The sequence below is a fragment of the Rufibacter sp. DG15C genome, from assembly GCF_001577755.1.
Classification (GTDB): domain Bacteria; phylum Bacteroidota; class Bacteroidia; order Cytophagales; family Hymenobacteraceae; genus Nibribacter.
In genome coordinates this window covers 692,057-807,399 of sequence record NZ_CP010776.1, presented here as the reverse complement: position 1 = coordinate 807,399, position 115,343 = coordinate 692,057, and the positions used below count along the sequence as shown (strand labels likewise).

Genomic DNA, 115,343 nt, shown 5'->3' with positions numbered 1-115,343 from the left:
GCGTGTATCTGCAGCTTGGCCGTGGAGTCCAGCCCCATCAAGTCCATGACACTGCCTTGGTACACCAACTCTGCAATACTGTTGCGCACAATGCGCTCGTCTGGCGAGTTCAACACCACAAACTGGTCTGGGTGCATGGAGATGCGCATGCCGTGCTTCTTGATAAAGTCGCCCAGCCGCTTGAACGTCATCTGGAAGTGCTGCTGCCAGTTGTAGGTGCACACGGCATGGCTGGCAAAAGGCACTAACCCAGAACTCATCCTAAAGAACAGAAACCCATGCTCCAGGTTGTATTCCAGAATGCGGCGCAGGCAGGCCAGGTTCTTCTCCACGTTCTGCACCAACCGCTCCTCACTATAAGACGCCAGCCTGAAGGTGGTAGAGGTACTGCAGTCCAGAGACTCATTCACGCACGGGTATCCTATTTTCATGTTACGGTGGGTTTTGGGCCTAATAACCGCTACCAAGGGCAGATGTTTAGAATTCTTGTAAACGGATGGCGGGAGGGAGTGTTTTGCTTGTGCCTGCTAGCAAAACCAGTAAGCGGATGGGGTGATTTTCCGTTTTTGACGTGTTTCCTGGAAAGCAGCCCGAAAACGACAGGTGCGGAGGTAAGCGGTTTAATGCGGAGTCTTAGTTTGGATGCGCGCCAAAAAAGCCTATTTTTGCGTACAGTTTGAAAACAGAGCGTACATCTATCACATAATCCACTACACATGAGTGTTTTAGTAAATAAAGATTCCAAGGTGATTGTGCAGGGCTTCACCGGCTCAGAAGGTTCTTTCCACGCACAGCAGATGATTGAGTATGGTACCAACGTGGTTGGTGGCGTAACCCCGGGTAAAGGTGGTTCTGTTCACTTGGACCGTCCGGTATTCAACACTGTGGCTGAGGCCGTGCAGAAAGCGCAAGCCAACGTGTCTATCATCTTCGTGCCACCGGCCTTTGCTGCTGACGCCATCATGGAAGCCGCCGATGCCGGCATTGAAGTGATTGTTTGTATCACCGAGGGTATTCCGGTGAAGGACATGGTAGCCGCTAAAAACTACATCAAGAACAAAGCAGTTACTCTAATTGGACCAAACTGCCCAGGTGTGATCACGCCAGGCGAAGCCAAAGTTGGTATCATGCCAGGTTTCGTGTTCAAGCCAGGTAGAATTGGCATTGTGTCTAAGTCTGGTACGTTGACCTATGAGGCCGCCGACCAGATTGTGAAAGCTGGTTTGGGTATCTCTACCGCCATCGGGATTGGTGGTGACCCTATCATTGGAACACCTACTAAAAACGCAGTGGAGTTGTTGATGGAAGATCCAGAGACCGACGCTATTGTGATGATTGGTGAGATTGGTGGTAACTATGAGGCAATGGCCGCTGAGTACATCCGTTCTACCGGTAATAAGAAGCCAGTAGTTGGTTTTATTGCAGGCCAGACGGCTCCTGCTGGTCGTAGAATGGGCCACGCCGGTGCTATCATTGGTGGTGCTGATGATACCGCCGCCGCTAAAATGCGCATCATGCGTGAGAACGGCATCTTTGTGGTGGATTCTCCGGCAGAGATTGGCGACACTATGTTGAAAGCCTTGAAAGGCGAGCTTGCCAACGCGTAAGCTTTTCTTTTACCTATAAAAAAGGCCGCTCTGCAAAGAGCGGCCTTTTTGTTTGCCTTCGTTTTCAGCTTATTTTCTGGAAATCAAGCTAAAAACGAAAATAGGTAATTGTAGGAGTTTCGTCTACTCAAAGGCGTTTTGTTAAGGCTCTATTTACTACTTTAGATGTGTCACTCTTATCCTTCCTCTCTTTGTCATCCTGAAAGGATCTTGTGGGCGAACTAGAGAGGCCCATCCATGAAAAGACTTCCAGTAAATTCTTTCTCTGTCTCTGACTTCTTTAAAGTTTCTGCCGTAGTTATTGTTATCACCAACAAACAAGACTGATTCTCCTCCAGTATTTGTTTGTGCACGCATTTGGCTATCCCTGCGTAAGACCGCCCTTACCGGTGCGCACCCACTGCCTTGTTCCATAGCCTCCGGTTAGCGCTCACGGCCGCGAGGCCTCGTCTTGGCCCTTCGCACTGCTGTTGTACTCTGGGCTTTTGGCCCCGCCTTTCAGGCGACGAAACAACAGAGGTGCTCAGGACCAAGACTGGTTCTGGTTCCAATTCTGTATAAGCTGGATGGTTGATTGGCTGATGGAAGATAATGGCAGTCTCTGTCGCTGCAGAGGCATGCGTGCTGCGCACGGTTTTCTTTATCTACTAGCACGGGACTGTCCCAAGCAGCAGGCTTGGGACACTTTTAGGGATGAAGAATGATTGTGGATGACTACAAAATATACTGGCTTGCCAATTGCGTGAACTGATGAATTTGATTTTCTTCCCAAGCCGCATCTTTATGTAAGGCAACCGCCATTAATTGAGCCACCTTTGGAGCCATCTCCAGTGCCGCTCGGGCATCCAGAAACAGCACCCGAAGCCTTCTAGCCAAGACATCCTCCACGGTTCTCGCCATTTCATATTGCGCGGCCCAAACTACTTCAGCGGCGATGTGAGAAAAGTTTGGATGAAGTGGAATGCCCAAGTCTGGGAATTGCTGAACCAAGGCTAAGATTCCTACTTTGTCTGTGCCATAGATGGCCAGTGGGTCTGCTGGGTTTTCCTCTACTGTATAGCCATGAATTTTCAACTGGGCTGTTTGACAATCAAGAGGAAGTAAAAAACCTTTGGTAATGGCCAAATCAATCGCATCCTCGGCCATTTGGCGGTAGGTGGTCCACTTGCCGCCTGTGACCGTGATGAGGCCAGACGGCGCTACCAACAGGCTGTGGCTGCGTGAAATCTCTTTGGTCTTATGGGTGTGGATGGTGGGGGCCGCCAAAGGACGCTGTCCGGCAAAGACGCTCAGCACGTCTGCCCGGGTGGGTTTGCGCGCCAGGTAGTGGCTGGCCGTCTCCAGGATAAAATCAATCTCCTGTTCCTGCGGCTTCGGCTCCAGGCTGGTTTCATTGACCAGCGTATCCGTGGTGCCTACCAGCAGATACCCATGCCACGGCACCATAAAGAGCACGCGTCCGTCAGAGGTCTTCGGAATCATTAGGGCATTCTCGCCTTTCAGGAAGGACTGGTCCAGCACCACATGCACGCCCTGACTGGGCCGTACCAAGGGCTGCTGCGCGGGCGCGTCCATGTGTAGGATGCTGTTGACAAAAACGCCCGTGGCATTAATTACTGTCTTGGCTTGGATGACATACTCCTGACCAAACTCAATATCTTGGGCGGTTACACCAATAACTTTTCCCCTAGCGTCTTTCAACAGATTGACCACCGGCATGTAATTCAGCAAGAGGCCGCCTTGCTCGGCGCAGGTCTGGGCCAGATTGATGGCCAGTCGGGTATCATCAAACTGTCCATCAAAATACTGCACGCCGCCGGTTAGGCCTTTGGTTTTAATGTTGGGGAGCTGTTGAGCGGTTTCCTGGGCAGAGAGAAAGGCGGTGCGGCGAAGGCGAAGTCTGCCGGCCATCAGATCATAGAGCGTCAAGCCTAGGCCGTAGACTAGCTTGTCCCACCAAGAGAAGGTAGGGATGATGAAGGATTGGATGGTGACCAGGTGCGGGGCGTTTTGGAGCAAACGTCCCCGTTCCCGCAAGGCCTCCAGGACCAGTTTTATATGGCCCAGGGCCAGGTAGCGTACGCCGCCGTGGACCAGTTTGGTACTCCTGCTGGAAGTGCCCTTGGCAAAGTCCGCCTGCTCCAGCAACAACGTTTTGTACCCGCGGGAGGCTGCGTCCACGGCAATGCCCAAGCCGGTGGCCCCGCCGCCAATCACCACCACGTCCCAAACAGTCTCTTCCTGCACCTTCCGCAGAAAATGCTCTCGGTTAAAGACGAATGGCTGGCTTTCTTCCATGAATGCTTAATAAAGGGGAAGCTGTAAAGAAGGATCCGTTTTTGGCTCATTTTCTGGAAATCGGGCCGAAAACGGTTTATTTTATTTTAACTACGCGCACCGGGTTTCTGGTCTTGAGGTCTGCGGGGATGTGAGCTAAAATGGTTTCCCGCAGGGCTTCAATCATGCGTTTTTTCAGGAAGCTTTTGTGCACTACCAGGCTTACCTCGCGTAAGGGGGCGGGGTCTGTGAACGGACGGACCATCGCCTTTTTGTCTTCGGGCAGGTCCATCACGGATAGCTCTGGCAAGAGGGTCATGCCGCTCTGGGTCTCCACAATGCGCTTGAGGGTTTCCAGAGAGCCGCTCTCATAGTCCAAATGCACGTTGCGGGGTGCTTTGGTCCGGTTGCAAATCTGCAGCACCTGACTTCTAAAGCAGTGGCCCTCGTTCATGAGCCATAGGTCCTCGTTGTCAATGGCGCCGGGCGTGATTTCCTTTTCAGCAAAGAGCGGGTGTTTGGGGTGCAGGTAGCCCACAAAGGCCTCATAGAACAGCGGAATCTCCACAATGGTCTTCTCCTGTAGAGGCGTCACCAACAGACCCACGTCCAGCATCTCCAGCCGTAGCTTCTCAATAATGGTATCCGTGACCATCTCATGGACTATCACGTGCACCTTGGGGTATTTCTGAATGAAGTCGGTGATGAACAGTGGGATAAGGTAGGGGGCCAGCGTGGGGATGACGCCAATGCGCAGCTCGCCGGTGATGCCGGTGCGCTGGGCCTGCACAATCTCCTGTATTTTCTTGAACTCAGACACCGTGACGCGGGCCTGCTCAATGACATCCTTGCCCAGCTCGGTGGGCCGAACGGGCACGCGACTGCGGTCAAACAATTGTACGCCCAGCTCGTCTTCTAGCTTCTGCAACTGCATGCTCAGGGTGGGCTGGGTCACAAAACATTTCTCGGCGGCGGTGGCAAAGTGACGGTAGGTGTCCACGGCCAGCAGGTACTCCAATTGGGTAAGGGTCATGCAATAAGGGGATGGGCTAGCGGTTACAAAGGCAAGGCGGCGTCAGGGATTGACAAGAGAAAGCGGGCGCAGTAATCACTGTGAGCGCAGTCCCCTGTAGCGGGCGCCCGTGGCATAAGTACCAGGGCACGACGGTCCAAAGCATTTCCCGTTTTTGGGCTGATTTCCAGAAAAGAAGCCAAAAACGATTTCCTCTGCTAATATAATAGTTTTTCTCTATAATGAAAGTGGCATAATCAATTTATGCGATGACATCATAAGTCGGCGTTTTCCCGTATGCACCAACACAAACCTAATTAGAACATACTTGACTATGGAATCACATAATGAACTAGGCTTAGCACGCAGAGACACCAAGGACCTAGCCGTAAAATTGAATGAGCTGCTGGCCAACTACCACGTGTACTACCAAAACCTGCGCGCCTTCCACTGGAACATACGGGGCGGAAACTTCTTTTCCCTTCACGCCAAATTTGAAGAACTGTACACCGCCGCCTTTGAGACCATTGACGAGATTGCCGAGCGCATCCTAACCCTCCGCCACACGCCCATGCACAGCTTCTCAGATTACCTGGCAACGTCCAGAGTACAGGAACGCAAAGGCCTCACCACCGATGTAGACACCGTGGAAGCCACCGTAGAGAATATCGGGCAGATCATCCACTTAGAGCGCGAAGTCCTGGCTATGGCCTCTGAATTGGAGGACGAGGGCACGCAAGGCTTAATCAGTGATGACTTGAACGCCCTGGAGAAAACCCTCTGGATGCTGAACGCCTTCCAAGCACGATAATCCCTTATGGGTAAAGGCCTAGCTTTAATTTTCACCTTCGCCTTAGGGCAAAACAAAAACGCCCGTTGCTAAAGTAGCAACGGGCGTTTTTCGCTTATTTCCCAGAAACCAGCCCCAAAACGAAATGTCTAAGGTCTAGCGCCTAGTATCTAAAATCTTACTTAGCGTAGGATACAGAGCGCATTTCCCGGATGACCGTGATTTTAATCTGGCCTGGGTACTGCATCTCTTTCTCAATTTTCTGCGAGATGTCAAAGGAAAGCTCCTGGGCACGCTCATCGGTTACGTTCTCAGCGTCTACCATCACGCGCAGTTCACGGCCGGCCTGGATGGCGTAGCACTGGTTCACGCCTTCAAAGGAGTGAGCGGTTTCTTCCAGTTCTTTCAGACGCTTGATATAGGACTCCATGATCTCGCGGCGAGCACCTGGGCGGGATCCAGATATGGCATCACAAGCCTGGATGATAGGCGAAATCATAGCGGTCATCTCAATCTCGTCGTGGTGAGCACCAATGGCGTTGCACACATCTGGATGCTCCTTGTACTTCTGGGCCAACTGCATACCAATGATAGCGTGCGGCAATTCTGGCTCCTCTGGTGTTACTTTTCCAATGTCATGCAACAGACCGGCGCGTTTGGCTAGCTTCACGTTCAAGCCTAGTTCGGCAGCCATGGTGGCACACAGGTTGGCTACTTCTCTGGAGTGCTGTAACAGGTTCTGACCGTAAGAAGAACGGAAGCGCATGCGGCCCACCATTCTAATCAACTCTGGATGCAGACCGTGGATGCCTAGGTCAATGGCGGTACGCTCGCCAATCTCCACAATCTCCTCTTCAATGCCTTTCTTGGTCTTGGCCACCACCTCCTCAATACGGGCTGGGTGAATACGTCCGTCGGCTACCAGGCGGTGTAGGGCCAGGCGGGCGATCTCACGTCTTACCGGGTCAAAACCAGAGATGATGATGGCCTCTGGCGTGTCGTCAACGATGATTTCTACGCCCGTGGCAGCTTCTAAGGCTCTAATGTTACGTCCTTCACGCCCGATGATTTTACCTTTGATGTCATCTGACTCAATGTTGAAGATAGAGACGCAGTTCTCAATGGCGTGCTCGGCGGCGGTGCGCTGGATAGTCTCAATCACCACCTTCTTGGCTTCTTTGGTAGCGGTGAGCTTGGCCTCGGCTACAATGTCTTTGATGTAAGAAGAGGCGCGGGTAGAGGCTTCTGATTTCAGGCTTTCTACTAGTTGCTCGCGGGCTTCCTCGGCAGACAGGTTGGCGATGCGCTCCAGTTTGCTCAGAATCTCGTGGTGGTCTTTGTCTACCTTGTTTTGCTTCTCGCGGTACTGGGCCTCCAGTTCCTCTTTGCGCTGGTCAATGCCCTCTAGTTGCTTGTTCAGCTTTTCACGGACGGCATCAGTTTCCTGCTCTTTTTTCTTGAGGTCTTCCAGTTGCTTGGTCACCAGCACTTCGCGCTGCTTTACCTTGGCCTCGTTCTGGATGATGATGTTTTTCTTGTGGTTGGCCTGCTCTTCGTGCTCGGCTTTCAGCTTTAAGAAGTGCTCCTTGGCTTCCAGCATCTTCTCCTTCTTCTGGCTTTCGGCGCGGGCCTCTGCGTCCCGGATGATTTGCTGGGCGCGTTGCTTGGCCTGGGTTTCCTGGTCCTGGAACAGCTTGACCAGCAACACGCGGCCAATGTAGAAACCGATGCCCAGACAGACAACGGCCGTGATTAGAATATAAACGATGGTAGACATGTGGCTATAGCTTTTATGGTTAAAAGTATAGCATTAGACATTGGCCCTAGGCCTCACAGAGAAAGCGCTCTACCCGAGCTTGAGGGAGGAAAGCAAATCATTCAAAGACGACAGCTGTTGCTCCAGACCCATCTGGTCTTGCTGTGCGGCGTCTTCGGTTTTAATCTTATCTGCGGCGGTCTCCAAGGCTATCATGGCCAGCAAATCTTGCTTGTCATGGATGCCAAACTGGTCCCTGAACATCTTAATGCGCTCATTCAGGTATTTGCCCGCCAAACGCAGTCGTTCTTCTTCTTCCTCGCTTACCCGCATCGGATACTCGCGGTCTGCTATCTTTATCTTTATAGATAACTCACTCATCTCCTGATGCTTTCTAAAGTGCCTGCGCGTTTTGTTATGTCTAAAAGAGAAATCATGTGCTGTAAAAGGTCCTAATCTCTCTGGTACTCTATAATCTAAAGGGAACGTGCACGGGGCACGAAGTCTAAAATGGACATCAACAAACCGCGTCCAGACACTTGGGTTATTCTCTTAGATACGCGATGCACTTGTCAATCTCTCGCAGGTACTCGTTTATCTTCAGCTTCAGCTCTGTGGAACTGGCAGTGTCTACTGCTATGGTTTGTACAATTTTACTAATATTATCTTGATTCTGAAAATTTTTTATCTCAGTCTCTTTTTCCTGTATCACTTGCTGCAGACGCGCAATTTCCTGGTGGGCGGCCTGTAATCTGTCCTGCCCGGCCTGGTATTGCTCCACCAACGCATGGACTTTGGCCTCAATGTTCTGGATTTGATGAAGATAGCTGCTCGCTTTCATATTACTTCCGGATGACGGCGCCCAATTGGTGTTCAAACTGCTGCATTAAACGGCTCATGGTAGAGTCAATGACTTTGTCAGTCAAGGTCTGCTGCTTGTCCTGCAGGGTAAAGCTCACCGCAATGGCCTTCTTGCCGCTCTCAATCTTTTCGCCCTCATAGACGTCAAAGGCGTTCACGTCCTGCAACAGCTTGCGCTCCACGCGCTGGGCCACTTGCTTAATCTGCTCAAAGGTAACGGCTTTATCCACAACCAGAGATAAATCTCGGCGCACCTCCGGGAACTTGGACAGCTCCTCAAATACCAATTTGTCTTTGTAGTTGCGCAACAGGTAATCCCAGTTGAGTTCGGCGTACCACACTTGCTCTTTTACGTCTGCCTGTTTGCACACTCTGTCCTTTATCAGACCCACGTGCGCCAGGGTGATGTCGCCTTTGTGGTAGGTCACACCGCCGGCCAGATACGGGTGCTCGGTGGGCTTGGTGGTGAAATTGGTCTGTCGGCAAAGGGTGAGCGTCTGCTGTACCTGCGTGGCCAAGTCATGGAAAGAGGCTTTGGCGCTGGCCTGTTGCCAGCTTTCTGCGGCCTTGTTGCCCGTCATGAAAAGCACCAGGTAGTTGTTTTCTTTGTACTTCTCGCCGTCTTTGCGGTACACCTTGCCCAGCTCAAATACTTTGAGGTCGCGCTGGCGGCGGTTGATGTTATGTCTTAGTACTTCCAGACCAGAATACACCAGGGTCAGGCGCATAGCGTCCAGGTCCTCTGAGTTGTAGTTGAGGATGGGCACCAGTTCGGCTGGCACGTTGCCTTCTGCGTCTTTGTAGTAGTTGGAGTTGGTGAGTGAGTTGGTGAACATCTCCAGGTAGCCATTGGCGGCCAACGCATCGGCCACGCGGCTGGTGATAATCTCCGGGTCCGGGTTCGGGAACTTGGCTAGGAAGTCGGCGGCCAGGTTCTCACTCAGGATGATGTTGTTGTAGCCATAGATTCTGAGGATTTCCTCTACCACATCGGCCTCGCGGGTCACGTCTACTTTATACGCCGGAATGTACAAGGCCAACTGCTCCTCGTTCTCGCTGGTGATTTCAATGCCCAGGTTGGTCAAGATGGCTTTGATGTGCGCGGGCTCAATGTACTGGCCAATGAGCTGTTGGACACGGCTGTAGCGCAAGGTGATTTGCTGAGGTTGGATAGGCTGCGGATATACGTCCACAATTTCTGAGGAAATCACGCCACCGGCGATTTCTTGAATCAACAGGGCCGCGCGTTTCAAGGCCAGGATGACCATGTCAGGGTCGGTGCCGCGCTCGAAACGGAACGAGGAGTCGGTTTTGATGCCGTGCACCTGCGAAGTTTTCCGGATGCCTGCTGGTGAGAAGTAAGCGCTCTCCAGGAAGATGTTCTGCGTCTCTGTGGTCACACCCGCTTGCAATCCTCCGAACACGCCCGCCAGCACCATCGGCTCTTCGGCGTTGCTGATGGTCAAATCTTCAGCGCGCAAAGTACGTTCTATGCTGTCCAGCGTGGTGAATTTGGCGCCTTCAGAAGCGTTCTTCACGACGATTTTACCTCCTTTGATTTTAGCGGCGTCAAAGGCATGTAGAGGTTGACCCAACTCATGCAATACATAGTTGGTGGCGTCCACCACGTTGTTGATAGGCGACAGGCCGATGGCGCGCAGTCTGCGTTGCAACCACGCCGGAGAGTCCTGCACGGTCACGCCTGAGATAGTGACGCCTGCATAGCGTGGACAGGCTTCTGTATTTTGTACTTCTACCGAGATAGGCAGAGACGTATTGGACACAGCAAAACCGCTTACATCTGGCAATTGGTACGGTGCGTTTAGTAATGCTTGTAGGTCGCGGGCCACACCTAGGTGAGAGGCGGCATCGGCGCGGTTAGGCGTCAGGCCAATCTCAAACACGTCATCCGACGCTAAGCCAAAGTACTGAGCGGCGGGTGTGCCGTTCGGTAAATCTGTGTCCAGTACCATGATGCCGGCGTGTGAAGAACCCAGGCCAATCTCATCCTCGGCGCAAATCATGCCTTCTGACACGGCTCCGCGAATCTTTGATTTCTTGATTTGGAATGGCTCGCCTCCGGCTGGGTATAAGGTGGCACCCACGGTGGCAATGACTACTTTCTGACCGGCCGCCACGTTGGGCGCACCGCAGACAATGTGCTTGGGCTCGCCGTCGCCTACGTCTACCGTGGTTACGCTCAGCTTGTCGGCGTCTGGGTGCTTGGCGCAGGTGAGCACTTCTCCAATCACGATTCCCTGCAAACCGCCGGGCACTACCTCAAAGGTCTCAATGCCTTCTACTTCCAGACCAGCGTCTGTCAGGAATTGGCCAATCTCTTGGGCGGGTTTGTCAGTGGGGAAAAGTTGCTTCAGCCAGTCAAATGATATGCGCATGGTGTTGTTTGTGTCTCAGGGTATTATAGGTGCGGTGCTCTGCACGAATTGCCGTTTGCCGGCTACAATTTTCAAAATTACCAAAAACTGGGGAAGATGGGATGGATTTTTTATTGGTTGCTAGTTTAGAGGCGAGAGTCTTGAGTCAAAGAGAGATTTTCATCCGTCATTGTTGGTTTTATCACCAACAACCCAGACTGCAGTTCAATCTGCTTAGTCCTCCTTTAAAGGGGGTAGGGAACGAGGGCTATATTTGAATAGTGTTGATTCATCCCTTAACTCCCTATGCCAAGCGCAGATTCTCCCCTTGAGGGGAGTGAAGAGAGGTGTTTACTTAAGCTGATAAAATTCATACTGCCTCTGCCTCCCAACACCGTCTTCCCAACTAGTTCTATTCTTACTTCCTGCCTGGGTTTGTCACTTTTCTCCTTGATGAGAAAAGTAACCAAAAGAATCAAGAAGAAAAGAAACTCGCTGAACGCTCGGACAGTCTTTTCTTCACAGAGGTGCACCTGGCTAACGCTGTCTGTTTCATGGCAGACTTACGCCACTGCCAAGTGACAGGCCGCTACTTTCTCCCTCAGGGAAAGAGACTTAAATTGACCAGTCTCTTTTCCCTCGGTCAAGGGCCGGCGGGTTGCTGGTTGAGAAGTTGCAATGCCTTCATCGCCCTACGGGCGGGGAAAATAAAAATGTGTTTTTGACTCGCGACTCAAGACTCAGAACTCGCGACTCTATTTAAAGTTTTTCTCGCCGGCGGGGATTTTGACTTTTAGGCGGTTTTCTGCGGGGGGCATGGGGCAGACGAACTCGGGGTTGTAGGCGCAGAAGGGGTTGTAGGCGCGGTTGAAGTCCAGGACGATATTGCTGCCGTTGGGAATAGCGTCCAAATAGCGGCCACCGCCGTAGGTGTCAAAGCCGTTGGTCTGGTCGGTGAAGGGGATGAAGAGGGAGTCTGAGGTGGCGCCGGCTTTCTGGTACAGCGTGAGGGTGTGCTCTTTGCCGTCCAGCTCAAAGGTGGCCTTGCCTTTCACATGGTAAGGCTCTTTGGTGCCGCCAGTCATGGCCATGGCGATGGGCTCTGCGCGCTCTTCGGGGGTAAAGTCAGCGGTGATCTCATAGTCGCGGTTGGGGGCAAAGTAGTCCAGCTTGTTGAACTTGCGGCGCAACGAATCTGAGAGGGGAGAGGCGCTCAGGCTTCTAAACGTGAGGTCCTTGTTCTCCCTGAACTTGGCCACGGCCTGGTTGTAGCTTTCGTCGTTGAAAAACAAGTCGCTCATCAAATAGCCCACAATGGCTATAACGCCCACTAGGATAATGTATTTAAAACCTTTCATATACAGTCAAATAGAATATAGTCGCAAAGGTAGAACCAGACGCACGTATCACGGCAACCAATGCCAGACTTTTTGCAAAAGCATCGTTTTTGGCCTGTTTTCAAAGAAACAGGCTAAAAACGAAAAGCGGCGACCTTGTGCAAAGGCCGCCGCTTTCAATATCCAGCAATCAACAATTAACAAACAACAAGTAATTTAAAGCATGTCCTCGTCCGCGAAGCTGTAGTAGCTGCTATCCGTGAAGATGAGGTGGTCTAGGATGGGCAGGTCCAAAACCTTTCCGGCCTCCTGTAGTTTTTTGGTGAGGGAGATGTCGGCGGCGCTGGGTTTGAGTTGGCCCGAGGGGTGGTTGTGCACCAGAATCATGGCGCTGGCCAGGTTCTCCAGGGCATGCTTGAAGATGATTTTTGGGTCGGCCACGGTGCCAGCCACGCCGCCGCTGCTAATCTGTACCTTTTTCATAATGGCGTTGGCGCGGTTGAGCAGGATGATCCAGAATTCCTCATGGGGCAGGTCCAGCAGATGCGGGCGCATGTAGTTGTAGATGTCGGTGGAGCAGGTGATTTTGGTGAGCTGAACGGCGGCAGCTTCCTTGCGTCTTCGGCCCAGTTCTAAGGCGCTCACAATGGTGATGGCCTTGGCTTCGCCGATGCCTTTGTGTTTTTTAAGCTCGTTGACGGTGAGTTTAGCCAGGGCGTTTAAGTCATGGTCAACGGCCTTCAAGATTAACTTGGCCACGTCTACGGCACTTAGGCTTGGCGTGCCCGACCCGATTAAGATGCCAATCAGTTCTGTGTCTGAAAGCGCGGCTCGGCCTTTTAAAAGGAGTTTTTCGCGTGGGCGGTCTTCTTCGGCCCAAGATTTAATGGTGAGCGGGGCAGGCGCGTAGGCGGTAGACATAAGGTTTCTGGTTATTTTTGCAGAAAAATCAGGCTAAAATTGTCCTATCAAGCGTTGAGCCTTAGAAATAGTTCACCGTCAGTATTCTTTTCGCGTACCAGAACGCGGGTGGCCGTTTAAAGAGGCTATCTTGTTCATTTAAAACTCTCTATGACCCGATTAATTATAACCCTCATCCTAATCCTCTTGATTGACGTGTATGTCTTTCAGGCGGTGAGAACGGTGATGATGGGTTCAACTCCTCTGCTCAAGAAAAGCGCCTACTTCATATACTGGGCCTTGAGCCTTTTCACGCTAGGAACGGTTTTGCTGGCCATGTTCACCCGGGGTACGGCGCCCAATCCCATGCGCATGCAGGTGGCCAACATCCTGTTCATCTTCTTCATCTCCAAGGCGGTCATTGTGCTGTTTTTATTAGTGGATGATTTGGTGCGGCTCACGCAGCTTATCTCTAACACCGTGAGAGGCCCAGAAAGCCCTAAGTTTAACCTAGGAAGACATAAGTTTCTGAGCCAGATGGCCTTGATGATGGGCGCTATTCCGCTGGGCACCTTGGTGTGGGGCATGGTGAAGGGAGCCTATGATTACCAGATCAAGAAGGTGACGCTCAAGTTTCCTAACCTTCCGCCGGCCTTTGAAGGATTTAGGCTATTGCAGATCACGGATTTGCACACGGGCAGTTTTCATTCTGGGGAGCCGCTGCAAAAAGCCGTGCAACTCATCAACCAGCAAGAATGTGACGTGGTGGTGTTTACCGGTGACCTAGTGAACAACGTAGCCACTGAGGTAGAGCCGCACGTAGACACCCTCGGCCAAATCAAAGCCAAATCTGGGGTCTTCTCCATTCTGGGCAACCATGACTACGGCGATTACATGCAATGGGAAACCGCCGCGCAGAAGGTACAGAACCTAGCCGACCTCAAGAACGCTCACAAGCGCATGGGCTGGGATCTGTTGTTGAATGAGCACCGCGTCCTGGAGCGCGACGGTCAGAAAATAGCCTTGCTGGGCGTAGAGAACTGGGGGCACCGCATGAATTTTCCTAAGTACGGTATTATGTCCAAGGCCTATGAAGGCACGCAGGAATATCCGGTGAAGATTTTGCTTTCGCATGATCCCTCTCACTGGGACGGCGAGGTGAACCAAAAATACCAGGACATTGATTTGATGCTTTCGGGCCATACCCACGGCATGCAATTTGGGGTGAACATACCTGGTTTTAAATGGAGCCCGGTGCAATACGTCTACAAGCAGTGGTCAGGCCTGTACCAGAAAGGAAAGCAGTACCTGTACGTGAACGTGGGCCTGGGCTTCTTGGGCTACCATGGGCGCGTGGGTTTCTTGCCAGAGATTACCGTCTTTGAATTTAAGCGAGGTTAATATATGGACAAAGTTCAATAATCTGTTTTTAGCCTGTTTCTGAGAAATAAGGCCAAAAACGGATTGTTGTCTTTATTGTTTTGACGGTTAGAGTGTTTTAAGTGATGCTTATTTTGGTGGGCACGCCTTAGGAGAGTGCAATTGTGATTTAACCTATGGGCTGGGCGTTTCGTATGGAGGGTGTGGGGGTTGCTGTAGGCAAGTCTCTCATCATCAACTTAATGCTACTACCATGAAAAAACTGATGTTACTATGCCTGGCAGCGGGGGCACTGACCTTTACTGCCTGCCGTGAGGATTCTGGTACGTCTACTGAGACCAACACCAACGATAGCGATACCCCAGACGCCGCCTCTGGCTCCACCAGAGAGGATTCTACCAGCACCACTGCCGCCAACTACAACTATGACGCCGAGTACCGCGAGCGCGCCACCCGCCTGGCCCGTCAAGTCACTGAAGATTTACACTTAGATCCTGCCACCCAGGAACGGGTCAAAACCGTGTACTACAACCGAGCCCGCCAAGTAGATGAGCTGGAGCGTACCTATTCCAGCAGAAACGTAAGCGCCGGTCTGGCCTATGACACTACCATTGGGGATGACTCCATGATGAGTAGTGAGGAGGACGTAGAAGGCTACCCAGCGGATCATCCCAAAGCATATTATACAGAACTGGAGACCATTAACAGCAACGTGGACTTGGAGCTGAAAGGCTTTCTGACGCCAGAGCAGTTCAAGGCTTACCAAACCAACCGCCAGAAATACTACAAAGAGGACATCAAGTATGAGACCTCTGACGGTGACAAGATGAAGATTGACGGCGACGAGGCCAAATTAAAAGTAGGTGATACCAAAGCCAAACGCGAAGGTGATGAAGCCAAAATCAAAGCCGGTGACACCAAAATCAAGAAAGAGGGCAATGAAACCAAAGTCAAGACAGATGACAGTAAAATAAAGATAGAGGAGTAACCGTTCTGTTACTATCTTTGAAAGGCTTGCCCGTAAAAGGCAGGCCTTTTTCTATGTAGGGTGCCGCCTTTGTACCTTTTCCACCGCATGAACCAGTATTTACGTCTTCTCTTTTTCTTCTGCTTTTCTCTGTGGGCGGTTAGCCCCCTGTCTGCGCAAACCCAGGACCATTACGTGTGGGTAAGCGGCCAGGTATTAAAGCAAGTGGACAAGACGCCCATTGCCGGCGTTTCTGTCTTCACGAAAAGGAGCGGGCTGGGCACTTCTTCTGATGGGGCCGGCAGGTTTAGGGTGCAAATTGCCTCTACAGACACCTTGGTATTCAGGGCGCTGGGCTATCGGGAGAAACTGTACGTGCCGGCCTTGCGCAGCGTAACTGAACTGCGCGTGAACATCCTTTTGCAGGAAGAAAGCGTGCAGCTCAAAGAGGTGCAGGTAGGCCCCGTGGCCACGCCAGAGAAAGTAGACCGTGTGCTAAGAAACATGAAGCCCCGCGCCGCCGCGCCCAAACCCCGCATGAACCCCATGGTGCCGCGCGTCATCATTCCGCCCAAGCCGTTGAGCTCTGCGCCTCCGTCCCCACTCATGCTCTTGACTAGTCCGCTCAGTTATTTCTATGAGCAGTTTTCCAAAGACGGCAAGCAGCGCCGCCGCGTGGCCTTGCTATTAGAGGAACAAGAACTGCAGAAAGCCATTGAGCGCGACAACCTCAGGAAAGACTCCATTAGACAGGCGCGCCTGCGTTACAACCGTTTCTTTAGGGACACCGTGAGTTTCTACCCGCGCTGGTAAGCGCTCCTTTCTGACCCTTCTGGATTTTTTGGTTATCTTTGTGTCAGGTTCTAAGAATCTGCACAAAACGCAATTGTATGTATTTAAACAACATTATAGAGGCCATTGGCAACACGCCGCTGGTAAAGCTGAACAGCGTAACAGACGGTATCAAAGGCACCATTCTGGCCAAAGTAGAATATTTTAACCCGGGCAACTCTGTAAAGGACCGCATGGCCCTGCGCATGGTAGAGGACGCCGAGAAGGCGGGCATCTTGAAGCCGGGCGGCACCATCATTGAAGGCACGTCGGGCAACACCGGCATGGGCTTGGCCTTGGCCGCCATCGCCAAAGGCTACAAGTGCATCTTCACTATGTCTGACAAGCAGAGCAAGGAGAAAATGGACATCTTACGTGCCGTGGGCGCCGAAGTATTGGTCTGCCCTACCAACGTGTCCCCAGACCATCCAGACTCTTATTACTCTGTGGCCAAGCGCCTGAACCAGGAGATTCCCAACTCGTTCTACCCTAACCAGTACGACAACCTGTCCAACACCGCGGCGCACTATGAGACCAGCGGTCCAGAGATCTGGAAACAGACCGAAGGCAAGATCACGCACTTCGCGGCGGGCGTGGGCACGGGCGGTACCATCTGCGGTATTTCTAAGTACCTAAAAGAGCAGAACGCAGCCATCCAGGCCATCGGCTTAGATACTTATGGTTCTGTGTTCAAGAAATACAAAGAGACCGGCATCTTTGACGAGAACGAAATCTACGCCTATGCCACCGAGGGTATTGGCGAGGACATCCTGCCTAAGAACGTGGACTTCTCTCTCATTGACACCTTCATCAAGGTAACCGATAAGGATGCTGCCCTCATGACCAGGAGACTGGCCAAGGAGGAAGGTCTGTTTGTGGGTTGGTCTTGCGGTTCTGCCGTGTTTGGCGCCTTGGAGTACGCCAAGGAGCATTTAACGGAGAATGACACCATGGTGATTGTGTTGCCAGACCACGGCACGCGCTACCTGGCCAAAATCTACAATGACGACTGGATGAAGGAGCAAGGCTACCTTGACTAAGAATTCATAAAGGCCGTTTTTGGCCTAATTTCTTGAAAATACCTCAAAAACAGGCTGATGCGGTTTACACGTGTCAGCCTGTTTTTTTATGTTAGCGGTCAAATGTCTGTTTCTAAGAAGGGAGCATAACTTTCTTTTGACGCTAGCCGTTCTTATCCTACATTGTAAACCAGATGGATTCACTGCTCTTTCTGCCGTTGCCCACATTGGCGCAGGTTCGGCCCGCTGTCCCACCCCAATATGAGTGGCTTTTCCTTATTGGCGAAATCCTGTCTGGTACCGCTTACCTGGTGGTGGCCGGCATCCTTTTTTACCTGGCCATAAAACGAGACGACCAACAGCGCAAGATGGTGCTCATGCTCTTCGGGGTGCTGGGTGCACTGGGTGCCGGGGTGCATTTCCTCAATTTGTGGGGAAGCGGCGACTGGTTCCTGACGGTGCAGATCATCCGGTTTGTGATTGGCGTGTTCTCCATCCTGACGGCGGTGGCCCTGTATAAGGCTATTCCCAACCTGCTGGCCATTCCCAGTCCAGAGCGTCTAGAGAAATCTAACCAAGAACTTCGTGATCAGATACAGGAAAGGGAGCGTGCCGAGGTTGCCTTGCGCGAGACTCAGCAGGAGCTGGAGCAACGCGTACAGCAGCGCACGGCCCAGCTCATCACCGCCAACCGCGACATGGAACGCGAGATGGAGAGCCGCAAAAGCGCCGAGAAACAACTCATCGCCAAAAACTATGAGCTGGTGCGCACCAATGCAGACTTAGATGATTTTGTCTATTACGCCTCCAGAGACATAAAGGGACCGGTGCTCAACGTAGCGGGTCTGGTGGCCGCCATCAAGGAAGAACTACCCCCCAACAATGAGGTGCTGGCCAATCTTTTCTCCCGGCTGGATAACTCAGTGGAGCAGATTAACCGCAAGCTTAACAACCTCTCTGAGGTAAGCAGAATCCAACGCCCCGCAGAGCAGGCCCAGCAAAGCAAAGTGTCATTTCAGGAGGTTTTTGACGAGGTGCGGCAAACCCTGGACGAGCGCTTAAAAGAAGTGCAGCATACCATTGAGACAGACTTTTCCTCAGCCCCAGAAGTATACATTTCCAGGGAGAACCTGCACAGCCTGCTCTTTCACTTGCTCACCAATTCCATCAAGTACCGGGATCCGTCCAGGCCTTTGCATATTCTAGTGTCCTCAGACCAACAAGACAGGTTTATACGGCTCATGGTCAAAGACAACGGGCTTGGCATGGAGACCACGCAGTATGAGGGCAAGATCTTCTCCTTGTTCAGGCGGTTCCATGACCACGTGGAGGGCAGCGGCATTGGCCTCTACATCATCAAGCGCATCATGGACAATCACCGAGGCAAGGTAGAAGTGAAAAGCACCGTGGGCGAAGGCACCACCTTCTATCTTTCCTTTATCAATACAGCACCAACATCATCACCATCAGAAACCACCGCAGCACGCGTATGAAAAAGTTACAGGGCATTCTGCTAATAGACGACGACGACACCAACAATTTCCTGAACAACCGTTTACTCTCGCGAATGGACGTTACAGACCAGATACGGGAGTTCAGAAACGGCAAGCAAGCCTTTGATTATTTGTACGCCATCAGTCAGGGCATTGTGGACGCCAACTCTCCTGAGTACGTAAAGCCGTCCCTCATCCTGCTGGACATCAACATGCCCGTGATGGACGGGTTTGAGTTTTTGCAGATGTTTCAGAAGCTGGACCCCGAGTTCACCAAAGATATTGTGCTGGCCATCCTGACCACCTCAGAGCATAAGCAGGACACGGAGCGCGCCGCCGCCAGCAACATTGCCTACCTCACCAAGCCCTTGACCACAGAGAAAATGGAAGAAGTGCTGCAGGCGTACTTTCCGGCAGAGCAACAGCAGTAGAGATTAGAAAAGCCGTTTTTGGCCTGTTTTGACAGAATCAGCCCAAAAACGGCTTTTTAGGGTTACCAGTTGAATTCGTACTTGAGGAAGATGTGGGCAATGACGCTGGCGCCCGCCAGCAATAAGCCTATCCCAATCATGCGTTCTGGGTGGTGCAAGCGGTTCTGCTTTTTGAGGATGCGGCCCAGCACCGCTCCTACAGCAAAGGCCAGCATCAAGGGCGCGCTTTTGACCCAGTCCACGTTCCCCAGCCAGTAATGCGACGAGATACCCGTGAGGCTGGTGATGACCAACAGAAACAGCGACGTGGAGATGGCAATCTGGGGAGGAATCTTGAAGACCTTGATCATGATGGGCGTCTGCAGAAATCCGCCGCCAATCCCAAACAGACCTGCCATGGTGCCGGTGCACAACCCAAAAAAGGACACCAGGCTTCCGTTGAGGCGGTAGGCAATGTGCTTTTGGTGGTTCTTCCGGATGAAAGAGGTGGGCATGCGGTTGATGCGGTACAGTACGCCCTGTTTTCTAGCCTTGGCCTGCACATGCGACACCAGCATGTAGACACCCGTCACTGAGACGAAGAGGGCAAACAAGGCCTGCATGTGGAGCACTGGAATGTAGGCTACCAGAAAAGCCCCTAATACCGTGCCCAGCATGGCAAATGGTTGAATGAGCGAGGCCACCACGTAGTCAATGTTCTTTTCTCTGTAACTAAAAAAGGAGGTGATGAGCGCCGCCGGGAGCAAAGAGCACATGGCACTGCCAATGGCCACCTCAATGGGAAACTGGAAGAAGATGATGAGGATGGGTACCAGAAACACGCCGCCGCCAAACCCAATGAGGGTGCCGAACGCGCTGACCAAAACGCCCACTATGAAAAGGAGAATCTCTGTGACCAATTCTGTACCGTTTATCCACTAAAAAAGAGCTGATGTCTTACCAGCTCTCCTTTAGCTTACTGCCTATCAAAAGAATAGTTGTTGAATTGGCTAGCTCTGCTCCAGAACGTCTACAAAGGCAAACTTCTGCCCGTCAAACAGGCCCTTGTCGCTCAGTTTCAACGCCGGAATCACCAGCAGGGCCATAAAGCTAAGGGTCATGTACGGCGAGTTCAAGGTGCTGCCCATCTCCTTGGCGATGCGGTCCAGCTTGGCATACTGTTCAGCTACCCAATAGCCGTCCTCCGCAGACATGATGCCGGCCACCGGCAAGGGCAGGATTTCCTCTGATTCCCCAGAAACAGCCGATATTCCGCCTTTGGCCTCAATGACCAGGTTCACCGCGCGGCACAGACTCTCATCATCACAACCCACGGCAATGATGTTGTGTGAGTCATGCCCCACGCTAGACGCAATGGCCCCGCGTTTCAGCCCGAAATTCTTGATGAAGGCAATGGCCGGCTCGGCGTTCTCATAGCGGTTCACCACGGTCATCTTGAGCACGTCATTGGCCACGTCAGAGACAATATTGCCGTTCTCAATCTTGGCCTGAGCAGTGAGCAAGCCTGTTATTAGCTGCCCGTCATACGGCTCAATGACTTTCACTCTGGTTGCTTGCTGCGCAGGTAGTTTGAACTGCTCAACCATCTTGGCCTGAGCGTGGAAGTTATTAATGATGTCGCTGGGCGTGAAGTCAATCTTGGTCTTGCCGTTTTCGGCTACCAGCTGTCCGTTGATGTAGGTCTGTTGAATGGTGAAGTCCTCTAGGTTGTTGACGATGATAAAGTCGGCGGGTTCTTTCTTTTGGAGCAGGCCTACTTCCAATTTGTAATGCTGTACGGGATTCACGCAGGCGGCCTGCAGTACGTGGAATAAGTCATGGCCTTGCGCCAAGGCGCGTTTGACCAGCTCGTTGATATGGCCTTCCACCAGGTTGTCTGGGTGTTTGTCATCTGAGCAGAACATGATGCTGGCTGCGTGGTCTTTGAGCAAGGGAATAAGGGCGTCAAAGTTCTTGGCGGCGCTTCCTTCACGTATCAAAATTTTCATCCCCACGGCCAGTTTGTCCAGGGCCTCCTCGGCGGTAAAGCACTCATGGTCGGTGGTCATGCCGGCGGCGGCGTAGGCGGCGGCCTGTTCTCCGCGCAGGCCGGGCGCGTGGCCGTCTACCTGCTTGTCGAACTTCTGGGCCAGGGTTATTTTCTGCATCACCAGGTCATCGCCGTTCAGGACGCCCGGCCAGTTCATCATCTCGGCTAAGTACTTCACCTCGGGGCGCAGGAACAATTCCTCAATGTCTTCGGGCGTTATCTCTGCGCCGGCGGTCTCAAACGGAGTGGCCGGCACGCAGGACGGCGCCCCGAAGAAAAACTTGAAGGGTACTTTCTTTCCGTTGTCCAACATGTACTCCACGCCTTTGAGGCCCAGTACGTTGCCAATCTCATGCGGGTCAGAGACGGTGGCCACGGTGCCGTGCGGCACGGCCAGGCGCGCAAACTCTGAGGGCACCAGCATGGAGCTCTCCACGTGTACGTGGGCGTCTATGAACCCGGGCAAGATGTAGTGCGTTTCAGAGACGGATTCGCGGGTGATGGCTGTGATGGTGCCGTCCATGATTTCCAGGGTGCCTTGGTAGATTTCCTGGCGCAGCACATCTACAATGTGCCCGCTTACCTTGAAAAAACGACGTGTGCTCATAGCCTTCAGTTTAGAGGAGTTTTAGGAAAAACAAGCCAGAATCGGACCCACATAAAAAATGTAAGGTTCGTGGTTCTGGCTTTAACGTGTATCTTTGCAGTCAAAGTTAATGGTTTTGAAAAAGATATTTTCGCTTGGTTTAATCTGGTGCCTGCTGTTGGGAGCGGTAAGCCCCGCCTGCACGCGCAAGACGTCCCTAAGCAAGAAAACGAAAAGCTACCAGCGCCATCAACGCTCGGGCAAGGCCATTCCCTGCCCCACAAAAGATTGTTAATTTCCTTTTTTTAGTAGACAAGGCACTGGTATGAAGAAGATTGTAGTAGCCCTGGACGGGCACTCTTCCTGCGGTAAAAGTACCACCGCTAAGCAGGTGGCGAAAGAACTGGGCTATGCCTACATTGACACCGGGGCCATGTACCGGGCGGTAACGCTTTATTTTCTGGAGCATTACATTGACCTCACCAACCCCAAAAAAGTACAGGATGCCTTGGCCCACATAGAGGTCACCTTCCATAGAAACCCCAAAACCCACCGCAACGAGGTCTTCTTGAATGGCCTCAACGTGGAGGATGAGATTAGGACCATGTACGTATCTAACATGGTGAGCGAGGTGAGCGTGATACCGGCCGTGCGCCGCGCCATGGTAGCCGAGCAGCAGAAGATGGGCAAGCGCCGCGGCGTGGTGATGGACGGCCGTGACATTGGCACCGTAGTCTTTCCAGACGCCGAGGTGAAAGTATTTATGACCGCCGATGTGGAGACCCGCGCCAAGCGCCGGCAGGAGGAGCTCTTTGAGAAAGACCAGTTGGTGCCCTTTGACGAGATTGTGGAGAACCTGAAGAAGCGCGACCACATAGACTCTACCCGTGAGGACAGCCCGTTGCGCCAAGCCGAGGACGCGCATCTACTGGACACCTCGCACATCACCATTGATGAGCAGGTGGAGTTTGTCATGCGCCTGGTAGACTCTAAACTGGCACACTTATCAGTGACTAATGAATGATAGTAAATAAGACAATTATTCATCATTGGTCATTACTCACTAATCATTAGTCCAGCCGGAATTTAATAGAGGCAAATTAGGTTAGTTAACTGAAAGAAAGGTACAGCGTAAGTAGCGTATCTTCCGTTCCAATAAGTCAATTGTTTCTGGTTTTTAATCATGAATCATTGTCCATTAATCATTGTAAGGATGAACGTAACCATAGATCAGAATTCGGGCTATTGCTTTGGGGTGGAGTTTGCCATACAGATGGCAGAGGACGAACTAGAGGAAGTAACCGAGCTCTATTGTTTAGGCGACATTGTGCACAACAGCATGGAGGTGCAGCGTTTGTACAACAAGGGCCTGCGCATCATTGACCGCGACCAGCTCAAGGAACTGCGGGACTGCAAAGTCTTGATTAGAGCGCACGGCGAGCCGCCAGAAACGTATCAAACGGCCTTGCAGAATAACCTGGAGCTAATTGACGCCTCTTGTCCGGTGGTGCTCAAGTTGCAGAACCGCGTCAAGCATGCCTATGACTCCAACAAGGCCATGAACGGTCAGATTGTGCTCTACGGGCAGCAAGGCCACGCCGAGGTGATTGGTTTGGCCGGTCAGACCGGCAACGAGGCCATTGTCATTACTACTGAGGAGGATTTGGACCAGTTGGATTACAGCCGCCCCATCACCTTGTTCAGCCAGACTACCAAAAGTACCAAGGGCTTTTACCACATGAAGGAGCTGATTGAGCAACGGGTAGCCGCCGCTCAAGCCTCTGGTGTTCAAGTAGAAGCATTGGATGCCAATGACAGCATCTGCCGCCAGGTGTCTAACCGCGAACCGCAGCTAGAGAAGTTCGCCGCTTTGCATGACGTGGTCATCTTTGTGAGCGGTAAGAAAAGCTCCAACGGCAAGGCGCTCTACGCCGTTTGCCAGCGCGTAAATCCGCAGAGTTATTTTGTGGAGAACGCCCAGGAACTGGACATGGACTGGTTCAAGGAGGCCGCCTCGGTGGGTATCTGCGGGGCCACGTCTACGCCCATGTGGCTGATGCAGGAAGTAAAAGACGCTATTCAGGCACAGGAGGCCGTAGCCGTATAAGAACGAAACAATATAATAGATTATCCCTATTTTTAAGCCCCGCTCGTCGGGGCTTTTTCTTTACCTTTCCTGTAGCATGAAAAAATTACTCAAATACTTTCTCAACGGTTTCCTGATTGTAGCGCCCATTAGCCTCACCATCTACATCATTGTAGCCATTGTGAACTGGCTGGACAACCTCTTCCTGCTGTATTACCCGGGACTGGGACTGTTCATCATGATTTTCCTCATCACCTTGGTGGGCTTCATCGGCTCGTCTTTCTTGGTCAAACCGTTCTTTGTGCTCACCGAGCGCATCATGAACCGCCTGCCGCTGGTGAGCATGATTTACTCCTCACTCAAAGACTTGTTTGACGCCTTTGTAGGCGAGAACCAGAAGTTCAACCAGCCGGTCCTGGTGAAGATGACGCAGTTCCAGGATGTCTTGAAACTGGGCTTTATCACCCAGACTTCCATGGACGCCCTGCATTTACCAGACAAGGTGGCCGTCTACTTTCCGCACTCTTACAACTTCTCGGGTGAGTTGTTCCTGGTGCCGCGTGAAAGCGTGACGTTTCTGGAAATACCAAGCAGCGAGGTGATGAAATTTGTAGTCTCTGGCGGCGTTTCTAAACTATAGAAGTAGCAGCAAGATTTTTGTAATGGTCCGTTTTTGGCTTGATTTCTGAGAAACAGGCCAAAAACGGACTGCTAGTTTTACCTATTCTTCCCCCTAAAAGATAGACGGCATGGCAAAGTATTGGATTGGTTTTCTGGGTTGTTTCTTTTCTGTGTGGACGGTGAGTTGCGGACAGCCCAGTCCCCAAAAACAGGAGAAGGTGGAGACTGCCTCTGCTTCACTCAATGCCAAAGCCAACCTTCAGCTTACCTTTCAGGTCTTGGAAGAAAAGTACCTGGGCAAAACGCAGTCGCTCTCCTCGCTGACCTTCAAAAACACCGGCAACGCTCCTTTGCCCGCCACTGGCTGGACCATCTACTTCAATGGTTCGCCGTCTTTCAAAGCCAAGGACAATAACGGGCTGGTAAAAGTGGAGGCCATCAACGGAGATTTGTTGCGTCTGGTGCCAACGGAGAATTTTAAAGCCGTGGCCGCTGGTGACTCCATCAGCATTGAACTGGTCTCAGCCGGGCAAATCATCAACGACTCACGGGCGCCTTATGGCTTTTACCTGGTTTGGGATCAGGAGCCAGCCAAAGGCTACTCGCTCAGCACGCACTACGTGAAGCCCACCAAAAACGCAGTGGGCTGGATAGAGGCGCAGGACATCTACCGCCAGAACCAAGTCATTCAAGACATCCCGGAAGACAAGCTGACTAAGGTATTTCCTACGCCTGCGCAATACACTAAAACTGGCAGTTCTTTGACCTTAACACCCGCCACTAAAATTACTTCTGAAAAAGAATTTGCCAATGAACAGCAGCACTTGGAAGCGTATCTGCAAATGGTCTTCGGGAAGCCGAACACAACGCAGACACGTGAAGCAAGTGCTCCTTCCATTCAACTGAAAAAGAAAGCGGGCTTGGGTGCCGAAGGCTATGAGTTGCAGGTTGCCTCATCGGGAATTGTCATTTCAGCCACTTCACCGGCTGGTATGTTCTATGGCATTCAGTCTTTGAAAACTTTGATGCCGCCCCTGCTGCTGGCTAAAAAGCAGACCTCAGTCACCATTGACGGTGTGCAGGTAAAAGATGCTCCTAGGTTTCCGCACCGTGCTTTTATGATGGACGTGGCCAGAAACTTCCAGCAGAAGGAGCAGGTGCTCAAGGTGCTGGATTTGATGGCGCTGTATAAACTCAACGTCCTGCACTTCCATTTGAACGACGACGAAGGCTGGCGCCTGGAGATTGCCGGTTTGCCAGAACTTACGCAAGTAGGAGGAAGACGCGGACACACGCTGGATAACCTGGAGTTCTTGCAAGCTGCCTACGCCTCTGGCCCAGACGTGAACAATACCACCGGTAGCGGTCATTACACTAAGGCAGACTTCATTGAGATTCTTAAATACGCCAAGGCGCGCCACATCAAAGTCATTCCTGAGATTGAGACGCCCGGCCACGCGCGCGCGGCCATCAAGGCCATGGACGCCCGCTACTACCGTCTGCTCAAAGAAGGCAAGAAAACCGAGGCTGAGCAGTACTTGCTTCGGGACCTGAACGACAAATCCGTTTACCGCTCGGTGCAGTACTGGAACGACAACGTGATGGACGTGTCTATGCCGTCTACCTATCGGTTTTTGGAGAAGGTGACGGATGAAGTGCTGGCCATGTACAAAGAAGCCGGCGCACCCATTCAAACCATCCATTTCGGGGGCGACGAGGTGCCCAAAGGCGTCTGGGAGAAATCCCCGTCGGTGCAGGCCTTGATGAAGAAAGATGCGTCCATCAAAGAGATTGATGACCTGTGGTACTACTTCTTCAATAAGCTCAACGCTATGGTAAAGGCCCGCAAGCTGTACCTATCGGGTTGGGAGGAAGTGGGTCTGCGCAAGGTTCGCGAGAACGGCAAACTGAGCTATGTGGCCAATCCGGTACTGGCCAAGGAGAACGTGCATGTAGACGTCTGGAACAACATTGGCGCCAACAGCGACCTGGCCTACCGCATGGCCAACGCCGGCTACAAAGTGGTGCTCACCAACGTGACCAACCTGTACTTAGACCTAGCCTACCAGAAAGCTTACGAGGAGCCCGGTCTCTACTGGGGTGGCTTCGTGGACTTGGACAAGCCCTTCTATTTCATTCCGCTCAACTACATGAAGAACATGAAAGTGGACGAGAGCAATAACCCCATCAAACCAGGTGCCTTCGCCGGAAAAGAGCAACTCACCGCCAAAGGCAAAGCCAACATCGTGGGTTTGCAGGCCCCGCTCTGGAGCGAAAGAATCCTCAGCCCCGAGCGCCAGGAATATATGCTCTTGCCTAAACTATTAGGCTTAGCCGAACGCGCCTGGGCGCCAGACCCTACCTGGGCCACTGAATCCAACTCCGCCAAAAGCGAAGCCCTCTACACCACGGCCTGGTCCCAGTTTGTAAACACCCTTGGCAAGCGTGAACTGCCCCGTCTCAACTACTTCCATAACGGCTTCCAATACCGCATACCTACCGCCGGCGCCGTGGTAGAAAACGGTAAAGTGGTGGCTAATGTGCAGTTGCCGGGTATGGTGATTAGATACACCGTAGATGGTTCAGAACCTACCGCTCAAAGCAAGGTATATTTAGGACCAATCACAGAGAAGGGAACAGTTAAGCTAAGAGTATTTGATGTGACTGGCAGAGGAAGCAGGGTGATAGCAGTGGATAATAGATAATTCGGTTAAAAGAAATTAGAATCTTTATTACAATTGGAATGACTTTTAAGCCGAACCTTCTATCTCTAATAATCTTGTTAATAATTTGTGCCTCATGCCGGAAAAATGAGAATCACGAATTTCAAACTGTAGATTTTGAAGCATTTCAAGTTGACTTATCCAAAACTTGGAGAGTGGTAGATTTGAAAGGGATTGATTCTCATATTAAAGCGATAGTTACTGAGGATGGAGATACTTTGCAATTTGATTATGGCTTTTACTCAGGTGCTTTGGAAGAAGAAAGCCTAAAAGTTTATCCCGCTAACTTGAGGAAGATTTTCATAGAAAGAGGTAGAGATACTACGGGCTTTATTTTTTTAGATAAAGAAATTGTATCAAGTTCTGATTTAGAGCCTTATAGAAAACAAAGGTTGGAGAATAAAATAATTGATGGATTTAGGGCTAGTATAATGACTCCTAAAAAGCCTGGCACAGGAATAACCGGCGTTTACTTTGATAGCTTAGGAAATGGCCCAATTGGGAATATTCAATTGAGATTTTCAGGTAATAATCTAAAGCCAAAAAATAGTGTCCTTTTCTTGAAGTCTATTAATACAATTAGAATTAGTCGTGATACTACAACTTCTAAATGAATTAATTCTAAGAGATTGATTAACTCCCATTTTTTGCCTCATTTCACCAAAATAAGCTAAAAACGCCTAGGTTCACTTAGTAGTTAAATACCTGTCTGGAATTGAATTGTAAAAAATGAGAGATATATCTCTGGTTTTCTTACTCGCCTTGATATTTCAATTTTGCACTCTGAAGGAGACTCAAATAGTTAAGAGTTCTTATTCAGATGGAAGTGCTGTGCCCCAAGTCGATACCGCTAAAATTACTAGCATCAGACTATTTGATTTGAAGCCATTTGAAGCTGTTTTCACTAAAGCTGAAAAGATGCACATGGTGGACAAAGCGGTCAAAAGCGCAATGCAAGAAAATGCTTTTGTGTTTCTTGAGAATGACTGCTACAGATGGGACAGTAAAACCAGTAGTCCTGCATCTATTGGGAATGGATTAGCGTGCAGGCTGAGTGATTTCTATTTGATTGATTTGGATAATGATGAAGATTTAGATATTATCTATTCATCAGCGATAGACCAATATGTCAATTGGGATATAAACGCAGTATATATCTTCCAAAACAAGAATGGTGTTTATCAACTCCATCGCTTTCCTGGATATCTAATCAATGCAGAATTTTTAGAGAAGAAGAACAGTAAAATCCACTTTAAAACTGTTGTAAGACCTTGTTGTGACAACAATGACTTTAGGTTCTACGATTCAGAACTTGATACGCATAGTTGGGCAATTACTACATTGAAAGGAGCAACGGTGCACAAATCGAAAGTGAAAGAAGATTTTGAGTAAATCTCATTTTCCGCCTCTTTTCACCAAAACAAGCTAAAAACGCCAGCACCTCTCGTATAGAGAAAATCACCAAAATTGCTTCCAGTGTCCATCATCAGACTGCAAACCTCTAAGCTCCACTACCGAAAGTTAGGCCACGGCCCCAAGGCGCTCTTGGCGTTTCATGGGTATGGGCAGGAGGGACATTACTTTGACGTGATGGCGCGCACCTTGCACCCAGACTACACCGTGTACGCCGTGGATTTATTCTTCCATGGGGGCAGTACCTTGAGTAAGACTGATCAACCGCTCACCAAAGCCCGACTGCAGGAGTTTGTGCAGGCTTTGCTGGAAAAGGAAAAAGTGGAACGGTTCTCTGTAATGGCGTTCAGTATGGGAGGGAAGTTCGCGCTGGCTACGCTGGAGAAGTTCCATGGGCAGATGGACGAGCTCTACCTCATTGCGCCCGACGGCATCAAGACGCATCTGCTCTACAACATTGCCACCTACCCGGGGTGGTTGCAGGGCTTGTTCAAACGCATCGTGCTACGGCCCACGCGGTTCTTCCAGACATTGGGTTGGCTGGAGCGCAAGCGGGTGGTGGACTCGGGACTGGTGAAGTTTGCCAACTGGCAGATGAACTCCCAGGAAAAGCGCCTGCGCGTGTACCGCAGTTGGACCGCCTTTAGAAACCTCACCTTTGACATCAGGAACGTGGTAAAACTACTGAACCAAAGTGACATGGAAGTGACCGTTTTTCTGGGCAAGTATGACCAGATTATTTCGCCTAAACGGCTGGAGGTGTTCCTGAAAGCCCTGCGCAAACACAACTTGGTGATTTTGAACGCTGGGCATACGCACCTGCTCTATGATGTGGCCTCCTGGCTGAAGAACCACCGCCGCTCGGCCAAGAATCTGTAGGGCGCGTACACCCAAACTAATTCCTATTTACCTTGTTGCGTTTTTGGCCTGTTTTCCAGAAAATAGCCTGAAAACGGAAATGGGTAATACTTCATTTTACCTTCGATTAACGAACAACGAATAACCACTCACGAATCTATGAAAAGACTTTCTACCGTTAAATGGAGCGTGTTGGGCCTGGCCCTGGCGTTCCAGATGAGCTGTTCCTCAGACAGCAACAAACCCAACGCCAACGCCGAAGGGGAGAAGCCTTCCACTGAAGCCCAGGACACCCTCTCTGAGAACGTCACCGAAGAACCCGCCACCGAAGGCAACCTGGCCAAGATTGTGATGCCAGACGGCTTTAAAATCAGCTACTACGCCCAGAAAGTGGTGAATGCCCGCTCTATGACGCTCACGCCCAACGGCACCCTGTTTGTGGGTACCCGCGACAAAGGCAGTGTGTACGCCATTGTGGACCGCAACAAAGACAACAAAGCTGATGAGGTCATTACCATTGCCACCGGCCTGAGAATGCCCAACGGCGTGGCTTTTAGAAACGGCTCTCTGTACGTAGCCGAGATTCACCGCATCCTGCGCTATGACAACATTGAAGCCAACCTCAAGAACCCGCCTAAGCCGGTGGTGGTCTATGACAAATTCCCCACAGAGGAGCACCACGGCTGGAAGTACATCGCCTTCGGGCCAGATGATAAACTGTACGTGCCGGTGGGTGCGCCGTGTAACATCTGCCTTTCTGAGAAGCCCGTGTACGCCGCCATTAACCGCATGAACCCAGACGGCTCTGGCCTGGAAGTCTTTGCCAACGGCGTGCGCAACACCGTGGGTTTTGACTGGCACCCAGACACCAAAGAACTCTGGTTCACTGACAATGGCCGTGATCTGATGGGCGACAACACGCCCGCAGATGAACTGAACAAAGCGCCTAAAAAGGGCATGCACTTCGGGTACCCGTTCTGCCACGCCGGCGATGTGCTGGACCCTGAGTTTGGCAAAGGCAAGAACTGCGCTGACTACACTGCTCCTGTGCAGAAACTAAACCCGCACGGCGGAACGCTGGGCATGGAGTTCTACACCGGCACCATGTTCCCAGAAAACTACCGCAAGCAAATCTTCATAGCCGAGCACGGCTCTTGGAACCGAACCGAGAAAATTGGTTACCGGGTGAGCTTGGTACGAACAGATGCGCAAGGCAAAACCACGTTCTCACCCTTCGCGGCTGGTTGGTTGCAGGAAGGCAAAGAATGGGGACGCCCCGTAGATGTAGAAGTAATGCCAGACGGCTCTCTATTGGTTTCTGATGATATGAACGACGCCATCTACCGCATCACCTACAGCGGAAAGTAAGCTGTAAGAAAATTGATTTATGAAAAGGAGCCGTGCTTGAACGTACGGCTCCTTTTCTTTTTATATTGGTCTCGGGTTTAATTAATATCAGATGGGACCGATTATAATTGGTGTGATTCTATTTATTGTGTTTAGTATAGGATTTGGTCTTGTAGGCGGACTTCTATACGTTGGGTACTTACCTCTCAAGAAATGGTTGTTTAAGAGTGGGAAGCTAACCCGAAAAGCTAGTGGACAAATAAACAGGGCTTACATTAGCCTAATTTTATTAACAGCTCTAATTACCACATGGATTGCAATTTTCCCTCTTGACAGTTTTTACAAAGATGAGTTCAGTCACAATACTGGAATAGAATTCCCTATATCTGGAACCATCACAGCTAAAGCTTCTGAATACCCTGACTTACATGGTGACTATTGGGCATCTGCTGTCATTAAGTTAGAAGAGGGCGATTTCAATTCTATTAAGAGACTAATATCTATGCAGAGTGATTTCAAGGTTGATACCACCAGCCAGAAAATTGGAGTCACTAGAGAGTACAGAAATTTAACTAAGCATATAAATGAAGCGGATATAGAAATCGTTTATTCCAATATTAAAAAGCAATGGTTTAAAGTCGCTTTCCTAAAGGATAAAGCAACTATCATTTTTGAGAGAAGTAGTTCATGAGTAAGTCCTAACACTTCCAACTCAAATTCTTTCCCCCTGAACCTCTCCATGTTACCAGCAACACGTAAAAGAGACAACCGTTTTTGGCCTGTTTTTCAGAAATTAGCCGAGAAACGACACGCACAGACCCTTAGCTTTTAGCAGTATGACAGAGAGTCTTGAGAAAAAAATCATTGGCAGACGGGAGATGGTGGACTTTCCCGGGCTGGAGTTGTTTGAGGTAGAAGCCAAGATTGACACTGGGGCGTTTACCTCGTCCATCCATTGCAACAACATTAGAGAAGTGACGCAGGCAGACGGACGCAAGGCCATTCACTTTGAGTTGCTGGACCCTTCGCACCCGGCCTACAACCACAAAGCCTTTGAGTTCAATGACTTCACGCTGCGCAATGTAAAAAGTTCGTTTGGCGATGTACAGGAACGCTACATCATTCGTACTAGCATTGTAGTGCACGGACAGGAGATTGAGACCGAGTTCTCCCTCTCTGACAGAAGCGACTTGAAATACCCTGTGCTGTTGGGCCGTACGCTGTTGCGGCGCCGGTTTGTGGTAGACGTTTCTAAAAAGAACCTGTCGCTCAAAGCCAAAAACAAGAAAGCCACCAAGGCCAAAAGAGTACCCAAGAAAAAAGACCAGACCTCATGAAGATAGCGATCCTCTCGCGTAATGCCCGGCTGTACTCTACCCGCCGGTTAGTAGAAGCTGCGCAGCAACGCGGCCACGAAACCGTGGTGCTGGACCACCTGCGCTGTGACTTGGTCATGGAAAAAGGCGCGCCCCACATCCTTTACAAAGGCGAACTGCTCACTGGTATTGACGCCATCATTCCGCGCATTGGCGCCTCTGTCACGTTCTACGGCACGGCCGTGGTGCGCCAGTTTGAGATGATGAAAGTAAAAAGCGTGGTGGCCAGCCAGTCCATTGTGCGCTCAAGAGACAAACTGCGCTCCTTGCAGATTATGGCCCGCGCTGGGCTGGGTATGCCCAAAACCGCCTTCACCAACTACTCCAAAGAAGTTAAGCAGCTGATAGAGGAAGTAGGCGGTGCTCCCCTGGTGATTAAACTGCTGGAAGGCACCCAAGGCCTGGGCGTGGTACTGGCAGAGACCGGCAAAGCCGCCGAATCTGTGATTGAAGCCTTCCATAACTTAAAAGCGCGTATCATTGTGCAGGAGTTCATAGCCGAAAGTAAAGGCGCCGACATACGTGTGTTTGTAGTAAACGGCGAAGTAGTAGGTGCCATGAAACGGCAGGGCAAGGAAGGTGAGTTCAGGTCTAACCTGCACCGCGGCGGCAGCGCCACGCTCATCAAACTTTCCCGCGCCGAGAAAGCCGCCGCCCTCATGGCCGCCAAATCATTGGGCCTGGATGTGGCCGGCGTAGACATGCTGCAATCCAAACGCGGCCCCTTAATTCTGGAGGTAAACTCATCTCCAGGTCTGGAGGGCATTGAGAGAGCTACCCAGAAAGACATTGCCGGTAAAATCATAGAGTTTACAGAGTTGCTGGTCAACAAGAAAGCCACTAAAACCACCAAAAAGAAAACCACCGGCGATGGCGGAGATGATCATCAATGAGATAGCCATTCAGCCCGGCGAAAACATCTTAATCAGGTTAGCGATTTCCAGGCTACCCAGCGGTACCGAGATTGACATTCCCGTGCACGTCTTCCGGGCGAAGGAGCCAGGGCCGGTATTGTTGCTCATGGCCGGTATGCACGGCGATGAGGTGAACGGCATTGAGATTATCCGGCGCATGATTAGAAGGAACATGCTACAGCCCGAGCGGGGCTCTGTCATTGCCATTCCGGTGCTCAACATCTATGGCTTCCTGAACTTCTCCCGTGAGGTGCCAGACGGCAAGGACGTGAACCGGAGTTTCCCGGGGAATGCCAACGGCTCTCTTGCCAGCCGCGTGGCACATAGGTTCACCAAAGAGATACTACCGCTGGTAGATTATGGGATTGACTTCCATACGGGCGGGGCCAGCCGGTCCAACTTTCCGCAGATACGCTGTGTGCTGGAAGAGGAAACCAACGCCCGCCTAGCCCATGCCTTTGGGGCGCCGTACATCCTAAACTCCAACCTAAGGCTAGGGTCGCTTCGCAAAGAGGCCTCGCAGATGGGTAAGTCCATTATTGTGTATGAGACCGGTGAGTCTCTGCGCTTTGATGAAGCCGGCATTGATATTGCCATTGAGGGCACACACCGGGTCATGCACCATTTGGGCATCATCCATACGTCCACACCTGTGTCGCAGCCGCCTATTGTCTGTCAGAAAGATACGTGGGTACGGGCGCCGCTGGCAGGCTTGTTCAGGAGCTTTGTGAAGAATGGCCAAGTGATTAACCACGGGCAGCAGATTGGCACGCTGGCAGACCCATATGGTTTTGCTAGTCACCCCATCATCTCCCCGGTGAGCGGTTTCGTTATTGGCCTCAACAATATGCCCGTTGTGAACCAAGGAGATGCCATTCTGCATATTGGCTACTAAGCAAACCTAGTGTTTGTAAAACGAAAGAGGCGAGACTATGATAGTCTCGCCTCTTTCGTTTTTAGGTTGTTTTCTAGGAAACAGGCCAAAAGCGAGTTTTAGAAAATGGCTCTGGCTACGGCAGCAGTTGCCTCAGACTTACTCATGGTGTAGAAGTGCAGGCATGGTACGCCAAAGTTTACCAACTCCTTGCACTGTTGAATGGTCCACTCAATGCCCACCTGTTTCACATCTTGCGGCGTTTTGCAAGCATCTACGGCGTTCACCAAATCCTCGGGCAAGTCAATGTTGAAGAAGCGTGGTAACACAGTGAGCTGGTTGCGCGTGGTCAAAGGCTTCAGCCCCGGAATGATAGGAACCGTAATCCCAGCTTCACGGCAGGCGGTCACAAAGTCACAGAACTTCTTGTTGTCAAAAAACATCTGCGTGATGATGTACTGGGCACCTAAATCTACCTTCTGCTTGAGGTACTTGAGGTCGGTGGCTAGGTTTGGCGCTTCTACGTGCTTTTCTGGGTAACCGGCCACACCAATGCAGAAGTCCGTGGGCGTGGGGTTTTCCATTTCCTCGTCCAGGTACTGGCCGTGGTTGAGTTGCACTACCTGCTGGATAAGGTCAGAAGCGTGGGCGTGCCCATCTGTGTGCGGACGGAAATGGGCCTCCGTTTTCACGGCATCGCCGCGCAGCAAGAGCACGTTGTCAATACCCAGGAAGTTGAGGTCCATCAAGGCGTTCTCGGTGTCCTCTTTACTGAAGCCCCCACAGATGATGTGCGGCACCGTGTCTACCTTGTACTTGTTCATAATAGCCGAACAAATCCCTACCGTACCAGGCCGCTTCCGGATGGTGATTTTCTCCAGCAACCCGTTGCCACGCTCTTTGAATACGTACTCCTCGCGGTGGTAGGTCACGTTGATAAACGGCGGGTTGAACTCCATCAAAGGGTCAATGCCTTCATAAATGGACTGGATGCTTTTCCCTTTTACAGGAGGCAGAATCTCAAAAGAGAAAAGGGTAGAAGTGGCGTTCTGTAAATGCTCTGTTACTTTCATTGACGTAGTGTCGGGTATTTTTTGCCTGTTGGCGATTAGTCGTTTCTGTTCGCCCTAGGCGATGTAAAGGATGTCTTTAAGAGGTTTTGCCTCTAATGTAGTTTCCTCAATTTCCTTAACCCCCTTTGTCATCCTGAAAGGAACTTGTGGGCAAGTTGTAATAGCGTTTACTCAGGCGCTTATTTAGTTTGCTCACAAGTTCCTTTCAGGATGACAGAAGAGAAGGAAACCCTGATTATAAAAAAGCTTTTTCCGTTTTTGGCCTGTTTTTCAGAAAACAGGCCAAAAACGGAAGTGCTTAGTAATTCAAATTTGGTGATAGCCAGCGCTCGGTTTCCTCTACGGTCATGCCTTTGCGCTTGGCGTAGTCTGTCACCTGGTCTTTCTCAATCTTGCCCAAGCCAAAATACCTAGATTGCTTATGCGCGAAGTACAGACCAGACACCGCCGCGGTAGGGTACATGGCCAGGCTCTCGGTCAAGGTGATGCCGGTGTGTTTCTCCACGTCCAGCAACTGGAACAGCATGGTTTTCTCGGTGTGGTCTGGGCAGGCCGGGTAGCCCGGAGCCGGACGGATGCCTTGGTATTTCTCCTTGATGAGTTCCTCGTTGCTCAGGCTTTCCTCTGGCTCGTAGGCCCACAGTTCCTTGCGCACAATCTCATGCAGTTTCTCGGCGAACGCCTCTGCCAAACGGTCTGCCAAAGCTTTGGCCATGATGCTGTGGTAGTCGTCATGGTCAGCGGCGAATTCTTGGAGCAGTTCTTCTAAGCCATGGCCCGTGGTGACGGCAAAGCCGCCTACGTAATCTGGTAAAGCGGTTTCTTTGGGAGCCACAAAGTCTGCCAGTGCCAGGTTGGGAATGCCCGGTCCTTTCTGTCCTTGTTGACGAAGCGAACGGAAGGTGGTCAACACTTCTGAACGGTCCTGGTTGGCATAGACCTCAATGTCATCTTCCCCGATGCTGTTGGCCGGGAACAGACCCACAATGCCGTTGGCGGTGAGCAGTTTCTGGTCTACAATGCGCTTTAGTAAGGCCTGAGCATCTGCGTATAGCTTGGTGGCTTCTGACCCAATGAGCGGGTCTTCCAGCAGTTTAGGGAAACGGCCGTGCAACTCCCAGGTCTGGAAGAACGGCGTCCAATCAATGTAGGGCACTAGTTCCTTCAGCGGGAAGCCTTTGAATACGGTCACGCCGGTTTTAGCGGGTTGATAAATGTCCTCGGCTTTCCAGTCAATGGGTAATTTATTAGCGCGTGCGGCTGGCAAAGTCAGGTATTTCTTCTCCTTCTGGCGGCTCAAATAACCTTCGCGCATCTCATCGTACTCGGCCTTCATGTCTTGAGCAAACTTCTCGCGGTTATCGGGGCTCAGCAAAGAACCAACCACCGGTACACTGCGCGAAGCATCCAACACGTGCACCACCGTGCCTTTGTAAGCCGGAGCAATCTTCACGGCAGTATGCGCGCGAGAGGTGGTAGCACCACCAATCAACAACGGCACGTGAAAGTTCTGGCGTTCCATCTCCCGGGCCACCGACACCATTTCATCCAGAGACGGCGTAATCAAGCCACTCAGGCCAATCACGTCCACGTTCTCCTGGCGGGCGGTCTCTAATATTTTATCAATGGGTGTCATCACGCCCAAGTCAATCACTTCATAGTTATTGCAGGCCAAGACCACGCCCACAATGTTTTTGCCTATGTCGTGCACATCGCCTTTCACGGTGGCAAGGAGGATTTTACCGTTGGTCTGGCGGGTAGAGGTATCACCGGCGGCGGCGGCGCGTTCTTTCTCCTGCTCAATGAACGGCAGTAAGTAAGCCACGGCTTTCTTCATTACGCGGGCACTTTTCACCACCTGCGGCAGGAACATCTTGCCTTCACCAAACAGGTCGCCTACCACGTTCATACCATCCATGAGCGGGCCTTCAATGACTTCTAGCGGTTTAGTGTACAAGTGGCGGGCTTCTTCCACGTCCTGGTCAATGTATTCCACCAAGCCTTTCACCAGCGCGTGCGTCAAACGCTTCTGCACCGGCTCGTTGCGCCAGGCCTCATCACGGACTATCTCTTTGCCTTTGTTTTTGACGGTTTCAGCGAATTCCACCAGACGCTCCGTAGCATCTGGTCTTCTATTCAACAATACATCCTCAACGCGCTCTAACAGGTCCTTCGGGATTTCCTCGTAGACCTCCAGCATACCCGCATTCACAATGCCCATGTCCAGACCGGCCTTGATGGCGTGGTACAGGAAGACAGAGTGCATGGCCTCACGCACGGGGTCATTGCCCCTGAACGAGAAGGAGATGTTACTCACGCCGCCGCTCACTTTACAGCCCGGTAGGTTTTCTTTAATCCAGCGGGTGGCATTGATGAAGTCTACGGCGTAGTTGTTGTGCTCTTCCATGCCCGTGGCCACCGTCAAGATGTTGGGGTCAAAGATGATGTCCTGGGGCGGGAAGCCTACTTCTTTGGTCAGGATGTTATAAGCACGTTGGCAGATTTGGATGCGACGCTCGTAGTTGTCGGCCTGGCCTTGTTCGTCAAACGCCATCACCACCACCGCGGCTCCGTAACTGCGCACCTTGCGGGCCACTTCCTTGAATTTCTCTTCGCCTTCTTTAAGGGAGATGGAGTTGACAATAGCCTTACCCTGCACACACTTCAAACCAGCCTCAATCACGCTCCATTTAGAGGAGTCAATCATGATGGGCACGCGCGCAATGTCTGGTTCTGAGGCGATGAGGTTGAGGAAGGTGGTCATGGCGGCTTCTGAGTCCAGCAGGCCTTCGTCCATGTTCACGTCTATGATTTGGGCACCGTTCTCTACCTGTTGGCGGGCAATGGCCAGGGCTTCTTCAAACTCCCCATTTAAAATGAGGCGGGCGAATTTCTTGGAGCCGGTGACGTTGGTGCGCTCACCGATGTTGACGAAGTTGGAGCCTTCAAACACCGTTAGTGGCTCAAGGCCGGAATAGGTAGGAACGGCCGGTAATTCTGGGAGGGGACGCGGATAGAATTCCTGGGCAATCTGGGCAATGACTTTGATGTGCGGCGGCGTAGTGCCACAACAACCACCCACAATGTTCACGAAGTTGTTCTCTAAATAATCCCGTATATGCTCACCCATCTGCTCAGGCGTCTCGTCATAGGCGCCAAAAGCGTTTGGCAAACCGGCATTCGGGTACGCGCTTATTCTGAACTTAGAGGCCTTATCCAAAGACTGCAAATGCGGGCGCAACTGCTTCGCGCCCAGGGCACAGTTAAAGCCAACGCTCAACAATGTCATGTGCGACACCGAGTACAAGAACGCCTCTACCGTCTGCCCCGACAAGGTTCGGCCGCTGGCGTCTGTAATAGTGCCGGATACCATAATAGGCAGGCGCTTGCCCGTCTGCTGGCTATATTGGTCAATGGCGAACAAAGCTGCCTTGGCGTTGAGTGTGTCAAAGATGGTTTCCACCAACAGCACATCCACGCCGCCGTCTACCAAGCCTTTAATCTGCTCGGTGTAGGCGTCTACCAATTCATCAAAAGTAATAGCTCTAAATCCTGGGTTGTTCACATCAGGCGAGAGAGAGGCGGTACGGTTGGTGGGGCCCATGGCCCCGGCCACGAAGCGCGGTTTGTCTGGCGTCTTGGCGGTCCACTCATCGGCAGCCTCGCGGGCGATGCGCGCAGATTCGAAATTTAGTTCATAGACCAAATCCTCCATCTGGTAATCGGCCATGGCAATGGAGGTGCCGCTGAAGGTGTTGGTCTCGGCAATGTCTGCGCCGGCCTCAAAGTACTGGCTATGGATTTCTTTGATGATGTGCGGCTGCGTGAGGGAGAGCAAATCGTTGTTGCCCTTCACATCGGTAGGGTGGTTTTTAAAGCGCTCGCCGCGGTAATCCTCTTCTTGGAGGTTATAGCGTTGAATCATGGTGCCCATGGCACCGTCTAAGACTAAAATTCGTTTTTGTACTTCTTCCTCTATGCGCGTCATGGCTTTCTGGGTTCACCTGGGTATGGTTACGTATACAGAAAGGGCAGAGGAAAAGTGGCGGGCAGGCGTGCAGGAAATTCCGTCACTCATCTCCCCCAGCACGCTACGCGAACTGGGTAGGAAGTAGCACCCAACTGAATTGGGTTGCTAAGACATCACAGGGCCTAATCCCTCCGTCTTTCTGGATAAGTGCTACAAAGGTAGTCTGCAAACGCGCATTCTCCAAATAGTATATACTGAGTCGAGAGTCCTGAGTCTTGAGTTGGGGATTTTCGTTTTTGGGCTGTTTTCTGGAAAAGGGGCTAAAAATGAACTTTGCGTAGTGCTACTCGGAAGAGTTCTGCACATTGGGAGGTCTTGTGTATTGGCTTAGGAGGATTTTCTCTGCTCGTGTAAACACCCCCCTTCGCCCCCCTCAAGGGGGGAATCACTACTAGCAAAGGCTTCTACTACTGGCACCCATTCCAGTCTTTCCGGCGAGTCGCCTAAGCAGGTTGCCGCCTCTGAACCGAACAGCGGTCACTAGAAAGCGATACCGGTCAGCTAATTCAAGGAAGTAAATATGCAAAAGAGGCAAGCTGGTACAGCGCGAGGTGGGAAGACGGGGCCCCGCGGCCGCGAGCGCTTGGCGGATATGATGCAACGAAGGGCATAAGGGCACCGGATGAAGCGGCATTGCTCAGGCATAGCCAACGGAAGTCCATAAGGTATACAGGAGGAGAGGCAGTCTGGGTCGTTGGCGATAACACCAACAACTGCGGGATTCAGCAGAGGGAGACATCAACCAACAACCAGCAATCGACAATCAAAACCGTTTTCCGCCTAATTCCCAGAAAACAGCCCAAAAATGAAAATCTTAGAAAATGAAAAAGCCTGCGCGAGGCAGGCTTTTCAAGTAGGTTCGGGGAAGCATCAGTTGATGTGCCTCACGGTTAGTGCGCCGTCAGGAAACAAGAAAAAACCGTCCCGGTAGACATCCAAAAATGGCATAAATTGATGGCTGCCAGTAACAAGAATTTCCGCTATGTGATATTCCAAACCTACAATATCGTCTATCCCTACCGTTGGTAGGCAATCAACTATTAAGCGTTAAAATCACTTTTTTATTTTACTCTATAACAGAGAAAATATTGACAAAAACAGGGTCTGCTCCGTTTGAGATGACTTTTGCGACTGCAAGTTAACTTTTTTTGTAAGACTGCAGATAGGCATTTTTGTCGGTGCGTTGGCCTACAATCCGGAAGAAACTGATTGTTTGGTGCTTATCTTTTTTAAGGGCTCGTGCAAACGGGTCTTTTTTTTGTCCATGCTCCTCAAAGTCCTTCACATACTGCTCGCGTATGAGTTCAGCGGCGGGCAACACCTCCGCGGTGGTGACTTTGACCAAGCCGGTTTTCTCCCAAAGTTTCTGCCACCAGGGAATGGAATGGATGTAGTACCAGTAGTCCTGGTAGTCTTCCTGCAGAAAGTCGGGCACCTGGTCCAGTGTTTCAATCTCCTCCAGAAAGCACACGTCCACCACGCCTATGTAGCCATCGGGCTTCAGGAACTTGCAGATATAGGGCAGGTATTTGTCATCGGTGCCAAAGTAGGTGTAAGAATCTATCACCAAAACCACGTCAAAAAACTCCTTCGGGAAGGGCAGGGACCTGGCATCTACCTGAAGTGGAAACACTTGGTTTTCCAGGTTCTCGTCTAAGATGCGCTGGTAATTATCCGTAGCCGAAATAGCCTCATCTACGGCCCATACCTGTAAGCCAAACTCCTTGGCCAGAAAGATGGAACTGATGGCTTTACCGCAACCCAAATCCAGTACGCGCATGCCTTTCTTAAGCGGAATTTTTGAGGTGATGCTCTCCAAGTTAAAGAGCACGTTCTCGCCCATGGAATGCTCGCGCACCCAATGCGGATCATATTGGACGCTTCGCGGGAAAAGATGTTTTAAGTGATGCTCAGGCGACGCCATAAAGTGGAGAAGTAAGAAGTAGAAATCAATGATTCCATAATACTCCATTCAGGGCGCCGGGTTGTCAAAAGGGATCTGCTAGTAACAGAAATGTACATGGTGTAAAAAAGAATCGTTTTTGGTTTGTTTTCTAGAAAACAAACCAAAAACGATTCTTTCAATGATAGGTAATTAAGCGTACTGCTGCATCTGCTCTGAGTGGTGCACCAATATCCCGCCGCCATCTTGTTTGGCAGCCTCCAGCATGGCCTTGGCTACGGTCTTGGCTTGGATGGGACGGTACTTGCGCAATGGCCCACGCAGCAAGAAACCAAACCAACGCATGGCCGTGGCAGCGATAGACTCGCCCTTCCGTTTCTCCTGGCGGTTGCCTAAAAGCAGGCTCGGCTGGAAAATATGCACGGCCGTGAACGGAAGCGCTTTGACGGCCTGCTCCATTTCGCCTTTGGTGTGGTTGTAGAAGATGTGGGACTCCGGGTCGGCGCCCAGGGCAGAAACCACCAGGAACTGCGTGGCAAAGTTCTTGGACGTAATCTTGGCCAAGTTGACCACATAGTGCAAGTCTACTTTTCTAAAGTTCTCCTTAGAGCCGGCTTTCTTGATGGTGGTACCCAGGCAGCAGTAAATGTCATCTGCCACCAGGCTCTGCTGGTGCTTGCCCAAGTCATTGAAATCTACCACCAGCTGCTTGAGTTTGGGGTGATCCAGATGCAGGGGGCGCCTTCCAATAGAAATGACTTTGCTGTATCTGGGGTCGTCCAGTAAGAGTTGCAGGCAATGACTGCCTACCAACCCACTGGCACCCGCAATGAGGGCAGTTTTGGCAGATTCCATAGAGTCCGTTATTTTTTTAGGGCTTGTTTTATCACCAGGTAGTCTAGGTAATATAACAGCTTAACGGAGAAGCTATTTAATTGGTTAGCCTCCAGGGTATTCCTGAAATTGCGCACATAGCTGGTATGCGACGGCACCTGGTCATCATAGATGGCATTCTTCCAGACAACGCTTATTTCACTGCCTGGCGCAAACCGCCAGCTGTACACCAAGTCAATATTAAAGGCATTGAAGTTACGGTTAGACACCGATGGGCTTTCTGCCGGATCTGTGAGCGCGCTCATGTTCCCGTCCTCTAAGAGAAGCAACTTTTCATGGTAAGAGGCATTGGAGAAATAATGGCGGGCGATGATGTTTAAGGCCGTGCGCGCATTGAAGATGTAAGAACCATTCAAGCTGTTTTCAATGGTCTTTACCGTTCTTCGGCCAAAGATGATGTCTTTTTGGCCGTTGTCATACACTACGTTTTCAACAAACCCGTAACTGTTCAGGCTTTCATTGTAGCCGGTTCTGTAGATGAGCATGAGGTGGTCATTGACGCGCACCCGTGGGCTTACATTCACCCAGTAGCTTTTCTGGTTGTATTCTTTAGAGTAAAAAATGCCGCCATTTACGTCTAGGGCTAGTTTTTTTCTGTAATCTGATGAAATGTAGGCATTGAATTCTGTACCGCCAGGCTGTCTCCATTTACGGTTGGGTAGGCCGTTGGCATAAGACCTAGGCTCAAAGTAGTCATAGTTGTTGTGGGGCAGCCAGGCAATGGTCGTCCCGAAAGCCAGGAATTTCTTGGTCTTGGCGTTGGTCTCAATGAAATAGACAATCTGTGAGAAGGACGCCGGCTTGTAGAGCATGCGGTGCTGAATGCCCACTGCGTTGTACATGTCATTGAACTTCCAGAAGGGTTTGTAGATGTTGTAGCGTATGTTGGCCCGGTTGTCAATGCTGTTGTTGTTGCTCAGGTAGCCCAGGTCATTGATGTCATAGGTGTGGTTCTTGAGGCTGTGCTCTGCCGTGAACTGCAAATTGCCGCTGGTCTTGCCAAACCAGGCATTGTAGGTATACCCCAAGTCTACCTTCTCTTGCGAGGGCTCCGTGTTTTTAAGGTACTTCTGGCTCAGGTTAAACTGTCCACCACCGGTGTAGCTGTTCTTTTTGTTGGAAAATTTGGCGAGCACCCCAGACACGTTGGCATTATAGTAGCCGTGGCCTCTGGTTACGTTGGTGTTGGTGAACGTGATGTAAGAGCTGTTGGGCAGGGTTTGGTCCAACACTACCACATTGTAATTAGAGATGGGGTCTGTGAGCACTTCAAACTCATCCCCGGTCTCGGGGTCACGCAAGGTGGCATACGTGTTTTTGGTGACGGCATTAAAGACTCCCACGCCCAAACCCTTGTTGGTACGGCCAGACACCTTGGTAGCGTTCACTAGGCTAGTTTTGTCTGGGTTCTCTACTATTTCTATCGTTTCGCCGTAACGGTCATGGTCATACTTGGGGTTAAAGTAATCCTGCGGCGTGGCGCCAATGCGTCTGGAGTAGAAAAGCCCGGCTTTGTTGAAGAGCTCGGTGCCTTCGGTGAAGAACGGGCGGTTTTCATTGAAGCGCACCTCAAAAGGAGAAAGGTTCAAGACCTGCGCGTCTGACTGCGTCTGCCCAAAATCCGGAATCAAGGTCATGTCTAGCGTAAACGCATCATTGATGCCGTATTTGATGTCCATGCCCCCGTTGACAGTCATGTCCAGGTTGTCTTTGCCTTCTTCATTGTACGGAAAGTGGTTGGCGTATCCAGAAATGTAGGGCATCAACGACAAACGCAACGGCGACTTGATGTTGGTAATTCCGTCTACTTCGCCAAACTGGTTGACAAAGCCTTGCACCGAGTTGTCTACAAAATTCCAGAAGGCGTCCTCGCGGTAGCGGCGTATGCCTCGCCAGAAATTAATACCCCAAGTTTGCACGTCTTTGTTCGGGAAACGAATGGCCGAATACGGAATCCTGATCTCTACCGACCAGCCTTTGTCGTTTCTGGCCACGGCACTCTGCCAAACGGCATCCCAGGCGCGGTCATCGCCGTTGCTGGTCAGTTTAAAGTCTGTCTGCACCCCAGATGTAGCCACCTCAAACCCGAAGGCATTCTGCTTGTCCAGGTACGTGTCAAAGTATACGCCAAACATGTCTGCGTTTACCTGGCCGCCGTCGCGCTGGCTTAACTGGGTAAGGATGGAGTCTGGAGCGGCGTCAAAGAGCACCGCACTCACGTATACGGCGGCATCGTCATAGAGCATGCGCACCTCGGTGCGCTGCTTGGACGGCGAGCCCATGTTAGGGACGTTTTGGATGAAATCTGTCGCGATGGCTGCCTGCTGCCAGATCTCCTCATCTGGAGTGCCGTCCATTTTTGGCGGCGTTAGGGTGCGGGAGGCAGTTATTTTCTTGGTGACCTTGGGCGCTTGCCCATAGCTGAGAAGGGCACTGCAGAAAAACAGAGTGAGTAGACAGACGTATTTCATTGGATGATGGTATGGGCAATAAGTGATGGCGGTGCGCTAGTTCTTGGGAGAAAGACTCACGCTGTCTGGCAATAGTTGCACGTCACCTCTTTTATATAATGCCCCAATTGCTTTTTTAAATGTCTTCTTGCTCATGCCCAGAGTTTTGTAGATGAGCTCTGGCGAGCTTTTATCTGTAAGGGGCAGGGTGCCGCCTTCAGCCTTTAGCTTGGCAAGAATTTGTTCAGCGGCTTCTAGGGCCTCATCATAGCCTTGTTTTTGCAGGCTTACATCCAGGCGGTTGTCTTCCCGTACTTTTTTGACAAAGCCTTGGGTGTAGTCGCCGGGCTGCAGAGGTTTGAAAATCTCGTTACGGTAGAGCATTCCCAAGAAGCCGTTGTTCACCATCACCTGGTACCCTAATGCTTTCTCTGGGCCAATTAAAAGCTGCACTTCCTCTCCCTCTTGAGGAGGCATAGAATCATAATTAAGAAACGGAGCCAGTTTGGTAGAGCCTACCAACCGGTCAGAAGATTCATCCAAGTATACGTACACCAGCGCCCACTGGCCTATGTACAAGGGTTCATGCTGGTTCTGGTAGGGCACAAACAAATCCTTCTCCAGTCCCCACTCCATGAACGCCCCAAAATTGCTGATGTCCTTTACCTGCAGGCAGGCAAACTGGTCTACCTTGGCTTTGGGCTCCAGGGTGGTGGCAATGAGACGGTCTTCAGAGTCACGGTACACAAACACGGTGATCATGTCGCCCACGTGCACGCCTTCTGGAATGTACTTGCGCGGCAACAGCACGTCTCCATCCTCAGAGCCCAGATAAAAGCCGTGGTCCAGTTCTCTTAGAATTTCAAGGTGGTTGTAGTCGCCTAGGTGTAGCATACCGTCCAAAGGTTTATGAATATTTGAACAAAGGTAGAAATTCTAGATGGCACCTTAGTGCGCGTGCGTCAACTTTGTGTAAAGCTTTCGTTTTTGGCCTGATTTCCCGAAAACGGCCCGAAAACGGTCTACCAGTACTGGGACGGGGAGAAGACGCCGCGGGTGTTGCGGAGCATGAGGCCCAGCACGATCTCGTGGCTGCCGTGGCTCACGGTGCCGAGCTGGCTGGTGGTGAAGTCATAGGCGTAGCCAAGGTGCAGGCGCTGTTTGAGCTGGAAGCCCGCCGATGCCACCGCCGCATCATTATGCCGGTAGGTGCCGCCCAGCCAGAACTGGTCCCGGTAGAAGACCTTGGCGTTTACGTCGAAGGCGAGCGGGCTAGGGCTGGCATATTTAACCACCACCGAGGGGAGCACGCTGAACTGCCGGCCCACCGCGAACCGGTACCCGCCGTGCGCGAAGACGTGCCGCTGTTGTCTGGCGGGCACCTCGGGGCTGGAGGATCGGAAGCTGAAGGGCGCCGGCAGCACCTGCGCCAGGGACACCCCCGCGTAGAATTGCCCGTCGTAGGCCATCAGGCCCACGCCCAAGTTGGGCCGGGTGCGGCGGTAGTCCTGCGCGCCGGTCACCGGGTCGCTGGGGTTAGTGAAGGAGAGGTGCTCCCAGTTGAGACCGTACTGCGTGACGCCCGCCGAGATGCCCGCCGCCAGCTTTATGTTGGAGTTGAGCGGGAGGTGGTAGGCGTAGACCAGCTGGGCATCAGTGCGCTTGAGGCCGGCGGCCTTATCCACCTGGACGAGCGCGCCCAGGCCGTGGTGGGCGCGGGTCTTTTGCAGAGTGCTCTTGTGCTGGGGCCTCCACTGGGCGCGGCTCTTGCTCTTGGAGAAGGACTGCGGCCGGAAAGTGGTGGGCGTACTGTTGTAGTCCAGCTTGCCCAGGGGCATGTGCCCGCTTAAATAATAAGAGGTAGGCGCACCTTCCAGCCCCACCCACTGGTTGCGGTAGCCGGCGCGCACGTCCAGGTAGTTATCGGTGCCGCTGATGGCCGGGTTTAGCAAAAGCGGGTTGAGCATGTACTGGCTGTAGTGCGGGATCTGCTGGGCCTGCACGTTCGCGCCTGCCAGCATCACTGCGCAAACCACCCATACCGAGCATTTCTTCAGTAGCTTTCTCATCAGCGTAGAATGGTCAGTGAGCCCGAGAACTTAGGACGGCCGTTGTGCGGGTTGATGATGTAGTAGTAGGCACCCACCGGCAGATCTGCACCGTTGCGCCTGCCGTCCCAAGGCGTCTTATACCCGAAGACGTTGTACACCACCTCGCCCCAGCGATTGTAGATCTCAATACTGACGTTAGGGTAATCTTCCACGCCAGGGATCTCCCAGGTGTCGTTCACGCCGTCGCCGTTGGGCGAGAAGGCCTTGGGGATCTTGAGTCTCTTGAGCACCGTCACCAGCACGCTGTCCACGCTAGGGCAACCCGCCTCTGACATCACGTTTAGGTAGTACTTGGTGGTGACCTCGGGTGTGGCCACCGGGTTACCGATGGTAGCACTGCTTAGGCCGGTGGCGGGGGACCATCTGAGGCTGCCTTCGCCGGTGCCGGTCAAAGTAGTGTTCTCGCCTTCCACCAGTACTACGTCCTTGCCTGCGTCCGCCTTGGGGGTGGGCCGCAGCTTAATTTCTACCTCGTCAAAGACGCTGGCGCAGGGGCTGTTGCTGGCCGTCCAGCGCAGTACGTAGGTGCCGCCCATGGTGCCGGTGAAGGTGGCCTTCGGTGAGGCCTCGTCAGAGAAGCTGCCACCGGCGCCGCTGGTCACCGTCCACTTGCCGGTTGCCGGCGCTGTAGTATTGGCTGCCATGGCAGCAGAGGTCTTGCCGCAGATGAGCTGGTCCGGTCCGGCGGTGGCTACAGGCGTGGGCGTGATGATAATCTGCTTGGTGATGGTGCTAGGGCAGCCCTTGTCTGAGGTAGAAGTCAGCTTGACGTTGTATGTGCCGGGCTTGGTGTATTGGTGGCTGGGGTTCTGTTGCGCTGAGTTGGTACCGTCCCCGAAGTCCCAGGCCCACGTGGTGAGCCTTCCGCCAGATAAGCTGGTCATGTCTTGGAAACGTACCGCATCCGCCTGACAGCCTACCGTGGGAGAGAAGTCCGCGCGCGGGCTGGGATAGACTGTGATGGTTTTGCTACTAGTCTCCTCGCAGGAGTTAGCCGCCTTCACGACCAGCGTGACGGTGTAAGTGCCGGGCGCGGCGTAGGTATAGGAAGGGCTTTGCTCAATAGAAGTCTTGCCATCCCCGAAGGTCCAGAGGTAGCTGAGCGCCCCGCTCCCGTTGGCCGTGGAGGTATTGGTGAACTTAGCCGCCTCGCCCTCGCAGACGTTGGCCGTGGTGAAGCCGGCCACGGGGTTGGGGATGACGGTAATCTGTTTGGTGACGGAGTCGGTGCAGACGATGCCCGACCAGACGCGCAGCTTCACCTGGTAGGTGCCCGCGGTTGTATAGGTGTGCAAGGGGTTCTGCTCATCTGAGAACTGCCCGTCCCCGAAGGTCCAGCGCCAGCGCACGATGTTCCCGAAGGCGATCTTGCTGGCATCTTTAAATTGAACGCCCTGCTTCTGGCAGAAGGAAGAGGCGGAAAAGTCCGGTTCTGGCACCGCGCCGCTCACGGTGTAGGTATTAGAACCGGTGGCGGTGCAGCCCTTGTCACTGGTCACGGTGAGCTTGACCGTGTAGATGCCCTCAGAGGCGTACCTGTGCCTAGGGTGGCGCTGCGTAGAGGTCTTGCCGTCCCCGAACTCCCAGAAATAAGTGAGCGTGCCCGCCGCAATGCTGGAGGTGTTCTGGAAGACCGCGTCGTCCTTGATGCAGATGTCGGGCAGGCTGAATTCGGCGGTGGGCTTGTGATTGACAGTCACCGACAGTTGGGTAGAATCCACGCAGCCATTGTTGGAGGTTACTTTCAACTTCACCAAATAGGTGCCTGGTGCCGAGTACAAATGTTTGGGCGAGGCTGTAGTTGCTAAAGCAGAGCCATCACCAAAATTCCAGGCCCACTGGGCAATGCTGCCTTGGGCTACCGTGCTCTGGTCCTGGAACACCATCTCTTGTTGGTCACAGGTAGCCGGGGCGCTGAATTTGGCTTTTGGCGGCGCATAAATAGTGATGGTTTTCTGGATCTCATTGACACAGAGCGCCTGCGTGACTACTTGTAGTTTTACGGTGTAAGTACCCGGGGTTGTGAAGGAATGCTTGGGGTTTTGCTCAGTAGATTTGGTGCCATCGCCAAAGTCCCATTTCCATTCTTTGAGTACCTCGCCGGTAGTGACTTTGCTGGCATCTGTAAACTGGGTTGCCTCATTAGAACAGACGGTATTGTAGGTGAAATCTGCCTGTGGGTTGTTATGCACTTCTACCTCAATGTAAGTAGAGTCCTGTGAGTCACAGTCGTTGCCATTGGATTTGGTGGTGACCAGGGAAACGGTATAGGTGCCCGGCTTGGGAAACGTATGCGAAGGATTCTGGTCTGTAGAAGTGGTACCGTCACCAAAATGCCATTTCCAGGCCAAGGGATTGTAAATGGCAAAGCCTTTGAACCGGATGGTACGCGCATCACAAATAGAATCTGACAGCACCGTGATGTTCTGCACCAGGTTGTTCACGTTGGCTCCCGCCGAGTAGCCATAAGATTCTACCTGACCAAAGCCATAGGCCACCGCGTTGAAACCACTGTCTGCCTTGAGGGAGTGGTTGCCCTGTAAGACATCGTTCTGGGAATAAGCAAACTGCGGGTTGGCGGCGATGGTCTTAAACGGGACTTTCTTGCCGTCCATCAAAAACGTGGCCGTGTCCTGTGACTTCATGGTCACGTTAATGTAATGGCGGGAGATTTGAAAGTCTCTGGACGAATACAGCGTAATGTCTTTCAAAGTCTGCTCTACGGGGTTGACCAAGGTCATTTCGGGGTCTGCCTGCACGCCGTCACAAGATTGGGTTTTGGCATATTGGGCAAAGAGAATAGGTTTGTTGGCTGATACAAAATTGGGCGCGCTGCTTTCAAACTCATGAAACTGGCCCTTGTTTCTGGTAACCGAGGTGCCGTTGATGTTGATGGTGGTATTGTCCTCAGAAGCCAATACTCTAAACACGTCGCCTGCCAACCTGCTTTTGAAAGGAGCGGTCACAAAATTCTTACCCCAGGCACTAATGGGGTAGAGCTGCTGGTACAAGTTGTCTCCGCTGACAATGGCCGGGCAGTTCAAAGGCACAGCCGTCCAGGAACTCCCAGAGAAAACGGCTATCCGTTTACAAGAACCCGTTCCGGTGTCAATGGACTCTACCTTGGTACCGGTCAGGTCCTGCAGAGTGCGCACTTGGTAGACTTCGCCTTTCATTAAAGGTCTTTCCGGCGAAAACGCTACGCCGGCGGGTTTCCCTTCTAGCGTAGGAACGGTTGGGGTGATTTCAATGGTAGTATTGTCTTCCAAGGCCACCACCATCAATTGCGAGGAGGCTCGCCCAGGATCCGTCTCAAAATACAGCTGGTCATAACTAACGGCATAATACGACCGGCCCAACGTGTTGGTAGGCAGTACCAGCGTGGCCGCCGACTTGTTGGTGAAGTAAATATGCGAGTACACCACCACCGGCACGTCTGAGGTCACATGAATGGCCTTGGGTTCAATCACCTCAGAGCTGTTGACATACGCTTGCGTGGGGCTGATAGGAATCACTGTCACCTTGTTGGCCAGAACCGCATAGCTAGCAGGAGTGTTTAGCCCAACCGTCACCGTGACCTGCGCGTCTCTGTCTGAGGTCACGTACAGGTTCATATTGGACCGAGTGCCCTCAAAGTGGGCCATGTACCCCAGCCAGAAATCACGGCCTTTGTTAGAGGTGCTTTGGGCCTGAGCGGTATTGGTGAAAAGAAGCAGGAAACTGCAGAAGAGCGCAAGTGTAAGACAGCGTAAACGTGTTACCATACGGTAGGGTGCCAGGTGCAGGAAATAATAGTCTTAGGCAATTCTCTTTGAAGAACTTGCCTGGGCAGAAGGGGGAATTAAAGCTAAGGATTTTTCACTAAAAGTCAACCTTTTACCGGTTTAACGCCATGTGAGTGGGTATTGAAAGTAACGCCGTTTTTGACCTTATTTCCAGGAAACAGGCCAAAAACGGCGTTACCTGAACTCGGTGATCAACGGCTGGGTAAAGCGCAGGTCATTGAAGTCATAATAGGGGCGGGAACTCCTGAAAAACTTGAGATCGGTTTGGTTGTCAATGGGCACCCGTGGGTAATAGCCTACCAGAATCTGGATGGTGCTAAAGGGCAGGTATTCGTTCCTGAACCTGAAACCCATCCCCACGCCGGTATAGGGTTTCTCAGAGAAAGGGGACCCGTCTTTCTTTTCTGTGATCCAGGCCAAATCGGCGAAGCCCACCACTGCCAGCCTGAACCCAAACACGGTCACTGGCGCAAAGAAGTTGGTCTCATAGTTCAAGACAAACTTACGGTAGCCGCGCACCGCCTCTGACCTGAACCCCCTGATGCCGTCTTCCTGGTTAATGTGCAAGGCAAACAAATCTGGTCTTCGTAAGCCAATCTGGGTTCTGTTCCACAAGAAATGCCGCCAGCGCCAGCGGTTCAATTTATAGAGCGGCGTAAAATACAAGGCCTCTGAGGTTAAAACGCCCTGCTCCCAACCACCCTGGTACCGGTAACTGCCATACTCCAAGCCTCCGTACAAATACCCAAAGCTGGGCCTATACTTGCCAAAGGCAGCCTTTGCGCCAAAGTACAACCGATTTTTAGCGGATCCGTCTTCAAAGCCCGCCGTGACGGCCAGTAGGTTACCCGCCGGAATATCCTCAGTTCTACCAAAACCAAACAGGTACTGGTCCTTATAGTATCTTCTGAAGCTGTAGCCCAAACCGGATAGGTACAGGCGCGCGCTCTGGATGGTTGGGCCGGTGCCTTGGGTGTACTGCACGTTCATGACGCGCAAGGCCGTAATCAGGCGGCCAGGGTTGTCATGGCTCAAATCATAGGACTTGAGCCGGAAGGCGCGGCCCACCCAAATATCCTGCACGTTGTAGTCCAAGGGCTTGTACAGAATGGGGGCTGGTGTGGGAACAGGGTCTGTGTCATAGACCTCGGGCTCATAAAAATCTGGCTGCAGCGTCTGGTACCAGTTGATGGTAGCACCCCCCGCGTATTTGGTATTGGTAGAGTAGAAATCCCTCTGAAACGAAATGCCCTGCTGCTTGTAGGTGTATTCGTTTCGGTAGATCAATTCAGCGGAGATATAGGACCGGTAGATGTTCTCAATTAAATAACTCCCCTGAAACAGCCAGCCCTGCGGGTCATCTGTGGCAAACCTACCCACGGTGCGTACCTGGTGCCCCAGCCCCAGAAAGTTAATGTCCCGCAAGGCTAGGCGCGTGCCTGACGTACTCACAGACCCCGAGCCACTCAAACTGAAAATGTCCTTGGTGATGACCGTGATGTCCACACTGTCCTGGGTGGAGGAAGAATCATTGACCAGTATGCGCGCATCTACTATGTAATCCGTTTGGCGCAGTAAACGCTCAGACTCAGACAAGGCCAGCGGTTCCAGAAACTTGCCTTTCTGAAACAAAAGCTTGTTGCGCAACAACCGTGGCTTGGACCTAGAATGTAAAGCGTTCCCGAATTTCTCCAGCGCATTGTCTGGTACCTGCAAGGTATCATTGATGTTGTAGCCAAAAGCGTCCATGCGTACAAAGTGGATGTTGCGCACCACCTTGTAATTGTGCTTCTCCTGGTCTTGCGGGAGCAGTTCAGCGTCTACTGAGCCTTCCAGTTTGCGCGGCTTAAATACCACCAACGCTCGGATGGCCCTCCCAAAAATGGTTTTGCGCTGGCTCATGCGCCGCAGGAAATCTAGGAACCGTTTCTGTTGGGTAGAGTCTCTGGCGGCAGTATCTAACGCTGGGGCGGGAGTAGGGACAAAGGACGTGTCTGGCACCACCACTTGGGCACAGGCAATGGGTGAGCTATGTAGCCACAACAAAGAAAGCAGAAGTAAGAGTACGGCAACCTTTAAGGCCTTCAAAGAACCTGTGCCGGGTCTGTTAGCGCTCATGCCCAATAATCCATCCTCCTAAAGTACGCAAAAATCATGCATTTCTGGTGATACGCGTCTTTATGCTAATATTTTTAGTGTTATAAACATTTGAACATCAACTTGTGGAAAACAAAAGCTAATAGTATTAGTTATAAAGTGGAGTTGTTAGTATCTTGCTAACGCATTCAGGAGTACATAAAACCACACAGATGCAGAACACTATCATTGAAAAGCTAAGCATTTTGGCAGATTCGGCTAAGTACGACGTCTCTTGCTCTTCTAGCGGCGGTAAACGCAAAAACGAAGGCAAAGGATTAGGTAACGCCGAAGGTATGGGCATTTGCCACAGCTACACTGAGGATGGCCGTTGCGTGTCTCTGCTGAAAATCCTGCTTACCAACTTCTGCATTTTTGACTGCGCCTACTGCGTCTCTAGAAAGAGCAATGACGTGAAGCGCGTGGCCTTTACGGTGCAGGAAGTAGTGGATTTGACCATCAACTTCTACCGCCGCAATTACATTGAAGGCTTGTTCCTGAGCTCTGGTATTTTCAAGGACTCTGACTATACCATGGAGCGCCTGGTGCGCATTGCCAAGAAACTGCGCCTGGAGCACAACTTCAACGGGTACATTCACCTAAAGACTATACCTGGTGCCAGCGAGGAACTCATCAAAGAAGCCGGCAAGTACGCCGATAGATTGAGTGTGAACATTGAGCTGCCCTCTGAACTGAGCCTGCAGACCCTGGCGCCGGAGAAGAACTACAAGGAGATTCTCACGCCCATGGGCAACATCAAAGACCAGTTGGTCTTGGTGAAAGAGGAGAAGAAGCTGTTCAAGTCTACGCCTGCCTTCGCGCCGGCCGGGCAGAGTACGCAGTTGATAGTAGGCGCTACGCCCGAAAGCGACCGCCAGATTCTGGCCTTGTCCAGCGGCTTGTACAAGAACTTTGAGTTGAAGCGGGTCTACTATTCGGGTTACGTGCCCGTGGTGACGGACAGCCGACTGCCCATCATCAGTACGCCGCCCATTATCAGAGAGAACAGGTTGTACCAGGCAGACTGGCTCATGCGCCTGTATGGCTTTGATGCCAAGGAGTTGCTGGATGAGCAGAACCCTAACCTGGATTTGCAGATTGACCCCAAGTTGGCTTGGGCGCTGCGCAACCGGCACGTGTTTCCTTTAGAAATCAATACCGCAGACTATGAGATGATTGTCCGGGTGCCGGGCATAGGCTTGAAGTCTGCCAAGAAGATAGTGGCGGCCCGCCGCTTTGCCTACCTCAGTTGGGAGAACCTGAAACAGATTGGGGTGGTCATTAAACGGGCCAAGTATTTTATCACCTGCGGAGGGCGCAGTTTGGAGACGAGAGAATGGGACGAGGAAGCCATCCGAAGAAGAATCCTTTTCGGGGAAAAGGGAGACCGAAACGGTCTGTGGGGAAGCCAGTTGGATTTGTTTCAGCAGGCCGGCTGAACCGCCGCTCCAGAACCGGGAAGCTGAACGCTTCCAAATCAAAGAAAATCTTACTTGTAAAACATCAAACCAACACCGCCATGCAATCTATCACTGCCCGCCAAACCGTAGCTCCTATTTCTTTCCGTTGCAAACTAAGCACGCTGGTGCCGTACCTGCGCCAACTATCTGCCCAGCGCCAGGAAGAAGCCGCCAACGCCGCGTTGAGCAACATCCGCATCGCTTCCTAAACTTGCGTATCCTTTGGCTATGCACTTCTATACCTATGACGGCTCCTTTGAGGGACTGCTTACGGTCATCTTTGAGGCGTATGAGCGCAAGGCCTGGCCAGACCAGATAGGCAAGGAAGGAGAGACGCCTCCGGGTATTTTCGCGGAGCACCATTTCATCCCGGCAGATGAGGCCAAGGCCAAGCGCGTTTGGGAAGGTTTGGGCAAGAAGCTGTCTAAGGCCGCTTGGGAGAATGTATACAAAGCCTATCTCTGGGAACAACCCGGTTTTGAGATGCTCATCTGGCAGTTTGTGCAACTGGTCTTCTCCAGCCAGCAGGAGGGAATAGAAGAGAACTTCGCGGAACCCTGCGTCCAGAAGATGGCGCAGGTGGGCAAACAGATGTTTCGGGAAAAGCACCGCATGGAAGCCTTTGTCAGGTTCCAGTGTACACAAGACGGCCTTTACGTAGCGCCCATCCAACCTGACTTCAATGTGCTGCCATTGATTGTCACCCACTTTGAGAAACGCTACGCCGACCAGCAATGGCTCATCTATGATGTGAAGCGGCAGTACGGAGCTTTCTATAATGGCCAGTTTGTAGAGTTAGTGTCTATGGAAGACGGCGCGCCGGCTTTCCAAAAGATTGATTTGCCACGGGATATTCTGTCTGGCGTGGAGCCATTGTACCAACAGCTATGGCAGGCTTACTTTGACCACGTCAACATCCCGGAGCGGCGCAACAAGAAACTGCACATGCGGCACATGCCCAAGCGCTACTGGAAATACCTCACCGAAAAGAAACCCAGAATCCAGACGCACCAGCCCATCCAGAACAAGCAACTGCCCACGGGGCTGGCCCGGTTAAATTAATCCCTTCGTTTTTGACCTGTTTTCTGGAAAAGAGGCCAAAAACGAGCAGTCTCTTCTCTCTGAGGAAGAAGGTTAGGAAAATAGCCTAAAAACGAAGCAATTATTAATTGTTGATTGCTAATTCATCTCCTGATATTAACACCCCCCTTCGCTCCCTCAAGGGGGGAGTCTCCGTTTGGCAAAGGCCTCTACTACAGGCACCTGATCCAGTCTTTCCGGCGAGTCGCCTAAGCAGGTTGCCGCCTCTGACAGAACAGCGGTCACTAGAAAGCGATACCGGTCAGCTAATTCAAGGAAGTAAATATGCAAAAGAGGCAAGCTGGTACAGTGCGAGGCGGGAAGACGGGGCCCCGCGGCCGTGAGCGCTTAGCGGTGAAGGCGAAGGAAAGGGCATAAGGGCACCGGAAGAAAGAGCCTTCTCAGGAACAGCCAAAGCCGTGCACGTCGGTAGTAAAGAACTATAGACTTCATTGACGGCCCAATCACAGCGAGAAAACAAATCCATCGTTTTTAGCCTGTTTTCTGGAAAAGAGGCCAAAAACGCTATCTTTGCTCTTCCATCTGCATGACCAGCTGTTTTGGGTACTTCTTCTAAAAAGAACATCGTTATTTTCGCTTCCGGCTCTGGGAGCAATGCCCAGCGCCTGCTGGAGCACTTCGAGCACCATCCTACCATCCAGGTGGCGGCGCTCTTCTCCAACAACGCCAACGCGTTTGCCCTGCAGCGGGCCGAAAACTTCAACGTCCCCACTGTGGTCTTTGACCGGGCTTCTCTAAAAGACGGAACCGTGGCTCAACAGGTGCAAGCCTATCATCCAGATTTGATTGTACTGGCCGGATTTTTATGGCTGCTGCCCGCCGAGTTTGTGAAGGCCTTCCACAACAGAATCATTAACATCCATCCGGCGCTGCTGCCTAAGTTTGGCGGCAAAGGCATGCATGGCGAGCACGTACACCAAGCGGTGTTGGATGCGGCCGAAGGAGAGACCGGGATTACCATTCATTATGTGAATGAGCACTATGACGAGGGTGCGCCCATCTTTCAAGAGACCTGCCCCGTCCGCGCAGATGATACCTGCGAGACCCTGGCGGCGCGCGTGCTTTCCCTGGAGCACCAACACCTGCCGCGCGTGGTTGAGGAGTTGCTCACCCAAGACAAACAGACCCCCAGAGCCTAACCTGCCAAAGATGAAGCGACTACTCCAGCCCTCTGTGTTTTGCTCCCTTCATCTGGCCTCTAACTTTTTGTGCTTTCTTATTAAAGGTCCTGCTACCTGCAGTGGGCACACTTGTTTGCATTCCCAGAGCCAGCTACATCTGGATTTTGGGAGGGCTACGTATGTCCTAAAGCGTATGGCCTTGAATTTTCTCATTGAACCCAATCATTCCCAACTTATATGAATACCGTTAAAATCAAATCTGCTTTAATCTCTGTGTACTACAAAGACGGCCTGGAGCCACTGGTGCGCGAGTTGCAGAAACAAGGCGTGACATTTTATTCTACGGGTGGCACCCAAGACTTTTTGGAGAAGCTAGGCGTAGAGGTAGTGCCGGTAGAAAACGTAACCGATTATCCGTCCATCTTCGGCGGAAGAGTGAAGACTTTGCACCCAAAAATCTTCGGGGGGATTCTGCACCGCCGCGGGCATGAGCAGGACCAACAGGAGTTGCGCCACTTCCAGATTCCGGCTTTGGACCTGGTGATTGTGGACTTATACCCGTTTGAAGAAACCGTGGCCTCTGGTGCGGCAGAGGAAGACATCATTGAGAAGATTGACATAGGCGGCATTTCCTTGATTAGAGCGGCGGCCAAAAACTTCCAAGACGTGCTCATTGTCTCTAACCGCGAGCAGTACGGTGAGGTGGTAGAGCTGTTGCAGGCCAAGAACGGTAGCACAGATTTGACAGATAGAAAGCGTTTCGCTGCCAGGGCGTTTGACGTGTCTTCACATTATGACACCCACATCTTCCAGCACCTAAGCCAAGGGCAGGAATTAGCCCCAGCCTTTAAGCAAAGTGAGCGCACCAGCCAAGCCTTGCGTTATGGTGAGAATCCACACCAAGCCGGTACGTTCTATGGCAACCTGGACCAACTGTTTGACAAGCTCAACGGCAAGGAGCTTTCTTATAACAACCTGGTAGACGTTGACGCCGCCGTGCTGTTGATGGCCGAGTTCGCTGACCAGCCTGCGGTGGCCATCTTGAAGCACACCAATGCCTGCGGCGTGGCCGTAGCCGAAACCATCCGCCAGGCGTATTTGAACGCCCTGGCCTGTGACCCGGTGTCAGCGTTTGGCGGGGTGATTATTGCCAATAAGACCATTGACCTGGCCACGGCTCAGGAACTGAACAAGCTCTTCTTTGAGGTCTTGATTGCCCCAGCCTTTGACCAGGACGCGTTGGAGTTGCTTTCCTCTAAGAAGAACCGCATCTTGCTAAGACAGAAGCCGGTGCAACTTCCCACCAAACTGTTCAAGACATTATTGAACGGCGTGATTGAGCAGGATAAAGACTTAGCCACCGAAACTGCCAAAGACTTTAAAACCGCCACCAACCGCGCACCATCTCAGGAAGAAGTAGAAGGACTGGAATTCGCCTTGAAGGTCTGTAAACACACCAAGTCCAATACCATTGTGCTGGCCAAAGGCAACCAGTTGTTGTCCAGCGGCGTGGGGCAAACGTCACGGGTAGATGCTCTGCGCCAAGCTATTGAGAAAGCCAGAAGCTTCGGGTTTGATTTGCAGGGCGCGGTGATGGCCTCAGACGCGTTCTTCCCGTTCCCAGACTGCGTGACCATTGCGTCAGAAGCGGGTATTACCGCCGTGGTGCAGCCGGGTGGTTCTATTAAAGACCAAGACTCCATTGATGCTTGTAATGAGCGCAGCATGGCCATGGTCATGACCGGCGTACGTCACTTCAAGCACTAGAATCAAATTATTATCAACCAAACAAAACGGCCAGTTATGCATGCATAACTGGCCGTTTTGTTTGGTAAAAGTAGGTTGCTGCGTTTTTGGCTTACTTTCTGGAAAACGGGCCAAAAACGCAGCAATTATTTTATAGCGCTTCTAGAATATATAAAATCTCTAATTCCAGTTCGAAAGGGCTTTGTTGCGTATAGATAATAAACTGTAAATCAATAAAATATAATGAAAAATAAAGCCATTGTTTTCGCTTTCTTGTTAGGGGGTGCAACACTATTATCTACCAATGCCATTGCCCAGGAAACCAACAAGCAAGAGATGGAACAAAAGGCAAAAGAACAACAGGACAAGCAACGTCTTCAGGACGCCGAAGCCCTGAAAGCCGATACCAAGAAATCTGCGGCGCAGACCAAGTCTTTGGCCAAAGAACAGCAAGCGCTCTTCAAGGAAGCCAAGGCCCGCGCCAAAGAAGCGGATAGAATTGACGAGGAAGCCAATGATGCCGCCAAGCAAGCCAAACAGGCGGTGCGCACTGAGGAGAAAGCTCAGAGAACCCGTGAGAACGCTGACAAGCAAGCCAAAAAAGCAGCCACTGCCCGAACCAAGTCTGAGCGTAACTAAGCCCAGAAAAGACACGTCCGCTATCCTAAAATTACTAAAACAAAAAAGCCTCTGTATAAGAGGCTTTTTTGTTTTAGTAAAAAAACGAGGTCATCTCCTTTAATCCTTCAGAATAAAACCTTGAAAAGCGTCGTTTTTAGGCTGGTTTCCAGAAAATAAGCCAAAAACAAAAGCCTTTGAAATGAGATTGAAATAATATGACAGAATTACGTAATTTTGCGCGAAGTAGTACCTTGTAAAGAAAATATTCTACATATATAGTGTTTCTGCTAGAGACACAAAACGACAACGAATGGGATTATTTAATTTTTTCACCGCCGATATAGCGATTGATTTGGGGACCGCCAACACCCTCATCATCCATAACGATAAAATAGTAGTAGACGAGCCTTCCATCATTGCCATGGACCGCACTACCAACAAGATGATTGCCGTGGGCCGTGAGGCAATGCAGATGCACGAAAAGACCCACGAAAACATCAAGACCATCCGTCCGTTGAAAGACGGCGTAATCGCTGACTTTACCGCAGCAGAGCAGATGATCCGCGGGATGATCAAGATGATTGACAAAGGCAAAAAACGCATTTTTCAGCCGTCTTACCGCATGGTGGTGTGTATCCCTTCTGGCATTACTGAGGTGGAGAAACGCGCGGTAAAAGATTCTTGTGAGCACGCCGATGCCCGTGAGGTTTGGATGATTCAGGAACCTATGGCTGCCGCCATAGGGATTGGCATTGACGTAGAGCAGCCCATTGGAACCATGATTGTAGACGTAGGAGGCGGTACTACAGAGATTGCCGTGATTGCGCTTTCCGGTATTGTCTGCGAGCAGTCTATCCGCGTAGCAGGTGACGTGTTCAACAAAGACATTTTGGACCATATGCGCCGCCAGCACAACCTGTTGATTGGTGAGCGTTCTGCAGAGAAAATCAAGATTGAAGTGGGCGCCGCGTTAACCGACCTAGAAAACCCACCAGCTGACTTTGAGATACGCGGTAGAGACTTAATGACCGGTATTCCTAAAGTAATCAAAGTAACCTACCAAGAGATTGCTATCGCGTTGGACAAATCTGTTTCTAAGATTGAAGAAGCGGTGTTGAAGGCCCTGGAGATTGCCCCACCAGAACTGTCTGCCGATATCTACGACAACGGTATTCACCTGACTGGCGGCGGTGCCTTGTTGCGTGGATTGGATAAGCGTCTGGCCAGCAAAACCAAACTGCCAATCCATATTGCCGAGGATCCGTTGCGCGCCGTGGTGCGTGGAACCGGGGCGGCCGTTAAAAATATTGAAGGTTTCCGTAGCGTCCTGCTAAGCTAAGAACACGCGCCCATGCGGAAACTTTTTCAGTTTATCTTCCGGATACGGGCGTTTCTGGTGTTTGTCTTGTTTGAGGTACTGTCTTTGTACCTGCTTTACCGGAGCAACACCTACCACAATGCCGCGTTCTACCAGTCCTCTAACTACTATGTTGGCAAGGTGCTGGAGTTTCAGAGCGAGGTGACGGAGTATTTCCAGTTACGGGAACAGAACCAGACGCTAGCGGCTGAGAATGCCCTTTTGCGCGCGCAACTCACGCAAAAACAGGAGTTACAGCTCAATGACAGCATTGAGACTGTCAGGGATTCTACGTTTGCGGCGGCAGACTCTGTGGCGGCGGCGCTGTACACGTTTAGGCCGGCCCGGGTCATCAACAACTCGGTGCGCAGGCTCAACAACTACCTCACGCTCAATATTGGGTCAGATGCAGGCGTGAGAGCCGGGATGGGCGTTTTGACGTCCAGCGGCGTGGTGGGACGCGTGAAGGCGGTTTCCAAGCACTACGCCACGGTCACCTCCTTGCTGCATTCCCAAACCCTTATCTCGGTGAAGCTCAAGCGCAACAAAAGCTTTGGCAGTATCAAGTGGGACACGGGCAATCCTGAGTTTGCCACGTTGCATTACATCCCGTTGAGTGAGAAGGTGTTCAAAGGCGATACCGTGGTGACGTCTGGGTTCAATGCCATTTATCCGCAGGGCATCACCATTGGCCGCGTGGTAAGCGTGATGAAAGAATTGGACAAGAGTTTTTATACCATCAGGGTGAAGTTGGGCGTTGACTTTGAGAAGCTATCCTACGTGTACGTGGTGGAGAACAAAGGCCAGGCCGAGCTGGATACATTGCAAGTTCAATCAGGCATAAAGGCAGAAGATGAGTAGTTTCAGGTTTGTCAATTTGATTCAGTTTGTGGTGCTCATGGCTCTGCAAATTTTGCTTATGCGCAACCTGGTGCTCTTTGATACTGGGTTCTGCTTTGTCTACATCGGGTTTATCTTGTTCCTGCCCATTGAGATAGACAAGGTCTTACTGTTAGTTTTAGCGTTTTTCACGGGCCTCACCGTAGACTTGTTCTATGACACGGCCGGCGTACATGCCGCGGCCACGGTGCTGGTGGGCTATCTTCGTCCGTTCATGCTCAAGCTCTTGACGCCCAGAGACGGGTATGAGACCTCAGACAATGCCACTCTCACCTCTATGGGCTGGCGCTGGTTCCTCACCTATGGCATTGTGCTTCTGTTGGTCCATCACTTTACCTTGTTCTTTTTAGAGCTGAACGGCTTCAAACTCATAGGATTTACATTGGCTAAGATCATTGCCAGCACTTTTTTCACAGGAGCGGTGTTGGTTATTTTTCAGATGCTATTTTTCGCAAGGAGGGTTAGGGGTTTCAGATGAAGTACTTAGAAGGCCGCAAATACGTGATCCAAGCCATTTTCCTGGCTATTGGGGCGGTTTATCTCATCAAACTTTTTTACATACAGGTTTTAGACAACAGCTACAAAACGGCTGCTGAAAACAATGCCATGCGCCGCGTGGTGCAATACCCGTTCAGGGGACTCATGTATGACCGTGAGGGCAAGTTGCTGGTAGAAAACAAACCGGTCTATGACTTGATGGTGGTGCCCAAAGAGGCCAAAGCCATTGACACGCTCAAGTTCTGCCAGGTGATGGGCATCACGCTGCCAGAGTACCGCGAGAAAATCAAAGCCGCCAAGGCCTATTCTTACGTCAAATCTTCCCCGTTTTTACAGCGCCTTACCAATGAGGAGTTTGCCCACATCCAGGACAACCTAGTTGACTTTCCGGGGTTCTACATTAGTGCGCGTACCGTGCGCGGCTATCCGCACCAGAGCTTGTCTCATGCCTTGGGGTATATTGGTGAAATCAGTCCGAGACAATTAGAGGATTCTTCTTACAAAGGCTATATGCCGGGTGACTATCTGGGTGTGAGTGGTCTGGAGAAGGAGTACGAGAAATACCTCATGGGCCGGCGTGGGGTGAAATACACCATGGTGAACGTGCGGGGTATTGAGAAAGGCTCTTTTAAGAACGGCGAGTATGACACGCTCTCTATTGCCGGCCAGAACCTTATCACCACCATTGACCTGGAACTGCAGAAGTACGGCGAGAAGCTGATGGCGGGCAAGGTGGGCAGTATTGTGGCCATTGAACCGCAGACCGGCGAGATCCTGTCCATGATTTCGGCGCCGTACTATGACCCTTCCTTGCTGACGGGCAAGGAGCTGGGCAACAATTACATGAAGTTGCTGCGGGATCCCATCAAACCGCTCTTCAATCGGCCTACCATGGCCACCTACCCGCCGGGCTCTATCTTTAAACTGGCCCAGGCCTTGATAGCCATGCAGGAGGGAACGCTTACCGCTGATACCGGTTATCCTTGTAACCAGTCATTGGTGCGGTGTTCGCATAGCCATGCGTATCCGGCCAATCTGGGTATTGCCATTGAGCAGTCCTGTAACCCTTATTTTTATCAGGTGTTCCGGTCGGTGGTAAGCAAAGGACGCTCTACCAACGTGTACCAGGATGCAAAGCTAGGCTTGGATGCCTGGCGGGAGCATATCACCTCATTTGGGTTTGCCTCACAGCTGGGAATTGACTTTCCGCAGGAGAAAAAGGGTTTGATGCCGGGCAGTAAGTTCTATGACAAAATCTACGGTCCCAAAGGCTGGAAATTCCCGACTATTTATTCCATTGCCATCGGGCAGGGGGAGACGGGGGTAACGCCGTTGCAGATGGCCAACTTTGCCGCCATCATTGCCAACAAGGGCTATTACTATACGCCTCACCTGATTAGGTCTGTAGGGGAAAAAGGTAAGCCGCTGCCAGAATACTCGGTGAAGCACCATACCAGTGTTGCCCCTAAGCATTTCTACCCGGTGATTGACGGCATGGAGCGCGTGGTGAACGCGGGTACGGCCCAGTTTGCCAAGCTCAGCCACATAGGTGTGATCCTCTGCGGAAAAACCGGCACCGTGCAGAACCCGCACGGCAAGGACCACTCCGTGTTCATTGCCTTCGCGCCTAAGGAAAATCCCAAGATTGCCATTGCCGTGTACGTGGAGAATGCCGGGGGCGGGGGTGTTGCCGCCGCGCCCATGGCCAGCCTCATGGTGGAAAAATATCTCACAGACTCCATCAAGACCGCTCCGCGCAAGCGTTGGGAGGAGTGGTTGATTGACGGCGGTTTCTACAAAATTGATTAAGCATGCGGTCCTCTTATAACCTCACCAAAAACGTTGACTGGATTACCATTGGCCTCTATGGCTTAATGGTGCTTTTGGGTTGGATGAATATTTACGCCGCCGTGTACAACCCTGAGAATGTAACCAACATCTTTGACTTTTCCCTGAACTCAGGAAAACAATTGGCTTGGATTGGGACATCAGTGGTAATCATTGTCATGCTCTTTGCCATTGACTACAAGGCGTATGATTCCTTGGCGTACGTGATCTACTGGTTCTTTATTCTGCTGTTGCTGGGCACCTTGGCCTTTGCCTCAGAGATTAAAGGGTCCAGGTCCTGGCTAGTGATTACGGATTCTGTCAGGCTGCAGCCCGCCGAGTTTGCCAAGTTTGCCACGGCCCTGGCGGTCTCCAAGTTCATGAGCGGTATTAACCTAAGACAGCAGAACTGGCGTGACCAAGCCAAACTGGCGGGATTGGCGCTTTTGCCTCCTATTATCATCATCCTACAGAATGAGACGGGCTCTGCGCTGGTGTTTGCCGCCTTTACGCTGGCGTTCTTCAGAGAGGGAATGTCCCCGTTGATTCTGATTATTGGGGCGGTGGCGGTGTTCATCTTCGTCTTGACCTTGCTGATTCCGCAGTGGTGGCTGGTGGGCATTTTGACGGTGTTGATGGGCGCGTACCTGTGGCTGAACTTTCATAGGCTGCGCCGGGATTTGCGCACCTACATTGGCATCTGGGTGGCCGTCATCGTGATGGTGTTTAGTGTGCACTACTTTATAGAGAATGTGTTGCAGCCCCACCAGCAGAACCGCATCAAGGTGTTGGTGGACCCAGAGATTGACCCGCTGGGTGTGGGCTGGAACGTGACGCAGTCCAAGATTGCGATTGGTTCGGGCGGTTTCTTCGGGAAGGGTTTTCTGGAGGGGACGCAGACCAAGTTTGACTTTGTGCCGGAGCAATCCACTGACTTTATCTTTTGTACCATTGGCGAGGAGCACGGCTGGATAGGGAGCTTTTTGGTGGTGGCCTTGTTTATGGGGCTGCTCACCCGCATCATTTTCATAGCCGAACGGCAACGCTCTGTCTTTGGGCGTACGTACGGCTACTGTGTGGCCTCCATCATCTTCTTCCACTTTCTGGTGAACATAGGCATGACCATTGGTCTGGCGCCGGTGGTGGGGATTCCGTTGCCGTTTTTCAGCTACGGCGGCTCGGGGCTTTGGTCGTTTACCACCTTGCTCTTCATCCTCCTGGCCATTGACGCCCACCGCAAGCTGGATTTGGGCAGAGGGTAATCAATATAGGCAATACTTCAAATTCCGTTTTCGGCCTGTTTTCTGGAAAGCAGGCCGAAAACGGAATTTCTGTTTCAGTCCGAAGGGAAACTTAATCACTGTATCTATGACTTTCTACCGCTATTTAGGAGACAAGCACACAGACCCGGCGCTGAAGGGAGCCACCTGCGAAGCCGTGCGCCAAGAAAACGGTAAATGCATTAGAGGCAAAAACGGAAGCATGCTGGTGCGTTTTCTTCATCTGCCGTATCCTACGGTGGTGATAGGGCGGCTGCTCCGGAAAGTGAAGCCTGATGAGGTGCTTGGACAGCAGCCATAAAACCTGCTTTGTTTAAAACAAAACGCCCGGCTCTCCTGAGAGAATCGGGCGTTTTTGGCTTATTTTCCAGGAAACAGCCGGGAAACGAATTCCCCATCAATCACGGGTTATTCGTCCTGCATCATGGCTTACGCGAATTTGCGCTCCAGCAATCTGGTCAGTTTCTGGACGTGGTCTTCTTTCTTGGTCCAATTGTAGTTGCAGCCTATCTCATTCAAAAGAACGCGCTTAGCGTCCTCAGCGCTAGGTTGCTCATCCAGGTGCTTGATGGCGGCATGATAGGCCATGTTGTCGCCGTCAAACAGTTCATTGATGAACGCGAAACGCTGGTTGATGGAAATGGCCTCGCGCAGGGACTCAATTTTCTGCTCCTGGTTGCGGTCAGAAAGTGAGCTGGTAGAGGCGGTGGTCTGCTTTAGACGGTCGTTCAGGCTGGGTTTCTGCTCAGCCTGGAAACGGTCATTCAAGTTTGGTTCGGTCCGTTCCGTTAACTTAGGCTCGGCCTGCAAGACCGGGCGGAAGAACGGGGCCGCCACGGCGGGGGCTTCTGGTTCTTCTGGCGCGATGGGCGTTACCGGCACCAATGGTGTGGGCGCAGGAATGGCTCGTCTTTCGGCAACGGGGGCTGGTACTTCTTCTTCCACAGCTACGGCCGGCTCAGAAAGCAACAGTTCCTCCACTTCCAGCGGTTGCAGGGTGTAGAACTTGTCCAGCACTTCTTTCAAAGACACACGCTCTTCTTCGTGCTCGGCCAGAAAACGGTCCAGTTGGCTCATGATGGTAGAACGCTCCATGTCAATGCCAGAGAGCGTGCCTATAAAGCTTCGGTACAGCTCTTTGTCAATGTCCTGGTACTTGAGGCTATCTTGCAACTTGGCGGCGGTCAGGTCCTCCAAGCGCAGGAACTTCTCCTCAAACACGGCCACGGGCTCCAAGGGAATCCGGATGGTGTCTTCAATGGCGTTCACCAGAAGCGGCTCAAAATGCTCGCGCTTGATGGAGATTTTGCGGGAGAGCACGTTCATGAACTGCACCAGGGCATCCTTCACTTCGGGGTGCTCAAAGTCGAAGTACGGGCTGCGCAGGTTGGCCATCTCGTGGTTCCAGAGCGTGAGCAGCTCGCGTATCATGTAGAGGTTCACCTGTTTGACAGGCGTAAACGAAATCAACTGCTGGGCAGTAACGGCCTCATGAGTGGCAAAATGTTCCTCACTGAGGCGCTGGGCCAATTGCTGGCTATATAGCGCTAGGCGGATTTGATTATATTTGTCTTTCATTGGCGGAAGCATACAGGGGTAAAGATAGCGAAGATAGGGAATAATGGGCGAATTAACGGTGCAGAATCTGGCAGATAAAACGCTTAACGTAGCCCCGGGGCAGACGGTTCTGGCCGCCCTGCAGGCCGCCGGTGTAGACTGGATGCACGCCTGCGGCGGAAGAGGCCGCTGCACCTCTTGCCGCATGATTGTCAAAGCCGGCGAAGAAAACCTGGCCCCGCTCACCGCTCCTGAGGTCCGGTTCAGGGAGAACGGACGCCTCAAGCCCAATGCCCGCCTCACCTGCCAAACCCACATAACCGGCCCCGTCACCTGCCGCGTCCCCGAGCAGACCAAGCTGCCGCACTTGACCTACAGCAGTTAAACTGCGGTTTTGCTGTTTAGGTACGTTGGAGATGGTAATTAACTTCAACCTTACGTTTCCGGATGCTAGCTGTCTTAACCGTTTTCGCACTACGTGCGCGTGCTTTCCAACTCAATTAAATCGGGTCTTTCATCTGCTGTTAAATTGGTCAATCTTCTGAGGGACAGGGGATTGGATAAGTGTGTGGAAAAGTTGTGCATTAGGGAAGGCGGGGCACCATGTAACTTGGTCATGTGTTAAGGCAATAGGCAGCACGGGAGCCCATTTTAATTAGTATAGTAATTTATGTTCATAGAGCCTCGGGTGGGAAACCGCCAACAGACCCAGAAGCGTGGTTGGATAGAAGTGATTTGCGGGTCTATGTTCTCAGGAAAGACCGAAGAGCTCATACGCCGGCTCAACCGCGCCAAGATTGCCAAACAGTGCGTGGAGATTTTCAAGCCGGCCATTGACACGCGTTACCATGATGAGGACGTAGTGTCGCATAACGCCACCTCCATCCGGTCCACGCCCATCCAGTTCGCCAACGACATGCTCTTGCTGGGCAGCAGCTGTGACGTACTGGGCGTAGACGAGGCCCAGTTCTTTGACGATGCCATCACTGATGTCTGCGTGCAGCTCGCCAACTCAGGCGTGCGCGTGATTGTCGCCGGACTGGACATGGACTACCTGGGCAAACCCTTCGGACCCATGCCGGCCTTGATGGGCGTAGCCGAGTACGTGACCAAAGTACACGCCATCTGCGTGCAGTGCGGTGAAATTGCCTCGTACTCTTTTAGAAATGCCGCCTCCCAAGAGAAAGTGTTATTAGGCGAAACGGACTCGTACGAGGCCCGTTGCCGTCACTGCTTTCAAGAGGGATTGAAGGGAAAGCTTTAAGCTATTCCCAAGTCACGAGTTAATTTTTGAAATCCCATTTTTGGTCTGTTTTCATGAAAATAGGCCAAAAATGGGATTTTGTTTTTATGAATTTGCCGCAGGAGCATCAGTTGCTATTATCACGACTTCATTCACTTTTTGTGATGTGTAAGTATCTAGTTAGCGAACTAAATAGGCGCTTAATTAAACGCAGATTCTCCCCTTGAGGGGAGCGAAGAGGGGAGTTTACATTTGCAGATACCGTTTATAAATACGTAAGAGACAAGGCAATGCCATTGCCTCTATAACCAATTTTCAGCATGATTTCCGTTTTTAGCCTAATTCATCCAAAACAGCCTAAAAACGATTGAATAAATCCCCTCTAAACGGGTTGAATAGAAGGCGCTTATTCCGTAGCTTTCCAATACCAACCTAACTAACTCCATTCCCTTTATGAAAAAGAGGTTCTTCGCCATTTTGGCCTTCTGCTGCGCCAGCAGTCTGGGGGCGAGTGCGCAAACCCAAGCCCCGCTCTGGATGACCACGCCGGCCATCTCGCCAGACGGTCAGACCATTGTCTTTAGCTACAAAGGCGACTTATATAGAGTGGCCACCGCGGGTGGTACGGCCACCCCGCTCACCATGCACGAAGGCTACGAATACATGCCCGTTTGGTCCCCAGACGGTAAGCAATTGGCTTATGCCTCTGACCGTCACGGTAACTTTGACGTGTTTGTGATGCCGGCCCAGGGCGGAGAGTCCAGGCGCCTGACCTTTAACTCCTCCGGAGATTTGCCATCAGATTTTTCAGCGGATGGGAAGAACGTATTGTTCACGGCGGCCAGACTGGATGCGGCCAACAACTCTATGTTCCCATCGGGGGCGTTCCCGGAGTTGTACAGCGTGCCGGTGAGCGGTGGCAAGAACAGCATGGTTTTGACCACGCCCGCCGAGTCCGCTCGTTACAGCCCTGCTGGTGACGTCATTGTGTACCAAGACCGCAAAGGCCCCGAGAATGCCTTGCGCAAGCACCATGTTTCGTCCATCACCCGTGACATCTGGGCCTACAACGCCAAAACCAAACAGCACACAAAACTCACGGATAATGCCGGCGAAGACCGTCAGCCTATGGTGGCGGCCAACGGGCAGGACGTGTATTATTTGAGCGAACAAGCCAACGGTACGTTTAACGTACGCAAGCTAAGCCTGCAAAACCCGAAGCAAAGCACCGCGGTCACCAACTTCACCAAACACCCGGTACGGCACTTGAGCGGTTCTAAAGACGGCGTATTGTCCTTTACCTACAATGGCGAAATCTACACCCAGAAACCGGGCGCACAACCGCAAAAAGTAGCCATCCAACTGTATTCAGATATTCGGGCCAACCAAGAGACGGTGTTGCCCATCTCGGGTGGCATGACCGAAATGGAAGTATCGCCGAACGGCAAAGAAGTGGTGTTCGTGAACCGCGGGGAGGTGTTCGTGTCCTCGGTGGAGGGCGGCATCACCAAGCGCATCACCAACACACCGGAGCAGGAGCGGAGCGTGAGCTTCTCGCCGGACGGCCGCAAGATTCTGTACGCCGGCGAGCGCAACGGCAGCTGGAACGTGTATGAAGCCAGCCTGGTACGTGCCAATGAGCCGTATTTCTATGCGTCTACCATTCTAAAGGAAGACGTGGTCATCGCCAATCCCAAAGCAGAGGAGTTCCAGCCGGCGTATTCGCCAGACGGCAAAGAAGTGGCGTTTCTGGAAGACCGGGTAAAGTTGCGCGTAGTTAACAAAGCCACCAAGCAGGTGCGTGACATCATGACCACCGCCAACAACTACTCCTACTCAGACGGCGACCAGTACTATGAGTGGTCACCAGACGGAAAGTGGTTTCTGGTGCAGTACAACCAGCCTAAGCAATGGGTGAGTGAAGTAGGTTTAGTGTCTGCATCGGGTACCGGCGCCATTAGAAACTTAACCCAAAGCGGTTATTATGAAAACGGCCCGCAGTGGATGATGGGTGGTAAGATGATTATCTATTACTCTAACCGCGAAGGCCTTCGGGGCAACGGCAATAACTCGGGCACCGGCGATATTTATGCCCTGTTCACCACGCAAGATGCCTTTGACCGCTTCAAGCTGAGCAAGGATGATTATAACTTGCTAGAAGACCTGGAGAAGCGCGAAACCGAAGCCAGAAGCCAAGCTGAGAAAGCCGAGCCGAAAGGTAAGGGCAAGAAAGGAGAAACTCCTAAAACCATGGCGCCTGCGGGCATGACCATGGAACTGGACAATCTGGCCTACCGCAAAGCCCGCCTGACGGGTACGTCTTCAGACATCGCAGACGCAGTGGTTTCAGCTAAAGGTGACCGACTGTTTTATTTAACCCGCTTCGAGAAAGGATACGACCTGTGGGTGACTAACCTGCGCGACAATGACACCAAACTGCTGGCCAAACTAGGCGCCCGCGGTGGTGACATGGCCATGAGCAAAGACGGCAAAAACCTGTTCGTGCTCACCGAAGGCAAAATCCTCAAGCTGGACACCGAGAACGGCAAACAAGAAACGCTCAAAGTAAACGGCGAGATGAACCTGAACGCCTCTGCTGAGCGCACCTACATGTACGACCACGTGATACGGGAACTGGAGCAGAAGTTCTATGTAACTGATTTGCACGGCGTAGACTGGAAAGCCAACACAGAGAATTACCGCCAGTTCCTGCCTCACATCGCCAACAACTATGACTTCGCAGATGTATTGAGCGAGCTGTTGGGCGAACTAAACGCCTCGCACACGGGCGGTCGTTACAGCCACCGCGCCACCAACCCAGATGCCACTGCTTCTTTAGGCTTGTTCTATGATGAGCAGTATACTGGCAAAGGCTTGAAGGTGAAGGAAGTCATCAACCTGAGTCCGTTTGACCGCGCCAGTTCCAAAGTGAAACCGGGCGTGGTGATTGAGATGATTGACGGACAGGCCATCGAGGAAAACACGGACCTGGACCAAATTCTCAACCGCAAATCAGGTAAGTACACGCTGGTTTCACTGTATGATGAGAAAACCAAAACGCGTTGGGAAGAGACCGTGAAGCCCATCAACACCGGTGAGCTGAGCGAGCTCCTGTACCAGCGCTGGGTGGAGAACCGCCGGAAAAAAGTAGACCGCCTGTCGGGTGGTCGGTTGGGTTACGTGCACATACGGGGCATGAACGACGCCAGCTATCGCACCGTGTACGAGGACGCGCTGGGCAAGAATGCCACCAAAGAGGCCCTCATCGTGGACACCCGCTCCAACGGTGGCGGAAACCTGCATGATGACCTCATCAGCTTCCTGAACACCAAACGCTACGCCGAGTTTATCCCGCGCAACCAGCACCTCTCAGATGAGCCTCGCAACAAATGGACGAAGCCGTCGGTGGTGGTTATGAACGAAAGCAACTACTCAGACGCGCACATCTTCCCGATGCTCTACAAAGAGCTGGGCCTGGGTAAAACCGTGGGCATGCCCGTGGCCGGAACCGGTACGTTTGTCTGGTGGGAAACGTTGATTGACCCTACCATGGTCTTCGGGATTCCGCAGATTGGCTACCGCACCTTGAAAGGCGGCAAGTTCCTAGAGAACACCCAACTGGAGCCTGACTACCTGGTAGCCAATGAACCAGCTTTAACCGCCCAAGGCCGTGACCAACAGCTGGAGAAAGCCGTGGAGGTTCTGTTACAGGAACTGCCTAAGAAGTAATCCAAGATTCGATTAGATAAAGAGAAGCCCTGCCAGATTTGGCAGGGCTTCTTTCGTCTTTGGCGTATTTTGGTAGAAATAGGCCAAAAACGAGCTCACAATCCATTACCCCCTTTTTGTCATCCTGAAAGGACCTTGTGGGCAAGTTGTAACTCAGCTTGCTATGTAAAGGAAACCCATTTTCGGATTAATTGTCTTTATCAACTCTTCCTTTGATTGCCTACCCAGCAACTTTATTTCCTTTTCTCTTTCAATCGCCTGCTCTACATTGGCATAGCGTTCATAGTATAACAATTTATAGCAGTAGAATTTACCAGCGAAAGTGTCCGGCTTTCCTCTATTGTCTTTATGTTGCTGTAGGCGAGCTTCCAAATCATTGGTTACCCCTGTGTATAAAACAGTTTTACTTGGATTACTAGTAATGTAGACGAAGTAATTATGTTGTTTCATAGGTTCTGTCTGGCTAGTACGCCCACAAGGTCCTTTCAGGATGACAAAAGAGGGAGAGTGCAGGTATTTCCGTTTATCCCTAACTCAAGTACGTCCAACTAAATTACCTCGTAGTGCGTGTAGCTCCTACTAGCGTCTCAACCTGTTTCTGCCTCTTTTCCCCAAAACAACCCAAAAACGAACTCACTTTTTCTCGTATAGCCTAAGCCACCAACTCAAAAGCTATGGCTACGGTAATCAACAACATCACGGTCTTCGGGGAGGAAATCATAGACCAGAGCGCCATTGAACAGATACAGCGCTGTGTGAGCGAGGGAGACATTGGTGTGCTCACCGCCGATGCCCACTATGGCTACGCCCACCCCATAGGCGGGGCAGTGGCGTATAAAAACAAAGTGTCTCTATCTGGGGTGGGGTTTGACATTGGCTGTGGCAACAAGGCCGTCAAGACCAACGTGCTGGCCAGCGATGTGAACATTGCCCGCATCATGGATGAGATAGTAGACCAGATTGGCTTCGGAGTGGGTAGGCCCAATCCCAAGCGCGTGGACCATCCGGTGCTGGAGCACATCCAAAACGCCGACTTCAAACCCCAGCGCGAAATGATTAAAATGGCATCGGCACAATTAGGCACTGTGGGCAGTGGCAACCATTTCATTGATTTGTTTGAGGACGAGAAAGGCTTTCTCTGGATTGGCGTGCACTTCGGGTCAAGGGGCTTTGGGCACAAGACCGCCTCAGGCTTTATTGCCATGTCACAGGGTCTTTCGTTTTTTGACAAAGCCAAAGAAGGGCCTATGGACGGCCCGCCCATCTTGTTCGACATCCACTCAGAACTGGGCCAGGACTACATCTCGGCCATGGGCCTGGCGGGAGAATACGCCTATGCCGGGCGCGACGTGGTGGTGGAGAAGGTGCTGGAGATTCTAGGCGCGCAGAGCACCGAACTTATCCATAACCACCACAACTTCGCGTGGTTTGAGAAGCATCAGGGTGAAGAATACTGGGTGGTTCGCAAAGGCTGTACGCCCGCTTTCCCGGGTCAGAAAGGCTTTATTGGCGCCAACATGCATGACAATTCCGTCATCATTGAAGGTGTGGAAAGTGAGCTTTCCATCAGAGGCTTGTACTCCACGGTGCACGGCGCGGGCAGGGTCATGAGCAGACGCGCCGCCGCCGGTAAAACCAAATGGATACGCGATAGGAGAGGCGTCAAGCGCAAGACCATCATCTCGCCGGGTCTCATAGATTTTGACCAGGTGCAGATGCGCATGAAAGCCCGCAAAATAGAACTACGCGGTGCCGGCGCAGATGAAGCCCCAGAGGCCTACAAGAAACTGGAAGACGTCCTCCAATACCAAGGCAACACCATCAAAGTCCTGCACACACTTAGACCATTAGGTGTGGCCATGGCCAGTGACGAAGTGTTTGACCCTTACAAGGATTGATGGTTGTTTAGTATTATGATGAGGCTGGGCCGTTTTTAGGCTGATTTCCAGGAAATAGGCTAAAAACGACCTAATCATTTGAACAGCCTTTGCTCAAAAGACCTCGTAGCGTGCGCTAGCACCTGTAAGCGTCTATGCCAAAGGCGGTTGTCAACCAGATTCTCCCCTTGAGGGGAGCGAAGAGGGGTGTTTACATCAGCAGATAATTCTGCAGTAGATGGGCAATTCGTTGGAGACAAGGCAGTGCCGTTGTCTCTACATTTATCCGCAACGGCAAGCTCTCATCCAAACTTTCTCCCTTAGGGAGAAGAAACCTTCCAATTCCGTTTTTGCCCTGTTTTCTGGAAAAGATGCTAAAAACGCCTTAACCAACTTTAACAGTAGTCGCCCTGTTTTTACGCTTCTTGTTTCGCCAGATAACAAAGCCAGACACCCACAGGAAGGCCGGTAGAAAGCCAAGGATAAACCACAGAACTCGGGTCACATACCCGCCTACCTCCCCGAAGTGGATAGGAATAAACCAGTTGCGCAAGATGCGGGCGCCGCGGGGGCTGGTTTCTGGGTTGAAGTGGTAAAGCTCTGTGCCGGTGTATTGGTCCAGGTACACCATGGGTCTCATCTCTGGTCCAGCGCCCACGGTGGGGTCTTCTACAAACGTGAGCAGGACGGTACCCACGCTGTCTTTGGGCAGGACCAGACTGCGTTTGGCGTGGTTGGGGTAATAGGTTGCCATACGTTGCAGGGCCTGTTGCACGTCTAGGCCTTCGGCGTTAGCCACATAGGTAGACTTTAGTTTTTTACCAGCGGGCATGCGCTCTGTGGTGGCGGTAATTTGATTGATGGCGGTTTGGGTTTCTTCGGGGAACGCGAAGTTCACGCCCGTTATGGCCATGATGAATAACGGAATGGATACATAGAAACCAGTCACGTTGTGCAGGTCATACGCCCGGCGTTTAGGGCCTGCGCCTTTCTTGTACTGCAACCCGTCTTTTAACAAGCGCTTCTTTCTAGGGAACCACAGATACAGACCCGTGCTTAATAAGACCAAGGCCATCAACAAGGCACAGGTGCCAGTGATGATAGAGCCGGTTTCGCCCATAGTCAATTGACGGTGTAGTTCCAGAATGCCTTCAAACACGCCCCGGCGCTGTTTCATTTCGCCTAGATACTCACCGGTATGAATATCATAAAACAACCATTCCTTCTTTTTCTGAAGCTTGATTTGGTAGTTCTCCAGCTCACGGGTAGGGAAGTTGAGCGTAGCAATGGGCTCTTGGAACTGGGTCTCGGCTTTCTGTACTACTTGCTCTGCTGGATAAACAGGACCAGTGTTTTGGGTCTGGTAATACTTTGAATAAAAAATCCCGGTCAATTCTGGCTGGAAGACATACAGAGAGCCCGTGATGCCCACCACAGACAAAACGGCTCCGCTTAGTAAACCCACCCAGAGGTGCAGAAAGACAAAGATTTTCTTCAGTTTCATAGTCACAAAAAACGCCGGCCTCTTTTACTGTATGCAAGAGAGGCCGGCGCTGTAAAAATAGGCGGAATTTACTTAGAAGTTAAACCCTACGGTGCCAATCACGGTCAACGGGGCGCCTGGCATAATACCCGTCGCCGACTGCGCGCCGTCATAGTAGTACTCATCCGTCAGGTTCTTGCCGTTCACGCTCACATGGAAACGTTTGGCGCGATAGAAAATAGTCGCATCTACCTTGGTATAGCCCGGCAACCTGAACGAGTCATTGATGTCTCCCGGACGGGACTGCACCGAGGTAAACCCTCCGCCAAAGCCCAGGCCTTTCAGCCAGCCAGCCTGCAACTCATAAGTAGTCCAGAAGGTGAAGTTATGCGGGCTCACATTCTGGAAACGGGTGCCTTTGCTGGTCACGCCGTCACTGCTCACGCGGGCATCAATAAAGCTGTAGGTGGCAATCAGGTTCAAGCCAGGAAGCACCTCGCCGGTCACATCCACCTCAGCGCCTTCACTGATAATTTCGCCCACTTGCACTTTAAAGTTCACGTCACGCGGGTCTGGGGCAGAGACGTTGCTTTTCTTGATTCTGAAGTAGCTGGTGGTCAGGTTCAATCTGTCCTGAAAGAGGCCCAATTTGATACCGCCTTCCAGTTGCTGGGTACGTAAGGGCTCAAAGGTATCACCCTCTAAGGTACGGCCAATTTCCGTCTGGAAACCGGTGGAATAGTTGGCGTAGGCAGACAAAGGACCGTAGACTTCATACAGCAAACCTATGCGCGGGTTAAAGGAGTAGTTGCGCTGCGTGGTGGTGTCTTTGCCAAAATAATCCTCGCTGCGGAAATCAAAGATGTCATAGCGTCCACCCAGCAACACGTTCAAACGCTGACGGATGGTGATGAAATCCTGTAGGTAAAAACCGGCGTTCTGGGTGCGGTCCCGGTAGTCTTGAGACGTGGCCGTGCTGTTGACCGGTTTGGGCTTGGTGCTGTACTCAGGGTTGTAAATATCCAGCTGGTCATAGGCTGCCCGTTTCACGTTCAGGTCCAGCATAAAGGAACTGTACTCCACCCCAGCCACGGTACGGTGCGCAATGTCTGCGCCGGTATTGAACTTGCCATACACTTCGTTCTGCGTCGCGAAGTAGCGGTCAAAGGTATACTGGTCCTGGTAGCGGCGGTTGATGCGGCGGTCAGAGTTAGCCACCAACGTTGTCTGCTCTACCAGTTTGCGGGTCTCGGTGCCATAGTTGAAGTTCACGGCGTGGCGCAGGCTCCAGGCATCGTTCAGGCGGTGGGTAAGATTGTATTGCACCAAACGGTTCTGGTAGAATGAGTAGTTGTCCGGCTCACCCAGGCTTCGGCTACGCGGAACGTCTGCAATCTTTCCTTTCACGGCGAAGATTCCGCGGTCAGATGGTTGGTTGTGGTTCAGGAGCTCGGCCTCTACGCTTAAAGACGTGTTAGGGGAGAAGTCATACATCACCGATGGGGCCACGAAGTAGCGCTTGGTCTTTACAAAATCGCGGTAGCTTTCACTGCGCTCATACAAGCTGTTTAAACGGTATTTAAAGGCTTTGGCTTCGCCGATGGTACCGCCCAAGTCCACGCTTGGTCTGATTAAATTGAAGTTGTTGCCGGTCAACTGAACAGACTGGAACGTGGAGGCTGTTGGTTTTTTGGTGGTGAGGTTGATGAGACCGCCGGGGTCACTCACGCCATATAAGACGGAGGCGGGGCCTTTCATTACTTCCACCTGCTGGATGTTAGCGCTTTCGCGGTAAGTACGGGCCGGGTTTCTGAAACCGTTCTTGAAAATGCTGGTCTGGTCTGTTCTAAAGCCTCTAATCTGGAAAACATCTGTGCGTCCGCCAAAGCCGGTCTCCACAGAAACCCCGCTCACGTTACGCATGGCGTCTTCCACTCGTACCACCTGCAACTGGTCCATGGCGCGTCTTGACAGCACCTGCACCGACTGCGGAACAGTGCTCAGGTGCGCTTCCATCTTGGTAGCGGTGGTGCCTTCGCGCTCCAGGTAATTGCCGGCTTTGCTGCCGGTAATCTCTACCTGCGCCAAAGTAAAATCTGAAGTGTTCAAGCGCATATACACGGGCAGAACCTGCTGAGCCGCAAGGGAGATGGGCAGCTTGACAGACTCGTAGCCTATGCCTGAAATCACTAAGGTGTAGTTACCGGCCGGAATGCTTTTGATGAGGAATTTGCCTTCATCGTCGGTGGTACTCCCCAAGGTGGTGCCTTCCAAACCCACGCTGATACCGGGCAAAGATTCGCCTTTCTGGGATTGGATGCGCCCTTCAATGCGGCCCGTGGAGGATTGTCCAAAGAGGAGAGAAGAAGTGAATGTGAAAAGAAACAGGAGGGTAAGTAAGCGTTGCATGTCTATTTATTTAGACTAATTATAAACTTGCGCAAACTTACTGGAGAATTTCAGGAATACAAAGTTGTTTAGAGAGTTTCTAAATAATCACACCGCCCTCTGCCGCACCTGGCACCACAGTCCTAGTAAGAGGCAGGCATTCTGGATAATTTTTCTGCACAAAGTCCACCAGTTTTTCCCGCACAAAGCAACGCAAGTCAAAGGCTGAGCCAGAATCGCGGGCGCTCACCAGCATGCGCAGTTCCAGGGTCCGCTCTTTGGAATCCGTGACTTGCAGCAGGCCCACGCGCCCGTCCCAGAGCGGCGTCTCTTTCAAGATTTTGTTGAGCTCTTCCCTGAGCGGCTCCACCGGAATGGTATAGTCCAGATAAAGAAACACGGTGCCCAGAATCTCAGCATTGGTGCGGGTCCAGTTCTGGAAGGGCTTTTCAATAAAGTAGTTGATGGGCAACACCAGACGGCGCTGGTCCCAGAGGCGCATGACCACGTAGGTAAGGTTAATCTCCTCCACGCGGCCCCATTCGTTCTCCACCACTAGCACGTCATCAATGCGTATGGGCTGCGTGAAGGCAATCTGGAAACCAGCCAGCAGATTGGCCAGGGACCGCTGGGCCGCAAAGCCAATGATGACCCCGGCAATCCCCGCAGAAGTGAGTAAGCCCGTGCCTATTTTGCGCACCGTCGGGAAACTCATCAAAATCATGGCGGCCGCAAAGAAGATAATCAAAATAATGACCATCCTTCTTATGAACTGCAACTGCGTGAAGAGCCGCCGTTCCCGTATGTTGTCCTCCTTGTCAATGTGATGTTTCTTGCGCACCCTGTACTGCACCACGTTCACCCAGCCAATCAAAAAATAGGCAAAAGCGCAGATAAGCAGAATCTCCATGATGCGCCGCAGTACCTCAAAGGCATCTGGCGCCAAAGGAAGCAGCGGAAGCGCTACAGACAACACCAGCAAGGGAAGGAAATAAGCCAAGGGTTTGCTCTGCCTTAACAAGATGCCTTCTACCCAACTGCTAGGAAACCAATGCTGATAGGCCGTCAGGACTTTGAAGATCATCCATTTAAGCAGGAGGCCCGCCAACAATGCCGCCACTACCACGCCCAAACCCTGTAAAAACTGAGAAAGATGGTCTAAGGTGAAGTGCCTGAGTTGTTGTAGTAGTTCCATGGACGTGCGCGTCTATCACGTCTTCCCTTACCCCATGCAAGAAAGAAAGGTTACCCATGGGGCACAGGCTCCAAACCTTAGCCCCATGGGTGCACCCCTTAACCAAAGCCCTTCTAAAAGAGTAAACTATACCACTAAGCTGTAAACGGCGCAGGTGCTGGCCAAAAGCTGGCAGCGGCGCTTTGTACGTCACCAACTGGTATCCTATGTCTAAAACCATCATCATCTCCAATAGATTGCCCATTAAAGTACAGCGTAAGGAAGAGGGGTTGGCCTATGAGACAAGTGAAGGAGGATTGGCCACAGGCTTAGGCTCTATCTATAAAGAAGGCGACAACGTCTGGATTGGCTGGCCCGGTCTTTTCTTTGAGGACGAAGCCGAAGAACAGGAAGTCACTCAATCGCTCAAGTCCCAGAGCATGTACCCGGTGTTCCTCACCGAGAGCGAGATCAAAGAGTTCTACGAAGGCTTCAGCAATGAAACGCTGTGGCCTTCCTTCCACTACTTCAGTCAATACACGGTCTATGACGACGTTTACTGGGAGGCGTACCAAAACGTAAACCGGAAGTTCTGCCAAGCCGTCATGGAAGTGGCTGCACCCGGTGACACCATCTGGGTGCATGACTACCAGTTGCTCTTGCTGCCTGCCTACATCAGAGAGGCGTTTCCAGAGAGCAGCATCGGGTTTTTTCAGCACATTCCGTTTCCGTCTTTTGAGGTGTTCAGGATGCTGCCCTGGCGCGAAAAGCTTTTGAAAGGCATGCTGGGCGCCGATCTCATTGGCTTCCATACCTATGACGACGTCCGACATTTCCTGAGTTCGGTGAGCCGCATCATTGGCATGAACACCACGCAGGGCCTCATAGACAACGGCTACCGGCAGATCATGGTAGATGCATTCCCCATGGGCATTGACTATGAGAAATATGCCCAACTGGCTGCCTCAGAAGAGATGAAGGAGAAACTCATCCCCTACAATGAGGCCCTGAGCGGGCAGAAGGTCATCCTGTCCATTGACCGACTGGACTACTCCAAAGGAATACCAGCCCGATTGCAAGCCTTTGAGCTGCTTTTGCAGGAGTACCCGGAGTTCAGGGAGAAGGTGACCTTGTTTATGCTGGTGGTGCCGTCCCGGGATCAGGTAGAAAAATACAAGCAACTCAAAGAAACCATTGATGAGTTGGTGGGCCGCATCAACAGCTCGTACCGCACTATTTCCTGGAACCCCATCCAGTACTTTTACCGCTCGTTTCCCATTGAGGAGTTGTCGGCGCTTTATACCGTGGCAGACATTGCCCTCATCACTCCCATGCGCGACGGCATGAACCTGGTCTGCAAAGAGTTTGTGGCCAGTAAACTGGATCAAAAAGGCGTCCTGATTCTGAGTGAGATGGCCGGCGCCGCCAAAGAACTGTCAGACGCGCTCATCATCAACCCCAATGATCTTGGCCAGATGGTGCAGGCCATGCGCGAGGCCATGACCATGCCCGAGGCCGACCAGCAAACCCGCATGCAGCACATGCAGGAGATCCTCAAGCGCTATGACATCCACCAGTGGGTGAGCATTTTCATGAACCGTCTGGAGTACATCAAAATCAAGCAGCTGACCCTGGCCACCGAGTACCTGTCAAAAGAAGAGCGCCAGGCCTTGCTGCAAAGCTACCAGAAGGCCCAGCAGCGTATCCTGTTCCTGGACTATGACGGCACGCTCACGGGCTTCGTGCAGAACCCCAAGCATGCGTTCCCAGACGAGGAGTTGCTACGTGTGTTGGACCACTTAACCCAAGAACCTAAAAACCGCGTGGTGGTCATCAGCGGCCGCGACCGCCATACCTTAGAAGAGTGGTTAGGCCATCTGCCCGTAGACATCATTGCGGAGCACGGCGTCTGGATGCGCCAGCAAACCCATGACTGGCACATGATGCATCATATCACCAATGACTGGAAAACCGAGGTGCGGCCCATCATGGAAATGCACGTAAGCCGCACGCCCGGCTCGTTCATAGAGGAGAAGGACTACTCCCTGGTGTGGCATTACCGCAAGGTAGATTCCTCCTTAGGCGAACTGCGCGCCCGCGAACTCAGCAACCACCTTCAGTTCATGGCCGCCAACATCAACCTGCAAGTCATGGAAGGCGACAAGGTGCTGGAAGTGAAGAACGTAGAAGTGAACAAAGGCCTGGCCACCTTGCGCTGGCTAGAACTGCACCCCCATGATTTCCTGCTGGCCATTGGCGATGACCGCACCGACGAGGATATGTTCAAGATCATGCCCGACGACGCTTACACCATTAAAGTGGGTAGCCAACGCTCCCTGGCCAAGTACAACTTGGACAATCACCAAGAAGTGAGGAAGCTATTGCAGGATCTGTGCGAAGAAAAATAGTCTGGATGTATATGTCTTCTTTTAGGCTTGCTTTCTGGAAAGCAGCCTAAAAATGATGTTTGCTTTTTGTTTAATGTTGAGTTAGGTAAAAGCTAGCATTTCGTCCCCCTTTGAAGGGGGTAGGGGGATGACATGCTTTATCTCATTATTACCTTCCGCCTCTACCACCCAAGCCCATTACTACCAATCTCATTTTCGCTTACTTCCTATCTGCGTTCGTCACTTTTCTCCTTGATGAGAAAAGTAACCAAAAGAATCAAGAACCCCCGAACTCGCTGCCGCTCAGACAGGCGGTGGTTCAGTTTTGTGCACCTGGCCAATGTGGTTCGTTTCATGGCGAACTTACGCCGTTACTACTTCACAAGCCATTACTTTCTCCCTCGGTCAAGGGCAGGCTGGTTATGGGTGGTGCCGTTGCAATGCCTGTATGCGCTGGCGCGGAGCCTTTGTAGAGACACCGGCACGGCCTTGTCTCCTGCGCATTACATAGATCTTTTCGGTTTTGAGCTAATTCCTTTGAAACAGGCTAAAAATGATTTCCTATTAAACCAAGAAAGGCCAGCAATTCGCTGGCCTTTCTTGGTTTATCATACAACTTCTCCTCCTTACAAGAAAGAAGGTCTGTCCAAGCGTTTAGAAATGCGGTAGGCGGCATTGAGCAAGCCCACGTGGCTATAGGCCTGAGGGAAGTTCCCCCACTGGCTGCCGTCTCTGGAGTCTACGTCCTCGCTGAGCAAGCCTAGGTGGTTGGTGTACTTGAGGATGTTCTCAAACTCAAGCAGAGCTTCGTCCACGCGGCCTACGCAGGCCAGGGCCTCAATGTACCAGAAGGCGCAAATCAAAAACGTGCTTTGCGGAACCCCGAAGTCATCGGCGTGCTTGTAGCGGTAGAAAAGTCCCTCGGGAGTTTTGAGCTCCCGTTCCATGGCGGCCAGGTGCGTTTTGGCTACCTCAGAGGCGGGGTCAATGTAGTGCATCATAATCAACTGGAGCGTGCTGGCGTCTAAGTGATTCTTGCCTATGGCCTGCGTGTATACGCCTCTGGTTGGGTCAAAGCATTGCTCGATTTTGGCCGCGGCTTGTTGCATCAAGTCGGTGGCTAGTTGGTGCAGTTGTTCGTCGCCAAAATGACGGGCTGCGCTGCGTGCCGCCGCCGCGCCCGCCCAATGGAACAGGTAGGTGTAGGTGTGGTACTGCGCAAAATCCCGGAACTCCCAGAGTCCCGCATCGGGCTCTTCCATGGTGTCCTGTATCTTGTAGAGCGTCTTGTAAATCAGCTTCTGGGATTCAATGCGCTCGGCATCGTTGAAACGGCGGTCAATGTAGAGCGGCAACAGTGCCACCAGAATCTGACCGTACACGTCGTTCTGAATGTGGGTATAAGCGTCATTGCCAATGCGCACCGGCTTGTTGCCCAGGTAACCTTCCAACTCCAGTTCCAGCTCGGTGAGTTTACTTTGTCCGCTGATGGAATAGAGCGGTTGGTAGCGTGGCGTGTCCTTAGCGGTGATGTTGGCAATGAAATGGAAGTAGCGCTCCATCTCCTCAAAGTGCCCGATGTTGTTGAACGCGTTGAGGATGTAGTAGGTATCGCGCATCCAGCAGAAGCGGTAATCCCAGTTCCGGCCGCTACCGGGGTGCTCCGGTAAGCTGGTGGTAGGCGAGGCGATGATGGCGCCCGTGTCTTCGTACTGGTGTATTTTCAAGGCCAGCGCACTTCGGATCACTTGCTCCTGGAAGAAGTTGCTGATACTGGTGTTCTTCACCCAGTTGTGCCAGTAGCGCGTGGTCTGGCGAAGGAAGGATTCAACGGTGCTTTCCAGATTCGCCTCTAGCGGCGCTCCATAGGTTAGGACAAAGTACAGGGTCTCATTGAGTACAAAATACTGGTCTTCCAGAATGTAGCTTAAAGAAGCGTTGGTGGTCAGGCGCACTTCCTCGTCTAAGCCCAAAAAAGCGATATGGTTAGAACTGCGTCTTCGTTTTAATTCTAGTTGACCATAGTTGCCCATGGGGTGGCAGGTGGCTTTGATGCGCGGCGAACCAGCGATAGGCTCCACTTTTCTCACCAGCATCAAGGGCTTGTAATAGCGTTGGTGCTGTCTAAAGCGCGGGGCAAAGTCGGTGACGCGGTAAGAGCCTTCTTGGCAGGTGATTTCGGTGCAGAGGATGTTGGTGTTTTCTACATAATATTGGTGCGAGGTAAATTCCTCTGCGTCTGGTTTTAGGGAGAACTCGCCGCCTTTCTGCCGGTCCATCATGGGCCCGAACACAAAACTGCTGTCAAATCTGGGCCAGCAGAGCCATTCAATATTGGTGTCTTGGTGTATCAAGGCTAGATAGGCACAGTTGCCAATCAAGCCCATATCATAGGTGTGCTTCGCCATACGGGTTCTGATAGACGCCGGGATTGTCTGCCGGCTTCTGACATACCGTGTACCGTTTTGCGTAGGCTGAGGTTTCTAAAAATATGGAGGTCGCCCTCTAAACCCATTTTTGGCCTGTTTTCCAAAAAAGAAGCCAAAATCGAAAATCTAGTATGCCCCGAAGGTGAAATTGCGGCGATGAAAAGGCTATGCGATGGTTTATTTAACGGCTGGCAACCATTCCTGCAAAGCCTGGGTGATGCGCTCGCCTTCAATAATGAAGCCGTCATGGCCGTAGTCAGATTCAATCTCCACGTACTGCGCGCTGGGGATATGCTGAGCTAGGAACTTCTGCTCCTGCACCGGGCACAGCACGTCACTGCTAATGCCAATCACCAAGGTTTTCTGCTTTATCTGGTGTAGCACTTCTGCCAGTTTTCCGCCGCGGCCACGGCCCAAGTGATGACTGTCCATGGCCTTGGTGAGAATCCAGTAACTGTAGGCGTTAAACCGGTTTACCAGCTTGTCGCCTTGATAATTGATGTACGACGAGACGCGGTAGTTGTCCAGCTTCTCCACGTCAGGGTCGGTTTGGTTCTGTTCCAGAATCTGGAAGCTACGATAGGTGAGAATGCCCACGGCACGAGCCGCTTTCAAGCCTTTGCTCCCGGCCGTATCAGAGTTTTCGCCAAAAGTGCCATCGGCTTCAATGGCCAGGCGCTGAGTGGTATGAATGGCAATGCCCCAGGCGCTTTCGGCCGCTGAGGTAGCCAGTAGAAACAAATTCTCAATTCGGTCTGGCTCCAGCACGCACCATTCCAACGCCTGATAACCACCCATGCTTCCGCCGGCCAAGAGGTAAATCTTTTCTATGCCCAGATGCTCCCGCAACAACGCATGCGCCTTGACCATGTCCCTGATGGTTACTTGCGGAAACGTGGCATAATAGGGTTGGTTGGTTTCTGGATTCTTGCTCAGCGGACCCGTAGAGCCATAGCACGAGCCCAGAATGTTGGCGCAGACAATGAAATGCTCCCGGGGATTGATGGCTTTGCCTTCGGCGGTGACGCCGTTCCACCAGTCCAGCGGGTTGGAATTAGCGGTGAGGGCATGGCAAATCCAGACTACATTGCTTTTCTTTGTGTTCAACTCACCAAATGTATGGTAGGCAATAGTCAGAGCCGGAAGCGTCTGGCCGGTCTCTAACGCGAAAGGGTGAGGGTACTCAAAGTAATTCATGCCGTGTGATGCCAATGTTCTGCAAAGAAAGGCGCTACAGGTTTTAAATCGAAGAAAATGATTAGAATAGAATTAGAACGCACCGCCGGCGACTACGGCTTCGAGGCAAAAGACACCAACGGGCACGTCATCACCACCGACACCAGCCATGATGGCGGCGGTAGCAACGCGGGCGTACGCCCCATGCAAATGCTTTTAATGGCCCTGGGCGGCTGCGCGGGCATTGACGTGGTCATGATCTTGAACAAACAGCGCCAGACCATCACTCATTTCAAAATGTACATTGACGGCGAACGCGAGACCGGCAAAGAACCCGCCCTCTGGACCAATATCCACGTGGTGTATGAACTGGGCGGCACCATAGACGCAGACAAAGCCGACCGCGCCTGCCAGCTCTCTATGGACAAGTACTGCTCCGTGGCCGAAACCCTCCGCCGCGCCGGCGCCAACATCACCTGGGAAGTGAAGCTTACTGCGTAAGCTAGTCCTGAGTCTTGAGTCGCGAGTCCTGAGTCTGAAATGCGTTTTGGCCTGTTTTCTGGAAAACAGGCCAAAAACGATAAACTTGGCTTAGGCCGCAGGCCAAGCCAGCTACGTTCCAGCAGATAAAGCAAACCGTGCTTTAGCACGCAAGACTCTGCAGCGACAGTAGCAGAATTTGCCTGAAAAGAGGTGATTGACAATTAAGTCTTTGAAGAATTGGGACCGAAACCAGTCTTGGTCCTGAGCGCCTCTGTTGTTTCGTCGCCTGAAAGGCGGGGTCAAAGGCCCAGAGTACAACAGCAGTGCGAAGGGCCAAGACGGGGCCCCGCGGCCGTGAGCGCTTAGCGGAAAAGATGAAACAAAGCAGGTGTTTCGCACCGCAAGAATCGGCATAACCAAGGGAACAGCCAAATGCGTGCCGCAAGCATTCAAACAAAGAAACAATGGAAGAGCAAAACTACCATCCCATCACTCAAGCCATCCGAACCCAAACCGAACGCACCCAGGAAATGGAGCACGCCACACCGCTCTTCCTGACCAGCAGCTTCGTGTTTGACAACGCCGAGGACATGCGCGCCGCCTTCGCCGATGAGACCGACGACAACATTTACAGTCGGTTCAGCAACCCCAGCGTGCAAGAGTTCACCGACAAGATGGTTGCCTTGGAAGGAGCGGAGGCGGGCTTCGCGACGGCGTCTGGGATGAGTGCGGTGTTTGCCTCGTTCATGGCCCTGCTCAAATCCGGAGACCATCTGCTTTCCTGCAACTCTATCTTCGGAAGCACACACACGGTCATTACCAAATTCTTGCCCAAGTACGGCATAGAGTACAGTTATGTGCCCGCCGACAAACCCGAGGAATGGGAAGCTGCCATTCGGGCCAACACCAAGATGCTCTACATTGAGACGCCCACCAACCCGGGGCTGGACATCATTGACCTGGAGTGGGTGGGACAATTGACCAAGAAGCACAACATCTTGCTCAACGTAGACAACTGCTTTGCTACTCCTTTGAACCAGCAGCCTATTCAATTCGGCGCTGATTTAGTGGTGCATTCGGCGACCAAATGGTTGGACGGGCAAGGCCGCGTAATGGGTGGCGTAGTGGTAGGCAAGGCAGCGCTTATCAAAGACATTTACCTGTTCTGTAGGAGCACCGGCCCTGCGCTGTCGCCGTTCAACGGGTGGGTGTTGAGCAAAAGCCTGGAGACTTTGGATGTGCGCATGGAGCGCCACGCTGGCAACGCCTTAAAGATTGCCACAGCTTTGCAAGACCATCCAAAACTGAGCTGGGTGAAGTACCCGTTTCTGCCATCTCATCCGCAATATGCCATTGCCCAAAAGCAGATGCAGAACGGCGGCGGCTTGCTCTGCTTTGAATTGAAAGGCGGTCTAGAAAGTGGCCGGAAATTCCTGGACAGTCTGCAGATGTTGTCGCTCACCGCCAATTTAGGCGACACGCGTAGCATTGCCTCGCATCCGGCCAGCACCACCCACGCCAAACTCACCGAAGAGGAGCGACTGGCCGTTAACATCACCCCCGGCCTTATCAGAATCTCAGTTGGCTTGGAGCACGTAGATGACATCTTGAACGATATTCTGCAGGCGTTGGAGAAGTGCTAGGTTGGCCTACGCTTTTTTACGTCCTTAACTCGTTTAAACCGAAAAGCCATTGAAAGGCTGGTCCATGAAAAAGCGTTTTCGGCCTGATTTCTAGAAATCAGGCCGAAAACGCTTTTCTGGTTTTAGTACGAACAGGCTTCTTATTGCAGGTCCAGTTTTCCTTCAATGGAATCATCCAGGGTGACGCCTATAGCCGCACCAACGGCTTGTTTGGCGAAGGCGACAGCATTACCGTGCTTGTTGTCCCAGTAATAGCCGCCGGTGGGCACCACCTTGAGGACAGTGATTCTGGGGTCGTCCACGCCTTCGGTGAACCAGGTTTTGAGCATGGGGTTCCAGAGTTCTTTAATCATGGCTTTGTCCTTGCTCACCTCGGTGTTGCCGTAGACGGTCAAGAAGTCTGAGTGCGCCGAGCCTTGGAACATCAACTGTACAAACGGGTCTTGCTGTAGCTCTTCAATCTTGTGGGAGTCGTCTGAGGTCAGGAACCAGAAATTGCCGGCCTCGTCTGCTTTCAAGACTGCCATGGGACGGGTAGTAATGGGCTGGCTGGCCTTGATATTGGTGCAGAAGAAACAGCTCTCAGCGGTTTCTGCCAAGGCTTTCATTTTCTTGGCGGCCTCAGCGCCGTGCAGGTCCTGGTGGTTCTTCTCGGGCTGATTTTGGTTGATGCTATCCATAGTTTTAAGAGTCGTTAGGTTAGAAAGATGTACTGTGTTTGCCGGGCACCGGTTTTCTTTCTCCCTCTAGCGGTTGAATTTCACTGGAAAGCGAAAACCCGTTTTTGGCCTGATTCTGAGAAAACAGGCCAAAAACGGGTTTTGTTTTTATGTGTAAGTTGGGTAAAGGATATTTATTTGCTAAGCTTAACTAAGTAATCAATGTTATTAATATTAGATTTAAAAGGGTAAAGAACTTTATTTCCCACAATGTATAAGCTGTCAGAAGTTATCTCAAACTTCAACATCTTGTTTTCAAAGTCTTTGATGAATCTTAACCTGTGGGTTCCGTTGAAGACTTTGCTTTCAGAATCAATTTTAAGGAGAAAGCCGCCTGAATCGGGTTCAATAACCTCCCAAGTGCCTCTATCTCTAGTTTTTCCTAATACACTGCAATTTAAGGTTACGGGAAGAGTTACATATTCGTCTTTGAACCTGAATATGCTTCCAAGTAAACATCCCCTAATATCATATTCATTGTAGTGTATAGCTTCTATATCCCAAATTCCTTCCATCGTTTCTTCTACTCTGCTTGAGCAAGATATGAGAGTGGATAAGAGAATGAAGTAAGCTAAAATAATAGAACTGCTTTTTTTTAACATTCCCTAAAAGCTATTCTTGATGCTGTTGTGCAGGGTGCGCGTGCTCCAGTAACCGCTCGCAATAATGCGTCTAATGGTGAAGAGCGGGTCCTGCTGGTCGCGTTTGGTGGCGAGCTGGAAGGCCGCCGCAAAGCCGCGTTTCTGTAGTTCAGGAATGGCCTCGGGCTCCCACAATCCAAACGGGTACGCGAAGTAGCGGATAGGCTTGCCCGTGATGGCTTCCAGTTGCTTGGTAGGTTTCTCTATCTGGGTAATCCAGTCCTTGCCCTCGTACTTCTTGACGTTGTGGTGGTCATAGGTGTGCGAGCCTATCACGTGCCCCTGATCAGAGAGTTCTTTAATTTGCGCCTTGGTCATGTAGTTGGGCCTGCCAATAGAAACCGTCATCAAAAAGAACACGCCTTTGAAGCCGTACTTGTCCAGTTCGGGCTTGGCAACAGTGTACTGGTCCAGTTTGGTGTCATCAAAGGTGAGCATGATGGGCTTGGACGGTAGCGGCTTCCCCTCAGTGAGGTAGGCGTAGAGCTGGTCGGGTAGGATGGTGTGGTAACCGCTGTCGGCTAACATTTTCATCTGGGCCCTGAACTCGGCAGTCTTGACAATATAGTCTTTGCCCACTTTGCCGTCCTTAGAGGTCCAATTGCGGATCTGGTGGTAGCACAGAATGGGCACCTGCGGTCTGGCCAGGATAGAAGCCGCCGTGGCTTTCACTTCTTTAAACGGTGCGTTGGGGTCTGCCACCGCTGAAGCTGCCGCCGGTGGCGTAGTAGCATTTTGCTGGGTAGCGGGGAGTGGCTTTTTAGCCGAGGCAACAGGGGCCCGGGCTTCGATTTGGCCAGAGAATGCAAACAAGAAATAACCTGCTAGTAACAAAACAGGTACTAGTACTAAATACCAACTGCGGTTCCGGGTCATACGGGTAAAAGATAAAAAAAGAAGGAAAAGGGGCGGGGCAACGGCAATGGGCGTTCCCCACAGGGAAGATACAAAAAAAGGGCTTCGCATGTATGCAAAGCCCTTTTTTATGAAACTGATATATATTAAAACTTATGCAAGCTTCACATTAACAGCGTTCAAACCTTTTCTGCCTTCTTTCAGCTCAAAAGTTACATCATCATTCTCTCTGATCTCGTCTACTAAGTTAGACACGTGAACAAAGTACTCTTCGTTTGTTTCTGCATCTTTAATGAAACCAAATCCTTTGGAGTCATTGAAGAATTTTACTTTACCGTTTTTCATTTTTTGATTTTAATAGATATGCAAAGGTATGTATTCTCTTGAATACTATACGCTATATACATAAAAAATAGTTGATGTCTGAGCGCTGAGGGCAGGTTTTAGCCTTTGTAACTGAGATAATTACGTCTTTATTCCTGCTTTTTTATGAAATTATAGTACAAATACGTACCCGTGTTTTGAAGTTTTCAAAGAAGAGGTGCTTAGTGTCCAAGGCATTTTGGGATTGACTATGATAGGGATACCGGTTTTGCCCTGATTTATAGAAAAGAGGTTAAAAACGAAAGTCTGCCCTTTGCGTCTTGGTGAAAGAAGAATCAGAAAGCCACGGGATATTTTATTTTCTTTGGAGGTGGGTTCGCTCTTTTGGTTGGCATTAAAAAACAAGAAGTATGATACGCGTAGGATTGATAGGTTATGGCATGGCCGGACAAGTGTTTCATGCCCCGTTTGTGGAGGCTGTGGATGGGTTGGAACTGACCAGAATCAGGGAGTCACGGGAGGAGAATATTCGTCTGGCTAATGACCGTTACCCCAAAGCGGCAGTGACGGCCAATGTGCAGGATATTCTCCAAGACGATGACATTGACCTAGTTATTGTGGCCGTGCCCAACAGTGCCCACTACTCACTGGCCAAGGAAGCCTTGCTAGCCGGAAAGCACGTGGTGGTGGAAAAGCCCTTTACCGTCTCCTCTGCCGAGGCCGAAGAGCTGATTGAGCTGGCAAAGTCTCAAGGCAAGGTATTGACCGTGTACCACAACCGCCGCTGGGACAGCGACTTTAGAACCATCCAGAAGCTAGTGCAGCAAAACCTTCTGGGTACTTTGGTAGAATACCGCGCGCACTTTGACCGATTCAGGAACGCTGTTAGGGCTAACACTTGGAAAGAGGAAGAGGCGCCAGGTACGGGTATTCTTTATGACTTGGGTTCGCATCTCATTGACCAAGCCTTGACCTTGTTCGGGATGCCGAAAGCCATTTGGGCAGACATCAGAAGTCAGCGCGAAGGAAGCCAGATACCAGACAAGTTTGAGACCGTGCTCTTCTATGACAAACTCAAAGTGGTTTTAACCGCCGGCATGCTGGTGCGCGAACCTGGTCCCCGTTACATCTTGCACGGCGACAAAGGCTCTTTCTTTAAACACGGCCTGGACGTACAGGAAGAAGCACTCAAGCAAGGCCTCTTCCCGAAGGCCCTACCCACCACTTGGGGCGTAGAACCCGAGCATCTCTGGGGACAGTTGAACACCGATATTCATGGCTTGCACTTTATAGGCAAAGTAGAAAGCGAAACCGGCGATTATCGCGGCTTTTATGACAACGTGGAGCAGGCTATCATTGGTGAAGCCGAATTAGCTGTAAAACCAGAGCAGGCGCGGGATGTGATTAGAATTATTGAACTGGCTATGCAGAGCAGTGAGGAGAAACGAGTGGTGGAGGTTGGGTAAATTTATTTAGGCAATTTCAAGTGCACATCATAATCTCCTTAAGCAAGAAGTTTTATTCCATATATTGAGCTGATAAGCTGAGTAGTTCCTTTTAGCTTCTAGTTAGAGGCAAGCAAAAATCATAAACAGTGGAAATATCTGTCGACGCAAAAAGGATTGTTCTCACAACAGGTGCGTGTCTCATGGTTTCTGTATTCTCATTCCTTCTGGCTGGAGAGGAGAGAGGGCCATTTCTAAGCACCTTCGCCTTTGCTTTAGCCATCTTCCTTACTAACCTTGACAGGGTTCCCCCTAATAAAACTATAGTTGTATGTGTAGGGCTACTGCTCTCGTTTGCTGCCTTTCTTATTACGATTATAGGGGTAGTAATGCTCTCCAAAGCTTTGGGAAGCGCCTCTCAGCCACTAGGTACTGCAATAGGAGCTACCTTAATGTATCTTGTCTGCAGCGTCTACATTAGAATTGATTTCTTCAAAACTGGGCTTACCATCACGATTGCCTCTGCCTTGGCTGTCATACCTTTTGTTGAGCTTATAAAGCAGACTTTAACCAATACCAGCCCTTTTGGCATTCTGACCGCTGACCCAGGGCTTTACTTTATTTGCTGGCAGACTTTGGTGGGCTTCGGAATAAGTGTCGGAGTTTGGTTAAAGTCAGAAGAAATGCCTGCCACTAACAATAGCTAAAAGTCAGCCTCGGCCGACGGCCTCTGGCGCCATTTAGCCTAGACGTTATAGTCTATTAGGAAGTAGCATTTAGTGAATTCTAATCCGTTTTTGCCCCCATTCCCAGAAAACAGGCCAAAAACAAAATCCCCTATAAAAGAAGAAGCCCGACCAATTTGGCCGGGCTTCTTCTTTTATGAATTAATGAGATTAGCTTTTGTCACCGTAGCGCTTACGCTCATTCTCATCCAAGTAAATCTTACGCATTCTAATGCTCTTAGGCGTAATCTCCAGCAACTCATCCTTCTGGATGTATTCCATAGCTTCTTCCAGAGAGAACTGCTTCTTAGGAACAATTTTCACGTTGTTGTCAGAACCAGAGGCACGCATGTTGGTCAACTGCTTTCCTTTCTGGATGTTTACGGTCAGGTCATTCTGACGAGAGTGCTCGCCAATTACCATGCCCATGTACACATCTTCGCCTGGATCAACAAAGAACACGCCTCTGTCTTGCAGTTTGTCAATAGAGTAAGCCGTTCCTGGGCCAGTCTCCATGGCAATCAAAGAACCGTTGATACGGCCTGGGATAGCGCCTTTGAAGGGCTCATAGCTCATGAAACGGTGGTTCATGATGGCCTCACCAGCGGTTGCGGTCAATACGTTGTTACGCAGACCAATCAAACCACGCGCAGGAATGTTGAATTCCAAGTGTTGCAAGTCGCCCTTCGGCTCCATGATGGTCAAGTCACCTTTGCGCTGGGTTACCAATTCAATCACCTTACCGGCAGATTCTTCTGGTACGTCCACCACCAAGTGCTCCATAGGCTCCATTTTCTGGCCGTCTACTTCTTTGAAGATAACCTGTGGCTGGCCTACTTGTAACTCATAGCCTTCACGGCGCATGGTTTCAATCAGTACAGACAAATGGAGAATACCACGTCCGTATACCAAGAAGGTATCTTCTTTGTCAGTCTCGTCTACACGCAGGGCCAGGTTTTTCTCCATCTCTTTGAACAAACGGTCACGCAAGTGACGCGATGTTACAAACTTGCCCTCTTTCCCGAAGAAAGGAGAGTTGTTGATGGTGAACAACATGTTCATGGTTGGCTCATCAATAGAGATGCGCTCCAACGGCTCTGGGTTCTCAAAGTCTGCCAGGGTATCGCCAATGTCAAAGCCTTCAATACCGGTCACGGCGCAGATTTCGCCGGCAGATACTTCTTCTACTTTCACTTTGCCAAGACCTTCAAACACTTGAAGTTCTTTGATTTTTACTTTCTTGATAGAACCGTCACGCTTGCAAAGGCTCATGTTGGCGCCTTCTTTCAAAGTACCGCGCTTTACACGTCCAATGGCAATACGACCCACAAAAGAAGAGTAGTCCAATGATGTAATCTGCATCTGTGGCGTTCCTTCCTCAAAAGGAGCAGGCGGGATTACATTGATGATGGCATCTAAAAGCGGGATGATGTTATCAGTTGGTTTCTGCCAGTCTGTGCTCATCCAGCCATGCTTGCTGGAACCGTAAAGGGTCACGAAGTCTAACTGGTCTTCAGTGGCGTCCAAGTTGAACATCAGGTCGAATACCATTTCGTGCACCTCGTCTGGGCGGCAGTTTTCTTTGTCTACTTTGTTTACCACCACAATTGGCTTCAAGCCCAACTGGATAGCTTTACCTAGCACGAAACGGGTCTGTGGCATAGGGCCTTCAAAGGCATCTACCAACAAAAGAACACCGTCGGCCATTTTCAACACGCGCTCTACTTCACCTCCAAAGTCGGCGTGACCAGGCGTGTCAATGATGTTAATTTTAACACCGTTGTAACGAACCGATACGTTCTTGGAAACGATAGTGATGCCGCGTTCCCGCTCCAGGTCATTGTTGTCCAGGATAAGGTCGTCGAACTGTTGGTGGGCGTCAAAAATCTTTGAGGCGTGGATGATTTTGTCTACCAGCGTGGTCTTACCGTGGTCCACGTGGGCAATAATCGCGATGTTGCGGATACTTTGCATTCAGAGGTTATTTTCAGGGCGCAAAGGTAGGGTTTTTCCGGCGGTTTTTTATATTAAATTATAAAATCGCCTTTGCTCCAACCAGTTACACTCTTGAGTTATTCTGGGGCTAACAGGCTCTGGCCTTCGTAAGTTCCGATTAAGGCCCATTTAAGTACAAGAATCCTGGCGGTTTACGTGATGAAAAAACTTCTGGATCCCTGTAAAAGAACGAAGTCGTTTTTGGCCTACTTTCTGAGAAACAGGCCAAAAACGACTTCGTGAAGGGGAGTGAATCTTCTGAAAAAAGCGAAAATCCCTGGCCTATTCTTATTGCTTCACCCTGAACCCCAGCATGATTTCATGAGAGCCCGCGCTGTAGGGTCTTAACCTTGAAACGGTGATGTCATAGGAGTAAGAGAACTGGTACTGCTCCTTGAACTGCGTGCCCAGCAACGCCACTACGGCGTCTTGGGTGCGGTAAGAAACGGCGGCCCAGATCTGGTCATCTGCCTTGCTCCGGCGGCGCTTGCTGAAGTGGTAAATGCCTTTCAGGTTGAAGTCTGCCTGCACCGGCGCCGGTTCTGCGTACTTGAACAGGATGGAAGGCGAGAGAGAGATGTTCTTCTGCACGTCAAAATTATAACCCCCCGACACATATAGGTGACGGTACAGCCGGCTTTCATTGTTACTATTCTCTACTTCAAAAAACTTGTTGCCCAACACTTGGAACAAAGATATGCCCGCAAAAAACTGCTCATTGTGCAGGTTCACGCCCAAGGTTAAATCTGGCATAAACTTGTTGATGGGGCCAGAGGCCGTCACGGGGTCCAAGTGGTTGGAGTTGTCGGCCAGCTGTACCTTATTTGGGTCAAACTTGAACTGCTGCGCGCCCACAAACATGCCAGAAGACAACCACAATTCGCGGTTCAAGGGCACATGGTAGGCGTAAGAGGCCAGCACTGCCGTCTGTCTTGTGGGACCCGTGTTGTCTGTGTACAAATAACCACCTACGCCATGGAACCCCTGCATTTTGCCGCGTCTGCGGCTTCTGCTGTTCTGGAACAAGGCTCCTTCGCCGCTCAGGTAAAAGGTCTGGGGCGCGCCCTCAAACCCTACCCACTGGTTCCGGAAGCCGGCCTTGAAGTTGAGGTCCTTCTCATACCCGGCTACGGCTGGGTTTAAGAGAAAGTAATTGGTCATGTACTGACTGGATAGCGCCTTCTGCTGGGCCTCCGCTACAGAGGCCCCCAGCAAAAAGGTGAAAAGGATAAGGTACTTTTTCATAAGACTAATTAGGGTCTAGGGACAGCTTAGCGTATGATGGTGATGGACTTTCTGATGGCTGGTTGTCCGTTGCCTAGCTCAACCACGGTGTAGTATGTGCCGGCAGGTACTGGTTTGCCCATGACGTTACCGTCCCAAGGTTTCTGATAGCCTCTGGACTCAAACACCGGGCTTCCCCAGCGGTTGTACACGGTTACTCTACAGCCAGGGAACATGGTGTTCAGGTTTTTCAAGACCCATACATCATTGATGCCGTCACCGTTAGGCGTGAACCCAGTTGGGATCTCAATGCCCTGGCCGTCAGAGATAGCCTGCATAGTGAAGGTTACTTCTACCGTACAGCCGTTCTTGTCTTTTACCGTCAGGGTATAGTTGCCCGGGCTTAGGTTGGTAAAGACAGAGTCCTTGGCAAACTGACTGTTGTTCAGCTTGTAGGTGTAAGGAGCCGTACCACCGCTAATGGCCGTTACCGCGGCGCTGTTGGCCGTGATGGCTTTGACGGTAGCCTTGATAGCCGTAGGGGCTTTCACGTCTGCCTTGCCTACGCTTATGGTGCAGGTGCCGCCAAAGCGAGCTACTAGCTGGTAGGTGCCTACTGCCAAGCCGTTGAATACAGAATCCTTCTGGAACGACTGCCCGTTGTTGATACTGAATTCGGCTTGGCCTTTGGCGCCTTGCGTGGAGAAGGAAATGGAACCGTTGGCATCTCCCAGGCAAAGCACGTTCTTCACAGAAGCTAGTTGCGCGCCTACTTGGGTTACTGTCACCGGAGTTGAGAACGTACAACCTTTGGCGTCTTTAACTGTGAGCTGGTAGTTGCCCGGCGCTACACCCGTCATGGTAGCATTGCTGGTGAAGGTGGTGCCTGTGAGTGAGTAGGTGTATGGCGCGGTGCCTCCCTCTACTTGGGTGACGGTAACTTTACCAATTGTCTGGCCGCAACCCGCAGGCTCTGCAGTAACACTTGCCTTTGTGATAGACGTGGTGCTGGCCACCGTGGTAGATTGTACCAGAAGACATCCTTTGGCATCCTTAACTGTCACTTGGTAAGTTCCTTCAGCTAGGCCGGTAAACTCTGCACCGGTCTGGAAGGTGGTGCCGTTGATGCTGTAGCTGTAAGGGCTTTGTCCGCCTTGCACCTGGCTGATGCTGATTTTGCCGTTAGTGTTTCCGCAGGTAGCGTTGGTGTTACTTACCACATAGGTCTGAATGCCACCGGTAGAGGTGATGCTCTGGTTTTTGGTGAGCACACAACCCGTAGCATCTTTGATGGTAACGGTATAAGATCCTACCGCCAGGTTCTGGAACTGCGCAGACGTTTGGAATGCCGCTCCGTTCAGGCTGTAGGTATATGGTTCCGAACCGCCCGTCACGTTGCTGATGGTAATAGAACCATTTGCCAATCCGCAGGTAGAAGCCGTGAAGGCCAGAGTAGCATCTTGCAACTTGTTTTCTCTCACCGTTACCGTTGAAGAAGCGCCGCAACCGTTGACGTCTTTCACATACACTTGGTAGGCCTTGGCGGCTAGTTGGGTGAAAGTGTTAGAAGCCTGGAACGTACTGCCATCCAAGGAGTATAGGAATGGTGCGGTTCCGCCGGTGGTGCCGGTGATAGTGATAGAACCAGCCGTAGTACAAGTAACCGAGGTGGTGGTCGTGGCAAATGCTGTTAGGCCTGTCTTGTCCTGCAACGTCACTTGCTTCACCACTTGACAACCATTGGCGTCTGTCAAGGTAATGGTGTAGGTGCCTGCCGGCAACTTCTCAAATGTGTAAGAAGCACTCTCCAAATTAGTAGTTGTCTCCAAGGCAAATCCTTTCAAGGTGACCGCGTAAGGACTGGTTCCACCGGTTGGGGCTTGGATGGTGATGGTACCGTTGGCGTTACCACAAGCCGGGGGAGTGGATGCTAGGACAAAGTCTTTAGGACCTTCCACATTTTCTACCTCTACTTCTCTGGTGTGCGTACAGCCGTTGGCGTCTTTCACCAGAATGGTGTATTTGCCAGCTGTTAAGCCGTTAAAAGTAGGCGATGTCTGGAACGTTGTGCCGTTTTTGCTGTAAGTGAATGGTGCTACGCCGTCTGTGATGTCTGCCACGGTAATCACTCCGTTGGCTTTATCACAGGTAGTGGCCTGCAAACCAATCTTAAAGTCAGTAGGGCCAGAGGTTGACGTCACTTCGGCTTCTTGGGTAAACGTACAGCCGTTCGCGTCTTTTACCAGGACGGTGTACTTACCAACGGTCAAGGCCGTGAAGGTGGCATTGCCCTGGAAGTTGATTCCGTCCAGGCTATAGCTGAATGGAGCTGTGCCACCTGCTACTGTTGAGACGGTGATTTTTCCATTGCTATTATTGCAAGAAGTAGCTTGCGCCAAGACAGTGAATCCTGCAAATCCGGCTACATCTGTCACCTGCACTTGCTCTACGGAGGTACAGCCTTTGGCATCTTTCACGGTGATGGTGTAGGTGCCAGCGGCTAATCCTGAGAAGCGGTTAGACGTCTGGAAGGTGCCATTCTCTAGGGCAAAGGTATAGGGTGCAGAACCACCCGTTGCGTTGTCAATGGTGATGATTCCGTTAGGAGCGCCGCAGGTAGAAGCTTTGGCTGAAGCTATAAAGCTGACAGGTGTTTCTTTGCCCACTTGTACCATAGTGCTTACCTCACAACCATTGGCGTCCTTGGCTATCAAGGTGTAAGTGCCAGAGGCCAAGGCCGCAAAAGTAGTGCTGGTTTGGAAAATGCCACCGTTCAAGGCATAAGTGTAAGGAGCAGTGCCACCTGTTACACCCGTCACCGTCAAGCTTCCGTCCTGGTCAGAGCAGCTGGCGGCCATGGTGCTGGCGGCTACTGTGGTTGGTCCGGTTATATTGTTGATGGTTACTTCTTTCTGGAAAGTACAGCCGTTTGCATCTTTTACCGTGATGGTGTAATCTCCATCTGGCAGCGAAGTAAAGCTAGCCGACGCTTGGAAACTAATGCCGTCAATGCTGTAGCTGTAAGGAGCAGTCCCACCGCTTACGCTAGTGATCGTGACTGTACCATCAGATTTGCCACAAGTAGAAGCGCTAGTGGCGGCCAATAAATTGGCTGGACCTGCTAGGTTCTCTATGGTCATCTTTTGGGTAATCACGCATCCATTGGCGTCTTTCACAATCATGGTTTGCTCACCAGCGGCCAGGGCCGTAAAGGTTGCCTCGGTCTGGAAGTCAATTCCGTTGAGTGAGTAAGTGTAGGGAGCGGTTCCGCCGGTAATTTCCGTTACGGTCAATTCACTGTTCCTATCCCCGCAAGTGCTAGCCTTGGCGGCTAGTCTTACAGTGCTTGGGCCATCTACATTGCCTACCGTAACCGCTGAGGTGAACAGACAACCGTTGGCGTCTTTCACGGTTATCTGGTAAGTGCCTGCTCTCATGTTCCCGAAAGTAGAGCCCGTTTGGAACGTGCCGCCGTCTACGCTATACAGATAAGGTGCCGTTCCTCCTGTTACCTCATCTATAGTCACTTGGCCGTTGCTGTTGCCACAGGTAGAAGGAGTAGCAGTTGCTGTGAAAGTGTTAGGTCCGGCTTCGCCTTCTAGAGTCACTGTCTCTGAGGTCTGGCAACCGTTGGCATCTTTCACGATGATGGTGTAGGTGCCGGCTATCAGGTTCTCAAAGCCAGAAGCCGTCTGGAAGTCTACCCCATTTCTGCTGTAGAGGAATGGCGCAGTACCGCCGGTTAATCCCATCACATTTATCTTTCCATTGCTATTGCCACAGGTGCTGGCAGTGGTGGTTAAGGTGAAGGTTGGGCCGGTAATGTTCTGAATGGTCACCTCTTGGCTTATGGTACAGCCTCTGGCATCTTTCACCATGACCGTATGAGTGCCCATGGACATACCCGCAAACGTGGCATTGCTTTGATAGACACCTCCGTTTACGCTATAGGTGTAAGGGGCAAAACCTCCGGTTACCGCACTTACCGTTACACTGCCGTTCTGTTGCTCACAGGTAGAGGCGTTAGTAGCGGCTGAGAAGCTGGTAAGCATGTTGGTCTTTACTTCTACTGTAGCAGTCACCTCGCAGCCATTGGCATCCCGCACCGTAATGGTGTACTGGCCCGCTGCTAAGCTGGTGAATGTTTCATCCGTTGCAAAGTCCTGTCTATTAATGGAGTAGGTATAAGGAGCCGTTCCGCCCGTTACGCCAGAGACAGACACGCGTCCGTCGTTGTTCTGGCAACTAGCAGGTTCCGCAAAGGCCGCGACTCCCGTAGGGCCGGTGATGTTAGAGATAGTCACGGTCTTTTGCGTAGCGCATCCGTTGGCATCTTTGACAGTCACAGTGTATGGCCCAGCCATCAAGTTGTTGAAGTCGCTTGACCCTTGGAAAGTACTGCCGTCTACACTATAGGTGTAAGGCGCGGTGCCACCCTTAACAGAGGCAATGGTTAGGCCGCCGTTCTTATTATCGCAGGTACTGGATTGGGTAGTAACCACTAAGCCAGACGGACCGGCAATGTTTTCTACTTGTACCTTTTGACTGTAAGTACAGCCGTTAGCATCTCTTACGGTTACTGTATGCTCGCCCGCCAACACGGCGGCAAAGGTGGCAGCAGTTTGGAAGTTGCCGTTGTCCAGTGCATAAGTATAAGGAGCGGTTCCGGCCGTAGTACCCGTAATGATAATAGAACCGTTAGAAGCACCGCAGGTAGTAGGTACGCTGGTAGCCGTCAGAGTGCTTGGTCCGGCAATGTTGGTAACGTCTACCGTTTTGCTGGTTACACAGCCATTGGCGTCTTTTACCGTGATGGTGTAGTTGCCGGTCAGCAGTCCTGTAAAGCTGGCAGCAGGTTGGAAGGTGCCTCCATTCAAGGAATAGCTATAAGGTGCCGTGCCGCCTAAAACTCCAGAGACTGTAATTTTTCCGTTGTTGTCTCCGCAGGTAGAGGCCACTGGTGCCGCCGTGAAATCTGTTGGCCCCGGTACATCTGTAAGCGTGACTGTTTTTATGAAGGTACAACCGTTGGCGTCTTTCACGGTGAGGACGTAATCGCCGGCCAGCAAGCCAGTGAATCTGGCGTTAGCCTGGAAAGGAGACCCCTCTAACGAGTAGGTGTAAGGAGCCGTTCCGCCCGTGACCGCTCCCATCGTCAATTCGCCGTTGGCAATGCCGCAGGTAGTTGCTTTGGTAGCGATGGCAAAGCCGGTAGGTCCGGCAATGTTGCCCACCTGCACAGAGGTGCTGAATGTACAGCCCTTCGCATCTTTTACCAGAAGCGTGTGCGTGCCGGCGCCTACTCCTGTAAACGTGGCCGAAGCCTGGAATACAAAACCGTCTAAACTATACGTGTAAGGAGCAGTACCACCCGTGACCGCTGTTGCCTGAATGCTGCCATTGCTTTGACCGCAGGTAGCAGCGGTGGTTGTAGCGGTAAGAGCAGTAGGCACGTTCTGTTTTACTTGCACAGATGCGGTAACCGTGCATCCATTGGCGTCTCTGGCTGTAAGCGTGTACGTGCCAGCTGCCAGGTTCTCAAAGGTTAATCCCGGCTGGAAGGTAGTGCCATTGATAGAGAATTGGTAAGGCGCAGTGCCACCCGTCACTCCAGAAACAGTCACACTGCCATCTTGGTTTGCGCAAGAAGCAGAACCAGTAGTGGCAGCTACCGCAGTTGGGCCGGCCACGTTGGCGACGGTTACAGCCTTAGTAAGAATACAGCCGTTGGCGTCTTTCACCGTGATGGTATAAGAGCCAGCAGACAAGGCGGTGAAGGTTTCTGACGTCTGGAAAATAAGCCCGTCCTTGCTATAGGTATAAGGAGCCGTTCCGCCTGTCACGCCTGTGAGGGTTAGCTCGCCGTTGTTGTTGCCGCAGGTAGAAGCTGTGGTAGAGGCCGTGAAGGCAGAAGGGCCTGCCACGTTTGTGATGACTACCTTCTTAGAGAATACACAGCCATTGGCATCTTTTACGGTCACCGTGTGCTCACCTGCTTTAATGAAATCAAACAGACTCGCGATTTGGAAGGATCCGCCGTTTAGGGCGTAAGTATACGGAGCGGTTCCACCGGTAACGTTAGTGACTGAGATAGAAGCATTGCTGTTGCCACAGGTAGAAGCGGTAGAGACTAATAACAGGTCTGCGGGGCCTGCTATGTTTTCAACTACTACAGACCGGCTGAAGCGACACCCATTGGCATCTTGTACAGTAATGGTATGCGTCCCGGCCAGCAAGCCTGTAAAAGAGGCGCTGGTTTGGAACAAAGTACCATTCTTGCTGTAGGTATACGGTGCGGTGCCGCCGGCCACATTTTGTACCATAATGGCTCCATTGCTGGCGCTACAGGTAGAGGCTTGGGCAGTGGCCGTGAAGGACGGGCCTGAGATGTCTTGTAAAGAAACCTCTTCTGTGTAAATACAGCCGTTCGCGTCTTTTACGTGAAGTGTATAAGCCCCAGCGGTCAGCCCTGTGAAGGTAGCCGAAGTCTGGAAACTGCCCTCCTCCAATCTATAGGTAAACGGAGCAGTTCCGCCCGCTACACTGCTGACGGTGAACTCACCGTTGTTACTTCCGCAGGTAGAGGCTTTGGTTGTGGTAATGGCATCAGAAGGACCGTTGGTGTTGCCGAGCGTCACCGCTTGGGTAAATGTACAGCCCTTGGCGTCTTTCACGGTGATGCTGTATGTGCCGGCCACCAGCGCAGTGAACGAAGCACCCGCTTGGAACGTGTTGCCATCTTTGCTATAGGTATAAGGAGCCGTGCCACCCGTGATTCCTCCCAGGGAAATGCGTCCGTTGCTATTTCCACACGTTGAGGAGGTAGTGCTGAAGGCAAAGGCGGTAGGAACGTTCTGGTTGATTTGGAGCGTAGTGCTTACCTGGCAACCATTGGCGTCTTTGGCCATGATCACATAGTCTCCTGACTTCAAACCAGCATAAGAGGTGGTTGCAGTAAAGGCACTGCCATTGATGGAGTAGCTGAAAGGCGCCGTGCCCCCGGTTACGCCAGAGATGGTAATGGTGCCGTCATTGTCTGCGCAACTGGCCGGAGAGAAGGTAGCCACCAGGGCGCTTGGACCTTTTACATCTGCAACAGAAACTGACTTGGTGGTAGAACAGCCATTAGCGTCTTTCACGGTGATAGAGTACGTGCCCGCCAACACCTCTGAGAAGGTAGCCGAAGCCTGGAAGTTCACCCCGTCCTTGCTGTAAGTATAAGGAGCCGTGCCGTCAGTGACGTCTGTGATGGTCAAGGCACCATTATTGGCACCGCAGGTAGAAGCATTGGTGCTAGCCATGAAAGTAGTTGGACCGGCAATGTTGGTGAGGGTTACTTTCTGGCTGTAGGTACAACCATTGGCATCTTTCACTGTTACCGTATGCTCACCTGCTAATACTGCTGTGAAACTTGTTGAGCTTTGGTAGGCAGAACCGTTCAGGGAGAAGACATATGGAGCTGTTCCGGCTAGTACACCGTTAATGGCAATTACTCCATTGTTGGCGCCACAGGTAGAAGAAGTAGCGGCCAATTGCAGTTGAGTGGGTCCAGCTATGTTTTCTAGCTCAACAGTCTTAGTGTAGATACAGCCGTTGGCATCTTTCACCGTGACGGTGTACGCGCCAGCTTTTAAGCCTGAGAAAGTGGCCGAAGCCTGGAATGAGGTACCATTGCTGCTGTAGGTGAAAGGAGCCGTTCCGCCAGTGATTGTGCCTACTACCAACCGTCCGTTGCTATTACCGCAGGTAGAAGAAGTAGCGGTAAGTACAGCCTCGCTAGGTCCGGCAATATCTGTCACTACTACGGTCTCTGTTGACACACATCCATTGGCGTCTTTGGTGGTGATGGCATACGTGCCAGCCAGCAAGTTGCTAAAGGTAGTGGCCGTTTGGAAGGTGCTTCCGTCTTTGCTATACGTGTATGGAGCAACTCCCCCAGAAACACCAGACACTACAATGCGTCCATTTGCCGCGCCGCAAGTGCTGGCGTCGCTAGAGGTAGTGAAGGTAGGGCCTGAGATGTTGCTGATAGATACTGCCTGGCTATAAATACAGCCTTTGCTGTCTTTTACAAAAATGGTGTAGGTGCCCGCCGCCAGGTTGTTAAAGGTGGTAGACGTTTGATAGGTCACGCCGTCCTGGCTGTATTGATAGGGAGCCGTGCCACCGGTTACTTGACCAATGGTTAACTGACCGTCACTGCGGCCACAAGTAGAGGCTGTGGTGGTGCTAACAAAACGCGTAGGCACATTTTCCTGAATAGTTACGGGCGAAGAGGTTACACAGCCATTCGCATCTTTTGAGTACACCGTGTACGTGCCGGCTGCCAGTCCTAGGAACGTGGTGCCTGTCTGGAAGGTGGTACCGTTGATGGAATAGGTGAATGGGGCCGTTCCGCCGGTGACGTTGCCTACAAAGATACTTCCGTCATTGTTCAAACAACTGGCCGGTAGAGAACTAACCGCGATAGCCGTAGGACCCGCAATGTTTGAGAGGGTGACTGCCTTCTGGAAAGTACAGCCGTTAGCATCTTTCACAATAACGGTGTAGGTGCCTGCCAGTAGTGCTGAGAAGGTAGAAGAGGCCTGGTAGTTGATGCCGTCTATACTGTAGGTGTAAGGAGCCGTCCCGCCCGTGGTGGCAGTCACCGTCAGGCTACCGTTGCTAGAACCGCAGTTAGAAGGAAGGGTAGAAGCTGTAAAGCTGGACGGCCCGGCAATGTTCACTAGCGTTATTGACTTGCTGAAGATACAGCCGTTGGCGTCTTTCACCGTAATGGAATGCGTACCCGCCGCCAACTGCTGGAAAGTAGTATTGCTCTGGAAAGTGCCTCCGTTCAAGGAGTACTGGTAAGGAGCCGTGCCGCCGGTTACGCCATTGACTAGGATAGAGCCATTGCTGCTTCCGCAGGTGGATGAAACGTTGCTTACCGCAAGGTTGGTAGGGCCTGCCACATCTCCTACTGTCACTGTTTGAGAAACTGAGCACCCATTGGCATCTTTTACCAAGATGGTGTAGGTGCCAGCTGTCAAAGAAGCAAAGGTGGCGCTGGTCTGGAAGGTGCTGCCATCTTTGCTATAGGTATAAGGAGCGGTGCCGCCGGTAACCCCAGTGACAGTAAGACTGCCATTCTTGTTCCCGCAGGTAGAAGAGTTGACGGTTGTCACCAAGGCGGTTGGGCCCGTAATGTTGGTGATGGTAGCTTGCTTAGTGAATGTACATCCGTTAGCGTCTTTTACGGTGAGGATGTACGTGCCAGAAGCCAGATTTAAGAAAGAGCCAGATGTCTGGAAAGGTGCTCCCTCCAGGCTGTATGTGAAGGGTGCCATTCCGCCAGTCACCGTAGTAATTGTCAGTCCGCCGTTGGCGTTTGCGCAGGTAGATGATTTGCTGGCAGTCACTAAATCAGTTGGGCCAGCTATGTTTTCTACTCTCACTTTCTGGGCGTAAGTACAGCCATTAGCGTCTTTTACCGTAAGGGTGTACTCACCCGCCAAGATTTGTCCAAAGCTGGTGCCGTTTTGGAAGGAGGTGCCGTCCAATGAGTATTGGAAAGGACTGGTTCCGCCTGTTACGCCAGAAATGGTTAGGCTACCATTGGCTGCACCGCAGGTGCTGGAAACGGTTGCAAGGCTTACTTGAGTAGGTCCATTGATATTGGTTACAGCTACATAAAGGGTCTTTATACAGCCGTTGGCATCTTTCACTGAGATGCTGTAGGTAGCGGCCGCCAGGTTCTGGAAAGTATTCTCCGTCTGGAAGGCTCCGCCGTCTCTGCTGAAGGTATAAGGGGCTGTTCCTCCCGTGACCTGCACTGAGATTTGGCCGTTGCTGTTACCGCAAGTTGATGCTGTTGCCGTAGCGGTCGCCTGAGGGCCGGCAATATTAGTGAGCTGTACTGTTTTAGAAAGCACGCATCCATTGGCGTCTTTGACAGTCAACAGGTATTCACCCGCCATCAAGGCGCCAAAAGTAGCGGAAGCCTGATAGGCACCATTGTTAAGAGAGTAGGTGTAAGGGGCCGTTCCACCAGTGACGGTACCTAGGGTCAATTCTCCGTTGGCATTGCCGCAGGTAGAAGCTTTGGCAAAAGAGATAAATTCTGTTGGGCCTGCCACGTTGGTGATAGTTACCTGCTCAGAATAGGTACAGCCTTTGGCATCTTTCACGGTAATGGTAAAAGTGCCGGCTGCTAATCCTGTGAAGGTGGCTGAGGTTTGGAAGCTAGTGCCGTTTTTACTGTAAGTGAACGGCGCGAATCCTCCTGTCACGCCAGTAATGGTAAGACTTCCGTTGCTGTTGCCGCACGTAGATGCGACGGTTGAACGGGCAAAAGCCACTGGTTTATCCGTGCCCACTGTGATGGAAGTGGTGGCCAAACAACCGTTGGCGTCTTTGGCGGTGAGGGTGTACGTGCCTGAAGCCAAGCCTGTAAAAGAGGCGGCTGTTTGGAAGATGGTGCCGTTGATGGAATAGCTGTAAGGAGCCGTGCCCCCAGAAACAGATGCTGCCAATACACTTCCGTCATTATTCTGGCAAGATGCATCTTGAGCAGTAGCTGAGATTGCTGTAGGACCAGCAATGTTTGTGAGCGTGAATGCCTTGGAGAAGATGCAGCCATTGGCGTCTTTCACCATCAGCGTATACGGGCCGGCGGTTAACCCATTGAAATAGGTAGATGCTTGGAAGTCGGTGCCATTCTGGCTATAGGTGTATGGGGCTGTGCCGCCGCTTACGCCTGTAATGATTATCGTCCCGTTGCTAGCGTCGCAGGTGGTATAGGTGAGAACTGCCGCTAGGTTAGATGGTCCTGCAATGTTAGAGACAACCACAGAGTTGGCAAAAGTACAGCCCTTCGCATCTTTTATGGTCACATTGTAGGTGCCAGCTGGAAGACCCGTTAAAATATTAGAAGACTGGAACGTGATGCCGTCTGTACTGTAGGAATAAGGAGCCGTTCCACCAGTTACGCCTGTAATAGAGATGCTGCCGTTGTTGCTTCCGCAGGTAGAGGCGGTGGTAGATCTGGTAAAAGCAGTAGGCACATTTTTGTTGATGGTAACTGTTCTCGTGATTACACATCCATTGGCATCCTTGGCGGCCAATGTGTACGTGCCCGTTGCCAAGCCGGTGAATTCTATACTTGATTGGTAAATTCCGTTGTTGATGGCGTAAGTAAACGGTGCCGTTCCGCCTGTAACGCCGGTTACCATAAGGCTTCCGTCATCGTTCTGGCAGCTGGCAGCCACCGTAGTAACCGCTATAGCAGTTGGGCCTGCAACGTTGGTGAGGGTGAAAGACTTCTGCATGGTACAGCCGTTGGCATCTTTCACCATGACGGTATGCGTACCCGAGGTAAGAGAGGAGAAGCTAGCAGCTGTTTGGAACGAGGCGCCGTTAATGGAATATGTGTAAGGCTCCGTGCCGCCAGTAATGCTGGTTACCCTTAATACCCCGTTGCTATTGCCGCAGGTAGAAGCTGACAAGGACGCCAAGATGGCGGTAGGACCAGCTATGTTTTCTACTCGCGCCTTTTGAGAATACGTACAGCCATTCGCGTCTTTGACTGTGAGGGTGTATTCCCCCGCCATCAAATTCCCGAAGCTGGTGTTAGCTTGGAAGGCGCCAGTGCCCAATGCATAGGTATATGGCGCAGTGCCGCCGGTTACGCCTGTAATGGTAAGGGATCCGTTGCTATTGCCACAAGTAGAAGAAGCGATAGCTAAGCTCAAGGCAGAAGGACCTGCTTGATCCTGCACTTGGATAGTCTTGCTGAAAATACAACCGTTGGCGTCTTTTACATGGATGGTATAGGCGCCAGCTGTTAGCGTAGTAAAAGTAGTAGTGGTTTGGTAAGCCCCACCGTCTAAACTATAGGTGTAAGGCGCAGTGCCATTAACCACCCCAGATATGGAAATGCTTCCGTTGTTACGTCGGCAAGAAGTAGATACTGTGGTAGCGGTAAAATCTGAAGGTTCTGCAATGTTGCTGATAGTTACCTGTTTGGTCATTGTACAGCCGTTGGCATCCTTAGCGGTGGCTGTATAGGTGCCTGCCGTTAAAGCGGTGAAGGTAGCCGACGTCTGGAAGGTAAAGCCATCAATTGAATACGTGTAAGGAGCTGTACCGCCAGTGACGCCTGTGAGCACTAATTCGCCGTTGGCGTTTCCGCAGGTACTTGCCTTAGCAGTGGCAACAAAGTTGGATGGACCTGCAATATTGGTGACCGTCACTTGCTTGGTAAAGGTACAGCCTTTGCTGTCTTTCACCGTGATGCTGTGCGTGCCAGCTAGTAAATCAGTCAAAGTAGAACTAGTCTGGAAAGTTAGGCCATCCTTGCTATAAGTGTAGGGCGCCGTTCCACCAGTGATTTGGGAAACCGTGATGCTTCCGTTGTCATTGCCGCAGGTAGAAGAAGTGACAGAAGTTGTGAAATTTGTAGGAACGTTTACTTGAATGGTAACCGTCTTAGTGACTGTACAGCCATTCACATCTTTAGCAGTAAGCGTGTAGGTGCCAGCGGCCAAGCCAGTGAAACTAGCCTCTGTCTGGAAACTGCTTCCATTGACAGCATACGTGTAAGGAGCTGTTCCGCCAGACACATTGCCAATGGTTAGAACCCCGTCATTGTTCAAACAACTAGCTGGTTGCACAGAAGTAGCAACTGCTGTTGGTCCAGTGATATTGGTAACTATATAGCTCTTGGAATAAGTACAGCCGTTGGCATCCTTCACCGTGAAGGTATAAGTGCCAGCCGCCAGACCAGTGAAGGTGGTCTCAGCCTGGAAGGTAGTTCCGTCTTTGCTATAAGAGAACGGTGCGGTTCCGCCGGTGACATCGGTCAAAGTTACTTTTCCATTGCTGGCGCCACAGGTAGATGACTGGGCGCTGGCCAGGAGATTGGTTGGGCCTGCTTTGTCGGTAACAGTAACCGCTTCGATGAAGGTACAGCCGTTAATGTCTTTGACCGTGATGGTGTATTCTGCCGCTAGAAGCCCATTGAAGCTAATTTCGGTTTGGAAAGTACCTCCATTTAAAGAGTAAGAGTAAGGGGCAGTCCCACCCGAAACAGATTGTACATTTATGGAACCGTTGGCGCTACCGCAGGTAGAGGAAAGGCTGGTCAAGTTCAAGGCAGAAGGACCCGCAATGTCTTGCAGTTCTACCGACTGGCTAATTGTACAGCCATTTGCATCTTTCACCACCAGCGTATAAGTGCCGGCTACCAAAGTAGCGAAAGTGGAGTTGGATTGGAACGTGTTTCCGTCCTTGCTGTAGGTATAGGGTGCTGTACCGCCATTGACGGCGGTAATGGTGATGGCTCCGTTGTTCCGGCCGCAACTGGTGGTTTGGGTACTGGTAGTAAAGGCAACAGGGCCTGCAATATTAGAGATAGTGACCTGCTCCGTGTAGACACAACCGTTGGCATCTTTTACCGTGATGGTTTTCGTACCAGAAGTGAGTGTCGTGAAGGTAGTGCCTGTCTGAAAATTATTGCCGTCCAGGGAATAAGAATAGGGTGCCGTTCCGCCAGTGACAGCACCAAGGGTTAGTACACCATTAGCGTTGCCGCAAGTAGTCGCTTTGGTAGAAATGGCTACATCTGAAGGACCTGCACTATTGGTGATGGTGAGAGAGCGTGTAAACGTACAGCCCTTCGCGTCTTTCACGGTGATACTGTGCGTGCCGGCTGCTAACCCTGTAAAGCTAGCCGACGCTTGGAAAGTACTCCCATCTTTGCTATAGGTGAAAGGAGCAGTTCCGCCGGTGATGGTGCCAACGGTAATGCTGCCGTTGCTGTCGCCGCAAGTAGAAGAGGATATGGTAGCGGCAAACGCCGTCGGTATGTTTTTGCCCACGCTCACAGAGGTGGTGATTAAGCAGCCGTTGGCATCCTTAGCCGTGATGGTATACGTGCCCGTAGCTAAACCACTAAATGTAGTAGTTGATTGGAAGGTAGTGCCATTGATAGCATACGTATAAGGGGCGGTGCCACCGGTTACCCCAGAGACAAGAATACTTCCATCATTGTTCAAGCAACTGGCCGGAATGGCAGAGGCCGAAACCGCAGTGGGGCCAGCAATGTTGGTAATGGTAAACGCCTTGGTATATGTACAACCATTGGCGTCTTTTACGATGATGGTATAAGCGCCGGAAGCCAACGATGTAAATGTAGCCGAGGCTTGGAAGGTAGAACCGTTTCTACTGTAGGTATAAGGCGCTGTTCCGCCGGTAACCCCAGTGATGGTTAATTCACCGTTGGCAGCGCCGCAGGTAGAAGAGGTTGTGGTCGCGGCTAAGGCAGTAGGACCTGCAATGTTGGTGACGGTCACGCTTTTGGTAATGGTGCAGCCGTTCGCATCTTTCACCGTGGCAGTATATGTACCCGCGGCTAATGCAGTGAACGTAGCAGACGGCTGATAATCCGTGCCGTTTAGGCTATAGGTGTAGGGAGCGGTTCCGCCCGTTACGCCGCTTACCAACACGGTTCCATTGGGGTTGCCGCAGGTAGAAGCCGTTGGGGTTAAGGTAAAGGCGGTTGGGCCGGCAATGTCTTGTAGCGTGACAACTTTGCTGAAAACGCATCCATTGGCATCCTTCACGGTAATAGAATGCGTGCCCGCGGTCAACCCAGTAAAACTGGCAGACGCTTGGAAAGTAGTACCGTCTATGCTGTAGCTGTAGGGTGTAGTGCCGCCAGTAATACCCGTTACCGTTAACGCACCATTAGCTGCACCGCAGGTAGAGGAGGTAATGCTAGCAGAGAAATCAGAAGGCCCGGCAATGTTTGAAATCGTGAAGGCTTTGGAGAAAGTACATCCATTGGCGTCCTTCACAGTCACATTATAGGTGGCGGCCGTCAGCGAAGAGAAAGTCCCAGATGCGTCAAAAATCCCGCCATTCAGGCTGAAGGTGTAAGGCGCCGTTCCTCCCGTCACTCCAGTAACAGTCAACGTTCCGTTGCTGTTGCCACAGGTAGAAGACGCTACTGTACCAAGAATATTTGTTGGACCTGCCACGTTGGCCACTGTAACAGATTTAGAAACCGTGCAGCCGTTTGTGTCCTTGACAGTGATGGAATGAGTGCCAGCCAGGAGGCCCGTGAAGGAAGCCGTGCTCTGGAAATTAATCCCATCCTTGCTATAGGTGTAGGGTGCCGTGCCTCCTGTAACACCCGTTATAGTGATACCTCCATTATTGGCGCCACAAGTGCTGGAAATGGTCGAACTAACGAAAGTAGAAGGACCCGCCACATTGCCCACAGTCACTGCCTTGGCGAAAAGACAACCATTGGCGTCCTTCACCGAAACAGTATAAGTGCCGGCTGCTAGCCCTGCAAAGTTAGCCGAACCCTGATAGGCAGAAGAGTTTAAGCTATAGGTGTATGGTGCTGTCCCGCCAGTAACACCTGTCACAGAAATTGCTCCGTTGGCATTGCCACAAGTTGAGGACTGGCTTGTCAAAGCTAAGGCAGAAGGCCCCGGAACATCCAGAAGTGTAACTGACTCTGAGTACACGCAGCCATTAGCATCCTTCACCTGTACCGCGTACGTGCCCTTAGCCAGTGAACTGAAGGTAGTGGAGGCTTGGAATGCGCCGCCGTTTAGGCTGTAGGTAAAAGGAGCGGTGCCGTTGGTCACTCCGCTGGCTTGAATGGTGCCATTGCTGGCGCCGCAGGTGGTAGAGGTTAATGTAAAGGCAAGGTCCGTTGGGCTTACTACTTGCGTGACAGTGAACGACTTTTGAATGGCACAGTTTTTTCCATCTGTGACTGTGACGGTGTAGGTGCCAGCTGGTTTGTTGGAGATGGAGGCGGTGGTTTCGCCGGTGTTCCATTTGTAGGTGACAGGTCCTTCAGCACCAGTTACGATGGCTGTTAAACTAGCCGTAGCACCGGTACAGAGAACAGAAGGTCCTGCCACGCTCACCTGCATTTTGTAAAAAGTAACAAGCACCTCATCACTGGCTGCCGTACAAGAACCATTGCCCGTTGAGGTTAAGGTAAGCTTCACAAAACCCGCTTGCAGTTCACTGGCGGTAGGCGTATAAACCGCATTTAATGTGGTATTGCTTGGCGAGAATGTACCAGATCCGCCGCTCCACCGGCCACCCGTAGCGGCCGTGACTATTCCTGCCAAATTCACAGGATTGAGAGAACAGACCAGTTGGTCAGGCCCGGCATTGACAGTTAAATCAGTGACTACGTTAATACTAGCTGAGAACTTCTTGCAAGAAGGGTAATTCTCCGTGCGAACTTCTAAAGAGTACGTTCCGGTTTTAGGTGCTATGAATTTTTGACTGCTACCAACCAAGTTGCCGTTGCTGTCTGTCCAGAGGTAAGTGAAATTTCCAGAGCCGCCGGTCACAAGACCGGTCAGCTCAACGCCAGAAGAGCCCGGACAGATGATGGCCGGGCTGGGAGAGATGGATACCGTAGGAGTTTTAGAAAAGTATACCCGCACCGTATCACAGAAAGGAAGATCAGAGCAAGGTGACTGCACAGAAGATCCGCAGACCACATAGTCTACAAAGGCAGGTGCATTGTCATCTGGTGTTACCGTAGGCGTAGCGCAACCTGTGGTACAGCTCAGGTATTTGTTGTAGGCGCCGCCACCGGTAATATCTGTCCAAGTAATGGAGGGCTCTTCAAACGCGAAAGGGGCCTGTAATTTGGTAGAACAACCCCCAGAAACCGGAGTATCTGCCACCGGGGTAAACGCTCCAATTGATTTAACCTGGTATTTGTTTTTAGCACCCCCGGGCATACAGATGGTAATGACATGGGGTCCCACTCCAGACACACAGATAGGTTGACCAACAGGCACAGGTTTGCCACAGTTAATCTGATAGGTCATGGACCCAGAAGGGACTGGTCCGTCAATGATATTAAACTCCAGCCCCGCCGCATTTCTGTCCAGGGTCACAGAGAACTGAATACAGTTGTCATTGCCGGTAACCCCGCAAGCTTTTCCGTTTCTGTCTAAGTCTGGAGAAGTGTAAACGCCGTTTGGCTGGCCCGTTAAATTGACGTTATAAACAGGCGCCGTATTATTCCCTTGGGCAAAAGCAGTCTGTGCACTGGTTAGTTGAAGTAACCAGAGAATGACAAGAAAAAAGTAAGGGTGTAAGGTAGGAGTAGAGGTTGTATTCATATAGTACTGTTAGGGGGAGTCATTTTTTGTCTGAAAGCACTTATCCTAGAGTCAATATTTGTTTGATTTCTAGAGGGGTTAAGTGCTTTTTAACTATCATTCTTTAATTGATTTTTCTAGGTGTTTAGAAAACTGGTTAAAAAGATTTTTACTGAATAAATTATATGGTTTTATTGTAATTATTATATTATAGAGTCCATTTGTGGTTCTGCTAAATGAAAATAAATACTTGTAAAAATTATATTTAATGAGTTTAAAAAATCACTTATGCTAAGCTATGGATGATAATAGTTTTATAATCAACCTAGAATATAAATTTTGTGGATAATTCTGATTTAGGTTGAATAATCATATTTAGAATAGTTAAGTTCCAATGAAGAGTGATTTTGGTTAATTATAATTTTTAAGGATAGGAGCATGCATTAAACATGTGCTGCATGCCTACTAATTACTATTAAACAGTCTTAAACAGAGGCGTATAAATTAGGTATTAGGACCACCCATGGCATAGGATTCATGCTGGATTATGGCCAATTAGAAGGAGAGGATTTATGACTATAAAAAGGAATTTCACTTTCAAGGGATAAAGAGGTTCTCTCAGTGCATCCTAAAGCCCGAAACCACGTATAGGGGACACATTTCAAGGGCGGGTTTTGTATATTCGCTTTGTCCATACGTGTACATCAACAGGTGCTTCTGCATTCGCTCTGCCTAGGAGAGAGGCCTGTTCTAACTATACTGCTATGCCCATCAACCATGAAAAGATTCAGTGGCTACAAGAGGAGTTGAAACCTCACCGCGAGGCCCTCATGCAGCACGCCCTCTATGAGAGCATCCAGGACTTGAATAACCTGCGGGTCTTCATGGAGCATCACGTGTTTGCGGTCTGGGACTTTATGAGCCTGCTCAAAAGCCTGCAGCGCCACCTCACCTGTGTAGAGGTGCCATGGGTGCCGTTCGGGAACCCTGCCAACCGCAGGCTCATCAACGCCATTGTGCTGGAAGAAGAAACAGACATTGACCAGGACGGACAGCCCATCAGCCATTTTGAACTCTACACCCGCGCCATGGAAGAGTGCGGCGCAGACACCAGCCTTATGTTAGAGTTCTTGTATGGGCTGCAGCATGGCAAGTCTGTGTACACCCAGTTAGAGAACCTGCCAGTGCCCGGCAACACCCAGGACTTTGTCAAGCACACCTTTCAAATCATCCAGAGCGGACAACCCCATCGCATTGCCGCCGCCTTTACCTTTGGTAGGGAGGATGTCATTCCAGAAATGTTCAGGCACTTGGTCAGTGACCTTAGCCGCCGCTACCCCGGCACGGTAGACACTTTTCAATACTACATGGACCGCCACATTCACCTGGATGAGGAAATGCATTCGCCGTTGGCCATGCAAATGGTTTCTATTCTCTGCGGCCAGGATGATGAGAAATGGAGGCAGTGCCATGAAGAGGCCGTGGCCTGTTACCGCATGCGCCTGCACCTCTGGGACGGCGTTTTAGCAGCCATCCTCAAAGCCTAGCCTCATATCTTTTGGTGGTAGGTCTGCGTACTCTATTCTCAGACCTTATACTGCCAAACTATGGATATGCAAAACATGGACATGGAGCATTTAAGCTCCAATACCGCCAATATTGAGAACACCGCCCTGCTTATTTTAAAAGCTTTTAAAACCTCTGGCACCCAGGCAGACGAGGTATTGCCCTGGGCCGAGATCTATCCGTTCCTGAACAAAGCCGATGACCATGAGCACTTCAGGGATGTACAGAAACTAGCCGAGGAGCACCTGCGCAACCAATCCTACGCCATTCCAGACCCAGCAGGCCTGCGCCTGACCGAGGTGGGCTACAAGGCCATCCAAGAAATGGACGGACAAGACCTGAGCCAAAGCAACGCACGCTAATACTAATCATAAGATGAAGACGTTTTTGAGCAGTTTTAAAGAAATCAGCCGAAAAACGGCCTTCATCCTGTTGTTCTTCGCTTGGGCCATGGCGAGTTGTACCTCAGGCAAGGACAACCCCGTGCAGCGGGCAGACCCCGCCCGGGTCTACAAACCCACACCCACCGTGCGCGACATGAACCAGCAGTCCAGTGACGTGAACCGCAAGAAGAACATTGAGGAAGCCAGTCCCAACGCTCCGGCTAACCAACCGCCCGAGGTCCGTAGCCGTAGGCTGTTGCGCTCCCGGCCGCAGCCAACGCCGCCAGCACCAATCATTGTGAAGCCAGACACCGTTCGCCGGGACACCATTAGATAAGCGCAGCCATTTTTCGGCTGATTTCTGGAAAACAGGGCAAAAACGCCGAACCAGTTCTTTCTAACCCAAGGAGCTGCTTCGGCGTTTTTGCTGTAGGGCAAGAAAGGTTTACTTGTTTATCTAGATGTAGCAAATGCTTTCAGCCTAATATCTGTCATCTTTGAATTAGAGGTTGCAGGCTTTCGTTTTTGCCCTGTTTTCGGTAAAATAAGCCAAAAACGAGGTTTTGTTTTGGCGGGTTGATAGGAATCTCCCCGGAGGCAGGTCCCTGCATTTTCACTATATTTGTTTTTTGAAAGAAGAGAACATGGCTATTACCAATCCTAAAAGATATACCATTACCGCCGCCTTGCCTTATGCCAACGGTCCCGTGCATATTGGCCATTTGGCCGGCGTATATATTCCCGCAGACGTGTACTCGCGGTACCTGCGTTCGCGCGGGCGCGATGTCAAGTTTGTCTGCGGATCAGATGAGCACGGCGTTCCCATTACCATTCGGGCCAAGAAAGAAGGCATTACGCCGCAGCAGGCCGTAGACAAGTACCATGAGCTGATTAAGAAGTCCTTTGCTGACTTTAATATCTCCTTTGACGTCTACTCCCGTACATCGTCCAAGACTCACGCCGAGACGGCTTCTAATTTCTTTAAGAAACTCTACGAGGAGGGCAAGTTCATTGAGCAGACCACCCAGCAGTATTTTGACGAGAAAGCCCAACAGTTCCTGGCGGACCGTTACATTGTGGGCACCTGCCCCAAATGCGGCAACGACGGTGCCTACGGGGACCAGTGCGAAAGCTGCGGAACTTCACTCAGCGCCACTGACCTGATCAATCCCAAAAGTACCCTCAGCGGCGAGCAACCCGTGATGCGGGAAACCAAACACTGGTATTTGCCACTGGACCAATATGAGCCCTGGCTGCGCGAGTGGATAGTAGAAGGCCACAAAAACGACTGGAAGACCAACGTTTACGGCCAGTGCAAAAGCTGGATTGACCAGGGTCTGCAACCGCGCGCGGTCACAAGAGATTTAGACTGGGGCGTGCCCGTACCGGTAGAGGGCGCCGAAGGCAAAGTCTTGTACGTCTGGTTTGATGCGCCCATCGGCTACATCTCGGCTACCAAAGATCTGACGCCCGACTGGGAGCTGTACTGGAAAGACCAGGAGACCAAGCTGGTGCACTTTATAGGCAAGGACAACATCGTGTTCCATTGCATCATCTTCCCGGCCATGCTAAAGGCGCACGGCGACTACGTGCTGCCTGACAACGTGCCTGCCAATGAGTTCCTGAACCTGGAAGGCGACAAGATCTCCACCTCGCGCAACTGGGCGGTGTGGCTGCATGAGTACCTGGAGGACCTGCCAGGTAAAGCCGATGTGCTACGGTACGTGCTGTGCGCCAACGCGCCAGAGACCAAGGACAATGATTTCACGTGGAAAGACTTTCAGGCCAGAAACAACAATGAGCTACTAGCCATCTTCGGGAACTTCATTAACCGCGCGGTGGTGCTTACGCATAAATACTACCACGGTGCCATCCCGCAACGCGGCGAGCTGACTGATTTTGATCAAGAAGTGCTGGCTAATTTGGCCGCTTTTCCAGAGAAGATTGCTGCCTCTTTAGAACAATATCGTTTTAAAGAAGCCTTAGGCGAACTCATGAACCTAGCCCGCCTAGGGAACAAGTACCTGGCCGACACCGAGCCTTGGAAACTGTTTAAGTCCGACCCGGTGCGTGTGGAAACCATCATGAACATTGCGCTTCAGATTTCGGCTAGCTTGACCATTCTCTCTGAGCCATTCTTGCCGGAGACCGCTACCAAACTGGCCAACATGCTGCAGTACACGCCGGGCAAATGGGATCAGGCCGGTTCCCCAGACTTATTGCCAGCTGGTCATGTCATCGGCGAAGCCGCGCTCTTGTTTGAGAAGATAGAAGATGCCGTGATGGAAGCGCAGGTGCAAAAGCTTTTGGATACCAAGAAAGCCAATGAGATTGCCAACGCCGTGGCCGCGCCCGCTAAGGAAGACATCACCTTTGATGATTTCTCCAAGATTGACATCCGGGTGGGGACCATCCTAGAAGCCGAGAAAGTAGCCAAAACCAAGAAGCTGCTCAAACTGAAGGTTGATACGGGCTTGGACCAGCGTACCATTGTGAGCGGCATCGCTGAGCACTTTAACCCAGAGGACATCATAGGGCAGCAAGTGTCTGTGCTGGTGAACCTGGCTCCGCGTGAGATCAAAGGAATTCTAAGCCAGGGCATGCTCCTG

At 51.5% G+C, this 115,343-nt stretch carries 78 protein-coding genes, 1 pseudogene and 1 riboswitch (2 of these 80 running past the window's edge); of the genes and pseudogenes, 45 read left to right on the top strand and 34 right to left on the bottom strand.

What is annotated here, in order from left to right; genetic code table 11:
• A protein-coding gene (gene uvsE / locus TH61_RS03380) for a UV DNA damage repair endonuclease UvsE (protein WP_066505889.1) crosses the window boundary here: on the bottom strand, positions 1–431 show its 5' end (the start). 463 nt of this gene lie to the left of the window's left edge; 431 of the gene's 894 nt are visible here — the first part of the coding sequence; the start codon lies at positions 429–431; its stop codon lies beyond the left edge, outside the window.
• A 285-nt stretch (positions 432–716) separates the two neighbouring features.
• On the opposite strand from uvsE, the gene sucD reads away from it, so the two are divergent.
• Positions 717–1,607 carry a succinate--CoA ligase subunit alpha gene (sucD, locus tag TH61_RS03375; RefSeq protein WP_066505886.1) on the top strand — a complete coding sequence of 297 codons (891 nt, stop codon included), beginning with the start codon at positions 717–719 and terminating at the stop codon, positions 1,605–1,607.
• 714 nt (positions 1,608–2,321) lie between these two features.
• Here sucD and TH61_RS03370 read toward each other — a convergent pair.
• The gene (locus tag TH61_RS03370) at positions 2,322–3,905 is read right to left on the bottom strand and encodes a glycerol-3-phosphate dehydrogenase/oxidase (protein ID WP_066505883.1); all 1,584 of its coding nucleotides are present in this window, start codon (positions 3,903–3,905) and stop codon (positions 2,322–2,324) included.
• Positions 3,906–3,981: 76 nt separating this feature from the next.
• Positions 3,982–4,917, bottom strand: a complete 936-nt coding sequence (locus tag TH61_RS03365) for a hydrogen peroxide-inducible genes activator (protein WP_066505881.1) — start codon at positions 4,915–4,917, stop codon at positions 3,982–3,984.
• Between the two features lie 313 nt (positions 4,918–5,230).
• On the opposite strand from TH61_RS03365, the gene TH61_RS03360 reads away from it, so the two are divergent.
• Positions 5,231–5,707, top strand: a complete 477-nt coding sequence (locus TH61_RS03360) for a Dps family protein (protein ID WP_066505878.1) — start codon at positions 5,231–5,233, stop codon at positions 5,705–5,707.
• Between the two features lie 157 nt (positions 5,708–5,864).
• On the opposite strand, the gene rny is transcribed toward TH61_RS03360, so the two are convergent.
• From rny to radC, 6 genes are all read right to left on the bottom strand, one after another.
• Entirely contained in the window at positions 5,865–7,463 is a 1,599-nt protein-coding gene (rny, locus tag TH61_RS03355) for a ribonuclease Y (protein WP_066505877.1), read from the bottom strand.
• 69 nt (positions 7,464–7,532) lie between these two features.
• Positions 7,533–7,823, bottom strand: coding sequence for a cell division protein ZapA (locus tag TH61_RS03350; protein WP_066505874.1), 291 nt, complete (start codon positions 7,821–7,823; stop codon positions 7,533–7,535).
• 163 nt (positions 7,824–7,986) lie between these two features.
• Positions 7,987–8,283, bottom strand: coding sequence for a hypothetical protein (locus TH61_RS03345; protein WP_066505871.1), 297 nt, complete (start codon positions 8,281–8,283; stop codon positions 7,987–7,989).
• Between the two features lies 1 nt (position 8,284).
• Entirely contained in the window at positions 8,285–10,699 is a 2,415-nt protein-coding gene (gene pheT / locus TH61_RS03340; protein WP_066505868.1) for a phenylalanine--tRNA ligase subunit beta, read from the bottom strand.
• Between the two features lie 734 nt (positions 10,700–11,433).
• Positions 11,434–12,036 (bottom strand): DUF1684 domain-containing protein, encoded by a 603-nt coding sequence (locus TH61_RS03330; RefSeq protein WP_066505863.1) that lies wholly within the window; start codon positions 12,034–12,036, stop codon positions 11,434–11,436.
• Between the two features lie 195 nt (positions 12,037–12,231).
• A complete protein-coding gene (gene radC / locus TH61_RS03325; RefSeq protein WP_066505861.1) occupies positions 12,232–12,936 on the bottom strand; it encodes a DNA repair protein RadC in 705 nt (234 codons plus the stop codon).
• 150 nt (positions 12,937–13,086) lie between these two features.
• On the opposite strand from radC, the gene TH61_RS03320 reads away from it, so the two are divergent.
• From TH61_RS03320 to TH61_RS03295, 6 genes and pseudogenes are all read left to right on the top strand, one after another.
• On the top strand, positions 13,087–14,316 hold the full coding sequence (locus tag TH61_RS03320) for a metallophosphoesterase (protein WP_066505859.1): 1,230 nt from the start codon (positions 13,087–13,089) through the stop codon (positions 14,314–14,316).
• A gap of 232 nt (positions 14,317–14,548) precedes the next feature.
• Positions 14,549–15,283, top strand: a complete 735-nt coding sequence (locus TH61_RS03315; protein ID WP_157600532.1) for a hypothetical protein — start codon at positions 14,549–14,551, stop codon at positions 15,281–15,283.
• Between the two features lie 87 nt (positions 15,284–15,370).
• A complete protein-coding gene (locus TH61_RS03310) occupies positions 15,371–16,075 on the top strand; it encodes a carboxypeptidase-like regulatory domain-containing protein (RefSeq protein ID WP_157600530.1) in 705 nt (234 codons plus the stop codon).
• A gap of 77 nt (positions 16,076–16,152) precedes the next feature.
• Positions 16,153–17,130 (top strand): annotated as a pseudogene (locus TH61_RS03305) (PLP-dependent cysteine synthase family protein); the annotation flags it as partial.
• A gap of 176 nt (positions 17,131–17,306) precedes the next feature.
• The gene (locus tag TH61_RS03300) at positions 17,307–18,605 is read left to right on the top strand and encodes an ATP-binding protein (RefSeq protein WP_066505849.1); all 1,299 of its coding nucleotides are present in this window, start codon (positions 17,307–17,309) and stop codon (positions 18,603–18,605) included.
• Positions 18,602–19,036: a response regulator gene (locus TH61_RS03295; protein WP_066505846.1), complete on the top strand. Its 435-nt coding sequence runs from the start codon at positions 18,602–18,604 to the stop codon at positions 19,034–19,036. Before TH61_RS03300 ends, TH61_RS03295 begins: the two co-directional genes overlap by 4 nt.
• Before the next feature lie 62 nt (positions 19,037–19,098).
• Here the strand turns inward: TH61_RS03295 and TH61_RS03290 are convergent, their stop codons facing one another.
• Entirely contained in the window at positions 19,099–19,935 is an 837-nt protein-coding gene (locus tag TH61_RS03290) for a sulfite exporter TauE/SafE family protein (RefSeq protein ID WP_066505844.1), read from the bottom strand.
• Positions 19,936–20,025: 90 nt separating this feature from the next.
• Positions 20,026–21,672 carry an adenine deaminase gene (gene ade / locus TH61_RS03285; RefSeq protein WP_066505843.1) on the bottom strand — a complete coding sequence of 549 codons (1,647 nt, stop codon included), beginning with the start codon at positions 21,670–21,672 and terminating at the stop codon, positions 20,026–20,028.
• A 304-nt stretch (positions 21,673–21,976) separates the two neighbouring features.
• On the opposite strand from ade, the gene cmk reads away from it, so the two are divergent.
• The 12 genes from cmk to TH61_RS03220 all read left to right on the top strand — a co-directional run bounded on the left by cmk (position 21,977) and on the right by TH61_RS03220 (position 33,884).
• Entirely contained in the window at positions 21,977–22,675 is a 699-nt protein-coding gene (gene cmk / locus TH61_RS03275) for a (d)CMP kinase (RefSeq protein ID WP_066505839.1), read from the top strand.
• Between the two features lie 189 nt (positions 22,676–22,864).
• Complete coding sequence (locus tag TH61_RS03270) at positions 22,865–23,758, top strand: 4-hydroxy-3-methylbut-2-enyl diphosphate reductase (protein WP_066505838.1); 894 nt, start codon at positions 22,865–22,867, stop codon at positions 23,756–23,758.
• 76 nt (positions 23,759–23,834) lie between these two features.
• Positions 23,835–24,377: a DUF502 domain-containing protein gene (locus TH61_RS03265; protein ID WP_066505837.1), complete on the top strand. Its 543-nt coding sequence runs from the start codon at positions 23,835–23,837 to the stop codon at positions 24,375–24,377.
• Between the two features lie 109 nt (positions 24,378–24,486).
• On the top strand, positions 24,487–27,063 hold the full coding sequence (locus TH61_RS03260) for a family 20 glycosylhydrolase (protein ID WP_066505836.1): 2,577 nt from the start codon (positions 24,487–24,489) through the stop codon (positions 27,061–27,063).
• Positions 27,064–27,236: 173 nt separating this feature from the next.
• The gene (locus TH61_RS03255) at positions 27,237–27,695 is read left to right on the top strand and encodes a hypothetical protein (protein ID WP_157600528.1); all 459 of its coding nucleotides are present in this window, start codon (positions 27,237–27,239) and stop codon (positions 27,693–27,695) included.
• A gap of 115 nt (positions 27,696–27,810) precedes the next feature.
• Positions 27,811–28,473 (top strand): hypothetical protein, encoded by a 663-nt coding sequence (locus TH61_RS03250; protein ID WP_066505832.1) that lies wholly within the window; start codon positions 27,811–27,813, stop codon positions 28,471–28,473.
• Positions 28,474–28,557: 84 nt separating this feature from the next.
• The gene (locus TH61_RS03245; protein WP_066512485.1) at positions 28,558–29,373 is read left to right on the top strand and encodes an alpha/beta fold hydrolase; all 816 of its coding nucleotides are present in this window, start codon (positions 28,558–28,560) and stop codon (positions 29,371–29,373) included.
• A 138-nt stretch (positions 29,374–29,511) separates the two neighbouring features.
• Positions 29,512–30,720 carry a sorbosone dehydrogenase family protein gene (locus TH61_RS03240; protein WP_082780284.1) on the top strand — a complete coding sequence of 403 codons (1,209 nt, stop codon included), beginning with the start codon at positions 29,512–29,514 and terminating at the stop codon, positions 30,718–30,720.
• Positions 30,721–30,811: 91 nt separating this feature from the next.
• Positions 30,812–31,390, top strand: a complete 579-nt coding sequence (locus TH61_RS03235; protein WP_066505829.1) for a hypothetical protein — start codon at positions 30,812–30,814, stop codon at positions 31,388–31,390.
• 145 nt (positions 31,391–31,535) lie between these two features.
• On the top strand, positions 31,536–32,036 hold the full coding sequence (locus TH61_RS03230; protein WP_066505827.1) for a RimK/LysX family protein: 501 nt from the start codon (positions 31,536–31,538) through the stop codon (positions 32,034–32,036).
• Positions 32,033–32,968: a 30S ribosomal protein S6--L-glutamate ligase gene (gene rimK / locus TH61_RS03225; protein WP_066505818.1), complete on the top strand. Its 936-nt coding sequence runs from the start codon at positions 32,033–32,035 to the stop codon at positions 32,966–32,968. Before TH61_RS03230 ends, rimK begins: the two co-directional genes overlap by 4 nt.
• Complete coding sequence (locus TH61_RS03220) at positions 32,946–33,884, top strand: succinylglutamate desuccinylase/aspartoacylase family protein (protein WP_066505816.1); 939 nt, start codon at positions 32,946–32,948, stop codon at positions 33,882–33,884. Before rimK ends, TH61_RS03220 begins: the two co-directional genes overlap by 23 nt.
• Before the next feature lie 98 nt (positions 33,885–33,982).
• Here TH61_RS03220 and metF read toward each other — a convergent pair whose 3' ends face one another.
• The 9 genes from metF to TH61_RS03175 all read right to left on the bottom strand — a co-directional run bounded on the left by metF (position 33,983) and on the right by TH61_RS03175 (position 52,227).
• Positions 33,983–34,936 (bottom strand): methylenetetrahydrofolate reductase [NAD(P)H], encoded by a 954-nt coding sequence (gene metF / locus TH61_RS03215; protein ID WP_066505813.1) that lies wholly within the window; start codon positions 34,934–34,936, stop codon positions 33,983–33,985.
• A gap of 298 nt (positions 34,937–35,234) precedes the next feature.
• Positions 35,235–38,924 carry a methionine synthase gene (gene metH / locus TH61_RS03210; RefSeq protein WP_066505811.1) on the bottom strand — a complete coding sequence of 1,230 codons (3,690 nt, stop codon included), beginning with the start codon at positions 38,922–38,924 and terminating at the stop codon, positions 35,235–35,237.
• 83 nt (positions 38,925–39,007) lie between these two features.
• A riboswitch (SAM riboswitch) is annotated at positions 39,008–39,116 on the bottom strand.
• 988 nt (positions 39,117–40,104) lie between these two features.
• On the bottom strand, positions 40,105–40,938 hold the full coding sequence (locus TH61_RS03205; protein ID WP_231862293.1) for a cyclopropane-fatty-acyl-phospholipid synthase family protein: 834 nt from the start codon (positions 40,936–40,938) through the stop codon (positions 40,105–40,107).
• Positions 40,939–41,061: 123 nt separating this feature from the next.
• Positions 41,062–41,724 carry an oxidoreductase gene (locus tag TH61_RS03200; protein ID WP_066505808.1) on the bottom strand — a complete coding sequence of 221 codons (663 nt, stop codon included), beginning with the start codon at positions 41,722–41,724 and terminating at the stop codon, positions 41,062–41,064.
• 8 nt (positions 41,725–41,732) lie between these two features.
• Positions 41,733–44,234, bottom strand: a complete 2,502-nt coding sequence (locus tag TH61_RS03195; RefSeq protein ID WP_071887767.1) for a DUF5916 domain-containing protein — start codon at positions 44,232–44,234, stop codon at positions 41,733–41,735.
• 36 nt (positions 44,235–44,270) lie between these two features.
• Positions 44,271–45,107, bottom strand: a complete 837-nt coding sequence (locus tag TH61_RS03190) for a S1 RNA-binding domain-containing protein (protein WP_066505803.1) — start codon at positions 45,105–45,107, stop codon at positions 44,271–44,273.
• A gap of 128 nt (positions 45,108–45,235) precedes the next feature.
• The gene (locus TH61_RS03185; RefSeq protein WP_071887766.1) at positions 45,236–46,282 is read right to left on the bottom strand and encodes a type IX secretion system membrane protein PorP/SprF; all 1,047 of its coding nucleotides are present in this window, start codon (positions 46,280–46,282) and stop codon (positions 45,236–45,238) included.
• Positions 46,282–50,088: a PKD domain-containing protein gene (locus TH61_RS18440; protein WP_066505799.1), complete on the bottom strand. Its 3,807-nt coding sequence runs from the start codon at positions 50,086–50,088 to the stop codon at positions 46,282–46,284. The genes TH61_RS03185 and TH61_RS18440 overlap by 1 nt, the downstream gene beginning before the upstream one ends.
• A 195-nt stretch (positions 50,089–50,283) precedes the next feature.
• Entirely contained in the window at positions 50,284–52,227 is a 1,944-nt protein-coding gene (locus tag TH61_RS03175; RefSeq protein WP_066505798.1) for a hypothetical protein, read from the bottom strand.
• A 191-nt stretch (positions 52,228–52,418) separates the two neighbouring features.
• Here TH61_RS03175 and TH61_RS03170 point away from each other — a divergent pair, with 191 nt between their 5' ends.
• The 12 genes from TH61_RS03170 to TH61_RS03120 all read left to right on the top strand — a co-directional run bounded on the left by TH61_RS03170 (position 52,419) and on the right by TH61_RS03120 (position 64,457).
• Positions 52,419–53,684 carry a putative DNA modification/repair radical SAM protein gene (locus tag TH61_RS03170; protein WP_066505788.1) on the top strand — a complete coding sequence of 422 codons (1,266 nt, stop codon included), beginning with the start codon at positions 52,419–52,421 and terminating at the stop codon, positions 53,682–53,684.
• Between the two features lie 80 nt (positions 53,685–53,764).
• Positions 53,765–53,914: a hypothetical protein gene (locus TH61_RS18080; RefSeq protein WP_157600526.1), complete on the top strand. Its 150-nt coding sequence runs from the start codon at positions 53,765–53,767 to the stop codon at positions 53,912–53,914.
• A gap of 19 nt (positions 53,915–53,933) precedes the next feature.
• Positions 53,934–54,767 carry a TIGR03915 family putative DNA repair protein gene (locus TH61_RS03165; protein WP_066505786.1) on the top strand — a complete coding sequence of 278 codons (834 nt, stop codon included), beginning with the start codon at positions 53,934–53,936 and terminating at the stop codon, positions 54,765–54,767.
• Positions 54,768–55,345: 578 nt separating this feature from the next.
• The gene (purN, locus tag TH61_RS03160) at positions 55,346–55,945 is read left to right on the top strand and encodes a phosphoribosylglycinamide formyltransferase (protein ID WP_066505784.1); all 600 of its coding nucleotides are present in this window, start codon (positions 55,346–55,348) and stop codon (positions 55,943–55,945) included.
• Positions 55,946–56,164: 219 nt separating this feature from the next.
• Positions 56,165–57,694, top strand: a complete 1,530-nt coding sequence (gene purH, locus TH61_RS03155; protein WP_066505782.1) for a bifunctional phosphoribosylaminoimidazolecarboxamide formyltransferase/IMP cyclohydrolase — start codon at positions 56,165–56,167, stop codon at positions 57,692–57,694.
• 222 nt (positions 57,695–57,916) lie between these two features.
• A complete protein-coding gene (locus TH61_RS03150) occupies positions 57,917–58,312 on the top strand; it encodes a hypothetical protein (RefSeq protein WP_066505779.1) in 396 nt (131 codons plus the stop codon).
• 292 nt (positions 58,313–58,604) lie between these two features.
• Positions 58,605–59,633 carry a rod shape-determining protein gene (locus TH61_RS03145; protein ID WP_066505776.1) on the top strand — a complete coding sequence of 343 codons (1,029 nt, stop codon included), beginning with the start codon at positions 58,605–58,607 and terminating at the stop codon, positions 59,631–59,633.
• Positions 59,634–59,645: 12 nt separating this feature from the next.
• Positions 59,646–60,512, top strand: a complete 867-nt coding sequence (mreC, locus tag TH61_RS03140) for a rod shape-determining protein MreC (protein ID WP_066505774.1) — start codon at positions 59,646–59,648, stop codon at positions 60,510–60,512.
• Positions 60,505–61,029 carry a hypothetical protein gene (locus TH61_RS03135; RefSeq protein WP_066505772.1) on the top strand — a complete coding sequence of 175 codons (525 nt, stop codon included), beginning with the start codon at positions 60,505–60,507 and terminating at the stop codon, positions 61,027–61,029. The genes mreC and TH61_RS03135 overlap by 8 nt, the downstream gene beginning before the upstream one ends.
• On the top strand, positions 61,026–62,858 hold the full coding sequence (mrdA, locus tag TH61_RS03130) for a penicillin-binding protein 2 (RefSeq protein ID WP_066505769.1): 1,833 nt from the start codon (positions 61,026–61,028) through the stop codon (positions 62,856–62,858). Before TH61_RS03135 ends, mrdA begins: the two co-directional genes overlap by 4 nt.
• 2 nt (positions 62,859–62,860) lie before the next feature.
• The gene (gene rodA, locus TH61_RS03125; RefSeq protein ID WP_066505766.1) at positions 62,861–64,138 is read left to right on the top strand and encodes a rod shape-determining protein RodA; all 1,278 of its coding nucleotides are present in this window, start codon (positions 62,861–62,863) and stop codon (positions 64,136–64,138) included.
• Positions 64,139–64,244: 106 nt separating this feature from the next.
• On the top strand, positions 64,245–64,457 hold the full coding sequence (locus TH61_RS03120) for a hypothetical protein (protein WP_066505763.1): 213 nt from the start codon (positions 64,245–64,247) through the stop codon (positions 64,455–64,457).
• Between the two features lie 128 nt (positions 64,458–64,585).
• On the opposite strand, the gene TH61_RS03115 is transcribed toward TH61_RS03120, so the two are convergent.
• On the bottom strand, positions 64,586–65,734 hold the full coding sequence (locus TH61_RS03115) for a hypothetical protein (protein ID WP_066505760.1): 1,149 nt from the start codon (positions 65,732–65,734) through the stop codon (positions 64,586–64,588).
• Between the two features lie 43 nt (positions 65,735–65,777).
• Between TH61_RS03115 and TH61_RS03110 the strand changes: the two genes are divergently transcribed.
• From TH61_RS03110 to TH61_RS03100, 3 genes are all read left to right on the top strand, one after another.
• Positions 65,778–66,098, top strand: a complete 321-nt coding sequence (locus tag TH61_RS03110) for a 2Fe-2S iron-sulfur cluster-binding protein (RefSeq protein WP_066505758.1) — start codon at positions 65,778–65,780, stop codon at positions 66,096–66,098.
• Between the two features lie 285 nt (positions 66,099–66,383).
• Positions 66,384–66,977 (top strand): thymidine kinase, encoded by a 594-nt coding sequence (locus tag TH61_RS03105; RefSeq protein WP_066505755.1) that lies wholly within the window; start codon positions 66,384–66,386, stop codon positions 66,975–66,977.
• Positions 66,978–67,409: 432 nt separating this feature from the next.
• Entirely contained in the window at positions 67,410–70,685 is a 3,276-nt protein-coding gene (locus TH61_RS03100) for a S41 family peptidase (RefSeq protein WP_066505754.1), read from the top strand.
• 153 nt (positions 70,686–70,838) lie between these two features.
• On the opposite strand, the gene TH61_RS03095 is transcribed toward TH61_RS03100, so the two are convergent.
• Positions 70,839–71,135: a GIY-YIG nuclease family protein gene (locus TH61_RS03095; protein WP_066505752.1), complete on the bottom strand. Its 297-nt coding sequence runs from the start codon at positions 71,133–71,135 to the stop codon at positions 70,839–70,841.
• A gap of 224 nt (positions 71,136–71,359) precedes the next feature.
• On the opposite strand from TH61_RS03095, the gene TH61_RS03090 reads away from it, so the two are divergent.
• Entirely contained in the window at positions 71,360–72,583 is a 1,224-nt protein-coding gene (locus TH61_RS03090; RefSeq protein ID WP_066505750.1) for an RtcB family protein, read from the top strand.
• Between the two features lie 364 nt (positions 72,584–72,947).
• Here the strand turns inward: TH61_RS03090 and TH61_RS03085 are convergent, their stop codons facing one another.
• The 3 genes from TH61_RS03085 to TH61_RS03075 all read right to left on the bottom strand — a co-directional run bounded on the left by TH61_RS03085 (position 72,948) and on the right by TH61_RS03075 (position 77,628).
• Positions 72,948–74,066 (bottom strand): PepSY domain-containing protein, encoded by a 1,119-nt coding sequence (locus tag TH61_RS03085; protein WP_231862292.1) that lies wholly within the window; start codon positions 74,064–74,066, stop codon positions 72,948–72,950.
• A gap of 72 nt (positions 74,067–74,138) precedes the next feature.
• Entirely contained in the window at positions 74,139–76,454 is a 2,316-nt protein-coding gene (locus tag TH61_RS03080) for a TonB-dependent receptor (RefSeq protein WP_066505748.1), read from the bottom strand.
• Between the two features lie 79 nt (positions 76,455–76,533).
• Positions 76,534–77,628 (bottom strand): mechanosensitive ion channel family protein, encoded by a 1,095-nt coding sequence (locus tag TH61_RS03075; protein WP_066505744.1) that lies wholly within the window; start codon positions 77,626–77,628, stop codon positions 76,534–76,536.
• A 206-nt stretch (positions 77,629–77,834) separates the two neighbouring features.
• Here TH61_RS03075 and TH61_RS03070 point away from each other — a divergent pair, with 206 nt between their 5' ends.
• Positions 77,835–80,015: a bifunctional alpha,alpha-trehalose-phosphate synthase (UDP-forming)/trehalose-phosphatase gene (locus TH61_RS03070; protein ID WP_066512475.1), complete on the top strand. Its 2,181-nt coding sequence runs from the start codon at positions 77,835–77,837 to the stop codon at positions 80,013–80,015.
• A gap of 605 nt (positions 80,016–80,620) precedes the next feature.
• Here the strand turns inward: TH61_RS03070 and TH61_RS03065 are convergent.
• Both TH61_RS03065 and metX read right to left on the bottom strand, forming a co-directional pair.
• Positions 80,621–82,402: a glycoside hydrolase family 15 protein gene (locus tag TH61_RS03065; RefSeq protein WP_066505741.1), complete on the bottom strand. Its 1,782-nt coding sequence runs from the start codon at positions 82,400–82,402 to the stop codon at positions 80,621–80,623.
• A 198-nt stretch (positions 82,403–82,600) separates the two neighbouring features.
• The gene (gene metX / locus TH61_RS03060) at positions 82,601–83,620 is read right to left on the bottom strand and encodes a homoserine O-acetyltransferase (protein ID WP_066505738.1); all 1,020 of its coding nucleotides are present in this window, start codon (positions 83,618–83,620) and stop codon (positions 82,601–82,603) included.
• 57 nt (positions 83,621–83,677) lie between these two features.
• On the opposite strand from metX, the gene TH61_RS03055 reads away from it, so the two are divergent.
• Complete coding sequence (locus TH61_RS03055) at positions 83,678–84,100, top strand: OsmC family protein (RefSeq protein ID WP_066505734.1); 423 nt, start codon at positions 83,678–83,680, stop codon at positions 84,098–84,100.
• A gap of 446 nt (positions 84,101–84,546) precedes the next feature.
• Entirely contained in the window at positions 84,547–85,725 is a 1,179-nt protein-coding gene (locus tag TH61_RS03050; protein WP_066505731.1) for a PLP-dependent aspartate aminotransferase family protein, read from the top strand.
• A gap of 140 nt (positions 85,726–85,865) precedes the next feature.
• Here the strand turns inward: TH61_RS03050 and TH61_RS03045 are convergent, their stop codons facing one another.
• The 4 genes from TH61_RS03045 to TH61_RS03030 all read right to left on the bottom strand — a co-directional run bounded on the left by TH61_RS03045 (position 85,866) and on the right by TH61_RS03030 (position 88,285).
• Complete coding sequence (locus TH61_RS03045; RefSeq protein ID WP_066505722.1) at positions 85,866–86,405, bottom strand: pyridoxamine 5'-phosphate oxidase family protein; 540 nt, start codon at positions 86,403–86,405, stop codon at positions 85,866–85,868.
• A 173-nt stretch (positions 86,406–86,578) separates the two neighbouring features.
• Positions 86,579–86,959 (bottom strand): hypothetical protein, encoded by a 381-nt coding sequence (locus TH61_RS03040; protein WP_066505719.1) that lies wholly within the window; start codon positions 86,957–86,959, stop codon positions 86,579–86,581.
• Positions 86,960–87,049: 90 nt separating this feature from the next.
• Positions 87,050–87,961 carry a polysaccharide deacetylase family protein gene (locus TH61_RS03035; RefSeq protein WP_071887891.1) on the bottom strand — a complete coding sequence of 304 codons (912 nt, stop codon included), beginning with the start codon at positions 87,959–87,961 and terminating at the stop codon, positions 87,050–87,052.
• 132 nt (positions 87,962–88,093) lie between these two features.
• A complete protein-coding gene (locus TH61_RS03030; protein ID WP_066505718.1) occupies positions 88,094–88,285 on the bottom strand; it encodes a cold-shock protein in 192 nt (63 codons plus the stop codon).
• A 389-nt stretch (positions 88,286–88,674) separates the two neighbouring features.
• Between TH61_RS03030 and TH61_RS03025 the strand changes: the two genes are divergently transcribed.
• Together TH61_RS03025 and TH61_RS03020 are read left to right on the top strand one after the other, a co-directional pair.
• Entirely contained in the window at positions 88,675–89,730 is a 1,056-nt protein-coding gene (locus TH61_RS03025; RefSeq protein ID WP_066505716.1) for an oxidoreductase, read from the top strand.
• Between the two features lie 128 nt (positions 89,731–89,858).
• Positions 89,859–90,416, top strand: coding sequence for a hypothetical protein (locus TH61_RS03020; protein ID WP_157600524.1), 558 nt, complete (start codon positions 89,859–89,861; stop codon positions 90,414–90,416).
• Positions 90,417–90,605: 189 nt separating this feature from the next.
• Here the strand turns inward: TH61_RS03020 and typA are convergent, their stop codons facing one another.
• The 3 genes from typA to TH61_RS18075 all read right to left on the bottom strand — a co-directional run bounded on the left by typA (position 90,606) and on the right by TH61_RS18075 (position 110,806).
• Complete coding sequence (gene typA / locus TH61_RS03015; RefSeq protein WP_066505710.1) at positions 90,606–92,408, bottom strand: translational GTPase TypA; 1,803 nt, start codon at positions 92,406–92,408, stop codon at positions 90,606–90,608.
• Between the two features lie 309 nt (positions 92,409–92,717).
• Complete coding sequence (locus TH61_RS03010) at positions 92,718–93,674, bottom strand: type IX secretion system membrane protein PorP/SprF (protein ID WP_066505709.1); 957 nt, start codon at positions 93,672–93,674, stop codon at positions 92,718–92,720.
• A gap of 26 nt (positions 93,675–93,700) precedes the next feature.
• The gene (locus TH61_RS18075) at positions 93,701–110,806 is read right to left on the bottom strand and encodes a gliding motility-associated C-terminal domain-containing protein (RefSeq protein ID WP_066505707.1); all 17,106 of its coding nucleotides are present in this window, start codon (positions 110,804–110,806) and stop codon (positions 93,701–93,703) included.
• A gap of 743 nt (positions 110,807–111,549) precedes the next feature.
• Here TH61_RS18075 and TH61_RS03000 point away from each other — a divergent pair.
• The 4 genes from TH61_RS03000 to metG all read left to right on the top strand — a co-directional run.
• Positions 111,550–112,332, top strand: a complete 783-nt coding sequence (locus TH61_RS03000; RefSeq protein WP_066505705.1) for a DUF3050 domain-containing protein — start codon at positions 111,550–111,552, stop codon at positions 112,330–112,332.
• Between the two features lie 60 nt (positions 112,333–112,392).
• Positions 112,393–112,713, top strand: coding sequence for a hypothetical protein (locus TH61_RS02995; protein WP_157600522.1), 321 nt, complete (start codon positions 112,393–112,395; stop codon positions 112,711–112,713).
• A gap of 13 nt (positions 112,714–112,726) precedes the next feature.
• On the top strand, positions 112,727–113,071 hold the full coding sequence (locus TH61_RS02990; RefSeq protein ID WP_066505701.1) for a hypothetical protein: 345 nt from the start codon (positions 112,727–112,729) through the stop codon (positions 113,069–113,071).
• 307 nt (positions 113,072–113,378) lie between these two features.
• Positions 113,379–115,343 carry the 5' portion of a methionine--tRNA ligase gene (gene metG, locus TH61_RS02985; protein ID WP_066512472.1) on the top strand. The gene runs 78 nt beyond the window's last position, so the window shows 1,965 of its 2,043 coding nt (coding positions 1–1,965); the start codon lies at positions 113,379–113,381; its stop codon lies beyond the right edge, outside the window.

Excerpts from the sequence above, each read along its gene's own strand:
- TH61_RS03300 (WP_066505849.1), top strand. The coding sequence starts at position 17,307 with ATGGATTCACTGCTCTTTCTGCCGTTGCCCACATTGGCGCAGGTTCGG.
- ade (WP_066505843.1), bottom strand. The coding sequence starts at position 21,672 with ATGAGCACACGTCGTTTTTTCAAGGTAAGCGGGCACATTGTAGATGTG.
- TH61_RS03070 (WP_066512475.1), top strand. The coding sequence starts at position 77,835 with ATGTCTAAAACCATCATCATCTCCAATAGATTGCCCATTAAAGTACAG.
- TH61_RS03365 (WP_066505881.1), bottom strand. The coding sequence starts at position 4,917 with ATGACCCTTACCCAATTGGAGTACCTGCTGGCCGTGGACACCTACCGT.
- rimK (WP_066505818.1), top strand. The coding sequence starts at position 32,033 with ATGAAGATAGCGATCCTCTCGCGTAATGCCCGGCTGTACTCTACCCGC.
- radC (WP_066505861.1), bottom strand. The coding sequence starts at position 12,936 with ATGTCTACCGCCTACGCGCCTGCCCCGCTCACCATTAAATCTTGGGCC.
- TH61_RS03195 (WP_071887767.1), bottom strand. The coding sequence starts at position 44,234 with ATGAAATACGTCTGTCTACTCACTCTGTTTTTCTGCAGTGCCCTTCTC.
- TH61_RS03370 (WP_066505883.1), bottom strand. The coding sequence starts at position 3,905 with ATGGAAGAAAGCCAGCCATTCGTCTTTAACCGAGAGCATTTTCTGCGG.
- rodA (WP_066505766.1), top strand. The coding sequence starts at position 62,861 with ATGCGGTCCTCTTATAACCTCACCAAAAACGTTGACTGGATTACCATT.
- TH61_RS03165 (WP_066505786.1), top strand. The coding sequence starts at position 53,934 with ATGCACTTCTATACCTATGACGGCTCCTTTGAGGGACTGCTTACGGTC.
- TH61_RS03100 (WP_066505754.1), top strand. The coding sequence starts at position 67,410 with ATGAAAAAGAGGTTCTTCGCCATTTTGGCCTTCTGCTGCGCCAGCAGT.
- metF (WP_066505813.1), bottom strand. The coding sequence starts at position 34,936 with ATGAAAGTAACAGAGCATTTACAGAACGCCACTTCTACCCTTTTCTCT.
- TH61_RS03055 (WP_066505734.1), top strand. The coding sequence starts at position 83,678 with ATGATTAGAATAGAATTAGAACGCACCGCCGGCGACTACGGCTTCGAG.
- TH61_RS03315 (WP_157600532.1), top strand. The coding sequence starts at position 14,549 with ATGAAAAAACTGATGTTACTATGCCTGGCAGCGGGGGCACTGACCTTT.
- TH61_RS18075 (WP_066505707.1), bottom strand. The coding sequence starts at position 110,806 with ATGAATACAACCTCTACTCCTACCTTACACCCTTACTTTTTTCTTGTC.
- TH61_RS03135 (WP_066505772.1), top strand. The coding sequence starts at position 60,505 with ATGAGTAGTTTCAGGTTTGTCAATTTGATTCAGTTTGTGGTGCTCATG.
- TH61_RS03235 (WP_066505829.1), top strand. The coding sequence starts at position 30,812 with ATGGGACCGATTATAATTGGTGTGATTCTATTTATTGTGTTTAGTATA.
- TH61_RS03085 (WP_231862292.1), bottom strand. The coding sequence starts at position 74,066 with ATGAAACTGAAGAAAATCTTTGTCTTTCTGCACCTCTGGGTGGGTTTA.
- TH61_RS03040 (WP_066505719.1), bottom strand. The coding sequence starts at position 86,959 with ATGGAAGGAATTTGGGATATAGAAGCTATACACTACAATGAATATGAT.
- TH61_RS02990 (WP_066505701.1), top strand. The coding sequence starts at position 112,727 with ATGAAGACGTTTTTGAGCAGTTTTAAAGAAATCAGCCGAAAAACGGCC.
- TH61_RS18440 (WP_066505799.1), bottom strand. The coding sequence starts at position 50,088 with ATGGTAACACGTTTACGCTGTCTTACACTTGCGCTCTTCTGCAGTTTC.
- TH61_RS03065 (WP_066505741.1), bottom strand. The coding sequence starts at position 82,402 with ATGGCGAAGCACACCTATGATATGGGCTTGATTGGCAACTGTGCCTAT.
- TH61_RS03105 (WP_066505755.1), top strand. The coding sequence starts at position 66,384 with ATGTTCATAGAGCCTCGGGTGGGAAACCGCCAACAGACCCAGAAGCGT.
- TH61_RS03000 (WP_066505705.1), top strand. The coding sequence starts at position 111,550 with ATGCCCATCAACCATGAAAAGATTCAGTGGCTACAAGAGGAGTTGAAA.
- TH61_RS03050 (WP_066505731.1), top strand. The coding sequence starts at position 84,547 with ATGGAAGAGCAAAACTACCATCCCATCACTCAAGCCATCCGAACCCAA.
- TH61_RS03080 (WP_066505748.1), bottom strand. The coding sequence starts at position 76,454 with ATGCAACGCTTACTTACCCTCCTGTTTCTTTTCACATTCACTTCTTCT.
- TH61_RS03260 (WP_066505836.1), top strand. The coding sequence starts at position 24,487 with ATGGCAAAGTATTGGATTGGTTTTCTGGGTTGTTTCTTTTCTGTGTGG.
- TH61_RS03295 (WP_066505846.1), top strand. The coding sequence starts at position 18,602 with ATGAAAAAGTTACAGGGCATTCTGCTAATAGACGACGACGACACCAAC.
- TH61_RS03115 (WP_066505760.1), bottom strand. The coding sequence starts at position 65,734 with ATGAAAGACAAATATAATCAAATCCGCCTAGCGCTATATAGCCAGCAA.
- TH61_RS03030 (WP_066505718.1), bottom strand. The coding sequence starts at position 88,285 with ATGAAAAACGGTAAAGTAAAATTCTTCAATGACTCCAAAGGATTTGGT.
- TH61_RS03220 (WP_066505816.1), top strand. The coding sequence starts at position 32,946 with ATGGCGGAGATGATCATCAATGAGATAGCCATTCAGCCCGGCGAAAAC.
- rny (WP_066505877.1), bottom strand. The coding sequence starts at position 7,463 with ATGTCTACCATCGTTTATATTCTAATCACGGCCGTTGTCTGTCTGGGC.
- TH61_RS03120 (WP_066505763.1), top strand. The coding sequence starts at position 64,245 with ATGACTTTCTACCGCTATTTAGGAGACAAGCACACAGACCCGGCGCTG.
- TH61_RS18080 (WP_157600526.1), top strand. The coding sequence starts at position 53,765 with ATGCAATCTATCACTGCCCGCCAAACCGTAGCTCCTATTTCTTTCCGT.
- TH61_RS03360 (WP_066505878.1), top strand. The coding sequence starts at position 5,231 with ATGGAATCACATAATGAACTAGGCTTAGCACGCAGAGACACCAAGGAC.
- TH61_RS03205 (WP_231862293.1), bottom strand. The coding sequence starts at position 40,938 with ATGGAGTATTATGGAATCATTGATTTCTACTTCTTACTTCTCCACTTT.
- TH61_RS03265 (WP_066505837.1), top strand. The coding sequence starts at position 23,835 with ATGAAAAAATTACTCAAATACTTTCTCAACGGTTTCCTGATTGTAGCG.
- sucD (WP_066505886.1), top strand. The coding sequence starts at position 717 with ATGAGTGTTTTAGTAAATAAAGATTCCAAGGTGATTGTGCAGGGCTTC.
- TH61_RS03345 (WP_066505871.1), bottom strand. The coding sequence starts at position 8,283 with ATGAAAGCGAGCAGCTATCTTCATCAAATCCAGAACATTGAGGCCAAA.
- TH61_RS03075 (WP_066505744.1), bottom strand. The coding sequence starts at position 77,628 with ATGGAACTACTACAACAACTCAGGCACTTCACCTTAGACCATCTTTCT.
- TH61_RS03150 (WP_066505779.1), top strand. The coding sequence starts at position 57,917 with ATGAAAAATAAAGCCATTGTTTTCGCTTTCTTGTTAGGGGGTGCAACA.
- TH61_RS03185 (WP_071887766.1), bottom strand. The coding sequence starts at position 46,282 with ATGAGAAAGCTACTGAAGAAATGCTCGGTATGGGTGGTTTGCGCAGTG.
- TH61_RS03010 (WP_066505709.1), bottom strand. The coding sequence starts at position 93,674 with ATGAAAAAGTACCTTATCCTTTTCACCTTTTTGCTGGGGGCCTCTGTA.
- mrdA (WP_066505769.1), top strand. The coding sequence starts at position 61,026 with ATGAAGTACTTAGAAGGCCGCAAATACGTGATCCAAGCCATTTTCCTG.
- TH61_RS02995 (WP_157600522.1), top strand. The coding sequence starts at position 112,393 with ATGGATATGCAAAACATGGACATGGAGCATTTAAGCTCCAATACCGCC.
- TH61_RS03250 (WP_066505832.1), top strand. The coding sequence starts at position 27,811 with ATGAGAGATATATCTCTGGTTTTCTTACTCGCCTTGATATTTCAATTT.
- TH61_RS03320 (WP_066505859.1), top strand. The coding sequence starts at position 13,087 with ATGACCCGATTAATTATAACCCTCATCCTAATCCTCTTGATTGACGTG.
- TH61_RS03090 (WP_066505750.1), top strand. The coding sequence starts at position 71,360 with ATGGCTACGGTAATCAACAACATCACGGTCTTCGGGGAGGAAATCATA.
- TH61_RS03230 (WP_066505827.1), top strand. The coding sequence starts at position 31,536 with ATGACAGAGAGTCTTGAGAAAAAAATCATTGGCAGACGGGAGATGGTG.
- TH61_RS03175 (WP_066505798.1), bottom strand. The coding sequence starts at position 52,227 with ATGAGCGCTAACAGACCCGGCACAGGTTCTTTGAAGGCCTTAAAGGTT.
- pheT (WP_066505868.1), bottom strand. The coding sequence starts at position 10,699 with ATGCGCATATCATTTGACTGGCTGAAGCAACTTTTCCCCACTGACAAA.
- metH (WP_066505811.1), bottom strand. The coding sequence starts at position 38,924 with ATGACGCGCATAGAGGAAGAAGTACAAAAACGAATTTTAGTCTTAGAC.
- TH61_RS03310 (WP_157600530.1), top strand. The coding sequence starts at position 15,371 with ATGAACCAGTATTTACGTCTTCTCTTTTTCTTCTGCTTTTCTCTGTGG.
- purH (WP_066505782.1), top strand. The coding sequence starts at position 56,165 with ATGAATACCGTTAAAATCAAATCTGCTTTAATCTCTGTGTACTACAAA.
- TH61_RS03145 (WP_066505776.1), top strand. The coding sequence starts at position 58,605 with ATGGGATTATTTAATTTTTTCACCGCCGATATAGCGATTGATTTGGGG.
- TH61_RS03200 (WP_066505808.1), bottom strand. The coding sequence starts at position 41,724 with ATGGAATCTGCCAAAACTGCCCTCATTGCGGGTGCCAGTGGGTTGGTA.
- TH61_RS03240 (WP_082780284.1), top strand. The coding sequence starts at position 29,512 with ATGAAAAGACTTTCTACCGTTAAATGGAGCGTGTTGGGCCTGGCCCTG.
- TH61_RS03190 (WP_066505803.1), bottom strand. The coding sequence starts at position 45,107 with ATGCTACACCTAGGCGACTACAACCACCTTGAAATTCTAAGAGAACTG.
- TH61_RS03330 (WP_066505863.1), bottom strand. The coding sequence starts at position 12,036 with ATGAAAGGTTTTAAATACATTATCCTAGTGGGCGTTATAGCCATTGTG.
- TH61_RS03270 (WP_066505838.1), top strand. The coding sequence starts at position 22,865 with ATGAACGTAACCATAGATCAGAATTCGGGCTATTGCTTTGGGGTGGAG.
- mreC (WP_066505774.1), top strand. The coding sequence starts at position 59,646 with ATGCGGAAACTTTTTCAGTTTATCTTCCGGATACGGGCGTTTCTGGTG.
- TH61_RS03035 (WP_071887891.1), bottom strand. The coding sequence starts at position 87,961 with ATGACCCGGAACCGCAGTTGGTATTTAGTACTAGTACCTGTTTTGTTA.
- TH61_RS03095 (WP_066505752.1), bottom strand. The coding sequence starts at position 71,135 with ATGAAACAACATAATTACTTCGTCTACATTACTAGTAATCCAAGTAAA.
- metX (WP_066505738.1), bottom strand. The coding sequence starts at position 83,620 with ATGAATTACTTTGAGTACCCTCACCCTTTCGCGTTAGAGACCGGCCAG.
- TH61_RS03350 (WP_066505874.1), bottom strand. The coding sequence starts at position 7,823 with ATGAGTGAGTTATCTATAAAGATAAAGATAGCAGACCGCGAGTATCCG.
- TH61_RS03045 (WP_066505722.1), bottom strand. The coding sequence starts at position 86,405 with ATGGATAGCATCAACCAAAATCAGCCCGAGAAGAACCACCAGGACCTG.
- typA (WP_066505710.1), bottom strand. The coding sequence starts at position 92,408 with ATGCAAAGTATCCGCAACATCGCGATTATTGCCCACGTGGACCACGGT.
- TH61_RS03110 (WP_066505758.1), top strand. The coding sequence starts at position 65,778 with ATGGGCGAATTAACGGTGCAGAATCTGGCAGATAAAACGCTTAACGTA.
- cmk (WP_066505839.1), top strand. The coding sequence starts at position 21,977 with ATGAAGAAGATTGTAGTAGCCCTGGACGGGCACTCTTCCTGCGGTAAA.
- TH61_RS03170 (WP_066505788.1), top strand. The coding sequence starts at position 52,419 with ATGCAGAACACTATCATTGAAAAGCTAAGCATTTTGGCAGATTCGGCT.
- TH61_RS03025 (WP_066505716.1), top strand. The coding sequence starts at position 88,675 with ATGATACGCGTAGGATTGATAGGTTATGGCATGGCCGGACAAGTGTTT.